We start from the raw sequence: 111,399 nt of genomic DNA, 5'->3' as shown, positions 1-111,399 counted from the left end.
TATGCTCCTCGAACACGCCGTGGGTCGACGGATAGGTGATCATCACAGCGGCGAGATTGGCCGAATGCTTCTCGGCCTTGGCACGGAGATCGTTGACGTCGACGTCGCCGCGCGCGTCGCAGGCGACAACCACGACGTCCATGCCGACCATCGCGGCCGAGGCCGGATTGGTGCCGTGCGCGGAGGAGGGGATCAGGCACACCTTGCGGTGCGGCTCGCCGCGAGCGAGGTGATAGCCACGGATCGCCAGAAGCCCGGCATATTCGCCCTGCGCGCCGGAGTTCGGCTGCAGCGAGATCGCGTCATAGCCGGTGATGTCGCACAGCCACTGCTCCAGCCGCTTGAACAGCGCGTGATAGCCCTTGGCCTGATCCGCAGGCGCGAACGGATGCAGATTGCCGAACGCCGGCCAGGTCAGCGGGATCATCTCGGTGGTGGCGTTGAGCTTCATCGTGCAGGAGCCGAGCGGTATCATCGCGCGGTCGAGCGCAAGGTCGCGATCGCTGAGCTTGCGCATGTAGCGCAGCAGCTCGGTCTCCGAACGGTGGGTGTTGAACACCGGGTGGGTGAGGAAGGCGCTGGTGCGCCGCAGCTCCTTCGGCAGCGCCTCGCGCGCGGCCGCCTCGATCTCGGCAAAGCTGAGCTTGCCGCCGAACACGCGCCACACCGCCTCGACGGTCTCCGGCGTCGTGGTCTCGTCGAGCGCGATGCCGAGCGTGGTCGCACCGATGCGCAGATTGATCCGCTCCGCCTGCGCGCGGGAGACGATCTCGATCTGCTTCGCGCCGACCTCGACGGTCACCGTATCGAAGAAGGCCTCGCTGGTCGGCGCAAAGCCGAGCTTGCGCAGGCCTGCTGCGAGCACGGTGGCGCGGCGATGCACGCCGCGTGCGATGTGGGCCAGGCCTTCGGGGCCGTGATACACCGCATACATCGAGGCGATCACGGCGAGCAGCACCTGCGCGGTGCAGATGTTGGAGGTCGCCTTCTCGCGGCGGATATGCTGCTCGCGGGTCTGCAGCGCCAGCCGATAGGCCGGTGCACCGCGCGAATCCACCGAAAGCCCGACGATGCGGCCGGGCAGCGAGCGTTTCAGCGTGTCGCGCACCGCCATGTAGGCGGCGTGCGGTCCGCCGTAACCCATCGGCACGCCGAACCGCTGCGCCGAGCCGATTGCGATGTCGGCGCCGAGCTCGCCGGGTGAGGTCAGCAGGGCCAGCGACAGCAGGTCCGCGGCCACGATCGCAAGCGCGCCCTTGGCGCGCAGCGATGCGATCGCCGGCCGGAGGTCGCGCACCGCGCCCGTCGTGCCCGGATATTGCAAGAGCGCGCCGAGCACGTCGGCCTTGTCGAGCTCGGTCAGGGGATCGCCGACGACGAGGGCCCAGCCCAGCGGCGCGGCGCGCGTGCGCATCACCGCCAGCGTCTGCGGATGCACTTCCTTGTCGACGAAGAACACCTTCGCCTTGACCTGCGAGTGGCGCTCGGCGAGCGCCATTGCCTCTGCGGCCGCGGTCGCCTCGTCGAGCAGCGAGGCGTTGGCGACGTCGAGCCCGGTGAGATCGCAGATCATGGTCTGGAAGTTGAACAGGGCTTCGAGCCGGCCCTGGCTGATCTCCGGCTGATACGGCGTGTAGGCGGTGTACCAGGCCGGGTTCTCCAGGATGTTGCGCTGGATCACCGCGGGCAGGATGGTGCCGGAATAGCCCTGGCCGATCAGCGAGGTGAACACCTGGTTCTGCGCGGCGAGTTCGCTCATATGCGCGAGCGCTTCGGTCTCGCTCAGCGCCCGGCCGAGATCGAGCGGCGCCTTCTGAAGGATCGACGCCGGCAGCGTCTCATTCATCAGCGCCTGCAGGCTCGCGGCGCCGACCGTTTCCAGCATCGCGTTGACGTCGCGCGGTGACGGTCCGATGTGGCGGCGGGCGAAATCGGTGGCAGCTTCGTTGATCGGCTTGAAGGGCGCGTTCATGACGTGGTCCTCGGCTTGATCCTCAGGCGGTGTGCGCGGCGTAGGCGGCCTCGTCCATCAGGCCGCCGAGCTCGCTTTTGTCGGCAATCTTCAGCTTGAAGAACCAGGCCTTGCCGCCCGCATCCGAATTGACCAGCGCGGGCTCGGCGGAGAGCGCCTCGTTGACCTCGACCACGTCGCCGGTGATCGGCGCGTAGACGTCTGAGGCGGCCTTGACGGATTCGACGACGGCGGCGGCCTCGGCCTTCTTCAGGCTGCGGCCGACCTTGGGCAGTTCGACGAACACGACGTCGCCAAGCTGCGATTGCGCGTAATCGGTGATCCCGATCGTGGCGACGTCGCCCTCGATGCGGAGCCATTCGTGGTCGGACGTGTACAGCGTCGTCATGGGGATCGATCCTTTGGCGTTTAGCGTTTGTAGGTGTTGGGGACGAAGGGCGTGGCGGCGACCTTGAGCGGTAGCCGCTGGCCGCGCACTTCGGCAAAAACGGTGGTGTCGAGCGCGGAAAGCGATGTCGGCAGGTAGCCCATCGCAACCGGCGCGTTGAGGCTCGGGCCGAAGCCGCCCGAGGTCACCTTGCCGATCTGCTCGGTCGAGGTCGGATCGGCAAACAGCATGGCACCTTCGCGCACCGGCGCGCGGCCGTCGGGCTTCAACCCGACGCGGCGGCGGGAAGCGCCTTGTGCGAACTGGGTGAGAATCTTGTCGGCGCCGGGGAAGCCGCCGGCGCGGGCGCCGCCACTGCGGCGGACCTTCTGCACCGACCATTCCAGCGCGCCTTCGACCGGCGTCGTCGTGGTGTCGATATCGTGGCCATAGAGGCAAAGCCCGGCCTCGAGGCGCAGGCTGTCGCGCGCGCCGAGCCCGATCGGCAGCACGTCGGGATTGTCCAGCAGCGCGGTGACCAGGGCTTCCGCCTTGTCGGCGGGCACGGAAATCTCAAAGCCGTCCTCGCCGGTATAGCCGGAGCGCGAGACGAAGCAGTCGATGTCGGCGACGCGGCGCGGTCCGGCGTCCATGAATTTCATCGAACTGACATCTGGGCAAAGTTTCGCCAGCGCCGATTCGGCTTTCGGCCCCTGCAGCGCGATCAGCGCGCGGTCGGCCAGTGGCACGATCTCGCAAGCTTCGGAGAGATGCGCGCGCAAATGCGCCTCGTCCTCGGCCTTGCAGGCGGCGTTGACGACCAGGAACAAATGATCGCCGAAATTCGCCACCATCAGGTCGTCAAGCAGGCCGCCGTCGTCGTTTGTGAATTGCGCGTAGCGCTGCCGTCCCGGCGCGATGCCGACAATGTCCTGCGGCACCAGTTTTTCCAGCGCGAGCGCCGCGTCACCGACCTTGCCGGATTTGGCCTTCAGCAGCAGTTGGCCCATGTGGGACACGTCGAACAGGCCTGCGTCCTTGCGGGTGTGCAGGTGCTCCTTCATCACGCCGGCCGTGTATTGCACCGGCATGTCGTAGCCGGCGAAGGGCACCATCTTGGCGCCGCGCGCCAGATGCAGCGCGTGCAGCGGGGTCTGTTTCAGCGGGGAGGTTTCGCGCGCAACCATCACAGGGCCCTCGCGGTTCCCGCCGGGGACCTATTTCCCCTTGAGAAACCTGCAGAAAGCCCCATCTGTCGCTGTGCCTGAGAGTATTATCCCGTCGGCGGGCGCGTCGGGGAGAACCCCAGCGCCTCTTTCCAGATGTCAGACGTCACGCGGTCCTTTTGCCTGAGAGTTTCCGGGGCGGTTGCTCCTTCGGCGCCGGCGGTAGGGCCGGTCTCTCCCGACGTGACGGGGTAACAGGTAGGTAGAAAACACGGCGCCACCAAGACTGTCAACGCAGCTGCAACAACTATCCAATGGGCTTTGTGCTCCCGCGGCAAGCCCATGATCCGCCTGCACAGTTTCTGGACACCGCAGCTGGCAATGTCTAAAAGCGTTCGGCCGGAAAATGACGCCTTTTTGCGGCTGGCCGGCCCCTTTTTCCGATTGGATGAACATGAGCAGCGTCAACGACATCAGGTCGACATTTCTGAACTTCTTCAAGGAGAACGGCCACGAGATCGTGGCGTCGTCGCCGCTGGTTCCGCGCAACGACCCGACCCTGATGTTCACCAATGCCGGCATGGTGCAGTTCAAGAACGTCTTCACCGGCGTCGAGAAGCGCGGCTATCAGCGCGCCACGACGTCGCAGAAGTGCGTGCGCGCCGGCGGCAAGCATAACGACCTCGACAATGTCGGCTACACCGCGCGCCATCTCACCTTCTTCGAGATGCTCGGCAACTTCTCGTTCGGCGACTACTTCAAGGAGCGCGCGATCGAGCTCGCCTGGAATCTGATCACCAAGGATTTCGGACTGAAGAAGGACAAGCTGCTCGTCACCGTCTACCACACCGACGACGAGGCGGCCGGCTTCTGGAAGAAGATCGCGGGCTTCTCGGACGATCGCATCATCCGCATCCCGACCTCGGACAATTTCTGGGCGATGGGCGATACCGGCCCGTGCGGTCCGTGCTCGGAGATCTTCATCGATCGCGGCGAGCATATCTGGGGCGGACCTCCCGGCAGCCCGGAGGAGGATGGCGATCGCTTTCTCGAGTTCTGGAACCTGGTGTTCATGCAGTACGAGCAGGTGACGAAGGAGGAGCGCGTCGCGCTGCCGCGTCCCTCGATCGACACCGGCATGGGGCTGGAGCGCATGGCCTGCATCCTGCAGGGCGTCGAGAGCGTGTTCGAGACCGATCTGTTCCGCCATCTGATCGATGCGGCTGCTTCGGCCCTCGGCCATGGGCCGAACGAGCAGAACGTGGCGTCGTACCGGGTGATGGCCGACCATCTGCGCTCCTCGGCGTTCCTGATCGCCGATGGTGTGCTGCCGTCGAACGAGGGCCGCGGCTATGTGCTGCGCCGGATTATGCGCCGCGCGATGCGCCATGCGCAGCTGCTCGGCGCGAGCGAGCCGCTGATGCATCGCCTGGTCTGGGCGCTGGTCCGCGAGATGGGCCAGGCCTATCCGGACCTGGTCCGTGCCGAGAAGCTGATCGAGGAGACGCTGCAGCTGGAAGAGACCCGCTTCCGCAAGACGCTGGTGCGGGGACTATCGATCCTCGACGAGAAGAGCGCCGGCCTCAAGAAGGGCGACATGTTCGACGGCGACACCGCGTTCACGCTGTACGACACTTATGGCTTCCCGCTGGACCTGACGCAGGATGCGCTGAAGTCGCGCGGCATCAGCGTCGACCAGGCATCGTTCACCGACGCGATGAACCGCCAGCGCGAGAAGGCGCGCGCCTCCTGGGCAGGCTCCGGCGAGGCGGCGACCGAGACGATCTGGTTCCCGCTGCGTGAGAAGCTCGGCGCGACCGAATTCCTCGGCTACGAGACCGAGAGCGCGGAAGGCGTGGTGACGGCGCTGGTCAGGGACGGCGCCGAGGTCGACGGCCTCAAGGCCGGCGAGAGCGGCGCGATCGTGCTGAACCAGACGCCGTTCTACGCTGAGTCCGGTGGTCAGGTCGGTGACGTCGGCATCCTCACCGGCGAGGGGGTCAAGTTCCGCGTGACCGATATGCAGAAGAAGGCCGGCGACCTGTTCGTGCATGTCGGCACCGTGGAGCAGGGCACCCTGAACGTCGGCACGGCCTTGCAGCTCGAGGTCGACCACGCCAGGCGTTCGTCGATCCGCGCCAACCACTCGGCGACGCATCTGCTGCACGAGGCGCTGCGCCAGGTGCTCGGCGATCACATCGCGCAGCGTGGCTCGCTGGTGGCGCCCGATCGCCTGCGCTTCGACTTCGTGCATCCGAAGCCGATCACGCCGGAAGAGCTCGCCCGGGTCGAGGACATCGCCAACGACGTCGTGCTCGAGAATGACGAGGTCACGACCCGCATCATGGGTGTCGACGATGCCCGCGAGGCCGGTGCGCGCGCGCTGTTCGGCGAGAAATACGGTGACGAGGTTCGGGTTGTCTCGATGGGCAAGAGCGCCCGCGAGCACGGCCAGAACGCGCTTGGCTGGTCGGTCGAGCTCTGCGGCGGCACCCATGTCCGCCGCACCGGCGACATCGGCCTGATTTCGGTGACCGGCGAGAGCGCGGTCGCCTCCGGCGTCCGCCGCATCGAGGCGCTGACCGGGCATCATGCGCGCAAGCACGCCAATGACACCATGACGCTGGCGAAGACCGCGGCGGCCGAGCTGCGCACCTCGATCGAGGACGTGCCGGCGCGCATCGCAGCCCTGATGGAGGAGCGCAAGAAGCTCGAGCGCGACCTGTCGGACGCCCGCAAGAAGCTCGCGATGGGCGGCGGTTCGTCGTCGAACGGTGCCGCCTCCGGCGTTCGCGAGGTCGGCAACGTCAAGCTGCTCGCACGCGCGGTCGAGGGCGTCGAGACCAAGGACCTGAAGAGCCTCGTCGACGACGGCAAGAAGCAGATCGGCTCCGGCGTGGTCGCGATCGTCGGCGTCACCGAAGACGGTAAGGCCGGCATCGTGGTCGGCGTCACCGCCGACCTGACCTCGCGCTTCAACGCGGTCGAGTTGGTGCGCAAGGGCTCCGAGGTGCTCGGCGGCAAGGGCGGCGGCGGCCGGCCCGACATGGCGCAGGCCGGCGGGCCGGACGGCGCCAAGGCGGACGCCGCGCTGTCGGCAATTGAACAAGCGATGGCCGGCGCCTGACGGAGAGGCTGATCGTGGCGACGGCTCCGCTCAAGCCCACGATCAGCGATCCCGGGCTGCGCGAGCGTCTCTACGAGCTGCTTGAGCAGGACCACCTGCCATATTCGGTCGGCTCGCGCTTCGTCCGGCTCGTCGTCGCGATCATCACCGTCGATGTGCTGGCCGCGATCCTGGCGTCGGTGCCGGAGATCGATGCGCAGTTCGGGTGGCTGTTCACAGCGATCGAGATCGCCGCCGTGATCGCCTTCGCGCTGGAATATGCCGCGCGGCTCTGGAGTGTGGTCGGCCGCTCGCTGCGCGACATGACGCCGTTGCAGGCACGGCTGGAATACGCCTTCTCGGCGCTCGGCGTCATCGACCTGCTCGCCTTCCTGCCATCGGCCATCGCGCTTGCGATCGGTGACAAGACCGCGCTGGTGCTGTTCGGCATGCTGCCATTCCTCAAGCTGGTGCGGTATTCGACCGCGATGCGCTCGCTGCTGGCGGCGCTGCATGCCGAGCGGCGCACGCTGTTCGGCTGCGTCGTGATCCTGACCGGCGCGGTTCTGCTGTTCGCTTCGCTGCTCTATGCCATCGAGCACAAGGTGCAGCCGGACAAGTTCGGCACCATGCCGCAGGCGATGTGGTGGGCGATCGTGACGCTCGGCACCGTCGGTTACGGCGACGTCGTGCCGGTGACGCCGCTCGGCCGTATCGTCACGGTGGTTGCGATCGTGGTCGGCTTTGCGATGATCGCGCTGCCAGTCGCGATCGTCTCGACTGCGTTCGCCGACGAGGTGCGGCGCCGCGACTTCGTCGTCACCTGGGGCATGCTGGCGCGGGTGCCGCTGTTCTCGCACCTCAACGCCGCCGACATCGCCGACATCATGCGGCTGTTGCGGTCACAGACCATCGAGGCCGGCGAGGTGCTGGTGCGGCGCGGCGATGCGGCGTCGTCGATGTATTTCATCACCGCCGGCGAGGTCGAGATCGACCTGCCGAGCCAGCGGGTGCGGCTTGCCGACGGCGCGTTCTTCGGCGAGATCGCGCTGCTCCGGCGGACCAACCGTTCCGGCACAGTGACGGCGATGCGGAAGACCAAGCTGCTGCTGCTCGATGCGCAGGACTTCCATGCCCTGATCGAGCGGATGCCGGCGCTCGCCGCCCATGTCAGAGAGACGGCGGAGGCGCGGCTCGCCGATCCGCTCACCGCCGGTGGTGACCTTGCCGCCAGCGAGATCGCCCAGGCGCCGCACGAGACCGACGGCGGCATCCGCGATTAGTCGCGGCGCAGAAACACGTAATCCGCCGAATACGCCGCGCTCTTCAACGCGCCTGATTTGTCGCAGGCGCCGTTGAGTTCGCCGCCCGAGGTGTTGATCCGCTGCACGGTGGCGACACTCGACAGCAGGCCGTTGCCGCGGTGGGCGATCACCTCGAGCTTCAGCCAGGGAATGTCAGCTGACGTTGCGCCGGGCGCGCTGCCCGCGGTGCGGGCGGTCACGGCGCTGCCGTCGACATGCTCCCAGTTCGGCCCCGCATAGTGCCGGCCGACGGTGCGGCCACCGGCAATCAGGGTGGCGACCGGTTCGCGGAATGACCAGGCGAGCTTGCCGTCGATAACCGGCTTGCACTCATAGACCTGCACGCCCTCGGCGTGGGTGGTGAGGACCGCAGTCTCGTCGGGCGCCGCGACGGGGTCGGGCAGGGGATCGGCAGCGAGTGCCGCCGATCCGGTCAGCAACAAGGAGGCTAGCGTCACCCGGCCGAGAAGGGTCATGGTCACGCTCGCTATTGTGTCCGGAAACAGCGGCCGTCAGGCCGCCATCGCCTTCCCGAGATTGTCGGCGACCTTGTCGAGGAAGCCGGTGGTCGAGAGCCAGCGCTGATCTGCGCCGACCAGGAGCGCGAGGTCCTTGGTCATGTAGCCCTCTTCGACGGTCGCGACGCAGACCTTCTCCAGCGTGGTGGCGAACTTCGCCAGCGCCTCGTTGTTGTCGAGCTTGGCACGGTGGGCGAGGCCACGGGTCCAGGCGAAGATCGACGCGATCGAGTTGGTCGAGGTCTCCTTGCCCTTCTGATGCTCGCGGTAGTGGCGGGTCACGGTGCCGTGGGCGGCTTCGGCTTCCACCGTCTTGCCGTCCGGGGTGAGCAGCACCGAGGTCATCAGGCCGAGCGAGCCGTAGCCCTGGGCCACAGTGTCGGACTGCACGTCGCCGTCATAGTTCTTGCAGGCCCAGACATAGCCGCCGGACCACTTCAGCGCCGAGGCCACCATGTCATCGATCAGGCGGTGCTCGTAGGTCAGGCCCTTGGCCTCGAATTCCTTCTTGAACTCGCGGTCGTAGATGTCCTGGAAGATGTCCTTGAAGCGGCCGTCATAGACCTTCAGAATCGTGTTCTTGGTCGAGAGGTAGACCGGGTAGTTGCGCAGCAGGCCGTAATTGAGCGAGGCGCGAGCGAAATCGATGATGGAGTCGTCGAGATTGTACATCTCCATCGCGACGCCGGCGCCGGGCGCCTTGAACACTTCCCGCTCGATCACGGTGCCGTCCTCGCCGACGAACTTCAGCGACAGCGTGCCCTTGCCCGGGAACTTGATGTCGGTGGCGCGGTACTGGTCACCATAGGCATGGCGGCCGATGATGATCGGCTTGGTCCAGCCGGGAACCAGGCGCGGCACGTTCTTGCAGATGATCGGCTCGCGGAAGATCACGCCGCCGAGGATGTTGCGGATGGTGCCGTTCGGCGACTTCCACATCTGCTTCAGGCCGAACTCCTTCACCCGGGCCTCATCGGGGGTGATGGTGGCGCATTTGACGCCGACGCCGACCTTCTTGATGGCTTCGGCGGCGTCGATGGTCACCTGGTCATTGGTCTCATCGCGGTATTCCATGCCCAGATCGAAATAGAGCAGTTCGACATCCAGGAACGGGTTGATCAGCTTGTCCTTGATGTACTGCCAGATGATCCGGGTCATCTCGTCGCCATCGAGCTCGACGACGGGGTTGGATACCTTGATTTTAGCCATGACGGGGAGGCCCTCTTGGGAACGGCGCGCTTTTGACGGCGGGGGGTGGAAAATACGCCTGCGCTATAGCACCGCCCGCGGACGGGCGGAAGCGCACCGGTTATGCACTTTCAGCCCATCTTTTCACCGAGAACCGCCATTCTGAGGGCGGCTCTCGCTCCTTGTCCTGGGCGGGTTTTCCTCGCCTGAACCCTCTAAAACGGGACCTGCGTCGCGGTCCCGGCCACGATGTACCAAGTCACGAACAGGCCCGCGATCAGAGCCCCCGGCAGGCTCGATCCGGTCCGCCGCCAGGTGAAGGTCGCGATCACGCCGACGATCGCCAGCAGCGGCACGAACTGGATCGCGACGATGGTCGAGAGCGGCACGAATCCAGGGTCCGGGATCGGGTTGAACAGCTTACCGGTCAGCCATAGCGTGCCGTATTGCAGCACCAGCAACACGATGAAACCGAGCGTCAGCGCCAGGATGTTGGTCAGATAGAGCGCGCCGCGTGGCGCGCCCATGGTCGAGAAATTTCGGTGCAGCACGTGCAGCGCCACCACGAAAAATGCCGTGAACGGAATCAGATAGATCAGGAAGATGAGGAATTGCTTCGCGCTCATCAATTTGAGTGCGACGATCCAGAATCTGAAGTCGATCTTGAAGGCGAGGTCGGCGAGCCAGAGCGCGGCGTAGCCCACCGCAACCGAGGCCACCGCGATCACGACGGATTGACCGACGAGGCCGGCCCGGCTGGCGCGCTTCGGGGCGAACCACATCAGGGCTAGCGTGATCAGGCCGTTGATGATGGCCCAGACCAGGATCTGGTTGGTGATGCCCTGCGGCAGGAACGCGCTCGGGGTGACAACAGCGCCGCCCAGCGCAAAGGCCGGGTAGTAAGTCAGCGCCGGGATGAAGGCGGACAGGATGAACGCCGTGGTCCAGCGCCGGCCTTTGGCGGCCTCGTGCGGCGGCATGGTGCCGTCGGCAACCGCCGGCAGCCGCAGGCGGGAGAACATCGGCGCCTCCAGCAACCCGTCGAATGTCCCGATCACCAGCGCCACGAAGCCGATCAGCGCGATCAGGGTGCCGATCTCCTTGCGGAACCAGATCTGGTCGTCGGCCGGACGAGGCGTGCCGCCCTTCAACGTCTTGGCGAACCAGTCGAGGCTGTAGCCGATCGCCTCATGCGAGAGGTGCTCGGCCGGATGGGTCATCGCGGGGGTGTTCAGCACCCGGGCGGTGCCATTGGCCGGATCGCCATACACCTTGCCCGGTTCGACTGCGCCTTGCGTGCCGAACAGCGCCCAGAGCTTTGGGCTCTTGGTGACGTCGCGGGCGAGGTCGACGCCCCACATCAGCTCGGGGAATTCCTCGTACTGGGCGAACACCAGCGCAGTGTTGCGCGGCCATGTCGCGGTGCCCTCGGCGGCGAACGGCTTGCCGGTCGACGAGCCCTCCAGCACCATCGATTTGTAGTCGTTGGGCATCGCGGTGGCGGCCGCCAGCACGGTCCAGCCACCCATCGAATGGCCCTCGAGCCCGATATTGTCCTTGTCGACGAAGGGCAGGCTGCGCAGATAGGCAAGGCCGTCGGGTCCGCCAAAGCCGTTGGCGAAGGAGGGCGGGTCGCTATAGCCGTGGCCGGTCTGGTCGAGCGCCAGCACCACATAGCCGCGGCGCGCGAACTCGATGGCGAAGCCGTCCTGGGTCTCGCGCGAATTGATGTAGCCGTGCACGGCGAGGATGCCGGGGGCCGGGATTTGCGGCGTCGCGTTCGGCGGGACGTAGAGCAGGGCGCTCATAGTGTTGCCCTTGGCGCCCTTGAATCTGACATCCTCGATCCGGATGCCGCCCGCGGTCTGCGTGAGGTGGGCGAGCAGGCCCCCCGCCACGATCAAGACCACGCCGACAATCGCCAGCGTCCATCTGCCCCGCATCGTCGTCCCCCCACTGCTTCGACCCAAGTGCCTCGCCGTTCAAGCGGCGTCTCAAGCGTGCCTTTACAGCTTCGCTTTGGTTGTGGTTGATAGCCTATCCGAAGGCCAAGCGCGCGCAAGCGGCGGTCTTCGCTCCGTGCGATTGGGACTCCGATTGAGGATTCGCAAACGCTGCTAACCCTGTTATCTCCTTGGAGAAAATGGTCCCGCGCAAAACCGGTGCAAAGCTGGTTGCGGCGCTCAGCATGAGAGTTTGAATCAGCTGCTTCGGAAGCTGATTCAAAATCTTCAGACGTTGAATCAGAAAGTGAAGTGAGATGTCCGGCACCGACAAGACCAAGGCAGGGCACGACCTTGCCGGTCCCGTCGTCATCCTGGTCGAGCCGCAGCTTGGCGAGAACATCGGCATGGCCGCGCGCGCGATGGGCAACTTCGCGCTGACCCGGATGCGCATCGTCAATCCGCGTGACGGCTGGCCGAACGTCGCCGCGCAACGCGCCGCCGCGGGCGCCGACCACATCATCGGTTCCGTCGAGTTGTTCGACACGGTCGAGCAGGCGATCGCCGATCTCACATTGGTGTTCGCGACCACCGCGCGCGCCCACGACCAGGCCAAGCCGGTGGTCGGGCCCGAAGGCGCGGCGAACGAGATCGTCGGCCATGTCGCATCCGGCGGCGGGGCCGGCATCCTGTTCGGGCGGGAGCGCTCCGGCCTGACCAATGACGAGGTCGCGCTCGCCAACCGCATCATCACCTTCCCGGTCAACCCGGGCTTCGCCTCGCTCAACCTCGCGCAGGCGGTGCTGCTGATGGGGTACGAATGGTTCAAGCTCTCGACCGCGGGCGCACTTCCCTTCGCGATGCCCGAGCGGTCCGAGCCGGCCTCCCAGCACCAGATACAGGCGTTCTTCGACAACCTCGTCGCCGAGCTCGACAAGGTCGAGTTCCTGCGGCCGGCCGAGAAGCGCGACACCATGCTGGTGAACCTGCGCAACATCTTCACCCGGATGGACCCGACCAAGCAGGACATGCACACGCTGCACGGCGTGGTGATGGCGATCGCCGAGGGCCGCAAGGGCCCGGCCAAGGGCGGCGTGCTCGACGGCGCGCAGGCGACGCGTCTGCGGGCGCTGCTCGCCGAGCAGGGGCAGGGCGGTGCCGCCGCCGACAACTCCAGCACGGTGCGTGGGCTCGCCCGGCTGCTCCGCCGCAACCCGACCGACGCCGAGCGGATCGTGTGGCAGGCGCTGACGCGGGACCGCCGCTTCGCCGGCCAGTTCAAGCGCCAGACCCCGGTCGGCCGCCACATCCCCGACTTCGTCTCCTTCGTGCACCGGCTCGCGATCGAGTTGGTCAATCCGAACGAGAGCGACGCCATCGGCACGGACCGCGCCAATCGCAGAGCCTGGCTCGAGGCGCGCGACTATCGGGTGGTCGACGTGCAGGCGGTCGATGTCGAGCGCGACCTCGACGGCGAGCTGGCGCGGCTGGAGGGGAGATTGCGGCAGGAGCGGTGAGCTTTCGCCGGCTGAGAGCCTAATGGCGTCGAGATCGACCGCGGGCCTCTCCACAGGTCGTCCTGGCGAAAGCCAGGACCCATAACCACTGCATTCGGTGATGAATGGGATCGCGGCCCCAGCGTCGCGCAACAATTGAGACTTGGGGTAATGGGTCCTGGCTTTCGCCAGGACGACACTGAATGTGGCATTGCCGACATCCTCAATCGTCGTCCCTGTGAAAGCAGGGACGACATCGAATGCGTCGTGCGGTCCGCGAGTCACACATCCGCATTCTCGCGACATGATCTGTTCGAGTCTTGCTCTTCGTTCCGACCTCTCATTGAGCAGAGGGTGCAGGGAAAGCCGGGTGCCCTTGGAACGGATCGGTCGATTGCGATCGGACCCGGCTAGACTTGGCACCATTTGAAAAGTAGCGGGGCTTCGGGCGGCGGGCCGGGCCCGCCGCCTTTCGCGTGGTTATTTCTGCTCGACGCCCTCGATCCCGATTGCACGGAAGCTGGCATATTTGTTGCCGACGTCTGCCTCGAGCTGGGTCTGCTTGGCACCGAACGCCTTGAGCGAGTCCATATCGGGAAACTGGATCAGCACCACGCGATTTGGTGGCGGCGCCCCGTTCATGGTGATCGTCTTGTTCAGACCGCCCGCGAGGTATTTGCCGCCGTGCTCCCTGATGTTGGCTTGCGCCTTCGGCAGAAAATCCTTTGCGTAGCCGTCCTGATCCCTGACGTCGATTTCCGCAACCGAGTAAGCGGGTATCTTGGCCTGCGCGTACAGGACGCTGCCGGCGCCGACGCCCAGAACAAAGCTGGCGATTGCAGCCGTTGCAATCTTGGAAACAGACTTCATTGCCATTGTCCTCCCTCGTCGCGTGCGCGGACGCCGGGGCGCACGCTGCCCGGTTCGAAATCGGCAGCGCCATAGCAAGCGGGAAAACGCGTTCTTATCGCCGGCGATCTGTATGATTTCGTACCGTCATGCGTGATGCAGGACGTACAATCACAATCATCCTCAGTCAGGGCCGGATGGTTCAGCTTTCCACGACGAATGGCGAGGCACTAAAAAGGGATTGATCCAAATCCACGATGACACGGCTCTCGCCGTTCAACCGCGTAGGCAAGCCGCACTTGACGCGCAGGCGATCAAGCGTATCGCTCTCAATTCGCGTTTGGAAGATGCCAAACCCGGCCAAATCGTTTCCACAAATTTCCAGGCTCGCACTCACGCGTCATAGCCGGACAACGGGACGATTGCAGATACGGACTTGTTTCGCCCCGTCGCGGTCACGCCCCGACGGTTCCTGTCGCCTCTTTCGCAAAGCTCAGGCAGCGCTGTAGCCGCCGTCGACCACTTGCGATGCGCCGGTCATGAAGGACGCCTTGTCCGAGCACATCCAGACCACGGCCTCGGCGATTTCCTCTGGTACCCCAAGGCGACGTGCGGGCACCTTGGCGATGATTTCGTCGTAACGTTCGTCCATCGTTTCCTTGGTCATCGGCGTCTTGATGTATCCGGGGTTGACGCAATTCACGCGGATGCCGTCCTGGGCGTATTCGATCGCAGCGGACTTGGTCAGCCCGACGACGCCGTGCTTGGTCGCGACGTAGTGGGCCGACGTGGCGAGGCCGACCAGCCCGGCGATCGAGGCGGTGTTGACGATCGCGCCGCCGCCGCCCTGCTTGAGCATCTGCGCGATCTCGTATTTCAGGCACAGGAACACGCCCATCAGATTCACCGAGAACATCTTCGCCACCGAGGGCTGCGTGAGCTCATGGATGCGTTGGCCGGGCGGGCCGACGGAGCGCCCGGCCACGCCGGCATTGTTGAACGCGCAATCGATGTGCCCGAACGCCGATACCGTGCGGGCCACCATGTTGGCGACATCGGCCTCGTCGGTGACGTCACCCTGGATCGCGATTGACTGGCCGCCTGCGGCGTTGATGAGCGCGACCGTCTGTTCGATGCCGTCCTTTGACAGGTCGGACACCGCGACGCGCGCGCCTTCGCGCGCCATGGCAATCGCCGTTGCCCGGCCGATGCCGGAGCCGCCGCCTGTCACCAACGCGGCCTTGCCGTCCAGAATGCCTGCCATCAGAAGCTCCTCCACCTTCTTATTTGAGCATGATCTCCGCGCAAACGCGTTCCGCGTTTGTCGCGAGGGAAAACCGCTGCGCACCTTTCCGGATCATGCTCTAGCGCTTGCCTTCGATTGCGATCTCGACGAGGTACGGGTGCTGCGCCGCGACCGCCTTTGCGACTGCGCCGGCGATGTCGTCCGCCTTCTCGACCCTGACCGCCTCGACGCCCATACCGGCCGCGAGATGCACGAAGTCGAGCGCGGGGCCGGTGATATCCATGTTCTGATAGGGATGCTGGGTGCCGGCTTCGAAATTCTGCCGCCAGACGTCCACATTGTGCTTGAGGATGCGGTACTCGCGGTTCGCGAGCACCACGAACACGATCGCAAGCTTGTGGTGCGCGGCGGTCCACAGCGCCTGGATCGCATACATGGCCGAGCCGTCGCCGGAGATCGCGACAACCGGACGGTCCGGCATTGCGACCTTGACGCCGATCGCGCCGGCGAGACCCTGGCCGATGCCGCCGCCACGTCCGCCGAAATAGTCGCCGAAGCCGCGATAGTCGAAGGCGCGGGCGAGATCGAGGCTCGCGGTGATGCTCTCATCGACGATGACCACATCATCGGGCAGGCCGCGGCGCAGTTCCGCGGTGACGCGCGGCATCGAGCTCGGCTCGCGGTTCCAGCTCTTCTCGACGCGCGCGCGATAGGCTTCCTTCTCCTTCGCCTGCAGTTCGGCCAGCGCAGCATTGCGGTTTTGCGCAGCCTGCCTGAAGTCCGCGCTCGCCTTGGCGCGTAACGTGTCCGTCAATGCACTGATGCTGACCGCGATGTCGCCGACAATGCCGGCATCGAGCCGGTTGTTGAGCGCGAGACGTTCAGCCGAGGCCTCGATCTGGAGCAGGGACGCGCCGTCGGGAATGTGGCTATCAGGCGCAAACCAGATGTCCTCGAAGAACGGCCCGCCGATCAGCAGCACGAGATCGGTCTCGCCGAGTGCCTTGCGTACCTGCCGGGCGTCGCCGGGGAGCGACTGACGATAGCTCGGATGATGGGTCGGAAAGGGCGCGTGATGCCGCAACCCTTCGAACCACACGGTCGCACCGATCGTTTCCGCAAGTGCGACCAACGCCTGCTCGCTGTCCGATCTCGCGACATCGTCGCCGGCGATGATGGCCGGATTTTTCGACTTCAGAAGCAGCGCGACCAGAGCTTCGATGCCTGCCGGATCGGGGTGTGTCGACCGCCATAGATTGTCCGGCGTCGATGCATCGACAGCGGTCTCCTGTTCCAGGACGTCGATCGGGAGCGATACGAACACCGGCCCCTGCGGTGCATCGGTCGCCACCTTGAACGCGCGGCGCATGATCGGGGCGATCTCGTCGGCGCGCTCGATCTGAACGCTCCACTTTGTCACCGGTGCTGCCATCGCAACGAGGTCGTGGCCGAGCAGCGGATTGTTGAGCCGCATGCGCGTGTCCTGCTGACCCGCCGTCACGACCACGGGCGAATTTGCTTTCAGCGCGCCGTAGAGCGAGCCGGTACCGTTGCCGAGGCCGGGAGCGACGTGCAAATTGGCAACGGTGACGCGTCCCGATGCCTGCGCATAGAAGCTGGCAGCGCTGACCGCAACACCTTCATGCAACGCCATGATGTATTCGAGTCGCGGGAATGCCGGCAGGCTGTCGAGCAGCGGCGTTTCGGTCGTGCCGGGATTGCCGAAGATGTGGCGCACGCCGTGCGACACGAACGATTCCATCAGCACACGGCGTCCACGCATTCACTTCCTCCCGGTTGGCTCGGATCTGTTTCGCGCATCATCGGCCGATGAGAGGCCGATGGCAACCGCGAGACGGTTCGCGTATGCGGCGCTGGTTTTCGCGGAACGCCGTGGACGATCAAGCCTTCGAGATGCCGCCGTCGATCACCGGTCCCAGCGGCTCGTAGCGTTCGCCGCTGAAGCGCGTCAGTTGCAGTTGCTCGAGCGGGTAATAGTCGGTCGGCGAGGTGTTGATCTTGATGCCCGGCAGCAGCATGTCGGATTCGACGTCCCTGAGGTTCGCCGCCTGCTTGATGATGTTTTCGGACGAGACGTCGTCGCCGCACTGCTTGAGCACCTGAACCAGGATCTGGCTGGTGAGATAGCCAGTGACCGCGTAGATGTCGTTCTTCGCCGCCGCCGGATCGTATTTGTCGAGGAAGCCGCGCCATTTTTGAATCGCGGGATCGCTGTCCCAGGCGGCATCGACGGGATCCTTCAGATAGGCGCTGGAGATGATGCCCTTGGACACGTCGAAGCCTGCGGCCTTCAGGGTCGAGCCGGCGGAGGAAGCGTTGTTGCCGATGTAATGCGCCGGCTGCCAGCCGAGCTCGGCGATCTTCTTGATGCCTTGCGCGGCGAATTTCGGCGTGGTCATGCTCATGAACACGTTGGCGCCGGCGGATTTGCAGCGGACCACTTGGCTGTCGATGGTAGGATCCGCGGTCTCATAGGATAGCTCCGCCACGATTGCAGAGGTCTTGCCGCCAAGTCCGTCCTTGAAACCCTTCAGCACGTCGCGTCCGAAATCGTCGTTCTGGTAGACGATGCCGATCTTGGGATCATTCTGAGTCGACAGGACATGCTGCGCGAAGGCCCGGCCCTCGATCTGGTAGCAGGGCTGGAAACCCATGGTGTAGGGGAAGTTCTTGTAGTCGCCGAACTTGGTGGCGCCCGAGGCGATGAAGAGGTGCGGGACCTTCTTCTGGTTCATGTATTTCATGATCGCCGCATTGGTCGGCGCACCGAGCGGCGCAAACAGCACGTCGATCTCGTCACCTTCGACCAGCTTGCGCGCCTGTTCCACCGTCTTGGCCGGGCTGTAGGCGTCGTCATAGGTGATGTACTTGATCATGCGGCCGTTGATGCCGCCTTGCTCGTTGATCATCTTGAAATAGCCGCCGGGCGTGCGGCCGATCGACGAATAGACCGCAGCCGGTCCCGAATAGGCGTCGATGTTGCCTATCACGATCTCGGTCTTGCCTTTGGCAATGGCGGGCTTGCCGAGCAGCAGCGTGGCTGACGTGGCAGCAGCGCCCTTGATGAGATGACGGCGGTTGAGTTGGGGGGAACGGTTCCTTGGCATTGTAGTCCTCCGCTTCTTCTTGTTGGCCGTTTTGGCATTGTTGGCCGTTTGGCAGCCTCTGACGGGCATGTCGGCTTCAAGCATTGTACCGCGCTCGAGCCGGATCAAGCCAGTGTATGAGCGCGGCCCGGCGGAACTTGTGCGTAGTCGCTACCATCGGGAATATTGCTGCGGTGTCAGGGTCCGGCGCGGCAGATCGAATGATCCGCCGGGCCGGACACCAAGATCGATCAGGCCGGCAGGGCCCGGCTTGCCGTGCGACCGTGCGCACTGAGTTCGCGCACCGGAAAGACGCGGTCGTAAGCGATGTTGAAGACGAAGGCGTAGACCAGATAGAACGCGACGATCGAGATATCCATCATCAGCGCGGCCCACAGCGAGATGCCGAGATACCAGGCGACGAACGGAATCAGCAGCACGATCAGGCCGGCCTCGAACAGCATCGCGTGCGCGACGCGGATCGGCATCGTCTTGGCGACACGGCCGGTGACGCGGACCAGCGCGTGGTCGAAGCCGAGATTGAACAGCAAGTTCCAGATCGTCGCCACCGTCGCCGAGACGACGCCGATGACGCCCATATGGGCGACCGGCTGATTGAACAGCCAGGCGGCTGCCGGCGTGAAGATGGCGATACCGATCAGTTCGAACAGGACTGCGTGCCTGATCCGGTCGGAGAAGGAACGCATAGACATTTTGAAACCCTTTCTTGATTCTTGTTTTGACGCGTTTTCTTCACGCGAACCGGTATCCACTTCGCTTGAAAACGCTCTCGTTATTGCGACCGGGTTTCTATCTGATATTGTGGGATTAGAAAGTTAGGTAATATCTGGAAAAGAGATAGATGGCCGTTTCCATGGACCAGCTCGAATCCTTCGTGGCGGCGGCCGAGCAGGGCTCGTTCTCCGGTGCGGCACGGCTGCTGAAGAAGGCGCAATCGGCCGTCAGCACCCACGTCGCCAATCTGGAGACAGACCTTGGGATTGCGCTGTTCGATCGGACCGGGCGCAACCCGGTGCTGACCGAAGCCGGTGTGCGGCTGTTGCCGGAAGCAAGATTGATCCTCGATCGCCGCGAACACCTGATCGGTGTCGCCAGCAGTTTCGAGGCGCATGTTGAGAAGCGGCTGGTGGCGGCGATCGACGAGCTCTATCCGGAGAGCGCGGTCGGCGAGCTGTTTGCGGAATTCGCCAAGCGCTTTCCCCATGTCGAAGTGGAGCTGCTGTTTCCGATCATGGAGGACGTCAGCCGTCTCGTGCTCGACGGCAAGGCCGATGTGGGCGTGATGTGGCGGCAGGAGCATCTGCCGCCCGAACTCGGCTTCAAGACCATCGGCTGGGTGCCGCTGCAGCTCGTCTGCGGCAAGAACCATCCGCTGGCGCATGGGCGGGTGGATTGGGAGGAGCTGAAGCGGCATCGCCAGATCATGGTCACGGTGCGCAACGAAGGCACCGAGCGGCACCGGCTGCGTGTCGCAGCGGAGGTGTGGTGGGTCGAGAGCCACTGGGTGATCCTGCAGATCCTCAAGCAGGGCGTCGGCTGGGCGCTGATCCCGGCCCACATCATGGCGAGCTCGCAGATTGCCGAGGAACTGGCAATACCCGCGCTGGAATTCGACGAGGGCGCGCATCCCGTCGCGCTCGAAGTGGTCTGGCACAAGCAGCGGCCGGCCGGACCCGCGACAAAATGGCTGCGTCGCCGTTTCGCAACGCGGCCGCCGATGCTTCGCATGTGACGGGACTTGCGCGTCGGACAACGTCGCTGGCCGCATGGGAGCTGACATCGCCACCGCGATGTGTTGCCATGTGTGCCGCACTGACCGGACAGGGTGGAGACGATGGCGAAGCAGTTGGAAGGCAAGGTCGCGGCCGTGACCGGCGCGGCGTCGGGCATTGGACTTGCGAGCAGCGAGGCGATGCTGGCCGCGGGCGCGCGCGTGGTGATGGTCGACCGTGACGCGGCCGCGCTGCAGGCGCTCGCCGGCAGGCACGGCGATGCGGTGATCCCGCTGGTCATCGACCTGCTCGATCCGAAGGCCTGCGCGACGCTTCTGCCAAGGATCCTCGAGAAGGCCGGCCAGCTCGACATCCTGCACGCCAATGCGGGGATCTATGTCGGCGGCGATCTCGTCGATGCCGATACCGGCGCGATCGACCGGATGCTGAACCTCAACGTCAATGTCGTAATGAAGAACGTGCACGACGTGCTGCCGCACATGATCGCGCGCGGGACCGGCGACATCATCGTGACGAGCTCGCTCGCCGCGCATTTCCCGACGCCGTGGGAGCCGGTCTATGCCTCGTCAAAATGGGCGATCAACTGCTTCGTCCAGACGGTGCGGCGCCAGGTGTTCAAGCACGGCATCCGCGTCGGCTCGATCTCGCCCGGGCCCGTGATCAGCGCACTGCTCGCGGACTGGCCGGCGGAGAAACTGGAGGAGGCCAAGGCTTCGGGCAGCCTGCTGGAGGCGAGCGAAGTCGCCGAGGTCGTGATGTTCATGCTGACCCGGCCGCGCGGCATGACCATCCGCGACGTCGTGATGCTGCCGACCAACTTCGATCTGTAGCCAACATCGCGCCAATACCGTCGCGGGCCTGCCGTTGCGGCACAAGCAACGGAAGGTTGTGTTGCAGGCAGGGGCTTTGCTACTAGTCTCCCGGTGGGCGTGGGGGACAAAGTGACAGAACGGGCAAAACGTGCATTCGCCGCCAGGGCGATGATGATCGCGCTTGGCGTGCTGCTGGCGCCAATTCCGGCTGCACGTGCACAGCTTCTCCTGCCGGCCAAGTGCACCGTGGCCGGAAATATCAGTCTGGATGATCGCATCGCAGGTTGCACTGCCTTGATCGAGGCGATGTCGACCAATTTGCAAGGGGCGATCTCCGCACATTTTCGACGCGCCGCGCTCGATCTTGATAAGGGCGACGTTGATCGGGCAATCGAGGAGCGATCCGAACAATCTGATCGCCCTTCTCCGCAGGGCATGGGCGCATAAACGGAAGGGCGAGGTCGATACAGCGCTTGCCGACTACGGTCGAGCCATAGAACTCGCTCCAAAAGACACCTACGCATACCTGGGACGGGCTGGCGCCTACCTGATCAAGCAGGATGTCGACAGCGCGATCGACGACTACGGCCGAGCCCTTCTAACCCATCCCGACAATGTGGCTGCGTATGTCGGCCGCGGGCGCGCCTACAATCTCAAGGGCGAGCCAGATCGGGCGATAGCTGACTGCAATCGTGCGATCGAGATCAGCCCGGAACGCGGGGCGGGGGTGGGCCTCATTTGCCGCGGACACGCTCACATCATCAAGGGCGACATCGAGCTCGCATTGGACGACTTCAATCAAGCTATCGGTTTCAGTCCAAAAAATCCCCTGCCTTATGTTGGCCGCGCCAGCATCCTTCACGCTCGCGGCGACCTCGAACTCGGACTATCCAACATCAAACAGGCGATCGAGCTGACCCCGAACGATCCTCAACTTCATCGCTGGGCGGGGAGCGCTTACTTTCAAGGTGGGCTCCTGTCGGAAGCGCACGACGCGTTCGTCCGCGCCAGCGAACTCGATCGGAAGGATGTTTACACACTGCTTTGGCTCGACCTCGTGCGCCAGAAGACCGGCCAACCGAGCGGACTTGATGAAGCCTCCGGGCGGCTTGACCTGTCGAATTGGCCGGCGCCGATCGTTCGCTTGTTCCTCGGCGCTACAACGCTGGAGGATGTCGTGAAGGCCGCCGACGATGCCAATCCGGTCAAGATGAGAGGGCAGCTCTGCGAAGCGCATTTCTATGGCGGTGAGCTGGCGCTGGCGAAAGGAGCGACGGACGAAGCCGTGCGGCTGCTTCGCCTCGCCGCGGACGGATGCCCGAGGATCTACTTTGAATGGGCGCCAGCCAATGCCGAGTTGCGCAAGCTCGACACCAGACACTGATGGCGTTTGACGGTCGCGGGCGACATTCTTGCCGGACTTCGTCTCAAGCGGCGCCTCGATCGAGCGCCGGCGTGGGGTCCTTTTGCGTCAGCCGGCGCAGGGCCGCAACGTTGGTGGCGACGGACGCCAGGCGGCACTGTGCCTTGCCGTCGGATTTGGCTTCATAGAGCGCGGCATCGGCAACGGCCAAAAGCTCCTCGGCTTCGGTGCCGTGCTCGGGCGAGACAGCGACGCCGACACTGACGCCGACCTTTGCGAAGATGCCGTCGGCCAGCCGGTAGGGCATCGTGACGGCCTGGATGATGCGCTGGCCGATCCCGAGTGCCTGCTCGGCGGTGACGCCGTTCGCCAACACCACGAATTCATCGCCGCCGAGCCGCGCGATCACCGCGGTCTCGGGCAGAGTGCGCCGAAGCCGCTCGGCGGCCAGCATCAGCACCTGGTCGCCGGCCGCATGGCCATAGGTGTCGTTGATCGGCTTGAAATTGTCGAGGTCGAGGAACAGCAGCGCGAACGGCCTGTCGTGTCCGGCCGGAGCCGCGAGCTTCGTGTTCAGCGCGGCGACGAAACCGGCGCGATTGCGCAGGCCGGTCAGGGTGTCGTGATGGGCAAGATGGCCGTTCTCGCGCTCGGCGCGCATGGTTGCGATCAGCATCTTGTTGAGGCGGAAGGCCGCGACCGTCATCGCCGCGAGATACATCGGCACCTGCAGGAACACGATGAACAGCAGCGGCTCGCCGGCCAGCGCCGCGCCGGGCACGATCGGGCCGAGGCTGAGCAAGATCATGGCGCCGGCAAGGCGCGGGGCGCTGAAGTTGCGGAAGCAGATGCCGCCGACCATCGCCGCCGCCGACAGCGAGGCCAGCATTGCAACCACCCAGTCGCCGCTTGCAAGGCTGATCAGCATGCCGAAGCCGACGCTGGCGCTCCAGGCGACCGCGAGGACGAGGTGCAGATCGGTCGGCGTCGGCCGCCCTTCGCGTGCCGCGCGATGCGCAGCCACGAGCACCGCAAGTCGCGAGAGGCAGATGACGAGTTCGAGGATGACCCAGGTGACGAACGGCGCGGTCGGCTCGCGGATCGCAATCACGGCCGCGACGGCGACCGTATTGACCGCGCCGGCCGCGAACACCGGCAGCGAGCCATAGAGATCCCCGATCAGCGCCGCGCGGATGTCATCGGGCACGCCCGGACCCGCATCGGCGAGCCAGCGCGTCACGCCCCAGCGCGGCTGGCTGTATCGTCCTTTTTCGGACTGCATTGTTCTTGCCTCGTACTTTCACGGCGCAACTGACCCGGCCGGACCTAACAGGCGTTTAAGGCTGCGGCGGATCGCGCGGTGTGATTGACGACCGGTAAACCCGCGGGCGATCGCACCGCCGAATACCGATGCCGGAAGCTGCGATGCGGCCGATGGTCGCGACGTCCATTCGGCCGGCGGTTAATTTTCGGGCGGCGGCGGCCGCGTGTTGCGCTGACACCGCGGTGATCCTATGAGTCGAGCCGGCAGACGCGACATCCCGCCTGCCGGGCACACAGCAACGGGTGCCGGCTATCTGCAATGCGTCTGGCGTCGCGGCGTTCGGCGGCCAGTTCAACCGGTTGATGGCCGGCATGATGCCGATACCGATTCAGATGACAGAACATAACCTCGTCGCTGCAAGCAGCGCGCCGCGAACCCGGGATAGCCTCATCGGTGATCTGCTTCGCCTCGGCGTGCAGCCGGGCGAGACACTGCTGGTTCATTGCGCCATGAGCAGGCTTGGTTGGGTTGCCGGCGGCTCGGAAGCCGTGGTGCGCGCGTTGCTCGGCGCGGTCACCGACGCCGGCACGCTGGTGATGCCCGCGCAATCATCGCAGCTCAGCGACCCCGCCAACTGGCGCGCGCCGGCCGTTCCGCAGGAATGGGTTGAGACGATCCGTGCGAATTTGCCAGCCTTCGACCCGCGCACGACGCCGACCCGCGACATGGGCGCGGTCGCCGAGTTGTTCCGGACCTGGCCAGGCGCACACCGGAGCCTGCATCCGACCTGCTCGTTCACCGCGCTCGGACCCGAGGCGGAGAAGATCACCGCGCAGCAGCCGCTCAGTGCGCCGTTCGGTGACGAGGGGCCGCTCGGATATCTCTATCGATCGGCGGCGCGTGTCCTGCTGCTTGGCGTGGACTTCGAAGCCTGCACCGCCTTCCATTTGGCCGAGCAGCGGGCGTGGCCGGGCTTGCCGCGCATCGCGGAAGGCTCGCCCATGGTCGTGGATGGTGAGCGCCGGTGGGTACGGTTTGACATCGCGGCAGCATATCCGGACGGCTTTCCCGACATCGGCGAGCAATTGCTCCGGCACGGGCTCGTTCGGAGCGCCAGCGTCGGTGTCGCCACCTGCCATTTGATGTCGTTGCCGCGCATCGTCGACGCGGCCGCCGAGATCATGGCGGCCCAGCTATTTCCGTTCAAATGAAACGGGCGCGCGACGCCTAGACCGCCACCAGTTCGTCCGCGCGGCCCGCGCGCTTCGCCTTCTTCAGCTTGGCCGGTGCGAACAGATTGCTTGCGGCGAGGCCCGCAGTGTCGGCGACCGTGGGGTCACATGACACCATGGCAGCGACAATGGCGCCGTCGATCAACAGCGCGAGCTGATGCGCGAGCACGGCTGGTTCGGTCGCGCCCATCTCGCCGGCGAGCTTCTCGATATGCGCCAGCACCACCTTCTTGTGCTTCAGCGCGATGTTACGGAACTGCTTGGCGTCCTTGTCGTGCTCAGCGACCGCGTTGATGAACGGGCAGCCGTAGAAGCGTTCCTCGGCAAACCAGGTCTTGAGGGCAGGGAAGATCCGCGACAGCTTGGTCTGCGGATCGCCGCCGCCGGCCTCGATCGCGCCGATGAACCATTCGCGCCACTGCTTGCCTTCGCTTTCCAGCACGGCATGCACGAGGTTGGTCTTCGAGCCGAACAATTTGTAGAGCGTGGTCTTGGCGGTGCCGGCCTCATCGATGATCGCATCGATGCCGGTGGCGTTGATCCCGTTCTTGCAGAACAGATGCGTAGCCGCATTGAGCAGGCGCCCGCGCGCGGACTCGTCGTCGCCGGCGGCGAACGCGGCGGCAGGTTTTTTCTTCGCAAGCGATTTGGCCATGCGCGGCAGTAAATCGGAGCGCGGCAAAATCATCAAGTCGCATCTTCACGGGGGCGGGCATGTGCGCCGTCCTGCGCTCAAAGTAATCGCGGCAGCGCGGCAGATGCACCGCGTTTGAGCAGCCGCGACCTGATCAATCCGCGGGCAGGCAGAGCTAACCGTCTGCGCGATTTCAGCTTTTGATTTGGCGGAGGACTGGCACGCTTCGTGCAGGAAACAGACCGTTCGGTATCCTTACCCAATCCATCGCTCCCAGGGAGAAAACTGATGACCGCTGTCGCTCAAAAAACCGCACTGACCGGCTGCCTCGCGCCGATCGACAGGGGCGGGCTCGAGCAGCTGATCGCTAACGGCAAGGCCAACCCGAAGGTGATCAAGACCTTGAGGTGCAAGACGGTGGCGGAGGGCAAGTTCCGCCACGCCAACTACATCCGCAATCTCGCGCCCTACATCGTCGACGAGCCGCCGGGCCTGCTCGGCGATGACACCGCGCCCAATCCGTCGGAGGCCTCGCTCGCCGCGCTCGGCTCCTGCCTTGCGGTCGGCCTGCACGCCAACGCGGTGCATCGCGGCTGGATCGTCAACAAGCTCGAGCTGGAGCTCGAGGGCGATCTCAACATCACCGCGGTGTGGGGCACCGGCGACGTCAGCGAAAAGCCGGTCGGCTTCACCGATGTCCGCGTCAAGGTCGACATGGAATGCGAGGGCGTCGCGCAGAGCGAGATCGACGCGCTGGTGGCGCATGTGAAGAAGTGGTCGCCGGTCGCCAACACCTTCACCCGTCCCGTCAATCTCGAGGTCAGCGCGTAAGGCTCGACCGGCAATTCAAGGTGCGGAGACCAACCATGGGTTCACTGGCTTTATCGCGGGTCGCAGCTCAAGATCCCGCACCGACCATTACGGACGAGGTCGCGCGCCTCGCTCGTCAGGAGCTGGCGCCGCTCGCATCCGCGATCGATGCCGGCTCGATCTATCCCGGCGAATTCCTGCGCCGGCTCGGCAAGACCGGCGCGTGGAGCAGCCACGTGCCGCAGGAGGGCCCTGCCGACCTGCGCTGGGCGATCCAGTCGATGGCCGCGCTCGGCGAGATCTGCGGCGCCACCGCCTTCATGGCGTGGTGCCAGAACACGCTGGTCTGGTACGTCGCCAATTCCACCAACGTGAAGCTCGCCGCGCGCTTCGGCAACTGCTTCTCCAGCGGGCGTGCGCTCGGCGGCACCGGGCTCTCCAACCCGATGAAGAGCTTCTTCGGCATCGAGCGGCTGAAGCTGAAGGGCCGCAAGGTCGATGGCGGTTACGTCGTGCGCGGCGCGCTGCCCTGGGTGTCCAATCTCGGCCCCGACCACTACTTCGGCACGATCTTCGAGCGCGAGGACGAAGGCACCAACGGCGAGCCGGGCAGCACGGTCATGTTCCTTGCCGATTGCTCCGACCCCGCGATCACGCTGACGCCGTGCAAGCCGTTCCTGGCGATGGACGGCACCGGCACCTACGGCGTCCAGTTCCGCGACGTGTTCGTGCCTGACGAACTGATCCTGGCCGAGCCGGCGGCGCCGTTCGTCAAGAAGATCCGCGCCGGCTTCATCCTGCTGCAGACCGGCATGGGCCTCGGCCTGATGAGGGATTGCATCAACATCATGGACGAGGTCCATGCGCCGCTCGGTCACGTCAACCGCTACCTGCCGCAGCAGCCGCTGCAATTCCGCGAGCTCTATGCCGAGTTCGAGAAGGAGGCGATGACGCTGGCAAGCGATCCCTACAATGTCGACGACAGCTACTGGCGCCGCGTCGTCGCGCTCAGACTGCGGATCGGCGATGCCAGCGTCGCGTTCGCGCATGCGGCGATGCTCCATTGCGGCGCGCGAGGCTATCTGATGAGCCATCGCGCCCAGCGCAGGCTGCGCGAAGCCTATTTCGTCGCCATCGTCACGCCTGCCACCAAGCAGCTGCGCAAGATGCTGGCGGACGGCTGAAGGAGTTTGGGACCACCACAACTGCAACCGCAAACAGGAGAGAGCCATGACGGACGTTCTGATCACCGCCGGCGAACTTGCCGAGCTCGTCAAGAAAGAGCCGTGTGTCATCATCGACACGCGGAATCCGGATGCCTATGCGGCCGGCCATCTGCCCGGTGCCGTCAATGTGCATGACGTCTTCACGTTCCTCGCGACCTCGACGCCGGAGGGAATCCACGAGCTGAAGACCAAATTCGCCGACGCCTTCGGCGCCGCCGGTCTCTCCGGGAAGGAGACCGCCGTGATCTACGAGCAGTCGATGAATTCTGGCTTCGGCCAGTCCTGCCGCGGCTACTACCTGCTGACGATGCTGGGTTATCCCAAGATCAAGGTGTTGCATGGTGGCTTCGATGCCTGGAAGGCCGCCGACCTTCTGGTTACCACCGACGTCGCGGTGCCGGCGAAGGCCTCCTTTGCGATCGTGCCGGAGGCCGGCGACATCATGATCGACGCCAAGGCGATGCTTGCCGCGGTCGGCAAGCCCGGCGTTGCGATCCTCGATGTGCGCGATGTCGACGAGTGGATCGGCGATAGCTCCTCGCCCTACGGCAAGGATTTCTGCCCGCGCAAGGGCCGCATCCCCGGCGCCGTCTGGCTGGAATGGTATCGGATGATGAAGCCGACCGGCGAAGGCCCGCGCTTCAAGTCTAAGGACGAGATCCTGGCGGAGTGCGCCACCGTCGGCATCTCGCAGACCACGCCGGTCTATCTCTATTGCTTCAAGGGCGCGCGCGCCTCGAACACCTTCCTGGCGCTGAAGAACGCCGGCGTGAAGGACGTGCGGATGTACTTCGGCTCGTGGAACGAGTGGTCGCGCGACCCGGCGCTGCCGATCGACGAGGGCCTGCCGACCGCTGCCGTCGTCACAGGCAAGGCGGCATAGAATCTGCATGTTTGCGGGCGTCCGGCGGCGTAAAATGCGGCCGGACGCCGATCAATGCCGGCGTCGGCACGGCGCGCCGATCCCCAAGGAGGAAGCCTCATGAAACGCGAAGACCTCACCGAAAAGCTGCTCGACATCAAGCGCGAGAAGGGCTGGAGCTGGAAGCATATCTGCGAGACGATCGGTGGCTATTCCGAGGTGCTGATCGTCGGCGCGATCCTCGGCCAGATGAAGCTGACAAAACCGCAGGCGGCCAATGCCGGCGAGCTGTTCGGACTGTCGAAGGCCGAGACCGCGATGCTCAACGAGGTCCCGATGCGCGGCGCCGGCACGCCGATGCCGCCGACCGATCCGCTGATCTATCGCTTCTACGAGATGGTGATGGTCAACGGCCCAGCGTGGAAGGCGCTGATCGAGGAAGAATTCGGCGATGGCATCATGTCGGCGATCGACTTCGACATGGCGATGGAGCGTGTAGCCAATCCGAAGGGCGACCGCGTCAAGATCACGATGTCAGGCAAGTTCCTGCCGTACAAATATTACGGCGCCAGCGGCAACGTGCCGGAATATGGCTTCAAGGAGGAGTGAAACGATAGCGCGAATGGCGAGTAGCGAATGGAATCGTTACTCGCCGATGGCGAATGACCTCACAGGATCGTACCCGGCGCGTAGCTCGCCGCTTCGGGCTTGGCCCGGGCGAGCGCGTCGACTTGCTCGGCGAAATAATCGACCTGGGCGCCGGCGTCGCCGGAGTTGGCGCGACCTTGCGCGAGCACGAGCTGCAATTCGCTTTCGCTCAAGCCGAGCCGTTGGTCGGCGGCGAGACGCTGCAGCAGATCGTTCTGCACGATCTTGCCGGTGCGCAGGTCGCCGATGGCGGCCACGGCGTGCTCCTTGATCGCCTCGTGGGCGCCTTCGCGGCCGGCGCCCTTCTTGACCGCTTCCATCATCACCGTGGTGGTCAGCAGGAAGGGCAGATAGCGGTTGAGCTCGGTCGCGACGACGGCTTCGAACACCTCCATCTGATCGAGCACGGTGAGCAGGGTTTCGAGCAAGCCATCCATGGCGAGGAAGGCATCCGGCAGCATGACGCGGCGGACGACCGAGCAGGAGACGTCGCCTTCGTTCCACTGATCGCCGGCGAGCCCGGAGGCCATGGCGAGATAGCCCTTCAGGATCACATGCAGGCCATTGATGCGCTCGCAGGAGCGGCTGTTCATCTTGTGCGGCATGGCCGAGGACCCGACCTGGCCCTTGGCAAAACCTTCACTGGCGAGTTCGTGGCCCGCCATCAGGCGGATGGTCTTGGCGAAGTTGCCGGGACCGCTGGCGAGCTCGGTGAGCACGCTGACCGCACGGAAGTCGAGGCTGCGCGGATACACTTGGCCGACGGCGTCGAGCGCTTTCGGCAAGCCGAGGTGAACGAGGATGCGCTCCTCGAGCGCGCGCGCCTTGCCGGCATCGCCATTGAACAAGGTGATCTGGTCGAGACGCGTGCCGACTGCGCCCTTCAGGCCGCGCGCGGGGTAGGTTTGCAGCACGTTGACCAGGCTCTGATGCGCCAGCAGCATCTCTTCGCCTGACATGGCGATGCGCTTGCCGAGCGTCGTGACCTGCGCAGCGACGTTGTGGGTGCGCGCGGTGAACGGGATGTCACGTAATTGCTGCGCGCGCTTCGCAAACCGAATCAGCGCGGCGATGCTCTTGGTCTCGACCAGCTGCAACGCGCGGTAGACCTGCAGCTGTTCGACGTTTTCGGTGAGGTCGCGGCTGGTCATGCCCTTGTGCAGGTGCTCGTGACCGGCCAGATCGCAGAACTCCTCGATGCGCGCCTTGACGTCGTGGCGGGTGACGCGCTCGCGCTGCATGATGGAGGCCAGGTTGATCTGGTCCTTGACGCGCTCGTAGCTTTCGATCACGCCGTCCGGAACCGGAATCCCGAGATCGCGCTGGCCCTTCAGCACGGCGATCCAGTAGTCGCGTTCGAGGCGAACCTTGCCCTCGCCACTCCAGATGGCGCGCATGGCGGGTGAGGCATAACGTTCAGCAAGAACGTTGGAAATGTGATCCTGGGACATGATCCCGCTCTCTTGGCATTGCCTGAGGCTGCCTGCAAGTCGCGACCTGTCATGAATCGTCGGGTCTGGTAGTGCCTTGGCCGGACTTGCGGTGTTCGCGCTACCATACCAGATCAGTGGATACGCCGCCTCAGGCAAGTCCCGGGGCGGCGCCGGCATTCCCTGGCGCGGGACAGGACGTCCGACGCGCTACTTGCCCTTCGCGGCAGCAAACGCCTCGCGCACCTCCTTCACCGGCGCCATGTCGCGGACGAAGCTGAACGCGCCCTGATCCTTCATCTCGCGGGCACAGCGCAGGAACGCGGCCAGCGCGTGACGCTCCATCGCGCCGCCGACGCTGATGCGCTTGACGCCGGCGGCGGACAGTTGCTCGACCGTCAAGGTCGGATCGGCGAAGCCCATCACGAGGTTGAACGGCTTCTTGACCGACGACACCACGGTCCTGATGGTGTCGATGTCGTGGAGGCCCGGCGAATATAGCACGTCGGCGCCGGCGGCCTCGAACGCCTGCAGCCGCCTGATCGTGTCGTCGAGATCCTTGCGACCCCAGAGGAAGTTCTCCGCGCGCGCCGTCAGCGTGAACGGGAAGGGCAGCGCCCGTGCCGCCTCGACGGCGGCCTGCACCCGCTCGACCGCCAGCGTGAAGTCGTAGATCGGACGCTCGCGATCGCCGGTCGAATCCTCGATCGAGCCGCCCACTGCGCCGGCTTCGGCGGCGAACCGGATCGCTTCGGCTGCGAGCTTCGGCATGTCGGCGCCGCAATTCTCCAGATCGGCATTGACGGGCAGGTCGGTGGCATCAGCGATCGCCCGGCAGTTCTCGATGATCTCGTCGAGGCCGACGGTTGCGCGGCCGAGTGTGTTGGCGAGCCCGAGGCTCGTGGTCGCAAGCGCCTCGAAGCCCATCGCCGCGAGCAGCTTCGCCGTGCCGGCATCCCATGGGTTCGGAATGATGAAGGCGCCGGGCCGCTGATGCAGCTCGCGAAAGCGTGCCGCCTTGTCTGCCTGGGTGCGCATGTGAACTCCTGAGCGTTGAAAAAAGCGTCTGAAAGCAGCGATAGGGCGGTTTCGGCCATCAGACAAATTTGTTATTTCTTTCGATATCATCAGTTTTTTGCATGAGGCCTGGCGAATGGACAGCGACGCGCTCAACACGTTCCTGGTGGTGCACCGGCGCGGCGGCGTCTCGAATGCCGCCAAGGCACTGCACCGCTCGCAGCCGGCGATCTCCCGGCGCATCGCGCTGCTCGAGCAGGAACTCGGTGTGCCCCTGTTCGAGCGGATCGCGGGCAAGACGCGGCTGAGCGATGCGGGGCGGGTGATGATGCCCTATGCCGAACGCGCGGTGGCGGCGGCGCAGGATGCCGAGAATGCGGTGCGCGCGCTGTTGCGCGACAATTCCGGTCCGGTGGCGCTGGCGGTGACCGGCACGCTTGCGGGCGAGCGGCTCTCCAAGGTGCTGAAGCGCTTTGCCCGCCGGCATCCGGATGTCGCGCTGACATTGCGCACCGCGACCAGTGCCGAGGTCAGCGATCTGATCCGGCGCGGCGAGGCCACGATCGGGCTGCGCTACGACCGCGACCGCTCCGGCGAGCTCGATTGCGAGGTGCTGTTCGCCGAGCCGCTCGTTGTGGTCTGCGCGCCGGACCATCCGCTGGCGGGACGCCGTGTCGGCCGTCTCGCCGATCTCAGGGACGAGCGCTGGATCGCCTTTCCCGAGGTGCCGGGACGGCGCGAAATCACCGCATCGCATGTGTTCGCATTGTTCCTGACGCACGGGCTCGGCGAGGTCGCTTGGACACCGGTCGACAGCCTGACGGCACAGAAGCGGCTGGTTGAGGCCGGGCTCGGGATCGCGCTGCTGTCGCACAGCAACGCAGCGGAGGAGCTGCGCGCCGGGTCGATCGCGACGATCCGCGTCGGCAATCTCACCGCAAGTCACGAGGTTGTCGCGGTGACGCGGCATGGCGGCTTCCTCAGCGCCGCGTCGCGCCGCCTGCTCGACATCATCCGCACTGATTTCAGCAAGGTGGAATCGGCCGCGCCGGCCGCGAAGCCACCCCGTCCGTCGCGACAACGTCACCGTTAACGGGTGATGAAGTGGCATCGGGGTTTTTGCCCGCCGCGGTTTGTCTTGTTGCAACCAGAGGTGGTTAGAAACGCGTCACGTTCCCTCGGTGCAAGGATCCGCCATGACGTCGATGACACGCCTGTCCGCAACGGCCATCAGCCTGCTGCTCCTGACGGCTCCTGCTTTCCCTCAAACTCCGGCCGGGCGCATCACCCTGATCGAGCAAGCCGCTCCGATCCGCCAGGAAGGGATGGTCCGCGCTCAGAGTAACATCAACCTGTTCCTGCCGGGGCCGAGCGGTGACAGCGAGGAGGCACAGAAGCTGCGCGACCGCGCTCGCCGCACCGTTTACGAAATGGCGGCGCACGAATGCGACCTGTTGCGCGAGGTGATCGCCAGGGATTGCCGGCTCGAATCGATCAATGTGAACATCAACGTCGCCCGGCAATACGGTCAGCAGCAGGAAGGTTTCAACGTGAACGGCTCGATGAGCATGCAGATCACGTTGAAATAGGTGCTGGAATGGGTGGGCGGGGAACTCAGGTTCCCGCCTTTACGTCCCCGCCTTCACCTGAGCCGCAGCCACAGCCAGCAATTCGTCCATCTTGGCGCGAACGTCGCGCTCGGTCGTGGCCTGGCCCTTGGCGGTGAGGTCCTTCAGAACCTTGTGCAGGACGTCATTGTCGCCGGCTTCCTCGAAATCGGCGGCCACCACTTCCTTGGCATAGGCGCCGGCCGCATCGCCCGTGATGCCGAGCTTCTCGGCCGCCCACAGGCCGAGCAACTTGTTCCGGCGCGCTTCGGCCTTGAACTTCAGCTCCTCGTCGAGGGCGAACTTCTTCTCGAAACCTTCCTCGCGCTTGTTGAATTCGTTCATGCCGAAGTTCCATTTCCCTGCTGAATGGCGGGCCGATGCTCGTTGCGGCAGCCCCGATGCCTGCCTAGATAAGTGGGAGGAATCGGCAAGACAACGAGCCGTTAAGCCGCAGGCAAACAGGCGGAATCGGGCCTTTTTGATAGGGCGGTATAAGTGCCCTGAATGGGGCACTATCGATTGTGCTGGAAGGGCCAATCGGATAGGTTGCCAACAGGCATGGTTCTTGTTCTGTTTCCAGTTGGATTGCCCAGGTTCCAGGCCTCCGCGGCAGCTCCGTCGTGGGTCGTAACCCCAAGTCATCCGGAGCACCCAAATCCATGGATTTCAACAAAACACGGTACATCCCAATGAGCCGTCGACGCCGCATTTATGAAGGCAAGGCCAAGGTGCTTTACGAAGGCCCCGAGCCGGGAACCCTGATCCAGCACTTCAAGGACGACGCGACCGCGTTCAACGCCAAGAAACACCAGGTGATCGAGGGCAAGGGCGTCCTCAACAACCGGATTTCGGAGTACCTGTTTCAGCACCTGAACGACATCGGGGTGCCGACCCACTTCATCCGCCGCCTCAACATGCGCGAGCAGCTGATTCGCGAGGTCGAGATCGTGCCGCTCGAGGTGGTGGTGCGGAACGTCGCCGCCGGCTCGCTGTCGCAGCGGCTCGGGATCGAGGAGGGCACCCAGCTGCCGCGCTCGATCATCGAGTTTTATTACAAGAACGACCAGCTCAACGACCCCATGGTGTCGGAAGAGCACATCACAGCGTTCGGCTGGGCCACGCCGCAGGAAATCGACGACATCATGGCGCTGGCGATCCGCGTCAACGACTTCCTGACCGGTCTCTTCCTCGGCATCGGCATCCGCCTCGTCGACTTCAAGATGGAGTGCGGGCGGCTGTTCGAGAACGAGATGATGCGGATCATCGTCGCCGACGAAATCTCGCCGGACTCCTGCCGTCTCTGGGACATCAAGTCGAACGAGAAGCTCGACAAGGACCGTTTCCGCCGGGATCTGGGTGGCTTGCTCGAGGCCTACACCGAGGTCGCGAAGCGGCTCGGCATTCTGATCGAAAACGAGCGGCCGGCCGGCAGTGGCCCGGTGCTGGTGAAGAGCTAAGCTTAAGGGGCGACCGTGAAGGCACGTGTAACTGTGACATTGAAGTCGGGCATCCTCGATCCGCAAGGCAAGGCGATCGAGGGCGCGCTGAAATCGCTCGGCGTCGACGGCGTCGCCAGCGTTCGCCAGGGCAAGGTGTTCGACATCGAGCTCGCCGCGACCGACAAGGCCAAGGCGGAGGCGGCGCTGAAGGCCGCCGCCGACAAGCTGCTGGCCAATACCGTGATCGAGAATTACCGGGTCGAGGTTCTGAGCTAGCGAGCGAGCCAAATGATGACAGCCGCTCCCACCTCTGCTCGCAGAGACCAAATCTTCGTCCGAGCGCTCGTGGTCGGCTTGCTGACGGTAGCCGGAATCGGCGGGGCTTCGGCTCAACCGGCGCCGGCAGCGCCTGCCGCGACGACGCAGGCGCCACCATTCACGGTCAGCGGATGGAGCTACGAGCGCCGCGGCTCCGATGTGCATATGTTCCGCTGCGCGCAATCGGCCTGCGGCGCAGGCTCCAAGGTGAGCTACCGGTATTATACCGGCGGAAAACAGATGACGCTCGACCAGTTCCGCGAGGGGCAGGAGCAGATCATCAAGGCGCTGGAGCAGCGGACGCCGGGGCAGCGCATTACGCTGCTCGGCGTTGATGGCGACAAGGGCACCGCGGGGCCGCGCATGTTCAAGGCACGGCGCCTGACCGTGGCAGCCGACGGCGCAAGCGAGTATCAGGTCAGCGGCTTGCTGCTTGCCGGACAAGGCTCTGCCAGCCTGATCAGCTCGGCGCGTGACGAAAAGGCCAGCAACGACAATTACGCGAAGTTTGCCGCCGCAGTTAAGCTCGTGCTGGCACCCAAAACCAGGTGATGCAATGAAATCAGCCGTCCTCGTCTTCCCCGGCATCAACCGCGAACGCGACATGGCGCGCGCGCTCAAGCTTGCATCCGGCAATGAGACCTCGATGGTCTGGCACGCCGAGACCGCGCTGCCCAAGGGCACCGACCTCGTCGTGGTGCCCGGCGGCTTCTCCTATGGCGACTATCTGCGCTGCGGCGCGATCGCGGCCCGTGCGCCCGTGATGGACGCGGTGCGTGACTTCGCCGCCAAAGGCGGGCTGGTGCTCGGCGTCTGCAACGGCTTTCAGATTCTCTGCGAGTCCGGGCTGTTGCCGGGCGTGCTGATGCGCAATGCCGGGCTGAAATTCGTCTGCCGCGACGTGCATATGCGAATCGAACGCTCCGACACGCCGTTCACCCGCGGCTACAATGCCGGCCAGGTGATCCGCGTGCCGGTCGCGCATGGCGAGGGCAATTACGAGGCGGACGAGGAGACGCTGAAGCGGCTCGAGGGCGACGGGCGGGTGCTGTACCGCTACTGCTCGGCCGAGGGCGAGGTCGATGAGGCTTCCAACTTCAACGGCGCCGCGCATTCGATCGCCGGCATCGTCAACGAGCGCGGCAACGTGCTCGGCATGATGCCGCATCCGGAAAACCACGTCGAAGAGATCATGGGCTGCACCGACGGCCGCGGCCTTTTCGCGGGTCTGGTCCAGCATCACGAAAAGGCGGCCTAACCGTCATGTTTGGAAGGTGCCTTGCCGCAGCGGCAGCTGCATTGCTGCTGCTTGCGACGGCCGCGCACGCCCAGGATACCTCGAAGCTGGACTTCCCGAAGCGTCCGATCACGATGATCGTGCCGTTCACGGCCGGCGGCACCTCGGACGTCATTGCCCGCGCAGTGGCCGACCAGATGGGTACGGCGCTCGGCCAGACCATCATCATCGAGAATGTCGGCGGCGCCGGCGGCTCGACCGCGCTGACCCGCGCCGCGCGCGCCGAGCCGGACGGCTACACGATCGCGATCGGCAACGCCGGCACCAACGCCGCGACCTACACGATCTATCCGAAGCTGTCGTTCACGCCCGACTCCTTCGCGCCGATCGCCGTGGTCGCCAAGACCTTCGGCATCGTCGCGCTGCGGAAGGATTTTCCGGCCAAGGACCTCAAGGAATTCATCGACTACGCCAGGAAGAATCCGGGCAAGGTCAATCTCGGCCATGCCGGCGTCGGCTCGTCGAACTATTTGATCTGCAAGAGCTTCGTGCATGCCGCCGGGATCGACGTGCAGCTCGTCGGCTATCGCGGCGCCGCGCTCGCGCTGACGGACGCGATCGGCAGCCAGATCGACGGCGTCTGTGATGCGGCCGCTTCGGTGTCGCAGGCGATCGACGACAAGCTGGTGAAGGCGGTCGTGGTCGGCTCGACCGTGCGGCTCGCCTCGCTGCCGGACTTGCCGACCTCGGCCGAGGCAGGCCTGCCCGAGTTCGAGGCGCAGGGCTGGAACGGCCTGTTCGCGCCGAAGGGCACCCCGCCTGACATCATCGCCAAGCTCAATGCCGCCGCGCGCACCGCGGTCGCGAGCGAGGCGGTGAAGAAGCGCTTCGTCGAGTTGTCGACGGTAGCGCCCGACGCCGATGAGCTCGCACCCGAAGTGCTGCAGCAACTCGTGACCCGCGACGTCGCGAAATACCGCGCGTTGCTCGCGGACGACAAGAAGTAGCCGGAAGACTATCCTCGCAACCGGCCTAGCCACCGCTTCACGGCTTCGCCCGGGATTGTCATCGCGGCGACGCCGGCCATGACCAGCAAGAGGCCGAGCGCGAGGTTCGACGGCACGGATTCCCCGAGCAGGATCACCGACAGCGCGACGCCGATCGGAATCCGCAGATAACCTTGCGCATTCGTCGTGAGCGTGCCGAGCCGCGTCAGGCACATGTAGAACAGCATCAGGCCGAACGCGCTGGAGAATATGCCCATCACGACGGTGGCGACCAGCGCCTGTGGCGTCGGGTGCAGCGTCCAGGGGTGGTCGACGATCAGGGCGACCGGCAGCAGCACGGTGCCGCCGAACAGCAGCGAGCCGGCGGCCACCACCATGGGATCATAGTCGGAGAGACGAAGCCCGAAGATCGTGGCGCAGGCGAACGAGACGGTGGCGAGCAGGATCGCGATCTCGGCGACAATCTCCTTGCCGAAGCCGGAGAGCGCGTCGAGGCCGATGATCGCGACCGTGCCGGCGAGGCCGAGGATCGCGCCGACGAACTTGAGCGGCGAGGCCGGCTCGTGCCGCGTGATCGCCCACGTGATCAGGAAGGCGAAGATCGGCGTCGTCGAGGCCAGCACCACCGTGCTGGATGCCGGCACATAGAGCTGGGCCCAGGTGATCACCAGGAACGGGATCGTCGAGTTGATGGTCTGCTGGAAGGCGAACAGCTTCCAGGCCTTGATGTCGGTCGGGATGCGGATGCCGCGGATCCACAGCACCACGAGCAGGAAGAGGGCGGCGACCAGCGAGCGCGCCGAGATGAAGGTGACCGGCGGGATCGAGCCGAGCCCGATCTTGGTCAGCGGATAGGTCGAGCTCCAGCAGCAGGCAAGCGCCAGCAGCAGCGCATAGTCGCGCCAGCCGCGCGCACCGGGCGTGGTGGTCGAAGTCGGCGTGATCGCGGGAGCCGTCACGCCGCCCGTCTTCGCGCCTTGTTTCAGCATGATCTTTTCGGAAAACCGCTTCGCACTTTTCCGGATCATGCTCTGGCTGTGCTCTTCGGCACCTTGGTTTGGCTCCCCGCGCACTGCCGCGCATCAAAACTGATACTTCGGGAGCGTATCCGATGCCAGCGCAAGTTTGACGGCGCTTCGTGCCGTTCAATCCCGCGAGACGGTATTCGGAATGACCGGCTCGGCATCCGCGGAGCTGGACTGTGCTCCGGCATCCGACGTCGTTTCCCACCATTCACCCAGCGCGTCGATCAGCGGCACCAGCCGATGGCCGGCCGGCGTGAGCTGGTATTCGACGCGCAGCGGATAGCCTTCGAATTCGGTGCGCTCGACGATGCCGGCGTCCTCGAGCTTGCGCAGCTCCAGGGTCAGCATCTTGTGCGAGATGGTCGGGTTGTCGCGGCGCAGGTCGCTGAAGCGCTTGGTGCCCTGCTTCAGATAATAGATCAGCAGCGTCGGCCATCGGCCGCTCAGGATCCGCATCACTTCCTCGATCGGGCAGCGGGAGACGAGAGATTTCATGGCGGCTCGTGGTTACAAAAAGGTGCGTAATTTACTTCACGGATGTGGCGAATAGGGTCCGGCTCCGCTGCGCAGCGTGATCGTCTGACATCACCGGAGACCACATCATGGAACCTATCCTCATCTATGGCTTCCCGCTCGGAAGCTCCATGGGGCTCGTTGCAGCTCTCGAATGGCTGCGCAAGCCCTATCGCCTTTGCCGCGTCGACATGCTCGGCGAGATGCGCGATCCCTCCTATGCGCGGATCAATCCGCGGCATGAGACGCCGGCCTTCGTCACGGATCACGGCAAGGTGCTTACCGAGAACATGGCGATCGCAGGCTGGCTCGAGGCACGCGATACCGAGCGTCGCATCAGCTTCGACCCGTTGTCGCCGCAGGCCGACCGGATGCATCAGCTGATGGCCTTCGCGAACACCGGCTTCACCGCGGCGTTCAGTCCGCTGTGGGCGGCGCTGGAGATGCAAACACCGAACCCGGCGATGCAGTCCGCGCTGCGGCAGTGGGGGAAGGGCAATGTCGTGCAGCGCCACGACCGGCTCGAGCAACTGATCGGCGATGCACCGTTCCTGCTCGGCGACCATCCGACTTTGGCGGATGGTCTGCTGATCGGTGTTGCGCGCTGGCTCGATTTCCACGCCGTCGCCGACCGCAGTCGCTGGCCGAAACTGGCCGCACTTCGCGCGCGACTGGAGGCCGATCCGGCCGTGATCTACGCCACCGCGCTTGAGAGCGGCGAGAGCAGCCCGGGATCCGGCGCATGCGCCGGTCACGTTTCGCTTGCCGAGGTGATCGAGCGGTTCGGCACGCCGCGCGCGTGACGATTCCCGGTTTTGATTGGCGAGGCGGTGGACGCCGGTCTGACGTCCACCGCAATAAATTTGCGCGAGTATCCTAGCGCAGGACCTCGCTCAGCACCTCGCCATCGACCTGGTGCGGTGTGGTGCCGAGGAGCCGCATGACGGTCGGCGCCACGTCGATATTGCGCATGCGCCGCACCACAGTGTCCCTTCGGATGTGCGGTCCCGCGGCGATGAACGTCGCGCTCATCACTGGAAGCTCAGGATCGTGACCGTGGGCGCCGTAGAAGTTCGGCATCGACAGCGCGGTGGTTGCCGAATTGAACGGCGCGTCGCCCTGGCGCGCGACGCCGGGGTTCTGGATGCCGTCGAAATTGTAGCCGGGCGCCATCAGCGCGAACACGTCGCCATAGTCCTGGCCGACGGTCTTGCTGATGCACTGTCCAGTTCCGGCGTCGCATTGCAGCGGCCGGGTTTCGACGACGGTGAAGATGTGCTGGTCCTTAAGCGAATAGTTGAAGCGCGCGTTGGGATCGACCGCGTTCTTCACCGCGTCGGTGATCTGCGCCACCAGGTTACGGTAGGTCGCCAGATCGACGGTGCCGCCGAGCTCGCGGTTCTGCAGGTTGACGTAGATGTCGGCGGCAGGTCCCGAGGTGCGGATCCCGACCTTGCTGGTGTCGATGCCCGCGTTGCGCAGGATGTTGGTGAGATTGACCGAGGTGTGGAATGGCGCGAAGCCGTGGTCCGACACCACGACGACATTGCTGTCATGGCCCGCCGCATCGGCGATCTGCTTCACCGCTCTGTCTGCGGTCTGGTAGGCGAAGCGGATGTAGGACGCGTAGCGCTTGACTTTGGCGGGATCCTGATTGGCGCCGATCGAATTCGGGTCGGTCGGGCTGGTGCCCTGGCGCGGATCGGTCAGCAGGAACTGGTGCTCGGAGCCGTCGGGCTGCTCGATATAGACCATGACGAGATCGGCGTCCGGATGGGTCTTGATCGCGCGTTCGCCGATATTGGCCTGGTAGCGCACGAAGGTCTTCACCATGTCCTCGAACATCGTCTCGATCTCGACGTCGGGGAAATTCGTGAAGCCCGGGCTCAGGCGCTCCGGGATGCGGAAGTCGGCCTGCGGACGCCAAAAGCCGATGTTGTTGTTGATGTCGTCGACATCGGCGAGGACAGGCGTGTTGCGCGGGATGAAGTTGGCGCCGTAACGGGCGAAGCGCACAGTCGAAAGATCGGGTGACAGCGTCGAGACGAAGTAGGCGGCGCCGACCTTGGCCCCGCTGCCCTCGAAGAAGAACGGCGCGTTCTCGCCGCCGAACTTGACGTAGGCCGGCCCGGTCGACGGTGCGTGGAACGGTCCTGCGGTGATGCCTCTGATAGCATCGAAGAACACCAGCGTGTCGTAGTTCACCTTGCGGTCATTGGTGGTGTCGATGGCGGCGACGCGGATCGAATATTTGACGTCGAGCGTCGAGGCGTTGGTGCAGGTCGCGGTCGCCGCCGCGGAACACGAGAACGTCTCGATCGGCGCCGAGGTCACCAGCACCGGGCTGAACGAGAAATGGCCGGCAGCCTGCAGCGCCGCGACGATGCCCGGATCGGTCGCGAAGTCGCTGCGCGACAGCGAGAAGCCCTGCGCACCGATGCCGCCGAACGCGCCGAACGGCACCGTGAAGTCGGTCACGCGGGTGGGTTGGGCCGGCTGCACCACGGTCTTGTTGATCGAGATGTCGGCGCCGTCGCCGCCGGGCCACGTCGCGGTGACGACCTTCTTGCCCTGCTGGCGCAGCTGCACCCAGAGCGGCTGTGCCGTCGGGTGCGCCGACGGTCCGAGCGGGCTTTCGCTGTAGCCGCCGATCGGCGCTGCGAAGCCGCTGATGCTGCTGGAGATCGGGCCAACAATCGGCTGGAAGGTGTTGGACGGGATGTCGTTATGGACCGCCGTCGAACCGGTCGCGATCGCGATATGCGAGACTGCGGTGAGCGATGGCGACGCCGTCACGTTCTGCAGCGCCACTGCGCCGCGCCGGCTGAGCCGGGCGAGGCCACCGTCGCGCGGCAGCACGCCTTCCTCGATGAATTTCTGGATGAAATCGGGCTTGGCACCATCGAGCGAGATCAACACCACGCGCGGCTTGCGGCCGTGATGGCCGCCGTCATGATCTTGATCCTGGTCTTGATCGTGACCGCGGGACTCGCCGACGCCGCGATCGCCATTGTCGCCGTCCTGGCCGGCACGCGCCGGCGTTGCAACGCACGCCAGCGATGCGACAAGCGAGATGGCCGTCGTGACGGAAACAAACGTCTTCAATTTCATGAGAATGCCCCAACTTCGCTGCGCGAACGCACAAACGGAAACCGTTCAGCAATATTCCGGGCTTGGCTGACGCGCATGTGACGCGCGCGCGACGACGCAACGACAGCATGTCGTCGCGTCACAACTGGCGTTCGCATGGCTTCACGCAAAGAACGCGCGTGAACACAACGCGCTAGCACCATGCTTTCGATTTAATCCGCGCTGATGTAACGGTTGAATGACGGCGTGTGTTCACGGAGCTTGCGCGTTTTGCGCGAACTGGTCGTGAGCGCTACGCTGGCTTCTCCGCCGGTGCCTTGCGCTTTGTCCGCTTGATGGTGCCGGAGAAGCTGAACAGCGGCCGCTCGGCCGATGTCAGCATGCCGCGCACGAAGATCAGCGATCCGCCGGCGCGGGTGACCTCGCCGGTGCATTCGATCAGGTCACCCTCGCGGGCCGCATCGAGGAATTCCGAGGCGAACGAGACCGTGACCCCGGGGCCCTGGAGCACCGGGGAGGCGAGCGCGAACAGGCAGTAGTCCGCGAAGGTCATGAGGCAGCCGCCATGGACGTTGCCGGAGCCGTTGAGGTGCTTCGGGCCGACCCGGAACGCGCAGGCGATGCGACCGTTCTCGTCCATGCGGTGGTAGAAGGGGCCGGTATGGGTCTCGAAACTGTCCCGGGTCCAGGTTCGCCAGCCGGCGAATTCGCCCTCGGTTTCGACGTGCAGGTCGGGGCGGCGGTTGAACGCCGTAGTGAGTGCGGTCTTGGCGAGCTCGTTCACGAAATCTGGCCTTCAATTATCGGGTCCGGGACCTTAAATCCGATCCATCCCCATTGTGCAAATCCCAGGCACAGAACCAGGCTGCAAATCCCGGGCCGCGTCCAACCGCCGCAAAGCTCTGGACAGGCCGGAAATGGGCCGTAAAAGGCCTTTTCGCCCCCGTTCGATCTACCTATTAAGGGTCCCATGACCGCGCCCAAGAACGACCCCAAGAACGAGCCTCCAATCACCCCCGAACTCGTCGCCGCCCACGGGCTGAAGCCGGACGAGTACGAGCGCATCCTGAAGCTGATCGGGCGGGTTCCGACCTTCACCGAGCTCGGCATCTTCTCGGCGATGTGGAACGAGCATTGCTCGTACAAGTCGTCGCGCATCCATCTGCGCGGGCTGCCCACCAAGGCCCCTTGGGTGATCCAGGGCCCCGGCGAGAATGCCGGCGTGATCGATATCGGCGACGGCCAGGCCGTGGTCTTCAAGATGGAGAGCCACAACCACCCGAGCTACATCGAGCCCTACCAGGGCGCGACCACCGGCGTCGGCGGCATCCTGCGCGACGTCTTCACCATGGGCGCGCGCCCGATCGCCTGCCTGAACGCGCTGAGCTTCGGCGCGCCCGAGCACCCCAAGACCCGGCATCTGGTGTCCGGTGTGGTCGCGGGTGTCGGCGGCTACGGCAATTCGTTCGGCGTGCCGACGGTCGGCGGCCAGGTGCGCTTCCACACCCGCTATGACGGCAACATCCTGGTCAACGCGATGGCGGTCGGCCTCGCCGACGCCGACAAGATCTTCTACGCGGCGGCCTCCGGCGTGAACATGCCGATCGTCTATCTCGGCTCCAAGACCGGCCGCGACGGCATTCACGGCGCCTCGATGGCCTCGGCCGAATTCGACGACGCCTCCGAGGAGAAGCGCCCGACCGTGCAGGTCGGCGATCCCTTCGCCGAGAAGCTGCTTTTGGAAGCCTGCCTCGAGATCATGGAAGCCGATTGCGTGATCGCGATCCAGGACATGGGCGCGGCTGGCCTGACGTGCTCGGCGGTCGAGATGGGCGCCAAGGGCGACCTCGGCGTCGACCTCGATCTCGATGCGGTGCCGACCCGCGAGACCGGCATGAGCGCCTACGAGATGATGCTCTCGGAGAGCCAGGAGCGCATGCTCATGGTGCTCAAGCCCGAGAAGGAGAAAGAGGCCGAGGCGATCTTCCGCAAATGGGGGCTCGATTTCGCCATCGTCGGCTACACCACGCCGAGCAAGCGCTTCGTCGTCAAGCATGGCGGCGACGTGATGGCCGATCTGCCGATCAAGGAGCTCGGCGACGAGGCGCCGGTCTATGACCGTCCGCATGTCGCCTCAACCGCGCTGCCGGTGATCCGCGGCCAGGACGTCAAGCCGCCGCTCGGCATCTCAGATGCGCTGACCAAGCTGATCGGCACGCCCGAACTGTGCTCGAAGCGCTGGGTCTGGGAGCAGTACGACCACGTCATCCTGGGCAATACCATGCAACGCCCCGGCGGCGATGCCGCGGTGGTCCGCGTTGAGGACGGCCCGAAAGGGCTTGCGCTCACCGTCGACGTCACGCCGCGCTATTGCGAGGCCGATCCGTTCGAGGGCGGCAAGCAGGCGGTCGCGGAAGCCTGGCGCAACATCACCGCCGTTGGTGGCCGGCCGCTCGCGATCACCGACAATCTCAACTTCGGCAATCCGGAGCGGCCCGAGATCATGGGCCAGTTCGTCGGCTGCCTGAAGGGCATCTCGGAAGCCTGCCGCGCGCTCGACTTCCCGGTCGTGTCCGGCAACGTCTCGCTCTACAACGAGACCAACGGCCGCGGCATCCTGCCGACGCCCTCGATCGGCGGCGTCGGCGTGCTCGACGACTTCACCAAGTCGGCGACCCTGGCGTTCAAGGCGGCGGGCGAGGCGATCCTGCTGGTCGGCGACACGCAAGGCTGGCTCGGCCAGTCGGTCTACCTGCGCGATGTCTGCGGCCGCGAGGAGGGCGCTCCGCCGCCGGTCGATCTCGCTACCGAGAAGCGCAACGGCGACGTGGTGCGCGGCATGATCCGCGCCGGCACCGCGAGTGCGGTGCATGACGTGTCCGACGGCGGGCTCCTGATCGCGCTCGCCGAGATGGCGATCGCAAGCGGCATCGGCGCGCAGCTGCTGGCGGCGCCGTCCTCGATCGTGCCGCATGCCTATTGGTACGGCGAGGATCAGGCCCGCTACATCGTCACCGTGCCTGCGGCGGACGCGGGCCTGGTGCTGGCCAAGATGAAGGGCGCCGGCGTGCCCTGTGTGCGCATCGGCACCACCGGCGGCGAGGCGATTGCGGTCGCCGGCGAGCCGCCGGTGACCATCGAAAACCTGTCCCGTGCCTTCGAGCACTGGCTGCCGAACTACATGCACGGCACTGCTGCCTGATCCGGATGGATCAGGCGCTGCAACGCCGAGCGAACAAGGTCTCAATAGCGCGATGAACCCGTCATCGCGCTATTGTCTTGTGGCGAGGCGCGATCCCTTCGGATCAAGCGCTAGGTTGCGCCGCGGATCGCGCGCCAGGCAAAGATGATGATCACTGCGCCGATGAAGCCGGCGACGAGATAGCCGATCCATCCTCCGCCGAGCGATACGCCGAGCAGACCCAACAGCCAGTTCGCCAGCGCGGCGCCGACGATGCCGAGGATGATATTCATGAAGATGCCGGTTCCGGTCTTCATGAACATCTCGGCGAGCCAGCCGGCCAATCCACCGACGATGATTGCGGCGATCCATCCAACTTGAGGGTCGTTCATCCCAGGACTCTCCTTGAGGTCAGCAGTGCGGCCAGCATAACCGAGAATCACATGGCCACATGTGACCAATGGCAGGTTGTGCGCAACTTGTTGGCGACGGGCTCAAGCCTGTCGCCCATGGCGCTGCCGGCGTTCGGCCGCCGTGATCAGGATGCGGGGGCGGCGCGGGGCGAGATCGCTGCATAGAGCATGATCCGGAAAAGTGGAGGCCGGTTTTCCCGCGACAAACGCGAAGCGTTTGCGCAGAGATCATGCTCAGAAAAGGAGGGAGGTTATGATGCGATTGCGCATCATAACCGAAATTACAGCACGTATTTGGCGCCCGGAATCTTGCGCAGCACGGCGGTCGCGGCCCAGCTCAGCGCAACAGTGGCGAAGAACGCGATCGCGGCCTTGGCGATCGCCGGCAACTCCATGTCGAACAGCCAGTATTGCAGCCACAGCACGATCGGATAGTGCACCAGGAACATGCCGTAGGCGTCGCCCTGCATGCGGTCGAGCAGCGTCGGTCCCGGCGCCTTCGATTGCAGGAAGTAGGCCAGGATCGCGAACAGGATCGAGGCGCTGAACAGCACGTAGAAGGTGCCGTAGAACGCGAGATACCAGCCCGGTAGCGGATCGGGGTTACCGATGATCCCGCGCTTGATGTAGATCATCACCCACATCAAGCAGTAGGGGATCAGCGTGATCCCGGTCCAGAACCAGCGCCGCTCGGTCAGCCGTCCATGCGCGCTGAGCAGGCCACCCTCGAGATTCGCCGCCCCGATCCCCGCACCGATGAAGAAATAGGACGCATACAGCAGCACCCGGCTCGCCTGCACCGAGAACGGTCCAAGCTCGAACCAGTAGTTCTGGCCGTAATGCACCAGCATCGGCAAATAGGCGGCGGCACTGACGACGACGAGGAACAGCCAGAACTTCGAGGGACGCTCAAATCCCTTGATCGACAGGCGGTTGATCGGTTCGAGCAGGCGCGACGACACCCGGTACAGCACGCTCGCCGTCAGGTCGAAGGTCATCAGGACCCAGACGAACCAGATCGGGCCGCTCGGCCAGGGCCCGAAAATCATGGTCTTCCGCCAGAACTCGGAGAAGGTCAGGTCCGGCGTCGCACGCAGCGCGATCGCGTAATAGGCGATCGGAATCACCGTGAACGCACAGATCACGAAGGGCAGGCCGAGCCGCAGCAGCCGGTCGCGCAGGAAGATCAGCCACGGCTTGTGGCCGAGCCCGGGCCAGACGAACAACCCGGACAGGAAGAAGAACATCGCCATAAAGAAGCTGTCGGTGGCGAGCACGACGCAGTCGAAGCCGATCCACGATGTCGGGTCGGTGTGGCCGAAATGGGTGTAGGGGATCACCGCATGATGCAGCAGCACGACCAGCGTCAGGAAGGTGCGCGCACGGTCGAGGGCGACATTGCGCTTGTGGAGCTTCGGTGCTGCCTGAACGTCGACGGCCGGAGCCGCGTGAGCAATCGATTTCATGGTGCCCCCAGCCGGGTCTGCAGCCGGATGTTGCAATCGGGAACCCGATTCAGCAAGGCCCAATCGTCCCGATTCCGTGGTGTCGAGGTCGGTCATTTCAGTGGATCTGTTTCGTTCTGGAACCGGGGTCGGTGGCGGGCGTTGTCGGGCGGACGCGTACGGCGCGCGCGGTTTGTGGAGCAAGCAATGACACTGCTGAAATGGGCGTTGGTCTTCCTCGTCGTCTCGATCATCGCGGGCCTGCTCGGCTTCACCGGCATTTCCGCTGCCTCCGCCGACATCGCGCGCTTCCTGTTCTACGTGTTCGTCGTGATCTTCCTGGTGCTGCTGATCCTTGGGCTCACGATCTTCAGGGTCTAGCGGCGATCCGGCCGAACACTCCCGTCGTCATGCCCGGGCTTCGCCCGGGCATTTCCGTCTTCGGGCTGATCAGCACGCAACAAAGCGCCGGGCGAGGCCCGGCGCGTGCGGCAGGCGCGATGGTCTAGGCGACTTCCTCGATTTTCACCTTGTCCGGATAGAAGGCGAGGTGGCCGGCGATCTCGGTCATGGCCGGAAAGGGCGCCTCATAGGTCCAGATCGCATTGTCCAGCGTCTTGCCGTTGGCCTTGATGCTGAAGTAGTTCGCATCCCCCTTATAGGGGCAATGCGTGGTCCGCTCGGTGCGGGTCAACAGTTCCATGTTGGCGTCCTGCCGGGGGACGTATTGCACGGCCGGATAGCTCGCTTCCTTCAAGGTCAGCGCATGGCTGGTCTCGGCGATGACGACGCCGTCGGCGGTGACGCGGACACGCTTGGCATTCGGCGTGATCGTGATCGGATGGTCGGGGCCGGGGAGCTTCATGATTCCGCGCCTCTTCTGGTCATTTCGGCGTCATGGCTTGTGACCGATTGATGCAGGTTTAAATCGCTGGGAATGGGAATATAGTGTGCCCCGGAATGACCTAGAAGACCTCAGGCGCCAGGTTTTATCTTGGGTTTTGCCTTGAGGTTTGTCTTGGTTTTCCTGGCCGAATCGGCCCTGATTCGAATGACCTGACGGAGGTGGACTGGGATGCCGATGGACGCCCGTGATATCGAATCGATGATCAAGGCAGCGATCCCTGATGCCGAGGTGACGATCCGTGATCTGGCCGGCGACGGCGACCACTACGCGGCCACTGTCGTTTCCGAGTCATTCCGCGGCAAGTCCCGCGTTCAGCAGCACCAGATCGTCTACCAGTCGCTGAAGGGCCAGATGGGCGGCGTGCTTCACGCGCTGGCCTTGCAGACCGGCGTGCCGGAAGGCTAGGCCCCGGCCAGCGGGCGGGGGCCCCAAGCGATGGCAGATAATCCGCGCGGCGCGATGTTTCGCGTCATCGTGCCGAATCAGCACAGCCGCGTCACCAATGCCGAGCTGTTCTTCGACCTCGTCTTCGTCTTCGCCGTCACGCAGCTGTCGCATACGCTGCTGCACCACTTCACCCCGCTGGGCGCGGTGCAGGTCACGGTGCTGTTCCTCGCGGTGTGGTGGGTGTGGGTCTACACCACCTGGGTCACCAACTGGCTCAATCCCGACCTGACGCCGGTCCGCCTGCTGCTGTTCGTCCTGATGCTGGGCGGGCTGCTGCTGTCGACCTCGATCCCGTCCGCCTTCGACGGACGCGGGCTGTGGTTTGCCGGGACCTACGCAGCGATGCAGGTTGGCCGCACCGCGTTCTGGCTGCTGGCGACGCCGCGGCGGCGAACGGCAGTCCGCCACAACGCAATCCGCATCCTGACCTGGCTGTCCTGCTCCGCCGTGCTCTGGATTCTCGGCGGCTTCGCCGAGCACGAGACGCGGATGTGGCTGTGGATCGCGGCGCTGGTCATCGAGTACGTCGCGCCGGCTCTGCGGTTCTGGACCCCCAGGCTCGGCTTCTCCTCGATGGAAGCCTGGTCGGTCGAGGGTGGCCACATGGCCGAGCGCTGCGCAGGGTTCATCATCATTGCGCTCGGCGAGGCGATCGTGGTCGACGGCGCGACCTTTGCCGAGCTGACCTGGACGCCGGAGAATGTCGCCGCATTCATCTCGGCGCTGGTCGGCAGCATCGCGATGTGGTGGATCTATTTCCACAAGGGCGCCGAGGCCGGCGCGGACATGATCTCCAAGTCCGAGGAATCCGGCCGCGTGGCGCGGATCGCCTACACTTATCTGCACATGCCGATCGTCGGCGGCATCATCCTGACCGCGGTTGCCGACGAGCTGGTGCTGAAGCATCCCGGCGGCCATTCCGACCTGAAGACGATCGTGAGCTCGGTCGGCGGCGCCGCGCTGTTCCTGGTCGGGACCATCCTGTTCAAGTTCGTCATCCGCAATTTCCTGCAGCTCTCGCACGGCGTCGGCATCGTGGCGCTGGCGATCACGGCCTATTTCGGCCGCGAGATGTCACCGCTGGTGCTTTCGATCGTCACCACCACGATCATGATCGTGGTCGCGGCGTGGGAATCGATCTCGCTGCGGTCGAGCGGGGAGGAGGAATAGCCGGGGCGCTACCTGCGACCGGCCGTGGCCACGCGGTGCTGCCAATAGACGAACAGCGGCGCGCCGATCACCTCCAGCGCGGTGAAGCCCACGAAGGGCAGCGGCGGGAGGCCGACCATCGCCATCGACAGCAGCCTGCCGATGCCACCGAGGAAGATGCCGCCCCAGACCACGCGGAACAGCACGCTCTCGCTTTCGATGCGCGGCACGAGCCAGAGCAAAGCGAGGCCGAGACCGAGCCAGACCCCGCCGAAGAAGCGCAGATTGCTGTCGAGCACCGGCAGCGCGGGAACGCCCGACGAGGCGTACAGCGGATCGCTCACGCCGAGCATCGTGATGAGGCCGGTCAGGATCGGGACGAGGGCGAGCAGTGCCGTCGCGATCTGTAGCGCACGCCGGCCCATGTCACGTTCCCTTGGCTGCCGGGATGCTAGTCCGCGACCAGCGCGTGCACCGAGAACATCGTGTTGGCGTCGGTCCAGCTGTCGCGCACCGTCCAGCCCGCGCTGCGGGCGAGCGCGGTGAACCGCTCGAGGCTGTACTTGTAGCTGTTCTCGGTGTGGATGCTCTCGCCCGGACGGAACGCGAAGGTGTTGCCGAGGATGCGCACGGTCTGCGCCTTGCGGCTGATCAGGTGCATCTCGATGCGGTGGCGGTCGCGGTTGTAGATCGAGCGGTGCGTAAATCCCGACAGGTCGAAATTGCCGCCGAGCTCGCGGTTGATGCGAACCAGCACATTGAGGTTGAAGCGCGCGGTGACGCCGGCTGCGTCGTTATAGGCGTCGTACAGCACGCGCTCGTCCTTCTCGAGGTCGACGCCGATGATCATCTGCGCGCCGTGGCCGAGGATCTTTCGCGCGCTGCGCAGGAAGGCCAGGGCCTCGCTCGGCTCGAAATTGCCGAGTGTCGAGCCCGGGAAGAAGCCGACCTTCGGCATCGCGGCGACGGCCTCGGGCAGCGCGAACGGCGTGGTGAAATCGGCCGCGACCGGATAGATTCCAAGACCCGGGAAATCCCGGCGCAACCCGTCGGCCTGGGCTTTGAGGAAATCTCCGGAGATATCGACCGGCACGTAGGCTGCGAATTCGCTAGTCTCGAGCAGGAGGCGCACCTTGGTGGTCGCGCCGGCGCCGAACTCGACCAGCGCCGCGCCGTTCGGAATGATTGCGGCGATCTCGCTGCCGCGGTCGCGCAGGATGCCGAGCTCGGTGCGCGTCGGATAATATTCCGGCAGCACCGTGATCTGCTCGAACAGCTCCGAGCCGGTGGCGTCGTAGAAATATTTCGGCGACAGCCGTTTCGGGTGACGGGCGAGGTCGCCGATCACATCGCCGGCAAACGCCGAGGTCGCTTCGTCGAACGGATACGCTTTGGCCAAAGCGGCGGCATGCACATTCATGATACTCTCCCGAACGCGCTTACCGACGCGTCATCGATGTCGACAGGACTCAATCAGGCATAGTCGGCGAGGCGTAACCCCGTGAATTGCCAGCGATGGTGCGGATAGAAGAAGTTGCGGTAGGTGACACGGCTGTGACCGGCCGGCGTCGCCAGCGACGAGCCGCGCAGCACGAGCTGGTTGACCATGAACTTGCCGTTGTATTCGCCGAGCGCGCCTTCGATGGCGCGATAGCCGGGGTAGGGCGAATAGGCGCTGCGGGTCCATTGCCAGACGATGCCGTAGGCGTCGTTGAGCAGGCCGGCGCGGGCGGCGACCTCCCATTCCATCTCGGTCGGCAGATGCTTGCCGGCCCAGCGGGCGAAAGCGTCGGCCTCGTAATAGCTGACATGGCAAACCGGGGCCTGTGGATCGAGTGCCTGCAGGCCGCCGAGCGTCATGATCTTCCACTCGCCGTCGATCTCGCGCCAGTGGCCCGGCGCCTGCCAGCCCTCGTTGCTCACGGTGCCGAAGCCGTCCATCAGCCACAGCGTCGCGGTGGAATAGCCGCCGTCCTTGATGAAGGCGAGCCAGTCGGCATTGGTGACGAGATTTTTCGCGAGCTTGACCGGGCCGACCAGCGCGCGATGCGCGGGCTTCTCATTGTCGAAATGGAAGCTGTCGTCGGCGTGGCCGACGGTGTGGATGCCCTCGTTGAGCGTCACCCATTCCGCGGGCCTGCGCTGCGATGCCGGGAAGCGCCACGCCGGATCGTAGGCTGGCGGGATCGGGTTCTGCGCGAAGGCATGCAGGATGTCGGTGTACATCAGCTCCTGATGCTGCTGCTCGTGATTGAGCCCGACCTCGACCAGCGGCACCAGCGCCTCGAGCTTGTCCGTCGGGGCGGTCTGGAAGAATTTCACCACCTCGGCGTCGACATGGCGGCGGTAGGCGGTGACTTCGTCTGATGTCGGGCGGGTCAGATGGCCGCGCTGGTGGCGGGCGTGCCGGGGACCGGCGCTGACGTAATAGGAATTGAACAGATAGGCGTAGTTCGGATGGAACGGCGCATAGCCCTTGACGTGCTCGCCGAGCAGAAACTGCTCGAAGAACCAGGTGGTATGGGCGCGGTGCCACTTGGCGGGGCTCGCATCCGGCATCGACTGGATCAGCTGGTCTTCCGCCGATAGCGGCGCGACCCGGCGCTCGGTCTCGTCGCGGACCGTGCGATAGGCGTCCACCAGCCGCCGCGCGAGCGACCCGGATTCGGAGGACAGTGACGGGGAGGTGCCGGGAACGGCGGCCGCGGCAGAGGCTGGTTTCGTCAACGATGGTCTCCGATTCAAGGGGAGAACGTTGCTTCGGTAAACTGGTTCCAGACGGACAGTTCGTCCTAGATAGGGGCTCCGTTACGGGAAAAAAGCCTCCCCCATGATGATATTGGGCCCGTCAGATAATCCCGGCCCGTTTTGCGGTGCGGTCCGGCTCCCGCCGCATGCCTGATTTCCGCCATTTTGCTTTGGATGCACAATGGTTTGAGCTACATATATAACCAGTCACGGGTTAGAAGGGTGGGCCGGCCCACAAGGCTTGAGAGCGCCGCCCCCGAAGGAAGCGAAAATGAGCATCGAGCAATTCATCGACAACGAAGTGAAGTCGAACGACGTCGTGCTGTTCATGAAGGGCACGCCGCAATTCCCGCAGTGCGGGTTTTCCGGTCAGGTCGTGCAAATCCTCGACCACATCGGTGTCGGCTACAAGGGCCTCAACGTTCTGGAATCGGCCGAGCTGCGCGACGGCATCAAGGTCTATTCGAACTGGCCGACGATTCCGCAGCTCTATGTGAAGGGCGAGTTCGTCGGCGGTTGCGACATCATCCGTGAGATGTTCCAGGCCGGTGAATTGCAGCAGCTGTTTGCCGACAAGGGCATCCCGGTCGACGTGGCTGCCTGACCTTGACGGCGCGCCAGATCGGCAAGGCGCGGCTCGAAGTCATCGTTACCGACATCACGACCCTGCGCGTTGACGCCATCGTCAACGCGGCCAATTCGTCGCTGCTTGGGGGCGGCGGCGTCGACGGCGCGATCCACGACGCGGCCGGGCCCGAATTACTTGACGAGTGTCGGACGCTCAACGGTTGCGAGACCGGCGATGCCAAGATCACCAAGGGCTATCGGCTCCCCGCGAAGTACGTGATCCACGCCGTTGGTCCGATCTGGAATGGCGGCAACCGTGGAGAGGACGCTCATTTAGCGTCTTGCTATCGCCGCAGCATTGAGCTTTGCCGGGCCAACAATCTGGCTTCGGTTGCGTTTCCGGCGGTCTCGACCGGTGTCTTTCGCTTCCCGGCTGATCGGGCCGCTAAAATCGCCGTCAAAACTGTCGTCGACGCCCTGCCATCGGCCCCAAGCCTTACGCAAGTGATCTTCTGCTGCTTCTCGGCCCAGAGCGACGAGCTGCATCAGCAGGCCCTGGACGCCTTCGGGAGCCCTTGTGCCTGATGATACCGCCGCTACACTTCCTCGTGATTTCCGGGGAGGGATAGTTCAAATGCATTCATTTCGCTTGAAGTGCGCCGCCGCAGCCGCCGCGGTGTTGCTGGCGGCATCGTTGGCGTACGCGCACACCGAAGGCACCTACGAGATTCCGGCGGGCGCGCATTTCAACCCCGACAAGCTCGCCAAGATCAGCGAGTTCTTCAAGAACGAGGTCGCGACCGGAAAGATTCCCGGCGCCATCGTCCTGATCCAGCAGCATGGCAAGCCGGTCTATCACGAGGCCTTCGGCGTGCAGGACGTGGTCAGCAAGGCGCCGATATCAGACCAGACCATCTTCCGCCTGGCCTCGATGTCCAAATCGATCACCGCCGTGGTCTCGATGCAGCTTCTGGAGGAGGGCAAGTACAAGCTCGACGATCCCGTCTCGAAATACATCCCGTCCTTTGCCGATGTGAAGGTCGGCGTCGAGAAGAAGGCCGAGGACGGCACCAAGACGCTCGAACTGGTGCCGCCACAGCGGCCGATGACGATCCTCGATCTGATGACGCATACGTCCGGCATCACCTACGGGTTCTATGGTGATAGCCTGGTCCGCAAGGCCTACAAGGACGCCAATATCTACGGCGGAGATTTCGATCTCGCCGAATTCGCCGAGCGGATCGCCAAGCTGCCGCTGCACAACCAGCCCGGCGCGCTCTGGCAATACGGCCATTCCACCGACATTCTGGCGCGCGTGATGGAGGTGGCCACCGGAGAGAAATTCTCGACGATCGAACGCGAGAAGCTGCTTGACCCGCTCGGCATGAAGGACACCGGCTTCTTCGTCACCGATCCCGAGAAGCAGAAGCTGATGGCCGAGCCGATGCCGAACGACAGCGACTTCCGGGTCGGCCGGATCAACGATCCGACCAAGGTCAAGAAATGGGAGTCCGCCAGCGGCGGCATGGTCTCGACCATGGCGGACTATTCGCGCTTCGCCCAGATGCTGCTCAATGGCGGCACCCTCGACGGCAAGACCATCCTGAAGCCCGAGACGTTCAAGGAATTGACCACCGATCGTGTCGGCCCGGGCTCAGGCGTTGCGCGCGACGTATTCTATTTCCCCGGCGACGGCTTCGGCTTCGGGCTCGGGATCGCTGTGCGTACCGATCCGGGCAATGCCAAGCCGCCGCCGCCCGGCGATCTCGGCGAGCTGAAATGGGACGGCGCCAGCGGCTGCTATTACATCATCGACCGCAAGCAGGACTTCTTCTTCATCCTCCTGGAGCAGACGCCGACCGAGCGTCAGCGCATCCAGCGGACGTTGAAGCAGCTCGTCTATGAAGCCATGGAAAACTAGAGCGTTTTCGAGCGAAGTGGGTACCAGTTCGCGTGAAGAAAACGCGCCAAAAGCAAAACCATAAGAGCATGATCCGGTCCAATCGGATCGGAGCATGCTCTTATATGCGTGGGTGCCGCGCGTTCGTCGCGGCACTCGCGCTCGCCCTCGTCGCAACGGTTGCGCAGGCCGGCTCCGCGGGGCCAGCCGCGCACAGCTTCTCGGCGGAGGGCCTCGCCAAGGTCTCCGACTATGTCCGGAACGAGGTCGTGACCGGAAAGATTCCCGGTGCGATCCTGCTGCTGCAGCAGCACGGCAAGCCGGTCTATTACGAGAAGTTCGGGGTTCGCGACGTCGCAACCGAGTTCTCGATGAGCGCGGATACCATCTTCCGTCTCTATTCGATGTCGAAGCCGATCACGACAGTCGTCGCCATGATGCTGGTGGAGGAGGGCAGGCTTGCGCTCAGCGATCCGGTGTCGAAATACATCCCGGCCTTTGCCGACATGAAGGTCGGCGTCGAAAAGCGCGGCGACGAGAGCAAGGCGACGATGACGCTGGAGCCGCTCAAGCGTCCGGTCACGATCGAAGACCTGATGCGCCACACGGCAGGACTGCCCTATGGCTATTATGGCGGCGGTGTCGTCAACAAGACCTACGCCGATGCCGGCCTGTTCGACAACGATCCCGACAATGCCGAATTCGCAGCGCGGCTCGCGGCGTTGCCGCTTGCCGAGCAACCCGGCACGCAATGGGACTACGGCCATTCCACCGATCTGCTCGGCCGCATCATCGAGGTGATAACAGGGAAATCGCTGTTCCAGTTCGAGAAGGAGCGGCTGCTCGGTCCGCTCGGGATGAACGAGACCGCATTCTATGTTGCCGACCAGGCGAAATGGCCGCTGATCGCCGAGCCAATGCCGAAGGATCGCACCATCAGTCCGGTGGCGGAGGTTCGCGATCCGCGCAAGCCGCTGCGCTGGGAGTCCGGCGGCGGCGGCATGGTCGGCACCGTCGGCGACTATGCGCGCTTCTCGCAGATGCTGTTGAACGGCGGCAGCTATGGCGGGAAGCGCTATCTGAAACCGGAAACCATCGCGCTGATGGCGTCAGATCATATCGGTCCCGAAACCGGCGTCGTGCGCGACAAGAACTATTATCCGGGGCCGAACTCCGGCTTCGGCCTCGGTTTCGCGGTCCGCACCTCGGTGCCGGAGAACACGTCCTGGCCGCTCGGCGAATATCGCTGGGACGGCGTCGGCGGCACGTTCTTCTTCATCGACCCGGCCGACGATCTGTTCGGGATCTTCATGGTGCAGACGCCGTCACAGCGCGGCCGGATCCAGCAGGAGCTGAAGACGCTGATCTACCGGGCGATGGGGCGGTAACCGGCTTCGTAGCCCGGATGGAGCTACGCCCCGCGCACGATGTCCCTGACGTGACCGATTGCTTCCTCGATCATCGCAGCTGACACGTCGAGATGCGTGCAGGCCCTGATCCGGCCGTCCATCATCGCGAGCGTCACGCCGCGATTGCGCAGCTCGGCGACCATCTTGTCGCCGGAGACGCCGGCGCCGTCGGGCTTGAAGAAGACGAGGTTGGTTTCGGGCGCCTGCACCGCGATGCCGTTGATCTGCGCCAGCCCGCGCGCCAGCGCCCGCGCATTGGCATGGTCGTCGGCGAGACGGTCGACATGGTGATCGAGCGCGTAGATGCAGGCGGCGGCGCAGACGCCGGATTGCCGCATCGAGCCGCCGAGCCGCTGCTTCCAGCGCCAGACATCGTCGATGAAGGCGCGGTTGCCGGCGATCACGCCGCCGATCGGCGCGCCGAGTCCCTTGGAGAAATCGATCCAGGCGGAATCCCACCCCGCCGTCATGTCGCGCGGCGAGATGCCTGAGGCGACGGTCGCGTTCAGGAGGCGCGCCCCGTCCATATGGGTTATGAGTCCATGGTCCTTGGCGATGCGCACGACCTCGTCGAGCGCGGCTTTCTTCCAGATCGTGCCGCCGCCGATATTGGCGGTCTGCTCGACGCTGACCAGCACCTGCGGCGGCTGGTAGCGGGTGCGTGGATGCAGCGCAGCGCGAAAGGTCTCCGGCGTGAACTGGCCGTCGTCGCCCGGCAGCTGCGTGATCTGGAAACCGCCGAGCGCGGCATGCGCGCCACCCTCGCGGGCGATGATATGCGCGGTCGCGTGCGCCAGGACCTCGTCGCCGGGGCGGCAATAGGCCAGCGTCGCCGCGACGTTGCACATCGTGCCCGACGGCATGAAGACGGCGGCTTCCTTCCCGAGCAGATCGGCGACGCGGGCGTTGAGCTCATTGGTGGTCGGATCGTCGCCGACCTGCTCATCGCCGACCTCCGCCCGCGCCATCGCCTCGCGCATTCCGGGCGTCGGTTTCGTCTGTGTGTCCGACAGCAGGTTGATGCGGACGGCGGGCGCCTTGGGATCGGGCCGGGCAGGGGTGTAGTGCATGATGGTTCTCTCGGTCGATGTGCCGCGACTTTAGCCAAACAAAAAGGCCCCGGCAAAACCGGGGCCTTTCGGATCTCGCATGCGTGCCGTGATCAGCGCGAATAGAATTCGACGATCAGATGCGGCTCCATCTGCACCGGGAACGGCACGTCGCCGAGCGCCGGGATGCGGACGAACTTCGCGGTCATCTTGCCGTGATCGACTTCGAGGAAGTCGGGCAGGTCGCGCTCGGGCAGCTGGGCGGCTTCCAGCACCGGGGTGAGCTGCTTGGAGGCTTCCTTGACCTCGATGGTGTCGCCGACCTTCAGCTTGTAGCTGCCGATGTTGACCTTGCGGCCGTTCACCTTGACGTGGCCGTGGTTGATGAACTGGCGCGCAGCGAACATCGTGGCGACGAATTTGGCGCGATAGACCACGGTGTCGAGACGGCGCTCGAGCAGGCCGATCAGGTTCTCGCCGGTGTCGCCCTTCAGGCGGCTGGCCTCGACATAGATGCCGTGGAACTGGCGCTCGGAAATGTTGGCGTAGTAGCCCTTGAGCTTCTGCTTGGCGCGCAGCTGCACGCCGAAGTCGGAGAGCTTGCCCTTGCGGCGCTGGCCGTGCTGGCCGGGGCCGTATTCGCGGCGGTTCACGGGGCTCTTCGGGCGGCCCCAGATATTCTGGCCCATGCGGCGATCGATCTTGTACTTCGCCTCACTGCGCTTTGTCATCGCGTCCTCTTTGATAGCCGTCGCACGAAGCGCCCGGCGTTTTGTCAGTTTCAGGTTTGAGGAGACGCGCCCTCCTGTGTACCGGCCAAAAAAGGCCCGTACCGACAGGTCCGCCTCGAAAGCTCGGGGAGAACCACGGGTCGCGAAACGTATCGCGGGCCGAAACCGGCCCGCGAGCAAGGGTGGTCTTAAGGAGAAAGTCCGGTTCTGTCAAACAAAACGCAGGGCGATTTGGGTCGAATCGGCGTCAAAATCGGCCGGTTTCACAGGTCAAAGCCGAGCTCCGGCCGCCCGGACCGGCCGGGCGTCGGCTTGCGGCCGGATCGCGCCCAATTCCGCGGCGATTTCGCCGCCCAGCACCTGCTCGAGCCGGGTCAGGGTCTGGGCAATCAGGGCGGCGTCGCAGACCAGATGGTCCCAGCGCAGCACCACGTCGATGGTCAAGTCCGGCTTGATCACGCCATAGCTCAGCAGGAACGGCCCGGGCTCAGCGCGTGCAACTCGCCCGGGCCATAGGCCGCGACCGAGGTGACGCCGAAGCTGCCGCAGAAATTGGCGCGCTGCCGGCCGAAATTCATCCCGATCGCCCATGCCAGGCGGCGCAGCGGAAACGGCAGGCGCGTCACACAGAGCATCTTGCGGAATGAGGGGATCTTGTGCAGCGGCGCGGTCTTGGCGCGCCGGATCAGCGCATCGACATCGCCAAGCGCCATCTCGTCGGCGCCCCGGACGCGTTCGAACAGTACGCATTCCTCGCCCTTCTCAACGCGCGCAATGGCCACCATGCCGACGCTGCACGGCAGCTCGTAGAGACAGGGCCAGGGCCATTTGGCGTGCAGGGTGCGCAGGGTCGGCTCGGTCTTGGCGATCAGCGCGAATGCCTTGACGAAGATCGAGGCCCAGCCCGGCGCCTGCGCCGCGCGTGCGCGGGCCTCGACCACCGCACGAACGTTCAGCGAGCGTGTCAGGGAGACGAACGGCACGCCGGCCGACGCGTACATCAGATCTGCGACGAGACGGCGCGGCAATGAAATCCGACGAAATTTGCCGCGCATCTGTTCGGTTCATATCCCTGCATTCAGGCAAAAATCAAAAGGCCCGGCGAGCTCGGATGGTTGCTCGCCGCACCTGAAGCCAACATGAACCAACTGGTCGGAGGCCAACAGGTTCGGCTCACGGCGCCGGTTTGGCCAAGGGCTCGCCGGCCTTGACCACGTAGACCCCTAGCACCTTGAGCGGCTTGTCGCCGGAAGTTTTGGCATCGTGCACCGCACCTTCCGGAATCTGGTAGGAATCGCCTGCCTTGAGCTTCAGCGGCGGCTTGCCGTCGATCGCAAGTTCCAGCTCGCCCTCGAGCACATAGCCGGTTTCAGCGCCGGGATGGCTGTGACGACCGGACGCACCCCCGGCTGGAACCTCGGCAATCGCCGTGACCGTGTTGTAGCCCGCCGGGAAATCGACCTTCTGCAGCGGCGTTCGCTTGATGCCGCTCTGCTGCGCAAAGGCAGCGCCGGCACCAGCAAACGCAATCACGGTGAGACCGAGCAGCAACTTCCTGAACATGCATTTTCCTCCCCAAGGCGCGGAACTCTAGCAGCGCGGAATCGCGGCGGAAAGCCGGCGAAGTGTGATCTGCGCTTGCGACGTTCGGATAAGTCCGCCGGCTGTCATGGAATTGGACGCGGTCATCCTTACGCGGGGCTTACACGCTGTTCAGGCAATTGCAGTGTTCCACCGCAGGTCCGATGCCCGGCTTTGAACACCGGTTTCTTGACCTGATAGGAGCTTGCTCACCGGCAGATGCCGGGACGAAGCCGGTGGCTTCGCGTCTACGCTCGATCCCGGTGAATGCCGCGACGAATCCACGCTTCCAACGACAGCGCGATCGATCGACTGAGTGCAGGCGCTTGAAGCCAGTGCACCGAGCGCCCTGCGACATCGTGCCTCGCTCGGTTGGACTCGTACCGTGAGCCCATCGAGCGGATTTCGCAAACGCGCAGTTTTTCGCTTGTTTTTTCGAGAAAGAGAATCCGACGACGATATCGGATTGATGGAATTGGGACATCGTTCGTTAAGGCTGCACGCCTTGGGGTTGCGGGTGGCACAAACTGCACATCACATGCAAGGCGCGTTGCGCTATCGTTTGATCCCAAAGCGAAACAGCTCGTGACAACGTCCGGCGGGACGGATCACGCGCCGCAGGAGCGGGCGCGTGCGGACGCGCGCACCGATAACGACAAGCAGAGAAAGGGAAGCGGGCCTGACGTAATCAACGCTGCCGAGAAGTGCAGTACAGAAAAATGGAAGGGCGCGACAATGCGATCGAGCACGACGTTGGATCCCTACGAACCCAAGCCTGTGACCTACAAGCCTGTGATCTACAAGGCTGCCATCTTCAGCAAGATTTTCCTCGGAGCGGTCATCGGAGTCACCGCCCCACCGAGAACGCAGGGGTTCCGGGACCATTGCCCACGGTAGCGCGCGAACAGGTGCATCGCCATGTCCCGGGCAGAGATCACCTCCGCTGAACCAGGGCCGGACGACCGGATGCAGACCGACGACATGGTCTGGATTCCCGGCGGCACCTTCCGCATGGGCTCGGACCATCACTATCCCGAGGAGGCACCGTCGCATCGGGCCTCGGTCGATGGCTTCTGGATTGATCGTACACCGGTGACCAACGCCCAATTCCGCGACTTCGTGCGGGACACCGGCCACATCACCATAGCCGAGCGGCCGCCCGATCCCGCGCAATATCCGGGCGCGCTGCCGCATATGCTGTACGCCGGCTCGCTGGTGTTTTCGCCGCCGCGCCGGGTCCACACGCTGCGCGACTGGAGCCAATGGTGGACCTTCCTGCGCGGCGCGAATTGGCGTCGTCCCTATGGCCCGCGCAGCAACGTCAATGTGCTCGGCAGCCATCCCGTCGTCCACGTCGCCTATGCCGATGCGCTCGCCTACGCCAAATGGGCCGGCAAGGAGCTTGCGACGGAAGCGGAGTGGGAGTTCGCGGCACGTGGCGGGCTCGACGATGAGGAATATGCCTGGGGCAATGCGCTGACGCCCGGCGGCAAGCACATGGCCAACATCTGGCAGGGCAATTTCCCGCTGCAGAATCTCTGCGAGGACGGTTTTGACCGAACCTCGCCGGTGACCGCATTCCCGCCGAACGGTTACGGCGTCCACGACATGATCGGCAATGTCTGGGAGTGGACCGCCGACTGGTGGTCGGCCCGCCACGAGGCCGACGCGGCAAAACCCTGCTGCATCCCGCAAAACCCGCGCGGCGGCCGCGAGGACGCGAGTTACGATTCCTGCCAGCCCGCGATCAGGATTCCGCGCAAGGTGCTGAAGGGCGGCTCGCATCTCTGCGCGCCGAATTACTGCCGCCGCTACCGCCCCGCCGCGCGCCATGCCGAACCGGTCGATACCTCGACCAGCCATGTCGGGTTCAGGTGCGTGGTGCGGCCCTCCGCCGACGTTTCTCGCCCGCCGAAATGAATGCCTTGCAACGAAGGGAGTGTCTGATGAGCAACGACGCCGAGAACAACAAGCAGAACGGCACGAAGCAGGCGATTGACCGCCGCAATCTGTTGCTGGGGACATCGACCCTGGTGGCCGCGGCGGCACTGACGTCCGATGCGTTGGCGCAGGCGCAGAAGGCAGCACCAGTCACCAGTCCCGCGCCCGCGGCGCCATCCGGCCGCAAGCCGAACATCCTGATCATCTGGGGCGACGACATCGGCATCGCGAACATCAGTGCCTATTCGAATGGCCTGATGGGTTACGAGACGCCAAGCATCGATCGCATCGCGCGCGAAGGCCTCAAGATGCAGCACTATTACGGCGAGCAGTCCTGCACGGCCGGTCGCGCTGCGTTTCTCACCGGACAGCATGGCATTCGTACCGGCCTGACCAAGGTCGGCTTTCCCGGTGCGCCAATGGGAATGAGCCAGCTCGATCCGTCAGTTGGCGGCTTGCTCAAGAATCTCGGCTATGCCACCGGCCAGTTCGGCAAGAATCATGTCGGCGACCGCAACGAGTCGCTGCCGACCGTGAACGGCTTCGACGAGTTCTTCGGCAACCTCTACCATCTCAATGCCGAGGAAGAGCCCGAGCTGCCTGACTATCCCAAGGATCCGGCCTACCGCGCCAAGTTCGGCCCCCGCGGTGTGCTGCGCTGCAAGGCGACGGATCGCGACGATCCCACGGTCGATCCTCGGTTCGGCAAGGTCGGCAAGCAGACCATCGAGGACACCGGCGCGCTGACCAAGAAGCGCATGGAGACGGTCGATGACGAGACGTCCGCGGCGGCGATCGACTTCATCAAGCGGCAGCAGGCGGCCGGCAAGCCGTTCTTCTGCTGGTTCAATGCGACCCGCATGCATCTGCGCACCCATGTCCGCGCCGAGCATCGCGGCCGCTACACCCACGGCGACAGCGAGTATGTCGACGGTATGATGGAGCACGACGACACCGTCGGCTCGCTGCTCAAGACGCTGGATGATCTGGGAATCGCCAACGACACGGTCGTGGTTTATTCGAGCGACAATGGCCCCCACATGAACACCTGGCCCGACGGGGCCATGACCTGGTTCCGCTCCGAGAAGAACACCAACTGGGAGGGCGCTTTCCGCGTCCCGTGCCTGGTGCGCTGGCCGGGCACGATCAAGCCCGGAACGGTCAGCAACGAGATCATGAGCCACAACGACTGGATTCCGACGCTGTGTGCGATCGCCGGCGAATCCGACATCGTGGCTAAGCTGAAGGCGGGCTACACCGCGAACGGCATCAACTACAAGGTCCACCTCGACGGCTACGACCAGTCCGCGTTCCTCCGCAATGTCAGCGGGACCGCCGGCAACAACAACGGCACCAAGAGCGCGCGAGACAAGTTCTTCTACTCGGACGACGACGGCCTGTTGGTGTGCTTCCGGCAGGGTGACTACAAATACGTCTTCTCCGAGCAGCGCAAGGAAGGGACGATGGGGCTGTGGGCCGAACCCTTCACCACGCTTCGCCTGCAGAAGATATTCAATTTGATGCAGGACCCCTTCGAACGCGCCGACATCACTTCCAACACGTTCTGGGACTGGAACATGAATCACGTCGGCTCAGCCTACGGCATGATGGACGAGGTGTTTCAGTTCGTCGCGACGTTCAAGGAGTTTCCGCCGCGCTCGTTCCCGCCGAGCTTCAATCCCGCCAACATCCTGGAAGGCATGATGGACGGGATCAAGCAGAAGAAAGCGTTGGTGGAAGGCGTCGATGTCGACAAGGTCCGCGCCGGACTGAACCGGATCATCCAGCAACAACTCCAGAATCGCTGACCCTCCATGCCCGGCCCATCTATCGGTGGGCCGGGTGGCTCTCTACGGGAGATTCGACGAGATCATGTCCTTGCTCGCCCGCTTTGCCCGGCTCGTAGCCCTCGTGACGCTGCTCGCGGTTGGCTGCGGCGCTATTGAGTACCGCGAGGCGCTGGCGCAGCGCGATCCGCTGCCGTCCTGGAACGACGGCGCGGCGAAGCAAGCGATCACCAGTTTCGTCGCACGCGTAACGACGCAAGGCGGTGCGGACTTCGTACCGCCCGCCGCGCGCATCGCCACGTTCGATAACGACGCCACGCTATGGACCGAGCAGCCGTTCTATTTCCAGCTCGCCTTCGCGCTCGACCGTGTCCGGGCGATGGCGCCGGATCATCCCGAGTGGAGGACGCAGCAGCCGTTCAAGGCGTCGCTGGAGAGGGACACCAGCGCGCTTGCGGCGACCGGAGAGAAGGGACTGCTGCAGATCATGGCGGCCACGCATGCCGGCATGACCACGGAAGCCTTCGCGCAATCCGTCCGCGACTGGCTCGCGACGGCAAGGCATCCGCGCTTCAACCGGCCTTACGACAGCCTGGTCTATCAGCCCATGCTGGAGCTGCTCGCCTATTTGCGCGCCAACGGCTTCAAGACTTTCGTCGTCTCCGGCGGCGGCGTCGAGTTCATGCGGCCCTGGATGGAGCGGGTCTACGGCATCCCGCCGGAGCAGGTGGTCGGCTCTTCGGGCGTGGTCACGTTCCAGATCGGCGCCGACGGCAAGCCCGAGCTGATGAAGGCGGCCAAAGTGGAGTTCATCGATGACGGTCTGGGCAAGCCCGTCGGGATCAACCGCTTCATCGGCCGCCGCCCGATCTTCGCTTTCGGCAATTCGGATGGCGATCTGCAGATGCTGCAATGGACCGCCGCGGGTGAGGGCGCGCGCTTTGCCGGCGTCGTGCATCACACCGATGCCGCGCGCGAATACGCATACGACCGGCAATCGAAGATCGGCAAGCTCGACAAGGCGCTCGACGCGGCCGCAGCCGGCGGCTGGACCGTGGTCGACATGAAGCAGGACTGGCAGGAGATCTTTCCCGCCCCTGATCACAACGGGCGCCGCGAAGGAGCCGAAGCCATGAGCGGCCGAACAACGTCAATCCGTTTTGAGGTGATCCAATGCGAGTAGCCATGATGAAGGAAATCGCACTTGCCGCGCTCGTCATGATGTCGACCCTCGCGTCGGCTTCGGCGCAGACGACGCCGGAAGAGGCGCGGGCGATCGCGCGCGATGCCTATGTCTACGGCTTTCCGCTGGTAGACAACTATCGCGTTCAATATTCCTATTTCGTCGATCGTGCCGGACCGGAATACAAGGCGCCCGCGAATACGCTGTACAACAACGCGCGCGTCTATACGCCGGACGACAAGGCGATCCAGACCCCCAACTCGGACACGCCGTATTCCTATGTCGGTGCGGATTTGCGCGCCGAGCCGCTGGTGTTCACGGTGCCAGCGGTGGAGAAGCGCCGCTACTATTCGCTGCAGTTCATCGACCAGTATACGTTCAACTTCGCTTATGTCGGCAGCCGCGCCACCGGCAACGGCCCGGGAAGTTACTTGCTCGCGGGACCTGGTTGGAAGGGCGAGACGCCGAAGGGCATCAGCGGCGTGCTGCGGTCCGAGACGGATTTCGCATTCGTGCTGTACCGGACGCAGCTGTTCGGTCCTGAGGACATCGACAATGTGAAGAAAGTCCAGGCCGGCTACAAACTGCAGCCGCTTTCGCAATTCCTCGGCAAGCCTGCGCCTGCCGCGGCGCCGGCGATCGACTTCGTCAAGCCGTTGACGCCGCAGCAGCAGAAGAATTCACCCGAGTTCTTCAACGTCCTCAATTTTGTCCTGCAGTTCTGTCCGGTGAATCCCACGGAGAGCGCATTGCGGGCACGTTTCGCAAAGCTCGGCGTCGCGGCCGGCAAGCCCTTCAATGCCGATCAGCTGGCGCCCGACATCCGCCAGGCGGTGCAGGACGGCATGGCCGATGCGTGGAAGCAGTATGCGGCGGCCGACAAGAAGATGGCGACCGGCGAGATGACGAGCGCCGATGTGTTCGGAACCCGTGCGTTCCTGAAGAACGACTACCTCAAGCGCATGATCGGCGCTGTCGACGGCATCTACGGCAATTCGAAAGAGGAGGCGATCTATCCCGGCTACGTCATCGACGCCGCGGGCGAGCACCTCGACGGCACCGCCGGCCGCTATACCATGACGTTTGCGCCCGGCCAGTTGCCGCCGGTCAATGCGTTCTGGTCGCTGACCATGTACGACCTGCCGCAGCGCTACCTCGTCGCCAACCCGCTGCATCGCTACCTCATCAACTCGCCGATGCTGCCGAACCTGAGGAGGAATGCGGACGGCGGCCTGACGCTTTATGTCCAGCGCGAGTCGCCCGGCGCGGACAAGGAGGCGAACTGGCTGCCGGCGCCGAATGGTCCGTTCCTGATGGCGCTTCGGCTGTACTGGCCGAAGGCCGAAGCCTTCAATGGCAAATGGAAGCGGCCGCTGCTGCAGCGGGTGGCGGATGCCACGGTCGGCGCAGCGCCGGCCGCGGGCGGCGCCGTGCCGGTCACCGTCGACAACTTCGCCCGTGCGGAGTCCGATCTCTTCATCAACAACCTTGCCAAGGACGCCGGCCTTGGCAAGCTCAGCCACCGACGCGAGCCGGCAAGCATCGACAAGCAGTCGGTCATCCGGCTCAATCGCGATACGCTCTATACATCCGGCGTGTTCGACCTCGACGCTGGTCCCGTGACGATCATGATGCCGGACGCCGGCAAACGCTTCATGTCGCTGCAGGTGATCAACGAGGATCACTACGTGCCCGCGGTGTATTACGGCGCCGGTAAACGCACCTTGACGCGCCAGAATGTCGGCACGCGCTACGCGGTGGCCGGGATTCGCACGCTGGTCGATCCGAACGACCCGAACGACCTCGCACAGGTTCATGCGTTGCAGGATGCGATCAAGGTCGACCAGAAGGCACAAGGCAAGCTTGAGCTGCCGAACTGGGATCAGGTCAGCCAGAAGAATATTCGCGACGCGCTGCTGGCGTTGAATGACTATACCGGCGGCTTCGCCCATGCGTTCGGGCCCAAAGGGCAGGTCGACCCGGTGCGGCATCTGATCGGCACCGCCGCCGGCTGGGGCGGCAATCCCGATAAGGACGCGTCCTACCTCAGCATCACGCCGGCGAAGAACGACGGCGCCACGGTCTACAGGCTGACCGTCAAGGATGTTCCCGTCGACGCGTTCTGGTCGATCAGCGTCTACGACGCGAAGGGTTATTTCGAGAAGAATCCCTACGACGCATATGCGCTGAACAACATCACGGCGAAGAAATCGGCCGATGGCTCGATCGCGATCCAGTTCGGTGGCTGCGACGGCAAGATTCCGAATTGCCTGCCGACCATGAAGGGCTGGAACTACACGGTCCGGCTCTATCGGCCGCGCCCGGATATCCTGAACGGAAAGTGGAAATTCCCGGAGGCGCAGGCGGTGAACTGAGGTGCACGCGAATCCGTTACGGTGTCTTGAACGAGGTGGGGAGGTTCAGATCACGGTGCTCAAACTTCACAGGCGCGCTTTACTCGGTATCATCGGCACGCTCGCGCTGTCGGCCGTGCCGCGCACGGCGTTGGCCGATGCCGGTGGGCTGAGCTTCTGGCTGCCCGGCGCGTTCGCCAGCCTGACGGCGGCGCCGGCGATGCCCGGCTGGGCGTATGAGACGATCTACATTCACCTCGATCAAAGCGCCAACGCGAGCAAGAATTTCGTCATCGGCAACCGCGTGCCGGGATCCGTCGTCGCCGGGCTTAACGCCCATGCGGACGTGCTGATCGAAGGCTTCACCTATACCTGGGCGCAGTCCGTGCTTGGCGGGCAGGCGGCGGTGACCTTCCTGACTGCGCCGGGAAATATCGGTGTCGGCGTTGACGCGACGCTGACCGGCCCGCGCGGCAACACGCTCTCGGGCGTCGCAACCGACAACCGCACCACGGTCTCTGACGTCTTCTACCAGGGCACCCTGAAATGGAATCAGGGTGTCAACAACGAGATGTTCTATATCTTTGGCAACATCCCGAGCGGGACCTATGACAGCACCCGTCTCGCCAATCTCAGCTTCGGATTCGTCGCGATCGACGTCGGCGGCGCCTATACTTATCTCAATCCGGAATCCGGCCAGGAGTTCTCGGTGCTGGCCGGCGTCACCTACAATGGAATGAACAAGGATCTGCAGTACCAGAACGGCATCGACTTCCACGTCGACTGGGGACTTTCGAAGTTCATCGAGAAGAACGTCCATGTCGGTGTTGCCGGCTACTATTTCCAGCAGCTCACCGGCGATAGCGGGGCTGGCGCCAAGCTCGGCGATTTCAAGGGACGCGTCGCCGGGATCGGACCGCAGGTCGGATTCATCTTTCCGGTCGGCGAGGGCTATCAGGGCTATCTGAACGTCCGCGGCTACAAGGATTTCGCCGCCGAGAACCGCGCGGAGGGATGGACGGCCTGGGTCACGTTCCAGCTCTCGACCGCCGCGCCACAGACGGCGCCGGCAAAGCCGATCGTACGCAAGTATTAGAGCTTCGGTTCTGATCGAACCGAAGCTCTACCTTTTGTTTGACGCGTTTTCTTCACGCGAACCGGTGCCCACTTCGCTCGAAAACGCTTTGAAGGAGGCGAACGACAGACCCGATGAGTGATGCGCGCGCGACCGGCCGGCGGCCGGTTCGGATCGGCTTCCGCACTTCCATCATCACGGTGTTCATCGCCGCGGTGCTGGTGGTCGGGCTGACGCTGGTCTATCTCAGCTTCAGGCGGGTCTCCTCGATCACGCAGATGGCGGCTAGCACGTTCATCGACAAGGTCGGGCAACTCGGTGCCGACCGCATCGACGCGCAGTTCAAGAATGTGCGCGACAATCTCGAGATTTTGGCGGGGCTGCCGGCGATCCAGGAGGCCGATATCGCCGACAACACCAGGCTCTACGGCCTGCTGGCCTCGATGCTGCGCAACAATCCGCAGATCTTCAATCTCTATGTCGGATACGAAGACGGCTCGTTCCTCGAGATGGACGTCATCGATCGCGCCAAGCCGCAATTCCGCACGGCGTTGAATGTCGACGCCGACGCGGTCTACCGCGTGGTCGTGATCGCGCGCACAGGGGCGGCCGCGGCGGCGCCGGTGACGCTGTTCCTGTCGGAAAATTTGATTCAGGTCGCGCAAGTCGCAGGACCTGACAGCTACGACCCGCGGCAGCGTCCCTGGTATGTCGAGGCCTTCAAGGATCGCAAGACGCTGCTCACCGGGCCCTATGTGTTCTATGCGACCGGCGAGCCCGGCTACACGCTGCGCATCCCGCTGAGGGAGGGCCGCCGCGGGGTGGTGGCTGCCGATCTCCTGCTCAATCGCCTCGAGGAGATGCTGAGCCGGCAGAAGCTCGGCAAATCCGGACTGGCCTTCCTGTTCAACGATGCCGACCGCATCGTCGGTCATCCCGAGATGCGCGATCTGATGGCGGAGCGCCGTGACGCGCTGCCCCGGATCGAGGCCCTCAAGCTTCCCGGCCTGTCTGCGGCGATTGCGTCCTGGCGCAGCGATGGCAGCGCCCAGCAGTTCTTCACCGACGGCGACGGGCGGACGCTGGTTGCAGCCTTTCACCGCATCGAGACCGCCGGGGCGGCCAACATCCGCCTCGCGGTGATCGCCCCGCTCGACGAATTCTTTGCCAAGATCATCTCGGAGCGGCGCGCACTGTTCGCCATCGCGCTCGGATTTGTGATCGCGATGCTGCCGTTCGCGTTCTGGCTCGGCTCGCTGCTTGCCCGGTCGCTGCGCGAACTGGCGCGGCAGACCGACGAGATCCAGCGCTTTCAGCTCGCCGACCGGCCGCGCATGCAATCGGCGATCGACGAGATCGACGAGCTCGGCCGTTCGGTGTTCACGATGCGCACCGTCGTGCGCAATTTCTCCAGTTTCATTCCGCAGCCGATCGTCCGTCAGCTGATGGCGTCCGGGGCCTCGTTGCAGCTCGGCGGCGTCAGGCGCGAAGTCACGGTGCTGTTCACCGACGTCGCCGATTTCACCGCGAAGACGGAGAAAGCGGATCCGTCGCAGGTCATGATCTTCACCTCGCGCTATTTCGCCGCGATGTCGGAGGCAATCATGAAGCACCACGGCACCATCGACAAATTCATCGGCGATGCGGTGATGGCACTGTGGAATGCGCCGGACGACGACGACGATCACGTCATTCATGCCTGCGAGGCGGTGCTGGACTGCCTGCAGCGCAACGCCGAGCTCAACCGGGCGTTCCGCAGCGAGGGCTGGCCGGCCTTCACCACGCGGTTCGGCCTGCATCTCGGTGACGCCGTGGTCGGCAATGTCGGCTCCGCCGACCGCATGAACTACACCGCGCTCGGTGCCACCATCAATCTGGCCTCGCGGCTCGAAGGCCTCAACAAGAACTACGGCACGCAAGTCCTGGTCAGCGCGGCCGTGCGGGCGCGCGCCGAGCACAAATTCGCGTTCCGCAGCGTCGACCAGATCCGGCCGAAGGGCTTTGCCGAGGCGATCACGGTCTATGAGCTCTGCGGCGCGCGCGGCGATTCCGAGCTGGCGTTCTGCGCATTCTGGGAGGCCGTCTACGCTGCGATCCGCGGCGGGGAACCCGCCACGGCGCTGCTGCACATTGCCGACTTCCTGGCCGAATATCCCGGAGACGGTGTCGCGCAATACCATGCCGAACGGCTGCGCGATGCCGTTCAGCAACCGCTGCTCGATCATCCGGTGCACTGAGATGCCGACCGAGGCCTGCGTGCTGCCCCGCAAGATCAGCCGGCGACGTATCCTCGGCGGAACCATCGGCGCGGCGCTCAGCGCCGCGGCGGTCGTCGCACCCGCAATCGCGCGAGACCGTGCCCGGCTGCGGCTTGGCTATCTCCATGTCGTCGCCGTCGACGGCCAAATTCTCACCGGCCTTGACCGCGGCTCGTTCGACAAGGAAGGCATCGATCTTGATCTGGTCGAGTTCAACACCGGCTTCGAGGTGGTGCAGGCGATCGCCGCCGGCAAGCTCGACGTGCTGTCGGCCGGTGGCGTCATCTCGAGTCTGCTGCCGCGTGGCGGTTACACCGCGTTCCTTGTCAACGATATCGAGATCGCGACCGCGCAGCTCTGGGTGCGGCCGGACAAGGGCGTGACGACATTCGCCGACCTTCGCGGCAAGCGCATCGCGACCGCCAGGATGACCACGGCCCACATCTTCCTCGATCGTGCGCTGCGCGCCAACGGCCTCGCGCCGACCGATGTCGAGATCGCCAACAGCAACATGTCCGCGGCGGTGGACGCGTTCATCGCTGGCGAGGTGCCCGCCGTCGCGCTGTGGGTGCCGTTCAATATCACGGTGCGCGAAAAGCTGCCTGGCGCCATCAAGCTGGTGGACGCATCCGCCTACTATCCGCAATCCGCCGTCGTCGGCGGCTGGGTCACCCGGCAGGACTATTTCGCCGCCAACCGCGACGTCTTCGCCCGGGTCATCCGCGGCTGGGCCGACGCCAACGACCACATGCTGCGCAACAGCAAGGCCGCGGCCGGTGCGTTGCAGAAGAACCATTATCCGCGGGCGTCGATCGCCGATATCGAGGAGGCGCTGGCGGCGCAGAAGATGTTCTCGTCGCGGGAGTGGAAGCGGCTCTATGCCGACGGCACCGTCGCCAGATGGCTGCAGCAGGTCAGCGATTTCTTCATCACTGAAGCCCCGGTCGCGGCCGCGACGCCAGCCACGCAATATTTCGATCCGAGCCTTTATCTCGCGACGATCTAGAGCATGATCCGGAAAAGTGTGTAGCGGTTTTCCGAAAAGATCATGCTCAAGAAAAAAGACGCTACCGCTTGATCCCGGCGAATGAGGCGGCGATGCCGCGCTGGAACAGCGACCAGTCGAAGCCGAGCGCGAGTGCAAGGTAGCCGCGCTCGATCATCGCATTGGCCTGCTCGGCAGTGCGCGCGACGCCGCCGATCGGCACGCCGCTCTTCATGATGCCTTCTTCGGCGCGCTGCATCAGCGCGATCACTTCGGGATCGTCAGGAAAGCCGCGCTTGTTGATCGAGGTGGCGAGATCGCCGGGCCCGATCACCGCGAGGTCGATGCCCGGTGTCGCCATGATCTCGTCGATGCGATTGACGGCATCGACATGTTCGATCGTGATCATGCAGATCATGTCGTCGTCGGCGGTCGCCATGTAGTCGTTCATCGAGACGCCCCAGCGGAACGGCGCATGGAACGGGCCCCAGAGCCGGTCGCCGTTCGGTGGATAGCGCACGCTGCGCGCGGCCTTCTCGGCGTCGCCGCGGTTGCAGATCATCGGAAAGTTGATGCCGAGCGCGCCGATGTCCATCGGTGCCTTGGCGAGATGCGGCTCGTTGGCCGCGATCCGGACCATCGGAACGCACGGCGTGCCCGAAGTGGCCACGATCATCGCATGCGCGGTGCCCAGATCGATCGGGCCGTGCTCGAGATCGACGATGATCCAGTCCAGGGACTGCGCCATGATCTGCACGGTCTGAATGCTCGGAATGGTCGCGATCGCGCCGAAGGTCGGGCGCTTGTCGCGCCAAGCCTGGCGCAGGCGATTGAGCGGCGTCAGCGGGGCTGTGGTCAAATGCGGTCCTCCCTCGAACGAGGGCAGAGGCTAGCAGCGGGTCGTGACGGCGAAAAGGATCAGGCCGGGACGCGGCCGCCGAAGAACGGCGTCAGCGCGTCAGTGAGCGCATGCGGGCGCTTCGAGGTGAAGATCATCTCGGCACCAGCCTCATCGCTCTCCGTGCCGGCCGGGCCGAGCAAATCGGCGACGCGGCGGGCGATCGCGGGCGCCGGATCGATCCAGTCGACCGGCCACGGCGCCAGCCTGGTGAGGCGTTCCAGCAGCAGCGGATAATGCGTGCAGGCCAGCACGACGGTATCGGTGCGGGCCAGGTTATTGGCGCCATCGCCGACGAAGCAGGGGGCCAGTTCGGCGGCAATGTCCTCGTCGCGCACGATCTGGCCGCTCAGGGCGGCCTCGGCAAGCGAAGCCAGCTCACCGGAACCGACCAGCGTCACCTCACAGCCCTGCGCAAAATCCGAGATCAGCTTGCGGGTATATTCCCGTTTCACGGTGCCTCTGGTGCCGAGCACCGAGACGCGCCTGGTTTTCGACGAGGCGCAGGCCGGCTTGATTGCCGGCACCGTGCCGACGAAGGGCAGGCGGTAGGCGTCGCGCAGATGCGACATGACAAGGGTGGACGCCGTGTTGCAGGCGATCACGACGAGGTCGGGCGCGTGGGCCTCGATCAGCTCGCCGACCAGCGGCACCACCCGGGCGATGATCTCGTCCTCGGTGTGGTGGCCATAGGGGAAGAAGGCGTCGTCGGCGACATAGACATAGTGGGCGTCGGGCCGGGCGCGGACGATCTCGCGCAGCACGGTGAGGCCGCCGAGGCCGGAATCGAAGATGAGGATGGTCGGGGGAGTGGACACGGTGAAAAGTCTATCCGAGGCAGGGTTACCATTCAGTTGTTTTTGGCTATCCGGCCACTGGGGCCGACAAAAGGCGGTGAAGGCGGGAATTTCATATGGCCTTGACCTATCCCTGCAAGTATCACGGCAAACTATTGCTGCGACGTGCGAAATCCAAACGGGGCCATTCGACCATGATCCGCAATACCACCGCGAGCTGGGGCTCGCTCGCCCGTGCGTTCCACTGGGTGCTGGGCATCACCATCATCGGCATGCTGGCCTATGGCTGGTGGATGAACCACTTCCCGGCACGGGCGGACAAGTTCTTCTACCGGTCGATCCATGCCGATATCGGCTACATGGTGCTGCTGCTGACCGTGCTGCGGCTGCTCTGGCGCAGCGTCAACCCGACCCCGGCGCTGCCGGCCGACATGCCCTCCTGGCAGCGGATCGCCGCCCGCGTCAGCCATGGCGCGCTCTATACCGTCACCATCCTGGTCGCGATGCTGGGCTGGGCGCATTCCGGATCCCGTGCCCAGGACTATTCGAGCTTCTTCGGCCTGTTCCACATTCCCCAGATCACCTCGCCCGACAAGGCGGCGGCGGATGCCTATGAAGATCGCCACATCTTCTTCGCCTACGTCTTGCTCGCGCTGATCGTGCTGCACCTCGCCGCGGTCGCCTTCCATCATTTCGTCAAGCGCGACCGGGTCGCGGCGCGTATGATGGGGGCGGGCGAGGTCGACGGCGCCCAAGAGGCGGCGCGGGCGGCGACGCCGAGGACGAGCGGATGACTGCCGAGTCTTGACTGCCAGGTGATGGCATCGCACCGGCGCCGGCGCTAGTCTGGCGGTCAATCCGGGAGGGCCATCGCGGCCAGGACGCTCGTGGACGATCTTGCGCGGGACAATGTGAACTGGCGGATGCCGGACGAGGGCGCGCCGCATGCCGCGACCTGGATGGCGTTCGGCGCCAGCGCCGCGATCTGGGGCGGCAAGCTGCTTCCGGTGGCGCGGGAAAATCTTGCCAACATTGCCAAGGCGATCGCGGCCTATGAACGCGTCAACATGCTGGTGCGCGAGGAGGACCGCGAGATTGCCGCGCGGCTGTGCGGTCCCGCGGTCAGCCTGGTCGTGCAACCGGTCGACGACGTGTGGATGCGCGACACCGGACCGTTGTTCGTGAGGGACCCGTCGGGACAGCTTGGCGCCGTCGGTCTCAACTTCAACGGCTGGGGCAACAAGCAACGCCACGCGCTCGATGCCGAGGTCGCCGCGCATGTCGCCACAGCCGCGAAGGCGACGTTCATCAAGGCGGGCCTCGTGCTGGAAGGCGGCGGGATCGAAGTCGACGGCGAGGGGACAGCCATCATCACCGAGAGCTGCGTCCTCAACCCAAATCGCAATCCGGGTGTGTCGAAGGACAAGTGCGAGGCCGAACTGTCTCGCCTGCTCGGGCTGGAAAAGATCATCTGGCTGCCCGGCATCGCCGGCAAGGACATCACCGACGGACATACCGACTTCTACGCGCGCTTTGCCGGTCCCGGCGTTGTCGTGGCTGGCCTGGAACTAGATCCGTCGTCGTTCGATCATGCGGTGACCAGGCGACACCTCGATATCCTGCGCGGTGCTGTCGATGCGAAGGGCCGCCGTCTGGATGTCGTGGTGCTGGAGGGGCCGTCGACGGTGCGTCCAAAGCACGGCAGCAAGGACTTCGCCGCCGGCTACATCAATTTCTATGTCTGCAACGGCGCCGTGATCGCGCCCGAGTTCGGCGACGCGACCGCGGACCGCAACGCGCACGATATCCTGCGCGACCTGTTTGCCGACCGGGAGATCATCCAGCTCAACATCGACGGCATCGCTGCCGGCGGCGGCGGCATTCACTGCACCACGCAACAGCAGCCGCGTTGATGTGAATGGCCCGGCCGCGACGGATCGCGGCCGGGCCGTTCATCGATTGCACTAGAGCGTTTTCGAGCGAAGTGGACACCGGTTCGCGTGAAGAAAACGCGTCAAAACAACAACCTAGAGCTTCGGTTCTGATCCTGTCAGAACCGAAGCTCTAGCGGTGCTAACCCGCCGGCATCTGCTTCTCGACTAGGCGTACCCAGTAGGACGCGCCGTGGCCGAGGATGTTGTCGTTGAACTTGTAGGCCGGGTGGTGGCACATCGGGCCGTCGCCCATGCCGAGGAAGACGAACGCGCCGGGGCGCGCCTCCAGCATGAACGCGAAATCCTCGGCGCCCATGACCGGCACCAGATTGTCGTTGACGCGCTCGGCGCCGGCCACATCGCGTGCGACCTCGGCGGCGATGCCGGCCTCGCGGGCGTGGTTCAGCGTCACCGGATACATGCGGCCATAGTCGGTCTCGGCAGAGCCGCCATAGGCCTTGGCAATGTTGGAGGCGACTTCGCCGATCCGGCGCTCGACCAGATCGCGCACACCGGGATCCAGCGTGCGCACGGTGCCGCCAAGCGTGACGGTCTCCGGGATCACGTTGAACGCGGCGCCGGCCTCGAACATGGTGATCGAGATCACAGCCGATTTCAGCGGATCGACATTGCGCGACACGATCGATTGCAGCGCATTGATGATCTGGGCGCCGATCAGCACGCTGTCGACCGCTTCGTGCGGGGCCGCGCCGGCGTGGCCGCCCTTGCCGTGGACGACGATCTTCAAGGTGTCCGACGAGGCCAGCATCGGGCCCGGTGTGGTCGCGAAATAGCCCTCGGGCAGGCCGGGCATGTTGTGGAGGCCATAGACCTCCTGGATGCCCCAGCGGGTCATCAGCCCGTCGTCGACCATCGCCTTGCCGCCGGCGCCGCCTTCCTCGGCAGGCTGGAAGATCACGACCGCGGTGCCGTCGAAATTGCGCGTCTCGGTGAGGTATTTCGCGGCGCCCAAGAGCATCGCGGTGTGGCCGTCATGGCCGCACGCGTGCATCTTGCCGGGGACCTTCGAGGCATAGGCGACGCCCGAGGCCTCGGCGATCGGCAGCGCGTCCATGTCGGCGCGTAGCCCTATGGTCTTGCCCGAACCGGATTTGCGGCCGCGGATCACGCCGACCACGCCGGTGCGCCCGATTCCCGTCACCACCTCGTCGCAGCCGAACTCGCGCAGCTTCTCGGCGACAATGCCGGCGGTGCGGTGCACCTCGTAGAGCAGTTCGGGGTTCTCGTGGAAGTCATGGCGCCAGGCGGCCATTTCATCCGAGAGGGCGGCAACGCGATTGACGATGGGCATGGGAGCGTCCGTTTCTTGTGAGCTTTGTAGTGAACCGTGTAGGGCGGGTCAGCGTAGCGTAACCCGCCGGCTTGTCACGCGAAAGCGACCGTCATTCCGGGGCGATTCGAGCCGCTATTCGCAACTGCGAACTGTGGAATCCAGAGGTTGCGGCGCGAGATTCCGGATTTCGCGCGGTGCGCGTGCCCCGGAATGACGCAGGCAGATCCTCACGCTTCGCCGAACACCCGCTGGAAGATCGTGTCGACGTGCTTGAGGTGATAATCGAGGTCGAACTTCTCCTCGATCTCGGCGTCCGTCAGGTATTTCTTCACGTCGGGGTCATTCTTCAGCAGCGTCTGGAAGTCGCCTTCGCCGCGCCAAACCGGCATCGCGTTGCGCTGCACGAATTTGTAGGCGTCCTCGCGGCTGGCGCCCTTCTGGGTCAACGCGATCAGGACGCGCTGCGAATGCACCAGGCCGCCGAGCCGGTCGAGGTTCTTCTGCATGTTCTGCGGATAGACCACGAGCTTCTCGATCAGGCCGGCGAGCCGGACCAGCGCGAAGTCGAGCGTCACGGTGGCGTCGGGGGCCATCATGCGCTCGGCCGAGGAGTGCGAGATGTCGCGCTCGTGCCACAGCACGACGTTCTCCAGCGCCGGCGTCACATAGGCGCGCACCATGCGCGCCAGGCCGGAGAGGTTCTCCGACAGCACCGGATTGCGCTTGTGCGGCATCGACGACGAGCCCTTCTGGCCCTCGGAGAAGAACTCCTCCGCTTCCAGCACCTCGGTGCGCTGCAAATGGCGCACCTCGACCGCGAGCCGCTCGACCGAGGCGGCGATCACGCCGAGGGTGGCGAAATACATCGCGTGGCGGTCGCGCGGGATCACCTGCGTCGAGACCGGCTCCGGCCGCAGGCCCATCGCTTTCGCAACGTGCTCTTCGACCCGCGGGTCGATCTGGGCGAAGGTGCCGACCGAGCCGGAGATCGCGCAGGTCGAAATCTCGTCGCGCGCGGCGACCAGGCGGGCGCGGGCGCGGGCGCGCGCGAACTCGGCATGGGCATAGGCGAGCTTGAGGCCGAAGGTGACCGGCTCGGCATGGATGCCGTGGGAGCGGCCGATGGTCGGCGTCATCCTGTGCTCGAAGGCGCGGGTCTTCAGCGCCGCCAGCACCCGGTCGAGATCGGCGATCAAGAGGTCGGCGGCGCGCTTGAGCTGGACGTTAAGGCAGGTGTCGAGCACGTCGGAGGAGGTCATGCCCTGGTGCACGAAGCGCGCCTCGGGGCCGACGATCTCGGCGAGATGGGTCAGGAAGGCGATGACGTCGTGCCTGGTCTCACGCTCGATCTCGTCGATCCGCGCGACGTCGAAGGTGGCGTCCTTGCCCTTGGCCCAGATCGTCCTGGCGGCTTCCTTGGGGATCACGCCGAGCTCGGCCAGCGCGTCGGCGGCATGCGCCTCGATCTCGAACCAGATCCTGAAACGCGTCTGCGGTTCCCAGATGGAAGCCATTTCCGGGCGGGTATAACGGGGGATCATCGAGAGCTCCGAATCGAGCGGGGCGGGACCACGCACAGGGAATATAGTGCGGAAAACCGGCCAAAATAGCCGGCGTAGTGGCCGTAGCCGCGCTCACCCGGGCTACCAAGCGGCTACAAATTCGCCAGCCCGCATTCGACGGCCAGGCGGACCAGCTGGGCATCGGTCCGCATGCCGGTCTTGGCCTTGATCAGATAGTGGTAGTTCTGCACGGTCTTGGTGCTGAGGTTGAGGTTTACAGCGATCTGTTCCTTGGTGTGGCCTGCCGCGAACTGCCGGAGAATCTCGATCTCCCGCTCGCCGAGCTGGTCGAGCGCCGATTTGGACGGCGCCAGGCTCTCCAGCGCGAGCACCCGGGCGACGTCGTCGCTCATGGCATGTTCGCCGCGCGCCACCGAGCGGATCGCCGCGATCAGCTCGGCCGGCTCGCTGCCCTTGGTGACGAAGCCAGAGGCGCCGGCGCCGAATGCCGCCTTCACCTGGGCGGCCTCGCTGTGCATGCTGAACACCAGGATGCGGGCGTCGGCATCGCGCGCGCGAATGTTGCGGATCGCTTCCAGTCCGCTCGCGCCGGGCATCGAGATGTCCATCACCACCACATCGGGCTGGTGCGACTTGAAGGCGCGATAGGCATTGGCGGCGTTGTCGGCCTCGGCGACCACGCTGAAATCGTCCTGATGCTCGAGCACGCGCCGGTAGCCCTGGCGGACGACAGGATGATCGTCCACCAGGAGAATCGAGATGCTGCGACTGTTCACGTTCGTTGTCTTCGCGGCCATCGTCTTCGCGGTCGTCATCTCAGGCAGCAAGCGGAATCGTGGCGGCGACCGAGAGGCCGCGGCTGGCCCGCGCGATCGACAGCGAACCGCCGAGTGCGGCGACGCGCTCGCTGACGCCAGTAAGGCCGAAGCCCGCCGACTGCGCCACCTTGGCGGCATCGCCGCCGCCGTCGTCCTCGACGCGCACCAAGAGCGCGTTCTCGGCTCCGGTGCGCCGCTCGATCCGCAGCACGATCTCGCGCGCTGAGCTGTGGCGCAGCGCATTGGTCAGGCATTCCTGCGCGATACGATAGGCGGTCGCGGCGACCGTGCCGCTGATGTCGGCGAGGTCGCCCTGCATATCGAGCTGGATCATCGGCTGCGTCGTGCGCGATCGGCAGCTGTCGACGAGATCGACCAGGCTCGCCTCCAGCCCGAGCTCCTCGGCCGGCGGGTGGCGCAGGCGGTTCAGCGTATCGCGTAGGCAGGCGACGATGCGGCGCGTGGCCTGCGAGATCATCCGCGCATCCTGCGCAATTTCGGTGCCGGCGGCGTATTTGTCGCCGGCGCTTGCCTCGATCGTGGTGGCGAAGGCGAGGATCGCGGTGAGATTCTGGCCGAACTCGTCGTGCAGCTCGCGGGCCAGCACGCGGCGTTCGTCGCTGCGGATCTCGAGCAGCCGCCGCGTCAGCATCGTGCGCTCCTCCTCGGCCTGCGCGAGGCGGTCGCCGAGATCGCCGACGGCGCGTCCGATCATCGCGAGATCCATCGAGCGGACGCGCGGCAGCGGCGTGCGGTACTCGCCTTCGGCCATGCGCCGCAGCGCTGACACGATCGAGTGGGCGGGCGCCAGCGTATGCGCGATCGCGAGCGAGGCGAGCAGCGCGATGGCGAGCGCCATCAGCAGCGCGACATGGATGTTGTCCAGGATGTGGTGCCAGGCGAGCGCGATCGCGGCGTCCGGATCGGAGATGGCGCGGACGGTTCCAGCGGTCGCGGCGCGGGCGCTGATCGGCCGCTCGACGGTGGCGTGATCGCCGAGCACCGTCTGCACGGTAGCCGCGAACCAGCGCGGCGGCGCCTTGCCGATGCCCTTGCTCTGGCCGCAGAGCGGCTTCTCGAAGGCGCCGGCCGGTTCGAACTGCACGCAGATCCCCGGCGCGATCAGTCCCATGGTTTCGATGGTGCGCCAGTCCGGCGCCGGCAGCAGTTGCTCGCGCATCCGGTTGCTGCGCAGCAGCAATTCGCGCCAGTACAATGCTTCAAGCGCCTGCGAGACCCGCTCGGCGGACGCCGACGTGGCGCGATCGACGCTGCGATAGGCATCGATCGTGGCCCAGCCGGTGGCCGCGCCGAGGCACAGCGCGACGATGACAAGCAGGCGGGCGACCAGTTGAAGCACGAGGCGCATGCGATCACTCCACAGCCGGGGCATGATCCAGAAAGAGGGGCGAAGCGTAACAGCAACCCTGTTCCCGGCAAGTGCAAGCATGCCCAGCCATGCAGGTCGGGAAATTTGCCCGACGAAACTTGGGCAGATGTCTTTGGACGACACACGCCGGCTCTGCTCTAACTGCAGGCGAGGCCGCCGCGGAGCCTCATGGAACAATCGCCACAGGGAGCTCGCGCAGCATGAATGCCAAGGTCGGCGCCGCCGCCGCATCGGCCGGCACGGATGCGGCGGAGCGTAGCGTTCTGCTGCTCTGGATGATCTTCACCGGCCTTTCAGTGTTCGCCGCCTTCCTGCTGTGGCGCTACGGGCTGATGCGCCTCATGGTCAATTCCGACCGCACCTACATCTCCAGCGTCATCGCGGTGCTGTACATCGTCACCTGCATCCATTGCTTCTGGCGGACGCGGGCGATTGCGCGGGAAGGGGAGGTTGCGCGCGGCTGCCGCGCCATCCTCGCCGCGCCCGACGGCGCCAAGGTGCTGGCGTCAGATGCGCGCGGCCTGCCCGGTGGCCTCGTCACCGATCACATCAAGAGCCTGGTGCAAAAGGCCGATGCGCAAGCCAAAGGCCGCATCGACCAGACCCTGCTGCTGCGGACGCTGGCGGATCGCCTGCGCGGCTCGAACGGATTTGGCGCCTTCGTCTCCGACACGCTGATGAAGCTCGGCCTGCTCGGCACCATCATCGGCTTCATCATCATGCTGGCGCCGATCGCCTCCCTCGATGCCGCCGACAAGGTCGCGATGAAATCGTCGATGGGCCTGATGAGCGACGGCATGGCGGTCGCGATGTACACGACGCTGGCGGGACTGATCGGATCGATCCTGGTCCGGATCCAGTACTACATGCTGGATTCCGCGACCCAGCGGGTGTTCTCCGATGCCGTCGTGCTGACCGAGACGCATGTCACCCCGGCGCTGGAGCGCCGCCTCGGTACGCCGTCATGATGGATGAGTTCGGGCTCTATCCGCGCGAGGAGCCGTTCGATCCGCTCGGCGTCATGCTGTTCAAGGCGCTGCAGGTGATCGCGTTCCTGTTCTTCCTCGCGCTGCTTTCGGTGTCGCCGGACTCCAAGGAAGGCAAGATCGACTCCAAGGCGGAGTTCATCATCACGATGGACTGGCCGGACAACCATCCCGACGATCTCGACCTGTTCGTGCAGGACCCGGCCGGCAACATCGCCTGGTACCGGCATCGCGAGGCCGGCTTCCTGACGCTCGATCGCGACGATCGCGGCGGCGCCAACGACTTCATCGTCGTCAACGGCAAGAAGATCGCGTCCCCGATCCGCGAGGAGATCGTCACCTTGCGCGGCGTCGTCGCCGGCGAATACACCGTCAACGTCTCGCATTTCCAGGCGACGACCGGCGAGCCGGTACAGGCCAATGTGAAGGTGCAGAAACTTAACCCGACCGCGCAGGTGATCTTCGACGACAAGCTGACCGTCGATCATACCGGCGACGAGAAGACTGCGGTCAGGTTTCGTCTCGATGCCGAGGGCAAGGTGATCAACGTCGACCGGCGGCCGAAATCGCTGCTCGAGACCTTCCGCAGCAGCTGGCGCAACGGCGCCGACCTCGATCCGAACACCGGCGTCCCGAAATCCGGCGTCAGGGTGCTCCGCAATGATTAGCCTGCAATCAGTGATCCTCACGCTCGCGGTGGCCTACGCGATGGTCGGTGCGCTGCTGCTGATCGTGCTGGTCTATGCACGGCTGCACTGGTCGCTGAAGGCTGTCGTCATCGTCGTCACCAGCGCGTTCTATTTCGTCAGCTTCGGCGGCATGCGCGGGCTGCTCGGCTGGGCCTCCGCGGAGAAGCTGCCGGCGAATTTCAAGTTGCTCTCGACGCGGATCGTGGAGCCGCATTCGCTGGAGGGCGATCCGGGCTCGATCTATCTCTGGGTTGAGGAGCTCGATGAAGACAACCGGCCGAGCGCGGTGCCGCGCGCCTTCCGGATTCCCTACAGCGACGCGTTGGCCGATCAGACCCACACCGCCGACAACGAGATCAAGGCCGGGCATCCGCAGGGCGGGCGGGCGGCGGATTTCGGCGGCGGCGACGGCACCATCATGGATTTCGTCCGGGAGTACATCACTCCGAAGACGATCGTGGAGACATCAGGCGGCGATTCCACGACCGGGACCTTCGTGCCGCCGCCGGCCGGCGCGCAAGGGTCGGTCTTCACGCCGCTGCCGCCGCCCCGGATGCCGCCCAAGGACGAGCAGCGATAGGGGGGCGTGTACCCGGCGAATGGCATAAAAATAGGGATCGCCAATAATCGGTCAGCGGGGTGGACAGTAGTCAACCGGAATTCCTCAACTCCCTGAACCGTGTAGTCTGTGGATAACCGGGGCTAGATTTCATCCCCAAGCCATTTTCCCGGCAAAGGGGCCGCTGCGTGAGGCGGCCCCTTTCGATTCCGGCACCCGGTTCCGGTGCCGTGAGGCGGCCTCAGAGCACCGTCAGGAATGCGATCGCGAGAACCATCAGCCACCCGACGATGACGAGCGAGACCACCGCGCCCGCGGTGATCTTGGCGATCTCCTTGAAGGTCATCGGCCGGTCCATGGCAGCCTCTCCCGGGGTAACCGTAGGAGACATAGGCACGGACCGGCGGATCGCCCGGCTGCTCACGGAACGTTGTTGCGCGCCATCCAGAACCCGGGCCAGCGACCCCGATGGGCCCATCCAGGCCGCATAGCTGTCATCTCGCAAAGTTTGTCTGACAGATATTGAAATCTGTCAGCGAGATGGTGTATATACTCAACAGCCCAAGGGAGGAGGGCGCCCAGTGGCTGTTCCGGCGTTTGGCCGGGGGAGCCGTACTTAATTTGACTACCTCGAAGGACTACCTCCATGACGATAGAAATCTTTCAATTGACCGCCCAGATTCAACAGTGGCTCAACCTCCGCGTCGCCCGCCATTTGGCAGCTCAGGCCGCCAAGTTCACGCGCGGGCAGGACAGCGATAACCAGACGGTAAACGCATGAACGAGGCGGTGGTTTTGACTCCGGAGCGGATCCTCGAAGCAACCGAGGATGTTTTGAGGCGCTTCGGGCTCGCCAAGGCCACCGTTGTCGACGTCGCCCGGGCGCTGGATGTCAGCCACGGCAGCGTGTACCGCCATTTCCCAAGCAAAGCTTCGCTCCGCGACGCGGTCGCCAAACGGTGGCTCGACCGCGCCAACGAGCCGCTGTGCAAGCTCGCAGCCGGCGATGGCCCTGCGCCGGAGCGGCTGGAGAAATGGCTGCGCACCGCCTTCACGATCAAGCAGAAGAAAGTCTGCGACGATCCCGAGATGTTCGCGACCTATCTCGCGCTCGCCCAGGGCGCGCGTGAGGTGGTGGAAGCGTACAAGGACAAGCAGGTCGATCTGATCGCGAAGATCCTGTCAGATGGTGTCGCGCAGGGCGTGTTCGAGGTCGACAATGTGAAGACGACCGCGCGGGCCGTGTTCGACGCAACCGTCCGCTACCATCACCCGGCGCATGCCGAGGAATGGGCCAAGCCCGAATGCCCGTCGCGGATCGACGCCCTGATCGCCCTGCTGCTGCGGGGCGTGCAGGTGTGCAAGCACTAACCGACCTTTCTTCCAACATCCTCTGACCAGCTGATGCCTTTGGCCCGATTGCGAGCCCGGGGCCGCGTGTGCTTGATATCGGGCAGGATCAGTCACGCGGACCACGATGCGGCTTGCACTCTTTGCCGATATTCATGCCAACAGACAGGCCTTCGCGGCCTGCCTGGATGCCGCGCGTGCGCGCGGCGCCAAGCGGCTGATCTGCCTCGGCGATGTCGTCGGCTACGGCGCCGATCCGGAATGGGCCGTCGACACGGTGATGGACCTCGTCGCTGATGGCGCGATCGCGGTGCGCGGCAATCATGACAATGCGATCGGCGTGCCGAGCGACAGCATGAATGCCGACGCGCAGGCCGCCATCGACTGGACCCGCGGCCGGCTCAGCGGCGAGCAGAAGGCGTTCCTCGCCGAGCTTCCGATGTCGCGGGAAGAGGACAACCGGCTTTACGTGCATTCCGAGGCGTCCGACCCCGTGAAATGGCGCTACGTCCGTGACACCTCCGATGCCGCGCGCAGCATGATGGCAACCGAGTTGCAGATCACCTTCTGCGGCCACATCCATCGTCCGGGCCTCTACTCGATGTCCTCGACCGCGAAGATGACGAGCTTCGTTCCGACCGCGGGTGTTGCGGTTCAATTGCTGACCGGCCGGCGCTGGCTCGCCGTGCTCGGCTCGGTCGGCCAGCCGCGCGACGGCGATCCCGCCGCATCGTTTGCGATGTTCGACACCGCAAGCCGCGAGATCACCTATCACCGCGTGCCCTACGACGTCGCGACCGCCGCGGCGCGGATCAAGGCGAGCGGCCTGCCGCTGTGGCTCGCCGATCGCCTCGCCGTCGGCAGGTAATGCCGATGGCGGCGCTGACGATGCAGCCGGGCGCCGAGATCGATGGCTTCACCATCGGCGAGCGCGTGCACCGCGGCGGCATGGCGACGCTGTGGAGTGTCACCCATCCCGGCATCACCGTGCCGCTTCTGATGAAGGTGCCGCTCACCTCGGAGGGCGAGGATCCGGCCGCGATCGTCAGCTTCGAGATGGAGCAGATGATCCTGCCGCGGCTGTCGGGGCCGCACGTGCCGGCCTGTTTCGGCAGCGGCGACTTCGAGCGCCAGGCCTATGTGGTGATGGAGCGCATCCCCGGGCAGACGCTCTACAGGCGGCTCGGCGAGCTGCCGTTGCCGTATGAGGAGGTGAGGGTGATCGGCGGCAAGGTCGCCACTGCGCTCGCCAGCCTGCACCGGCAGAACGTCATTCATCACGACATCAAGCCGAGCAGCATCATGTTCCGCGAGCGCGGCGAGGCCGTGCTGATCGATTTCGGCCTCTCGCATCACCAGCATCTGCCCGATTTGTTGCAGGAGGAGTTTCGCCTGCCTTACGGCACCGCGCCCTATATGGCGCCGGAGCGCCTGCTCGGCGTGCGCGACGATCCGCGCAGCGATCTGTTCTCGCTCGGCGTGCTGCTGTATTTCTTCACGACCGGCGTCCGCCCGTTCGGCGAGACCGAGACCCTGCGCGGCATGCGCCGGCGGCTGTGGCGTGATCCGTATCCGCCGCGCAGGCTGCGATCCGACTATCCTCCGTGGTTGCAGGAGATCGTGCTGCGCTGTCTGGAGATCGATCCAGCCGCGCGCTATCCGACCGCGGCGCAGCTTGCCTTCGATCTTGCCCACCCCGAGCAGGTCAAGCTGACGGCGCGGGCGCAGCGGCTCGATCGCGATCCGCTCGGCACGGTCTGGCGCCGCCGCTTCAATCTCGGCGCGATGCCGCCGCAGCCGAAGTCCAATGCGGCGGCGCAGCTCGCAGCGAGCCCGATCGTTGCGGTCGCGCTCGATCTCGGCGAGGGGACCGAGGCGCTGAACGAGACCATCCGCGTCACCGCCGAGCAGGTGCTGTCGACGTCGCCGTCGGCGCGGCTCGCCTGCGTCAACGTGCTGAAGCTCAATCGCCTGGCGATCGACCGCACCCATGACGAGCAGGGCCAGAACAAGCATGTCGACCACCTGGTGGCGCTCCAGCATTGGGCGCGGCCGTTCAGGCTCGAGGAGGGGCGGCTGACCGTGCATGTGCTGGAGGCGATCGATCCCGCCGCGGCGATCCTGGAATTCGCCGCGGTCAATCTGGTCGACCACATCATCATCGGCGCGCGGCAGAACTCGGTACGGCGCGCGCTGCTCGGCAGCGTCTCCGCCAAGGTCGCAGGCGAAGCGCCGTGCACGGTGACCGTGGTGCGGCCGTCGCGGCTGATGCCGATGACGGAGGCGGGCGACGACACGGCGGCCAGTGCCGCGGTCATGCCGCCCGCGTTGTTCTAATCCTTGGTCGGCTAGATCGCTTCGCCGCGCGCCTGGGCCGCTGCGTGGCGGATCGCGGCGATGTTGGTCTTGTAGGCCTCGACGGTGCCGCCCTTGAACACGGCCGATCCCGCGACGAAGGCGTTGGCGCCGGCGGCGGCGAGCTGGCCTGCAACGTCGGGCGCAACGCCGCCATCGACCTCGATGTCGATCGGCCGGCCCGCGACCATCGCCCTGACGTCGGAGATCTTGCCGATCGCCGAGCGGATGAAGGCCTGGCCGCCGAAGCCGGGATTGACCGACATGACAAGCACGAGGTCGATCAGGTCGAGCACATATTCGATCGCGCTCACAGGCGTTGCCGGATTGAGCGAGACGCCGGCCTTCTTGCCGAGCGCGCGGATCGCCTGCAGCGAGCGATGCAAATGCGGGCCGGCCTCGGCATGCACCGTGATGTGGTCGCAGCCCGCCTTGGCGAACGCCTCGAGATAGGGGTCGCAGGGCGAGATCATCAGGTGGGCGTCGAAGATCTTCTTGGTATGCGGCCGCATCGCCTTGATGACATCGGGGCCGTAGGAAATGTTCGGCACAAAATGGCCGTCCATCACGTCGAGATGGATCCAGTCGGCGCCGGCCTGGTCGACGGCGCGGACCTCCTCGCCGAGCTTTGAGAAATCCGACGCCAGGATCGACGGGGCGATAACGAGGGGACGCGGAGTGAATGACTGAGTCATAGCGCAGTTCCGAAAGACTTCAGGGGGCGACGGGTGATCCCGCCTAACACGCTGACGCGTGGCGGGCAATGCGAGCGGACGGTACCTCGGAGCCGGAAAATTCTGCCGCCGGCGGCAGCTCTTGCCGGGTTCGCGGAACCCGCAACAATGCGCCAAGGCCTGGTTTTATTGGGTTTTTGCCATGGCACGCCGCTTGCTGCGCCTTTGCCAAGCGTTTGAGCCGCCATGTGCGGCCTTGTTGGAGTATTGCCATGTTATTTGCCATTGGCGCTGCGTCATCCGCCATTGATCTCTTGAGCTCGCTGATGTCGTCGAAGTCGACGACACAGACCGGCAGCTCCACGCAGGGAAATCAGTCGACCGGGCTGTTCTCGGCCGCGACCAGTAGCTCGACGTCGACCAGCGCCAGCGCGGCGACCGGCTCAGCGGGCGGCAGCAGCTCCACGCCGATTTCTCCGCTGACCATGAGCGCGCTGCTCGACGCGCAGAGCCAGTCGCAGACCACGGCCTCGACCAGTGCGACCCCGACCAGCCGGTCGGATGCGCTGAAAGACCTGTTCTCGCAGATCGACGCCGACGGCAACGGCCAGATCACCAAGTCGGAATTCGAGAAGGCGCTCGGCGCCGGCGGCACCAACACCGCGCAGGCTGACGACGTGTTCTCCAAGCTCGATACCAATGGCGACGGCAGCGTCAGCCTCGACGAGATGTCGCAGGCCTTGCAAGGCCACAAGGGCGGCGGCCATCACCATCACCACGCGGCCGGCGGCGCGACCGATGGATCCGGAGCCAGCAGCGGCGCGGGCGGATCGAGTTCCGATCCGTTGATGCAGGCGCTGAACGGCGCGACCTCGACCTCGGTGACCAACAGCGACGGCTCGACCACGACGACCATGACCTATGCCGACGGCTCCAAGGTATCGATGACGTCGCCGGCCGCGGCCTCCACCACCAGCAGCGCGACCTCGTCCTCCGCCGGCAGCAACGCCACCTCGTCCTACAATTTCATCGAGCAACTGATCCAGCGCCAGTCGCAGGCGATCTCGGCCCAGGCCTCCTCGTCGCTGTCGGTCAGCGCTTAAGCGGCACACTTCGCATTAGATAGAGCAGGCAGTCTCCGCCTCGCCCCGCGTGCGGGGAGAGGCCGGAACGCATCGTGAGATGCGTTCCGGGTGAGGGGGAGTCTCCGCGAGTTGGTCTATCACCGTCAATGCGGCGGCGCCCCTCACCCCAACCCTCTCCCCGTAAGAACGGGGCGAGGGAGCGCACTGCCTTCGCGGCCCTAACCGAATTTGTCCCGCCAGCTCGGCAGCGCGCCGGCGAAGGGCAACGCGGTGGCTGAATGGACGCCGCGGGCGATCGCGCGCGCCACCGTGTTGGCGGCGATGCCGCCGAGCTTGGTCAGGCCGAACAGCGGATCGACCGGCTTTACGCCGGTGGCCGCCGCAAACACCACATCGCCGTCGAGCGGGGCGTGCACCGGATAGATCGCGCGCGCCATGCCGGTCTGCGCGATCATCGCAAGGCGCCTGGCCTGCGGCTTGGTCAGCTGCGCATCGGTCACGACAACGACGAGCGTGGTGTTCTCGGCGGCGGTGGCATCCGCGCCGCCCTTCAGCCGCATCTTCAGCATGTCCTGATTGAACGCAGGCGGCAGGCCGCGCCCGCCGAACTCGCCGTCGACCTCGAACGGCGCCGCCCAGAACCACGGGCCGCTGCCGACCGTGACGCTGCCGACCGCGTTGACCACCGCGAGCGCCGCGACCTTGACGCCGTCGTCGGTTACGGCGGACGCCGAGCCGAGGCCGCCCTTCAAATTGGCGGTGGTCGCGCCCATGCCGGCGCCGACACTGCCGAGCTCGAAATTGTCGGAGGCGGCATTGGCGGCCGCGTAGCCGAGATCGCGATAGGGCGGAAAGCGTCCCCACGCCTTGTTGCCGCCGTTGAGCAGGTCGAAGCAGATCGCGCCCGGCACGATCGGGATCACCGCATCGCGGATGCGAAAGCCGCGGCCGCGCTCGGCAAGCCAGGCCTGCACGCCGCCGGCGGAGTCAAGCCCGAGCGCGGAGCCGCCCGACAGCGTGATGGCGTCGATCGCTTCGACGACGTTATGCGGGGACAGCAGCGCGTCCTCGCGGGTGCCTGGGCCGCCGCCGCGGACATCGATCGAGGCCACCGCCGGCCGCTCGAACAGGATGGCGGTGACGCCGGAGGCGATCACGGCGTCGTCGGCGTGGCCGACGCTGACGCCGGCAATATCGGTGAGAAGGTTTTTCACGATTTGAGTCCGTCCGCCTGCTGTCCGATCGATCCGGTATAGCAGCCGCGGCCGATAAGCAAAACGCCCCGGCGAGCCGGGGCGTTTCGTATCTCTGATCAGGTCAGATGCGAGAGGCTCAGGAGCCCTTCGGATTGATCTCGGTGTAGTTGCCCTTGGCGTCCCACTTGTAGACGACGTAGTCGATCGCCTTGATGTCACCCTTGGCGTCGAAGCCCATCTTGCCGAGCACGGTGTCCCAGTCGCCGGCCTTGATGGTCTCCATCACCTTCTTGGCGTCGGTGGTGCCGGCCTTGGCGACGGCCTGCGTCCACACCTGCATCGCGGCGTAGGTGTAGAGCGTGTAGCCCTCGGGATCGATATTCTTGGCCTTGAACTTCTCGACGATCGCCTTCGCGGTCGGCTTGTTGCGCGGATCGGGGCCGAAGGTGAACAGCGTGCCTTCGGCGGCGGGGCCGGTGATCGAGGCGAACTCCTTGTCGTTCATGGCGTCGCCCGCCATCAGCACGGTCTGTAGGCCCTGGTCGCGCATCTGGCGCAGGATCAGGCCGGCTTCCTGATGGTAGCCGCCGACATAGACCAGATCGATATTGTCGCGCTTCAGGCGCGAGACGATCGAGTTGAAGTCCTTGTCGCCCTTGTTGTAGGACTCGAACATCTTCTCCTGGAAGCCGGCCTTGTTCAGCGCCTTCTTGGTCTCGTCGGCGAGGCCTTTGCCGTAGGTGGTCTTGTCGTTCAGGATCGCGACGTTCTTGCCCTTGAAGCTCTTCATGATGTAGTCGGCGGCGACCAGGCCCTGCTGGTCATCGCGGCCGCAGACGCGCGCCACGTTCCAGAGCTTGCGCTCGGTGAACAGCGGATTGGTCGAGGCCGGGGTGATCTGCAGCACGTTGGCGTCGGCATAGGCCTCGGAGGCCGGGATCGACGACGACGAGCAGAAATGGCCGGCCACGAACGGTATCTTCGAGGAGCCGATCTTTTCCGCGATCGAGCGCGCCTGCTTCGGATCGCAGGCATCGTCGTCGGCTTCCAGCGCGAGCTTCTTGCCGAGCACGCCGCCAGCGGCGTTGATATCGGCGACTGCCTGCTCGGCGCCGTTCTTCATCTGCCGGCCAAAAGCGGATTCGGAGCCCGTCATCGGGCCCGCGACTGCGATGGTGATGTCTTGCGCGAACGCGCTCGCCGATAATGCGAACGACGCGCCCAGTGCCAGGCCGATCAGCTTCAGTGATTTCATGAGACGTCCCTCGTGGTCGTTGCCTCTTGCGGAAGGGCCCGGCACGCCGGGCCCCAAAACCGGCGGCATTCTCGGCTGATTTCGCGGCGAAGTCACCGGCAATTTTCAGGCAATTCGACGCTGCATCAGCCGCATCCTGCTGCAAGGGCGGCACTCGAGGGGCGAGCTAGCCGCGGCGGCCGCCTTCCAGATAGGCCGCGCGGATTTCCGGGCGCTGCAGCAATTCGGCGCCGGTTCCGGCCAGCGTGATCAGGCCGTTGACCATGACGTAGCCGCGATGGGCGAGCTTCAGCGCATGGTTGGCGTTCTGCTCGACGATCAGCACGGTGAGGCCGTCCTGCCGGTTCAGCGTGCGGATGGCGTCGAAGATCTGTCGTGCGATCAGCGGCGCAAGGCCGAGCGAAGGCTCGTCCAGCATCAGCAGGCGCGGCCGGCTCATCAGGGCACGGCCGATCGCGAGCATCTGCTGCTCGCCGCCCGACAGCGTGCCGCCGCGTTGTGCGATGCGCTCCTTCAGCCGCGGAAACAGCGCGAACACGCGCTCCAGCCCGGCTTCGCGCTCGGCCTCGCTGCATTCGGTGGCATCGGCGCCCATCTGCAGGTTTTCCGCGACGCTCATGCGCGGAAAGATCCGCCGGCCCTCGGGCGATTGCGCGATGCGCAGCCGCGCGATCTCGTGAGTCGGCACGCCGGTGATGTCGTCGCCGTCGAACTCGATGCGGCCGGCGCGGGCGCGCGGCCGGCCGAAGATCGTCATCATCAGCGTCGACTTGCCGGCGCCGTTGGCGCCGATCAGGGCGACGATCTCGCCTCGATTGATCTCGATGTCGACGCCCTTCAGCGCCTCGATCTTGCCATACGCCGCACGCACGCCGCGCACCGCGAGCAGGGGTGTGGTTGCCGCTGCCGCGCTCACGTGCCGCTCTCCATCACGGCGATCGCCTCTTCCTCGTCGGCGCCGAGATAGGCGGCGATCACCTTCGGGTCGTCGCGCACGGCTTGCGGCGTGCCTTCGGCGATCTTGACGCCGTAGTCCATGACCACGACGTGATCGGAAATCTCCATCACGACAGACATGTCATGCTCGATCAGCAGGATCGAGGTACCTTGTTCGTTGCGGATCGACAGCAAGAGCTCGTTGAGCCCGCCGCTCTCGCGTGCGTTCAGTCCGGCCGCCGGCTCGTCGAGACAGAGCAGCGCAGGTTCGGTGCACATCGCGCGCGCGATCTCGAGCCTGCGCTGGTCGCCATAGGGCAAATTGCCGGCGGCGTCGTCGGCGCGGTCGAGCAGGCTGACGCGGTTGAGCCAGGTCCGCGCCAACTCGATGGCGCGAGCTTCGGCCTCGCGCCAGGACGGCAGGCCGAGCAGGCCGAGCAAGGTCAGGCCCGAGGCGCGCATCAGCGCGTTGTGCTGGGCGACCATCAGGTTTTCCAGCGCGGTCATGCCGGGAAACAGCCGGATGTTCTGGAAGGTGCGCGCCACCTTGGCCTGCTTGGAGATGCGGAAGTCGTTCAGCCGCTCGAGCTGGATGGTGCGGCCGTCATCATGGGCGAGGCGGATCGCGCCGCCGCTCGGCCGGTAGAAGCCGGTGATGCAGTTGAAGACGGTGGTCTTGCCGGCGCCGTTCGGCCCGATCAGTGCGGTGATCTTGCGCCGCTCGGCCGCAAAGGAGAGTTCGTTGACCGCGACGATGCCGCCGAAGCGCATCATCAGGCGGTCGACGGTGAGGATGTGGTCCCCGCTCATCCGTGGCCCTCCTTGACGAGGTCGGAGGAGATCGCCTGGTTGCGCTCCAGGAACACGGTCGGCGCACGATGGCCGATCAGCCCGCGCGGCCGCCAGATCATCAACAGCACCATCGCGATGCCGAACACCAGCATGCGGTACTGATCGAAACCACGGAACAGCTCGAAGCCGCCGATCATGGCGAGCGCGGCAAGCGCGACGCCGAGCTGCGAGCCCATGCCGCCGAGCACGACGATCGCCAGCACCAGCGCCGATTCCTGGAAGGTGAACGACTCCGGGCTGATGAAGCCCTGCCGCGTGGCGAAGAATGCGCCGGCGAAGCCGCCGAACATCGCACCGGTCGCGAACGCCGTCAGCTTGGTGGTCGTGGTGTTGATGCCGAGCGCGCGGCAGGCGACCTCGTCCTCGCGCAACGCCTCCCAGGCGCGGCCGATCGGCAGCCGCCGCAGCCGGATCGTCACCCAGTTGGTGAGCAGCGCCATCGCCAGAATTAGATAGAACAGGAAGACGAGGCGGTGGGTCGGCGAGAACTCGATGCCGAGCCTGGCGGCGAGCCCGTCATCGCCCGGCGTCAGCGGAATGCCGAACATCGTCGGGCGGGGAATCCCCGAGACGCCGTTGGGACCGCCGGTCAGGCTCTGCCAGTTGATGATGACGAGGCGGATGATCTCGCCGAAGGCGAGCGTCACGATCGCCAGATAGTCGCCGCGCAGCCGCAGCACCGGGAAGCCGAGCAGCACGCCCCAGAACGCCGCCAGGATGCCGGCGAGCGGCAGGCAGACCCAGAACGACAATCCGAAATTGGTCGCGAGCAGCGCGTAGGAGTAGGCGCCGACCGCATAGAACGCGACATAGCCGAGGTCGAGCAGGCCGGCGAGGCCGACCACGACGTTCAAGCCCCATCCCAGCATCACATAGGTCAGGACCAGGATCGACAGGTCGAGAATGTAGCGCTGGTTGTAGAAGATGACCGGCACGAGGAACGCGAACACCAGGAGCGCAGGCGCCAGCCATCGCCCGGCGAACGAGATCGCCGATTGCACCGGCTTCGGCACGATGCTGTCCTTGTCGACCGGTCCCCACCATTGCCGCAGCAGCTCGACGATGATGCTGCCGCCGAACACCGCGCCGACGAGAGCGGCGAGGTCGCCGAACCGGGTCCAGTAGATCAGGCCGCCTTGCGGTCCGGCCTCGGTGCGCACGCCGATCATCAGCGAGAACAGCACCAGCGCGACCAATGCGCTGATCAGGGCTTTCTTGAGAATGAAGGCGCTGCCCGAGGGCTGCGCGGCGGGCGATGGGCGGGCTGAGTTCGCGCTCACGAAGTGCCTGTCAGACTTTTTCGACTTCGGGACGGCCAAGCAGGCCGGTCGGCATGAAGATCAGCACCACGATCAGGATCGAGAACGCGGCGACGTCCTTGTACTCCACCGAGAAATAGGCCGACCAGAACGTTTCGATCAGGCCGATCGCAAGCCCGCCGAGCATCGCGCCCGGCAGCGAGCCGATGCCGCCGAGCACGGCGGCGGTGAACGCCTTGATGCCGGCGACGAAGCCCATGAAGAAATCGACCAGGCCGTAGTACAGTAGGTACATCATGCCGGCGACGGCGGCGAGCGCGGCACCGATCACGAAGGTCATCGAGATGGTGCGGTCGACGTCGACGCCGAGCAGTGCGGCCATGGTCTGGTCCTGCTCGCACGCGCGCATGTCACGCCCGAGCCGGGTGCGCGACACCAGCCAGGTGAACAGCGCCAGCACCACGATGGTGGCGAGCACGACCATGATCTGGATGTTGGACAGCTGCACGGCGAAGCCTTGCGCGCCCTCATGCAGCGTATAGCCGCCGGTGATGATCGGCGGCACCGGCTTGACGCGCGCGCCCTGTGACACCTGCGAGAAGTTGGTCAGCACGAACGACATGCCGATCGCCGACAGCATCGGCGCGAGGCGGAACGAATGCCGCAACGGCCGGTAGGCGATGCGCTCGATGGTCCAGCCATAGAGCGCGGTGATCGCCATCGAGACCAGCAGCACGATCAGAAGGATCAGGGGGATCGCGGTGAGGCCGAGCGACACCAGCACCAAAAACGAGATCAGCGCGATGAAGCCGCCGATCATGAAGATGTCGCCATGGGCGAAGTTGATCATGCCGACGATGCCGTAGACCATCGTGTAGCCGATGGCGATCAGGCCGTAGATCGAACCGAGCACGAGGCCGTTGATCAGTTGCTGGGCGAAATAATCCATGCGCTGCCGTAACTCGAGGGGTGACGCGCCGAGGGCCCCGGCAGCCTGATCCGTCGCGTCGTGGTATTTTCTAACAGTGGAACCCCGGCGGCGGCAACAGCGTGGCAGCAGCAGATAAGGGCTTGTACATAACTACTTCGGCGGGTGCGGTTCCGATGTCACAGGGGCGACACCTCGTTGCCTTGCAATGATCACGCCGGAACCCGTGTTGGCCGAGCCACGGCGGCGTCAGAAGCCCCGGGGAGCAGCAGGATGCGGGCCGGCAAGGCCAGAAGCCCAATCCGGAGCGCTGGTGCCGAGCAATTGAGCAGCTGCAACAAAGAGGGTCTCGCCGAACGGCGAAGCCCTTTTGTCAGCTCATTTGTTTCTGCTCACTGTTCAGGCCAACTGATCGGCGAAGCGGCCGCGGAAGGCGTATGAACCGAAATGCGTGAGCTCGCTTCGAAGGTCGAGCCAGATTTCGCCGCCGAGATCGAGCCAGCGCCGGCAGAAGGCGTAATCTTCTGACAGATACTCGCCGGTCTTCTTGTCGATCATGCATTCGAACAGCGAGACGCGGTCGAGGTCGGCGCGAACCAGGTCGCCGGTGTTCAAGTCGTTGCTCTTGTGGTTCGCCCGATATTTGAGTTCGGGATGGGCGTCGCACAGCCGGACAAGGGCGGATCGCTTCATCATCAGGAAGCCGGTTCCGGCATATCGGACCTTGGCGAAGCCGTCGCCGCGCGCCGTGATCTGATCGCCCTCCCATGTGACGACATAGTCCAGCGAGGATGACGCGAGGTTCTGCCGCTTGGCCTCAGCAGCGCGCTGCACCTTTGCCCAATCGATGTGCTTGAGCGGGTAGGCCGCGGCCGAAACCTCGGCGTCGCAATCCAGCAGCCGGAAGACGGACTCGGGTTCGAACCCGATATCGGCATCGATGAACAGGAGATGGCTGGCGCCGGATGCAAGGAATTGGTGAGCCAACTCGTTCCGGGCGCGCACGATCAGCGATTCGTTTCCGATCAGATGGAACTGGATGTCGATGCCCCGGGCAGTGGCTGCGGCCTGAAGCTTCAGGGCGGACAGCACATAGGCCATCTTCAGGTCGCCGCCGAAGCACGGCGTTGCGACGAAAACGCGGGTTCTTTCGGTCATTTTACCCCCTTATTCCTGCCCGGCGCAGCTGCTGGCCGAGCCCGATCGGCATCGATCCGGAACCATCGCACCGCGCTTAACCTTAACAAAGGGTTTAAATTGCTGCCGGCAATCGATCGGCGTTACCTCGCAGGCTGAACCGTCGCCGCTCCAAAGGGCGCCGGAGAGAAGCGGGAAGCGGCAATGTCGAGCAACTGGCGGATCAGCTCCTTCAACGGCGCGCTGCTTGCGGCCTATTTCATTCCGGTCTGGACCATCATCGCCTTCAGCATCATGGTATCGCCGATCCACGGCCTCTACGAGCGGCCGAGCGTATCGATCGCGTTCTACGCCAACGACTATCTGCACCTCGGCAAGATGGCGACGGTGCGACTAGCATGGCTGCTGGCGCTGGCGCGGATCACGGTCGTGGCGTTCTTTGCGGTCTTCCTCGCGATGACCGCGTTCTCGCCGCTGCGCAAGAACAGCCGCGGCGGCGACGAGGCGCTGGCGGTGGCGCTGTGCCTCGGCAGCGTGCTGAGCTTTGCCAGCATGATGATGGCGTCCAAGGTTGGCGAGATCGAAGCACTGCGCATGCATGCGGCCGAGCTTCTGATGCTGCTCGGCACCGCGATCGTGATGCTGTTCGAGACCTCGCCGAAGCGATCCGCCGAGTCGTCCGCTGCTACGCCACCTGCCGCCGAGGCGGGCGCACCGGCCGGCGAGCTATCCCTTCAGCAGCCCTAGTTCCGCGATGATCGCGCCGGCTTCCTTGACGGCGTGATTGGCCGCGGGCACGCCGCAATAGATCGCCTGCTGCAGCAGGATCTCCTTGATGTCTTCGGGCGTGAAGCCGCCTTCGCTGAGCGCTGCGCGCACGTGCAGGCGGAATTCGTCCCACTGGCCGAGCGCGACCATGGTGCCGATCACCAGCACGCGGCGCGTGCGGTGGTCGAAATGCGGCCGGGTCCAGATGTCGCCCCACGCATAGCGCGTGATCAGGTCCTGGAAGTCGGTGTTGAACGCGTTGCGGTTCTTGATCGACTTGTCGACCCATTCATTGCCGAGCACCTTGCGGCGCTGCGTCATGCCGTCGTCGCGGCGTTGATTGTCGTCCATTGATGTCTCTCCGGGGTACGTCATTCCGGGGCGGTCCGCAGGACCGAACCCGGAATCTCGAAGTTGTGGATGCGGATCGAGATTCCGGGTTCGATGCTTCGCATCGCCCCGGAATGACGATGGTCGTTACCGTTGCGTCAGGAAGCCGACCACGGCTTCGGTGAAGGCGTGTGACTGCTCGACATTGGAGATGTGCGCGGCATCGAGCAGCGTCATGCTGGCGCCGGGAATGCCGCTGCGGATCATCTCACCCGCCGACACGGGCGTTGCCATGTCCTGCTTTCCCGCGATCACCAGCGTCGGGCTCTTGATCCTGGGCAGCAGCGCGCGCTGGTCGAGCGTCGACAGCGCTTCGCAGCAGGCGAGATAGCCCTCGACAGGCGAGGCCCGCAGCATCGCCTTCATGCGCGCCGCGGTCTCGGGTTCGCGCTCGCGGAAGTCGGCAGTCAGCCAGCCCGCGATCACGGCATCGGCGACGGCGGCGATGCCGCCTTCCTTCACCGCCTTGATGCGGTTCAGCCAGTTGGTCGGATCGGGATAGTAGCAGGCAGTGTTGGCGAGGATGATCTTGCCGAATCTGTCGGGCGCGTTGGCCCCTAACCATTGCCCGACCATGCCGCCCATCGACAGGCCGCACCAATGCACCTTCTCAATGTTGAGGTCGTCGAGGATCGCGAGCACGTCGCGGCCGAACCGTTCCATCGAGTAGGGGCCCGCCGGCACGCCGGATTTGCCGTGGCCGCGCCGATCGTAGCGGATGACGCGGAACATCTGCGCCAGCGCCCGCATCTGCGGCTCCCACATCTGCAGGGTGCAGCCGAGCGAATTCGACAGCATCAAGGTCGGTCCGCCGTCGCGGCCGTCCACCTGGACGTTGAGCAGGCATCCGTCGGCGTTGATCATCGGCATCGTCTTGTCCCTCTCGTCATCCCGCTACTTGTCATCCAGTGAAGCCAGCAAACGGTCGATCAGCGCTTGCGAGGCGCCCTGATAGGCCATCGGCTCGAACAGCTCCGCGATTTTCTTGGCGTCGAGATGCGCGGTGACCTTTGCATCCGCCGACAGCACGTCGCGCAAATGCTTCTTCTCGGCGACCGCCTTCTTGCTCGCGGCCTCGATCAGATGATGAGCGTCGCTCTTGCCGACCTTTTCGGCGAGCGCAAAGGTGACGGCTTCCGCCATGATCAGCCCCTGCGTCGCATCGAGATTGACGCGCATTCGCACCGCGTCGACCTCGAGCCCTTCGGCGAGATCGACGATGCCAGCGAGCGCGCCCGAGGTCACCAGCATCAGGCCCGGCAATGTCGGCCATTCCGCATGCCATGGGCCGGCGCTGCGCTCATGGTCCTGCACCTGCGCGGCGAAGATCGTGGCCGCGAGGTTGGGCGCCATGGTCGCAGCCCCCAGCGCGCTCGCGGCGGCGACGGGATTGCGCTTGTGCGGCATGGTCGAGGAGCCGCCGCGGCCGGCGCCCGCGGGCTCGAAGGCTTCGCCGACATCGGTCTGCATCATCAGCGAGACGTCGCGGGCGATCTTGCCGCAGCTGCCGGCGAGGATCGCAAACACCGACGCGGCCTCCGCGATGCGGTCGCGGTGGGTGTGCCAGGGCGCATCCGGCAGCGGCAGGTCCAGTTCTTTCGCAAGCGCTTCGGCGACCGCGAGGCCCTTGTCGCCGAGCGCGGCGAGCGTGCCGGCGGCGCCGCCGAATTGCACGGCCAGCGTCTCGCGGCGTAGGCGCAGCAAGCGCTTGCGGGAGCGATGCAGGGCTGCGGCATATTCGGCGAGCTTGAGGCCGAACGGCATCGGCAGCGCGTGCTGCAGCCAGGTCCGCGCCACCACCGCGGTGTCACGATGGGTACGCGCAAGCCCGGCAAAGCCCGCAACGGCGCGGTCGAGGTCTGTGAGCAGCGCATCGATGCCGGCGCGCAACGACAGCATGGTCGCGGTGTCGATCACGTCCTGGCTGGTCGCACCCCAATGCACGTAGCGCGCCGCCTCGGCATCCTTTTTGGCTACGTTGGCGGTCAGGGCCTTCACCAGCGGGATCGCCAGATTGCCCGATCGCGTCGCGGCATCGGCCAGCGCGGCGCGGTCGAATGATTCGGCCTTGCAGGCCGCGGCAATCGGTCCCGCGCTGGTTGCGGGAATCACCCCGCAGGCCACTTCGGCACGGGCCAGTGCGGCCTCGAAATCCAGCATGTTTTGCAGGGTGGCGGCGTCGTCGCACACCGCGCGCATCGCGGCGCTCGACAGCATCGGCGCAAGCAGGGGGGACAGGGCTGTGCTCATGGCGCGCGACCTAACCACTGTCGCGCGCTCCTGCCAATGCCCCGCCGCTGCCGCCAATTTCGGCAGCGGCGATCGCGCGATTTCGTGAACGGCGGACGCGTCTTGCTGCGGTTGCGAATATGCATCGCTCATCCTCCGAAGGTGGCCTTTCCTTTACGCCCGGGCTGCTTTACTTGGGGGCAAAGGTTTCTTGCGATCGAGGAGGTCCCCCATGGCCATGACAATGACCGGCGAAGTCCAGCTTGCAGCGCCGCGCCAGGCTGTGTGGGACAAGCTCAACGATCCCGACGTGCTGAAGGCCTGCATTCCCGGTTGCGAAGAGCTCGAGAAGACCGATGAGGGCGGCTTCCGCGCCACCGCCAAGATGAAGGTCGGCCCGGTCTCCGCCCGCTTCAAGGGCAAGGTCACCTTGAGCGATCTCGATCCGCCGAACGGCTACAAGATCTCGGGTGAAGGCGAGGGCGGAGTTGCCGGCTTCGCCAAGGGCGGCGCCACCGTCGGCCTCGCCGACAAGGATGGCGGCACGCTGTTGAGCTACAACGTGGAGGCGCAGATCGGCGGCAAGCTCGCCCAGCTCGGCCAGCGCCTGATCAACGGCGCTGCCAAGAAGCTGGCTGACGAATTTTTTGCAAATTTCGCCAAAGCGGTGCAGGGTTAACCCCGCAGGCGGGCCGGCTTATTCAGGCCCAGCCATGCCTTGCCGTTATGTCCTGGATGGGTGGCTCGAAAGGTTGCCCATCGCGGGGCGCGCCCATATTATGCCGTCTGGAATGATTTTAAACCGCCTGCTTCGCCGATATGCGGTGGGGCAGATAAGAGAGTGCTGATGGCCAAGATTTCAATGATCGTGAACGGCAACCCCGTTAACGCGAATGTCGACCCCCGTACCCTTCTGGTCCAGTTTCTGCGCGAAAATCTGCGGCTGACAGGTACCCATGTCGGCTGCGACACCTCGCAGTGCGGCGCCTGCGTCGTGCATCTGGACGGCAAGGCGGTGAAGTCGTGCACGACGCTTGCGGTGATGGCCGACGGTCATGAGGTCAAGACCATCGAGGGGCTGGCGGCCGATGGCGCGCCGCTGCATCCGATGCAGGAGGCCTTCCGCGAGCATCACGGCCTGCAGTGCGGCTTCTGCACGCCCGGCATGATCATGACCGCCGTCGACCTGGTCCATCGCAAGGGCCACGACCTCTCCGACGAGGTGATCCGCGAGGAGCTGGAAGGCAATCTGTGCCGCTGCACCGGCTACCAGAACATCGTCGCTTCGATCGCCGCCGGCGCCAAGGCGATGGCCAAGTCGGACCTCGCTTAATCAGCAATTCGTCGCGACACGCGATCAGGACATTCCAATGTACGAATTCAAATATCATCGTCCCGGCACCGTGCGGCAGGCCGCCAATCTGCTGGTGAAGAACGAGGACGCCAAGCTGATCGCCGGCGGTCACACGCTGGTGCCGGTCATGAAGCAGCGGCTCGCGAGCCCGCCGCATCTGGTCGACCTCTCACACATTGAAGGTCTCGACACGATCGAGATGAAGGGCCGCTCGCTGGTGATCGGCGCCACCGCCAAGCACGCCGAGGTCGCGAACTCCGCGATCGTGGGCGAGGCGATCCCGGCGCTGGCCGAGCTTGCCGGCATGATCGGCGATCCCGCCGTGCGCCACCGCGGCACTATCGGCGGCTCGCTCGCCAACAACGACCCGACCGCGGACTATCCGGCCGCGGTGCTGGCGCTTGGCGCGACCATCGTCACCAACAAGCGCCGCCTGAAGGCCGAGGAGTATTTCCAGGGCCTGTTCACGACCGCGCTGGAGGCCGACGAGATCATCACCAAGGTGATGTTCCCGCTGCCGAAGAAGGCGGCCTATGTGAAGTTCCGCAACCAGGCCTCGCGCTACGCGTTGGTTGGTGTGTTCGTGGCCAAGCGTCCGTCCGACGTGCGCGTCGCAGTCACCGGTGCGGGCTCGGACGGCGTGTTCCGCGTCACCGCGTTCGAGGAGGCCCTGAAGAAGCGCTTCTCGCACAAGGTGCTCGACGGCATCGCGGTTGCCGCCGACGGCCTGAACAGCGACCTGCACGGCAGTGCGGAATACCGCGCGCATCTGATCGGCGTTCTGACGCGCAGGGCGGTGGAAGCCGCCAACGCCAAGGACTAGCTAAGGACTAGATCCAAGGGACTAGATCCGAACTCGATCCCAAGGACTAGATCTGACGCGTGATGTTGCTAACCCCTGTTCGAAGACTGGCTGTTCCATGAGTGCATCGGCGTTACCCACTTCCGTCGATGCGCTCGAGCAGCTGTTGACGTCGCGCGGCTATCTTGCCGAACGGTCGCTCGCGACCGTGACCTATCTCGCGCTGCGCATGGGGCGGCCGCTGTTCCTCGAAGGCGAGGCCGGCGTCGGCAAGACCGAGATCGCAAAGGTCCTGTCGGCGGCGCTCGGGCGCAAGCTGATCCGCCTGCAATGCTATGAAGGCCTCGACGTCGCCTCCGCCGTCTATGAGTGGAGCAGCGCGGCGCAGATGATCGCAATTCGGTTGGCGGAAGCCTCCGGCGACACCGATCGCGACCAGCTCGCGAGCGACATTTTCGCCGAGCGCTTCCTGATCAAGCGGCCGCTGCTGCAGGCGCTGGAGCCTGACGTCGCCGGGCCGCCGGTGCTGCTGATCGACGAACTCGACCGCGCCGACGAGGCGTTCGAGGCGTATCTCTTGGAAATCCTCAGCGACTTCCAGGTCACGATCCCCGAACTCGGCACCGTGAAGGCGCCGGCGCCGCCGATCGTCATCATCACCTCGAACCGCACGCGCGAGATCCATGACGCGCTGAAGCGCCGCTGCCTCTATCACTGGGTGGATTATCCCACCGCCGACCGCGAGCTCGCGATCGTCAAGTCGCGGGTGCCGAACATTTCCGCAAAACTGTCGCAGCAGGTGGTCCGCTTCGTGCAGGCGCTGCGCAACCAGGATTTCTACAAGTCGCCTGGAGTCGCCGAGACCATCGACTGGGCCACCGCGCTGTCCGAGCTCGACGCGCGCTCGTTGACGCCGCAGGTGGTCGGCGACACGCTGGGCGCGCTCTTGAAGTACCAGGACGACATCGCGCGGATGCAGGGCGACGCGTTGCAGAAGACATTGAAGGAAGCGACGAGCGACTAGCTGGGTCGCGCGCGTTACAACATCGTTCGTCATTCCGGGGCGCGCCACTTGGCGCGAGCCCGGAATCCATAACCACCATCGTGAGTATGGATTCCGGGCTCTCGCTTCGCGATCCCCGGAATGACGGGAGTGGATAGTTCGATGCCCATCAACCACCTCGCGCCTCCGACCGGCCACATGGCCGACAACGTGATCGGCTTTGCCCGCGCGCTGCGGGCGGCCGGGCTTCCCGTGGGGCCGGGCTCGGTGATCGATGCGCTCGACGCGCTGCAGCTGATCGAGGTCGGCCATCGCCTGGACTTCTACGCCACGCTGGAGGCGATCTTCGTCAAGCGCCATGAGCATGCGCTGATCTTCCGCCAGGCCTTCGAGCTGTTCTTCCGCGCCGCCGAGGAGTGGAAGAGCATGCTGGATTCGGTCCCGCTGCCCGACCACGCCAAGAAGAAGCCGCCGCCGGCCTCGCGCCGCGTCCAGGAGGCGATGGCGCAGCCGGCGAAGAGCGAGGAGCGGCCGCAGGCCCAGGAGCAGGAGCTGAAGCTTTCGGTCTCCGACAAGGAGGTGCTGCAGAAGAAGGATTTTGCGCAGATGACCGCGGCGGAGATCGCCGAGGTGACGCGCGAGATCGCGAGGATGCGGCTGCCGCAGGCCGAGCTGGTCACCCGCCGCTACCAGCCGGACGCGCGCGGCTTGCGGCTCGACATGCGGCGCACCGTGCGCAACTCGCTGCGCACCGGCGGCGAGATCATCGATATCCGCAAGCTCGGCCGCATCGAGAAGCCGGCGCCGATCGTGGCGCTGCTCGATATCTCCGGTTCGATGAGCGAATACACCCGCCTGTTCCTGCACTTCCTCCACGCCATCACCGACTACCGCAAGCGGGTCTCGGTGTTCCTGTTCGGCACCCGCCTGACCAATGTGACGCGCGCGTTACGGGCGCGTGACCCTGACGAGGCGCTGGCGAGCTGCACGTCGTCGGTGGAAGACTGGGCCGGCGGGACACGGATCGCGACCTCGCTGCACACCTTCAACCAGCTCTGGGCCCGCCGGGTGCTGGGGCAGGGTGCCATCGTCCTCCTTATATCCGATGGACTAGAACGCGAGGCCGATGCCAAACTGGCCTTCGAGATGGACCGTTTGCACCGCTCCTGCCGCCGCCTGATCTGGCTCAACCCGCTGCTGCGCTATTCGGGCTTCGAGGCCAAGGCGCAGGGCATCAAAATGATGCTGCCCCACGTTGACGAATTTCGTCCGGTGCATAACTTGACGTCCATCAAGGGCTTGATCGGGGCGCTGTCATCCCCGCCGCCGGCGCACCACCGCAGCCTGATCCGCTCTGTAGCCTAAGAAGCCTGACCCGATAGCAGGAGGCCACCATGCTGAACCGCGACGAAGACATCCTTCAGGCCGCCGAGACCTGGCAGAAGCAGGGCCATGGCGTGGCGCTCGCCACCGTGGTCGAGACCTGGGGCTCGGCGCCGCGCCCGGCCGGCTCGAGCCTCGTCATCAATGACGACGGCACGTTCTTGGGCTCGGTCTCCGGCGGCTGCGTCGAGGGCGCTGTCGTCACCGAGGCGCTCGACGTGATCGCGAGCGGCCAGCCAAAAATGCTGGAATTCGGCGTCGCCGACGAGACGGCCTGGAATGTCGGCCTGTCCTGCGGCGGCACCATCCGCGTGTTCGTCGAGAAGGTCGGTTAGCCGTGAAACTCGAGATCCTCAAAGAGCTCAACGCCGAGCGCGCCGCGCGCCGTCCGGTCATCATCGTCACCGACACCGCCAATGGCGAGCAGCGCCTGGTCAAGGCTGCGGACATCGCCGCCGATCCGCTGCGTGCCGAACTCGCCAAGCAGCTGCGGATGGGCAAGAGCGGCAATGTCGAGATATCAGGCAAGAAGCTGTTCCTCAACGTCTACGCGCCGACCGCAAAGCTCGTGATCATCGGCGCGGTCCATATCAGTCAGGCCCTGGCGCCGCTGGCGCGCTCGCTCGATTATGACGTCACGGTGGTCGATCCGCGCACCGCGTTTGCAAGCCCGGAGCGTTTCCCCGACGTGCCGCTGGTCGCCGAATGGCCCGATGTCGCGCTGCCGCCGCTCAACGTCGATCATTACACCGCGTTCGTCGCGGTAACGCATGATCCGAAGATCGACGATCCGGCGCTGCTGCACGCCTTCGACCGCGACTGCTTCTACATCGGCGCGCTCGGCTCGCGGAAGACGCACGCCAAGCGCGCCGAGCGGCTGCGCGCGCAGGGCGCCAAGGACAGCGACATCGCGCGCATCCACGCGCCGATCGGCCTCGATATCGGCGCGGTGTCGCCGTCGGAGATCGCGGTTGCGATCATGGCCGAGATCACCGCGCAGCTGCGTTTGCCTCCCAAGGAAAAAGAAGAAGCGGCATGAAGTTCGGTCCCGCCAGTCCGGCCGACGCGATTGGCGGCGTCACCGTGCATACGCTCCGCCAGGGCACGTTGGTGCTCAAGAAGGGCACCACGATCGGCCCTGACGAGGTCGAGGCGCTGACCAAGGCCGGCGTCAAGGACGTCGTCGTGGTGCGGCTGGAAGAGGGTGACGTCTCCGAGGACACAGCTGCCGCCAGCATCGCGCAGGCAGTAGCGGGCGAGGGCGTCAATGTCGAGCGCGCCTTCACCGGCCGCGCCAATCTGTTCGCGGCGCGCCCCGGCGTGCTGGTGGTCGACCGCGCCGCGGTCGATCGCATCAACGGCGTCGACGAGGCCATCACCTTTGCGACGCTTGCGGCGTTCAAGCCGGTGGTCGAAGGCGAGATGATCGCGACCGTCAAGCTGATCCCCTTCGGCGTCGAGGGCCGCTTGCGCGATGCGGCCGTCGCCGTCGCCGGCAAGGACACGCTGCGGATCGCGCCCTACACGATCAAGAAGGTCGGCGTGGTCTCGACCTTGCTGCCGGGCCTCGCGCCGAAGGTGATCGACAAGACGCTGCGCGTCACCGCCGAGCGGCTGGCGCCGGCCGGCGCCACCATCATCGCCGAGCGCCGGGTGCCGCATGACGAGACCGTGCTCGCGGCCTCGATCAAGGAATTGCTCGGCTTAGGCGCCGAGCTCGTCATCGTGTTCGGCGCATCCGCGATCGCGGACCGCCGCGATGTCATTCCGGCCGCGATCACCGAGATCGGCGGCACCATCGAGCATTTCGGCATGCCGGTCGATCCCGGCAATCTGCTTTTGATCGGCAGCGCCGGCGGTGTGCCGGTGCTGGGCGCACCGGGCTGCGCGCGCTCGCCGGTCGAGAACGGTTTTGACTGGGTGCTGATGCGGCTGCTCGCCGACATCAAGGTGACGCGGTCGGATCTCACCGGCATGGGCGTCGGCGGTCTTCTCATGGAGATCGTGACGCGGCCGCAGCCGCGCACCGTCCCCGACACCGAAGGCAACCGCAACGTCGCGGCGATCGTGCTCGCGGCCGGCCGTTCGACCCGGATGGGCGGTCCGAACAAGCTGCTCGCCGAGCTCGACGGCAAGAAGCTCGCGCGCATCGTGGCCGAGCAGGCGCTCGCCTCGAAGGCCTCGGAGGTGATCGTCGTCACCGGGCATCAGGCCACGCTGGTCGAGCAGGCGCTTGATGGACTCAAGGTCAGGTTCGTCCGCAATCCGGATTTCGCCGGCGGCCTCGCCAGCTCGGTGAAAGCCGGCATCTCGGCAGTCTCCGACGGCGTCGATGGCGCGGTGGTCTGCCTCGGCGACATGCCGCTGATCGATGCGAAGCTGATCGATCGCCTGATCGAAACCTTCGCGCCCGACCGCGGCCATCTGATCGCGGTCCCGGTCAGCGAGGGTCGGCGCGGCAATCCGGTGCTGTGGTCGCGGCGTTTCTTCAGGGAATTGATGACGCTCGACGGCGACATCGGCGCGCGTCATCTGATCGCCAAGCATGCCGAGGTGGTCGCCGAGGTCCCGGTCGAAGGCAACAGCGCCTTCCTCGACATCGACACGCCGCAGGCGCTGGAAGCCGCGCGGCGCGGCTAGCTCCATCCGCCGTCGTCCCGGCGAAGGCCGGGACCCATTACCACCAAAGGTGATTGTTGTGCGCCGTTGGGGCCACAGCTTCTTTCAATAACGCGACCCTGTGGTTATGGGTCCCGGCTTTCGCCGGGACGACGTGCAGATAGAACTCGCTTCAACCCGTCATTCACCATCTGGAAACGACCCCTGCGTACAGTCCGCGCCGGACTTTGGGGGATTTCCGCTTGATCATTTCGACCGCCGCCGCGCAGCGCCGCGCGCTGACGATTCTCGTCCTGACTTTGCTGCTCGGTGCCACGCGTTTCTCCGTGGAAACCTTCGTCCCCAAGGCTCACGCCGCCGGTGCGTTCGCGGTCGGCAAATGCGGGGCGTATGGCCAGGCCTACGACTATCCGGCGGAGGGGGCGGCGCGCGCCGCGGCGCTGAAGCAGTGCAAGGGCGATTGCACCACCGTCACCATGAAACGCGCCTGTGCCGCGCTTGCGATCGACATGAAGAATCCCTGCGGCGCCCATGGCTACGCGGTGGCGCCGAAGATCTCGAGCTCGCTCAATGCCGCGACCAAGAAATGCTACGACTATGGCGGCAAGGAATGCGTGATCCGCGCCTGGGCCTGTGACGCCAAGGGGTAGCGGGGACGCGATGATGACCCCGAGCCGCGCTCAGACGGCGCCGTAGAAGTGACGGTATTGCCAAGCGGCGTCGCGCTGTAACTGGTCTTCCGACCACGACTGGTCTTGGAATCGCGTGACCGCCATCGGCGATAGATCGACTGGCGGCTTGCCGTCGACGATCCAGGCCGCAAGCGCCTCGCCGACGACCGGCGAGATCGACAGACCGGCGACGTTGCAGCCGCTGGCAAAATAGAAGCCGGTCACGCCGGTGGCCGGGCCAAGAATATGATGGCCGTCGGCGGTCATGGTCGGAATGCCGCCGCGAAATTCCCGCACCTTGGCGGTTTGCAGGAACGGGAGCTGATCCTCCACCGCGTCGGCGGCTGCATGAAGCACGCCGATGTCGAGCGGCATGTCCTTGACGTCGAAGCTGGTCCCAAGCTTCTCCATATCGAAGAAGCGCGGCGTTTCCTCGTAGACACCCCAAAGGAATCCGCCCTGGCACGGTCGCGCATACACCGCGGCATCCATGATGCGGATCATCGGCAAGTCGGCACGCACACCATCCAGAGGCTCGGTGACGATCAATTGCTGCCGGGTCGGCACCAGCGGCACGCGAATTCCGCTTGCCTCCGCGACTTGCCGCGTCCACGCACCGGCCGCATCGACAACGACGGGGCTTTCAATGACGCCGCTCGCCGTGGTCACGCCAATCACGGTACCGCCGATGATGTTCACGGCGCGCACATCGGTCTTCGGCAGTAAGGTTGCGCCGTTGGCCGCGGCGGCCCTGGCGAAGCCCACCGCAACCTGCGCCGGGTCGAAGTACCGGTCGTCGCCGATCCGCATCGCTGCCACGACACCCGTTGGCCGCAGGAACGGATTGAGACGGCTGGCCTGCTCGGGAGTGATCAACTCGACATCGAGGCCAGTGCGGCGCCCGCGGTCAACGTCGTCCTCGATCACCTCGGCATCCTGTGGCCGGCGCGCGATCTTCAGGCTGCCCGAATGCACCCAGTCGAGCGGCTGGCCGGTTTCGTCCGTGAACGCCTCGATCTTGCGGCACGCGTCCTTGACGAGGCCGATCATCAGGTCGCTCTTGCGCACGCAGCTCACCATGCCAGCGGCGCGGGGCGAGGTCTGCGATCCGATCTCGTGCTTGTCGACAAGGGCGACGCTGAGACCTCCACGCTTGCTCAAGCAGTAGGCTGTGGCCGCGCCCAATCCACCCGAACCAATAACAACAACATCGGCGCTGCTGATCATGATGCAATGCCCTGAAATATGCTGTGGTAGTCGAACCCGCAAAGCCTACTACACTGCTTGCGGCCTGACCATTGCTCTCCATCCCAGCTGACCTCTGGGCCAGCGACGGGGAGGGCGCCACACTTGGCGGTCGACGTGCGGACCGATCTTCCTTGCCGCGGCAAGGTCGGCCCCGGCGGACGCGATCTCGCTCAGCTGGCGTTTGGTGATGCCGCGTGGCTTGCAAGAAACGAACGTCAGCGTTTGACCGGCAGATGAGGAATGCTCCGTCAGGACTGGTGTTTGCTGCCCGCCTGCGGATAGATTTATCCCCATGCAGTTCGATACCAAGATCGCGGTCGTGATCCGCACCGATTTGGAAGTCTGGCAGAAGCTCAACGTGGCGTCGTTCCTCGCCGGTGGCATCGCCGCTTCCTTTCCCGAATGTATCGGCGAGAATTACCAGGACGGCTCGGGGACGAAATATCTGTCCCTGATCGGCCAGCCGATCCTGATCTACGGCGCCGATCGCGCGCAGTTGTCACGCGCGCTGGAGCGTGCGCTGGCGCGCGAGGTGCGGCCTGCGCTCTACACCGAGGACATGTTCAAGACCACGCATGATGCCGCCAACCGCGAGGTGGTGAAGGCGGTGGCACGCAGCGACCTCAACCTGGTCGGCCTCGCGTTTCGCGCCGAGCGCAAGGTGGTCGACAAGATCCTCGACGGGCTGAAGTTTCATACGTAGTCGATGGGTATGCGTAGGATGGGTCGAGCGCAGCGAAACCCATCAATATTGTCCGCGTGGTGAGATGATGGGTTTCGCTGCGCTCTACCCATCCTACGAACCGGCAATTTAGTCGTTCGGCTTTTCATGGGTGCGATCAGCGCCCGGCTTTCCCTGCGCCTGCTGATCGCCGATGGACGAAATACCCGGCAAACTCGGTCGTTTGGGCCGCGAAATCGGGGCCGTATGCGCGCATCCGGGATCGAACCCACAACAGGAACAGTTTGTGCCGCCGCGCGTTTTCCTTGATCGGATTGACAATGACTGACTGGTCAGTCATATTGTGCCCATGACAAAGCGCACCGAAAAGACGACCCGCACCCAGCCCGCCAAACGTCGGACCACGATCCGCGCCGCGGCGACGCGGATCCCGAAGGTGGCCTCGGCACCACTGCCTGAGGCGAAGGCGGCTGCTAGCCGCGCCGGGAAATCCGCCGAGCGGCGCGCGGCGATCATCGAGGCGGCGATGGATGAGTTCATCGCACGCGGCTTTGCCGCGGCGCGGCTCGACGATGTCGCCAAGCGTGCGGGCGTCGCCAAGGGCACGCTCTATCTCTACTTCAAGGACAAGGAATCGATGTTCGAGGAGCTGATCCGCACCGCGCTGGTGCCGCTGATCGGCCGCTTGACCGCGCTGCCGACCATCACCGGTCCCGTGCGCGACGCGGTGGAGGGGTTTGCCGAGACCTTCATGCGCGAGGTCGTGGCGACCCGGCGCGGCGACATCATCCGCCTGATCGTGTCCGAAGGGCCGCGCTTTCCGGCGATCGCCGATTTCTATTTCCGCGAGGTGGTGTCGAAGGGCCTGGCCGGCATGAAGGCGCTGGTCCAGCTCGCGATCACGCGCGGCGAGATCAAGCAGCGGGAGCTCGGGGATTTCCCGCAACTGGTCGTCGCGCCCGCGATCGTCGCGGTGATCTGGCAGAGCCTGTTTGCCCGGCACGCGCCGCTCGACGGGCTCGCGATGTTCAAGGTTCATCTCGATCTGATCTTCGGCGAACGGAGGAAGACATGACCGCGTCGCGCATGATGAAGCTGATCGCGGCCGTCGCGCTGGCGGCGGCGCTCGCCGGCTGCAAGGAGAAGCGCGATCCTGGCTTCCAGGGCTGGGTCGAGGCCGACATGATCTTCGTCAGCCCGGATGAATCCGGCCGCGTCATCAAGCTCAACGTGCGCGAGGGTGACGAGGTCAAGCCTGGCGATCAGCTCTACTCGGTCGACGACGATCTGCAGCGCGCCGATCTCAACCAGAACAATGCGACCCTGGCCAACGCGCAGCAGAGCTATGACCGCGCGGCCTCGCTGCGCGGCACCGGCGCCGGCACCCAGGCCAATCTCGATTCCGCCGTCTCGGCGCTGCGCGTCGCGGAAGCGCGCGTCGTTACCTCGCAGACCCGGCTCGACCGCCGCAAGGGCTTTGCGCCGATCGCGGGCGCGATCCAGCAGATCTATTTCCGCGAGGGCGAGATGGTGCAGGCGCAGCGGCCGGTGCTGTCGATCATGCCGCCCGGCAACATGAAGTTGCGCTTCTTCGTGCCGGAGACCGAGCTGCCGAAGCTCGCGCTCGGTGACGAGGTCAGGGTGACCTGCGACAATTGCGCCAATGATCTCACCGCGAAGATCTACTTCATCGCCACCACGGCGGAGTACACGCCGCCCGTCATCTACAGCCTCGATGAGCGCAACAAGCTGGTCTATCTGATCCAGGCGCGGCCGAGCCGACCCGATGTCCTGCGCGTCGGCCAGCCGATCAGCATCTACCTCAACCCCAAGACGCCGATGGCGGAGCGCAGATGAACGGCGGTCCGACCAGCGCGCAGTCCAACGCATCGCCCATCGCGATCGATGTGAAGGGACTGACCAAATCGTTCAATGGGCGCGAGGTGGTCCACGACCTGTCGATGCAGGTCAAGCGCGGCTCGATCTACGGCTTCCTCGGCCCCAACGGCAGCGGCAAGACCACCACCATCCGCATCCTGTGTGGCCTGCTGACACCCGACAGCGGCGAGGGCACCTGCCTCGGCTACGACATCCGGCGCGATGCCGACAAGATCAAGCGCAAGGTCGGCTACATGACGCAGCGCTTCAGCCTCTACCAGGATCTGTCGGTGCGCGAGAATCTGGAGTTCGTCGCGCGGCTCTATGGCATGCCGGACGCGCGCGGCGCCGCGGCCGACATGATCGCGCGGATCGGATTGAAGGGCCGCGAGGAGCAGCTCGCCGCGAATCTCTCCGGCGGCTGGAAGCAGCGGCTGGCGCTCGGCGCCTGCACGCTGCCCAATCCGCAATTGCTGCTGCTGGACGAGCCGACCGCCGGCGTCGATCCCAAGGCGCGGCGCGATTTCTGGAACGAGATCCACGCGCTCGCGGCCGAAGGCCTCACCGTGCTGGTCTCGACCCATTACATGGACGAGGCCGAGCGCTGTCATGAGATCGCCTACATCGCCTACGGCCATCTTCTGGCCCACGGCACGGTAGACGAGGTGATCGCGGCTTCCGCGCTGTCGACCTGGACGGTGACGGGCGAAGACTTCAACGGGCTGATGGCCGAACTGTCAGGCAAGCCCGGCGTCGACATGGTGGCGCCGTTCGGCACCAGCCTCCACGTCTCCGGCCGCGACAAGGCGGCGCTCGAGGCTGCCATCGCGCCCTACCGCGGCAATTCGAAGTGGCGCTGGCAGCCGAGCGAGCCGTCGCTCGAAGACGTCTTCATCGATCTGATGGGGCGCTCCAAGGACAACTTCCAAGGATAACCGCGATGAGTGCGACGGATGCGATCCGGAAAGATGAAGAGAGGGAGCCGGCGTTCGGCTTCTGGCGGCGCAGTTATGCGATGCTGGTCAAGGAATTCATCCAGCTCCGTCGCGACCGCGTCTCGTTCGCCATGATCATCATGCTGCCGGTGATGCAGCTCACGCTATTCGGCTACGCCATCAACACCACGCCGCGCAATCTGCCGACCGCGGTGCTGACCCAGGAGGACACCGATCTCGGCCGTTCGATCCTGAAGGCGATGGAGAACACCGCCTATTTCCATTTTGTCCGCGAGGTCCACACCGTCGAGGAGTTCGATGACCTTCTGCAATCCGGCAAGGTGCTGTTCGGGGTCGAGATCCCGCGCGGCTTCGAGCGCGCGGTGCGGCGCGGCGACAAGCCGGCGCTGCTGGTCGCGGCCGATGCCACCGACCCCACCGCGGCGGGTTCGGCGCTGGGCACGCTCGGGCCTTTGGTGCAATCGGCGCTGGCACATGATCTGCACATCGGCGATCCCCCTGACATGCCGTTCGAGATCCGCGCCCATGCCCGCTACAACCCGGCGGCGGACTCGCGCCTCAACATCGTGCCCGGCCTGGTCGGGACCATCCTGACCATGACCATGCTCATCTTCACCGCGTTGTCGGTGACGCGCGAGATCGAGCGCGGCACCATGGAGAGCCTGCTGTCGATGCCGATCAAGCCGGTCGAGGTGATGTTCGGCAAGATCATTCCCTATGTGCTGGTCGGCTTCATCCAGGCCACGCTGATCATCGCCATCGGTATCCTGCTGTTCGGCGTGCCCGTGCTCGGCAGCCTGACGCTGCTGGCGCTGCTCACCACGCTGTTCATCACCAC

General features: G+C 65.1%; 108 protein-coding genes, 2 pseudogenes and 1 riboswitch (2 of these 111 running past the window's edge). Of the genes and pseudogenes, 61 read left to right on the top strand and 49 right to left on the bottom strand.

Annotation, left to right across the window (positions count from 1 at the left end; translation table 11 throughout):
• The 3 genes in view from gcvP to gcvT are tightly spaced (at most 22 nt apart) and all read right to left on the bottom strand, a layout consistent with a single transcriptional unit that may run on beyond the window.
• Nucleotides 1-1,972, bottom strand: partial view of an aminomethyl-transferring glycine dehydrogenase gene (gene gcvP / locus ACE103_RS27055; protein WP_375775553.1) — the 5' portion only. The gene continues 902 nt to the left of window position 1, outside the view; only the first 1,972 of its 2,874 coding nucleotides appear in the window; it begins with the start codon at nt 1,970-1,972; its stop codon lies beyond the left edge, outside the window.
• A gap of 22 nt (nt 1,973-1,994) precedes the next feature.
• Nucleotides 1,995-2,360 carry a glycine cleavage system protein GcvH gene (gcvH, locus tag ACE103_RS27050; protein WP_375775552.1) on the bottom strand — a complete coding sequence of 122 codons (366 nt, stop codon included), beginning with the start codon at nt 2,358-2,360 and terminating at the stop codon, nt 1,995-1,997.
• Nucleotides 2,361-2,380: 20 nt separating this feature from the next.
• Nucleotides 2,381-3,526, bottom strand: a complete 1,146-nt coding sequence (gene gcvT / locus ACE103_RS27045) for a glycine cleavage system aminomethyltransferase GcvT (RefSeq protein WP_375775551.1) — start codon at nt 3,524-3,526, stop codon at nt 2,381-2,383.
• A gap of 140 nt (nt 3,527-3,666) precedes the next feature.
• Nucleotides 3,667-3,757, bottom strand: a riboswitch (glycine riboswitch).
• A gap of 202 nt (nt 3,758-3,959) precedes the next feature.
• Here gcvT and alaS point away from each other — a divergent pair.
• Both alaS and ACE103_RS27035 read left to right on the top strand, forming a co-directional pair.
• The gene (gene alaS / locus ACE103_RS27040; RefSeq protein ID WP_375775550.1) at nt 3,960-6,632 is read left to right on the top strand and encodes an alanine--tRNA ligase; all 2,673 of its coding nucleotides are present in this window, start codon (nt 3,960-3,962) and stop codon (nt 6,630-6,632) included.
• Nucleotides 6,633-6,643: 11 nt separating this feature from the next.
• A complete protein-coding gene (locus ACE103_RS27035; protein WP_375781188.1) occupies nt 6,644-7,894 on the top strand; it encodes a cyclic nucleotide-gated ion channel in 1,251 nt (416 codons plus the stop codon).
• Here the strand turns inward: ACE103_RS27035 and ACE103_RS27030 are convergent.
• From ACE103_RS27030 to ACE103_RS27020, 3 genes are all read right to left on the bottom strand, one after another.
• On the bottom strand, nt 7,891-8,391 hold the full coding sequence (locus ACE103_RS27030) for a DUF3455 domain-containing protein (protein ID WP_375775549.1): 501 nt from the start codon (nt 8,389-8,391) through the stop codon (nt 7,891-7,893). The two genes, ACE103_RS27035 and ACE103_RS27030, sit on opposite strands and share 4 nt — an antisense overlap.
• 36 nt (nt 8,392-8,427) lie before the next feature.
• Nucleotides 8,428-9,642, bottom strand: a complete 1,215-nt coding sequence (locus tag ACE103_RS27025; protein ID WP_298374716.1) for an NADP-dependent isocitrate dehydrogenase — start codon at nt 9,640-9,642, stop codon at nt 8,428-8,430.
• Nucleotides 9,643-9,836: 194 nt separating this feature from the next.
• Nucleotides 9,837-11,564 (bottom strand): alpha/beta hydrolase family protein, encoded by a 1,728-nt coding sequence (locus ACE103_RS27020; protein ID WP_375775548.1) that lies wholly within the window; start codon nt 11,562-11,564, stop codon nt 9,837-9,839.
• 317 nt (nt 11,565-11,881) lie between these two features.
• Between ACE103_RS27020 and ACE103_RS27015 the strand changes: the two genes are divergently transcribed.
• Nucleotides 11,882-13,081 (top strand): TrmJ/YjtD family RNA methyltransferase, encoded by a 1,200-nt coding sequence (locus ACE103_RS27015; protein ID WP_375775547.1) that lies wholly within the window; start codon nt 11,882-11,884, stop codon nt 13,079-13,081.
• A gap of 459 nt (nt 13,082-13,540) precedes the next feature.
• Here ACE103_RS27015 and ACE103_RS27010 read toward each other — a convergent pair whose 3' ends face one another.
• The 5 genes from ACE103_RS27010 to ACE103_RS26990 form a co-directional block, all read right to left on the bottom strand.
• Entirely contained in the window at nt 13,541-13,930 is a 390-nt protein-coding gene (locus ACE103_RS27010; protein WP_375775546.1) for a DUF1330 domain-containing protein, read from the bottom strand.
• Between the two features lie 472 nt (nt 13,931-14,402).
• Nucleotides 14,403-15,173 carry an SDR family NAD(P)-dependent oxidoreductase gene (locus ACE103_RS27005; protein WP_375775545.1) on the bottom strand — a complete coding sequence of 257 codons (771 nt, stop codon included), beginning with the start codon at nt 15,171-15,173 and terminating at the stop codon, nt 14,403-14,405.
• A gap of 100 nt (nt 15,174-15,273) precedes the next feature.
• Entirely contained in the window at nt 15,274-16,938 is a 1,665-nt protein-coding gene (locus tag ACE103_RS27000) for a thiamine pyrophosphate-binding protein (protein ID WP_375775544.1), read from the bottom strand.
• A 118-nt stretch (nt 16,939-17,056) separates the two neighbouring features.
• The gene (locus tag ACE103_RS26995) at nt 17,057-18,283 is read right to left on the bottom strand and encodes an ABC transporter substrate-binding protein (RefSeq protein WP_375775543.1); all 1,227 of its coding nucleotides are present in this window, start codon (nt 18,281-18,283) and stop codon (nt 17,057-17,059) included.
• Nucleotides 18,284-18,513: 230 nt separating this feature from the next.
• Nucleotides 18,514-18,975 carry a PACE efflux transporter gene (locus ACE103_RS26990; protein ID WP_375775542.1) on the bottom strand — a complete coding sequence of 154 codons (462 nt, stop codon included), beginning with the start codon at nt 18,973-18,975 and terminating at the stop codon, nt 18,514-18,516.
• A gap of 149 nt (nt 18,976-19,124) precedes the next feature.
• Between ACE103_RS26990 and ACE103_RS26985 the strand changes: the two genes are divergently transcribed.
• The 4 genes from ACE103_RS26985 to ACE103_RS26970 all read left to right on the top strand — a co-directional run bounded on the left by ACE103_RS26985 (nt 19,125) and on the right by ACE103_RS26970 (nt 22,212).
• Nucleotides 19,125-20,015 (top strand): LysR family transcriptional regulator, encoded by an 891-nt coding sequence (locus ACE103_RS26985; RefSeq protein WP_375775541.1) that lies wholly within the window; start codon nt 19,125-19,127, stop codon nt 20,013-20,015.
• Between the two features lie 102 nt (nt 20,016-20,117).
• Nucleotides 20,118-20,846, top strand: a complete 729-nt coding sequence (locus ACE103_RS26980; protein ID WP_375775540.1) for an SDR family oxidoreductase — start codon at nt 20,118-20,120, stop codon at nt 20,844-20,846.
• 111 nt (nt 20,847-20,957) lie between these two features.
• Nucleotides 20,958-21,275, top strand: a complete 318-nt coding sequence (locus ACE103_RS26975) for a hypothetical protein (RefSeq protein WP_375775539.1) — start codon at nt 20,958-20,960, stop codon at nt 21,273-21,275.
• Nucleotides 21,208-22,212, top strand: a complete 1,005-nt coding sequence (locus ACE103_RS26970) for a tetratricopeptide repeat protein (protein ID WP_375775538.1) — start codon at nt 21,208-21,210, stop codon at nt 22,210-22,212. The genes ACE103_RS26975 and ACE103_RS26970 overlap by 68 nt, the downstream gene beginning before the upstream one ends.
• Before the next feature lie 43 nt (nt 22,213-22,255).
• Here the strand turns inward: ACE103_RS26970 and ACE103_RS26965 are convergent, their stop codons facing one another.
• Nucleotides 22,256-23,473 (bottom strand): diguanylate cyclase, encoded by a 1,218-nt coding sequence (locus ACE103_RS26965; protein ID WP_375775537.1) that lies wholly within the window; start codon nt 23,471-23,473, stop codon nt 22,256-22,258.
• 344 nt (nt 23,474-23,817) lie between these two features.
• Between ACE103_RS26965 and ACE103_RS26960 the strand changes: the two genes are divergently transcribed.
• Nucleotides 23,818-24,666 carry an aminoglycoside N(3)-acetyltransferase gene (locus tag ACE103_RS26960; RefSeq protein WP_375775536.1) on the top strand — a complete coding sequence of 283 codons (849 nt, stop codon included), beginning with the start codon at nt 23,818-23,820 and terminating at the stop codon, nt 24,664-24,666.
• A 16-nt stretch (nt 24,667-24,682) separates the two neighbouring features.
• Here the strand turns inward: ACE103_RS26960 and ACE103_RS26955 are convergent, their stop codons facing one another.
• Nucleotides 24,683-25,342, bottom strand: coding sequence for a TetR/AcrR family transcriptional regulator (locus ACE103_RS26955; RefSeq protein WP_375781187.1), 660 nt, complete (start codon nt 25,340-25,342; stop codon nt 24,683-24,685).
• 267 nt (nt 25,343-25,609) lie between these two features.
• Here ACE103_RS26955 and ACE103_RS26950 point away from each other — a divergent pair, with 267 nt between their 5' ends.
• The 4 genes from ACE103_RS26950 (at nt 25,610) to cynS (ending at nt 28,828) form a co-directional block, all read left to right on the top strand.
• A complete protein-coding gene (locus ACE103_RS26950) occupies nt 25,610-26,152 on the top strand; it encodes an OsmC family protein (RefSeq protein ID WP_223976097.1) in 543 nt (180 codons plus the stop codon).
• Between the two features lie 35 nt (nt 26,153-26,187).
• Nucleotides 26,188-27,315, top strand: coding sequence for an acyl-CoA dehydrogenase family protein (locus ACE103_RS26945; RefSeq protein WP_375775535.1), 1,128 nt, complete (start codon nt 26,188-26,190; stop codon nt 27,313-27,315).
• Between the two features lie 46 nt (nt 27,316-27,361).
• Nucleotides 27,362-28,240, top strand: a complete 879-nt coding sequence (locus ACE103_RS26940) for a sulfurtransferase (protein ID WP_375775534.1) — start codon at nt 27,362-27,364, stop codon at nt 28,238-28,240.
• A 99-nt stretch (nt 28,241-28,339) separates the two neighbouring features.
• The gene (cynS, locus tag ACE103_RS26935) at nt 28,340-28,828 is read left to right on the top strand and encodes a cyanase (RefSeq protein ID WP_097675765.1); all 489 of its coding nucleotides are present in this window, start codon (nt 28,340-28,342) and stop codon (nt 28,826-28,828) included.
• 59 nt (nt 28,829-28,887) lie between these two features.
• Here the strand turns inward: cynS and purB (ACE103_RS26930) are convergent, their stop codons facing one another.
• Nucleotides 28,888-30,321 (bottom strand): adenylosuccinate lyase, encoded by a 1,434-nt coding sequence (purB, locus tag ACE103_RS26930; protein WP_374708089.1) that lies wholly within the window; start codon nt 30,319-30,321, stop codon nt 28,888-28,890.
• Nucleotides 30,322-30,507: 186 nt separating this feature from the next.
• The gene (locus ACE103_RS26925) at nt 30,508-31,335 is read right to left on the bottom strand and encodes an oxaloacetate decarboxylase (protein WP_375775533.1); all 828 of its coding nucleotides are present in this window, start codon (nt 31,333-31,335) and stop codon (nt 30,508-30,510) included.
• A 115-nt stretch (nt 31,336-31,450) separates the two neighbouring features.
• On the opposite strand from ACE103_RS26925, the gene ACE103_RS26920 reads away from it, so the two are divergent.
• Both ACE103_RS26920 and ACE103_RS26915 read left to right on the top strand, forming a co-directional pair.
• Nucleotides 31,451-32,407, top strand: a complete 957-nt coding sequence (locus tag ACE103_RS26920; RefSeq protein WP_375775532.1) for a LysR family transcriptional regulator — start codon at nt 31,451-31,453, stop codon at nt 32,405-32,407.
• A 103-nt stretch (nt 32,408-32,510) separates the two neighbouring features.
• The gene (locus ACE103_RS26915; protein WP_375775531.1) at nt 32,511-32,903 is read left to right on the top strand and encodes a hypothetical protein; all 393 of its coding nucleotides are present in this window, start codon (nt 32,511-32,513) and stop codon (nt 32,901-32,903) included.
• Between the two features lie 39 nt (nt 32,904-32,942).
• Here the strand turns inward: ACE103_RS26915 and ACE103_RS26910 are convergent, their stop codons facing one another.
• Entirely contained in the window at nt 32,943-33,266 is a 324-nt protein-coding gene (locus tag ACE103_RS26910) for a DUF1476 domain-containing protein (protein WP_375775530.1), read from the bottom strand.
• Nucleotides 33,267-33,613: 347 nt separating this feature from the next.
• On the opposite strand from ACE103_RS26910, the gene purC reads away from it, so the two are divergent.
• The 5 genes from purC (at nt 33,614) to ACE103_RS26885 (ending at nt 36,925) form a co-directional block, all read left to right on the top strand.
• Nucleotides 33,614-34,381, top strand: a complete 768-nt coding sequence (gene purC / locus ACE103_RS26905; RefSeq protein WP_016843454.1) for a phosphoribosylaminoimidazolesuccinocarboxamide synthase — start codon at nt 33,614-33,616, stop codon at nt 34,379-34,381.
• Nucleotides 34,382-34,396: 15 nt separating this feature from the next.
• A complete protein-coding gene (gene purS, locus ACE103_RS26900; RefSeq protein WP_029083848.1) occupies nt 34,397-34,639 on the top strand; it encodes a phosphoribosylformylglycinamidine synthase subunit PurS in 243 nt (80 codons plus the stop codon).
• A 282-nt stretch (nt 34,640-34,921) separates the two neighbouring features.
• On the top strand, nt 34,922-35,233 hold the full coding sequence (locus tag ACE103_RS26895) for a hypothetical protein (protein ID WP_375775529.1): 312 nt from the start codon (nt 34,922-34,924) through the stop codon (nt 35,231-35,233).
• A gap of 4 nt (nt 35,234-35,237) precedes the next feature.
• Complete coding sequence (gene purQ, locus ACE103_RS26890; protein ID WP_375775528.1) at nt 35,238-35,939, top strand: phosphoribosylformylglycinamidine synthase subunit PurQ; 702 nt, start codon at nt 35,238-35,240, stop codon at nt 35,937-35,939.
• Nucleotides 35,940-35,944: 5 nt separating this feature from the next.
• The gene (locus ACE103_RS26885; RefSeq protein WP_375775527.1) at nt 35,945-36,925 is read left to right on the top strand and encodes a tripartite tricarboxylate transporter substrate-binding protein; all 981 of its coding nucleotides are present in this window, start codon (nt 35,945-35,947) and stop codon (nt 36,923-36,925) included.
• Between the two features lie 8 nt (nt 36,926-36,933).
• Here the strand turns inward: ACE103_RS26885 and ACE103_RS26880 are convergent, their stop codons facing one another.
• A complete protein-coding gene (locus ACE103_RS26880; protein ID WP_375775526.1) occupies nt 36,934-37,914 on the bottom strand; it encodes a DMT family transporter in 981 nt (326 codons plus the stop codon).
• 156 nt (nt 37,915-38,070) lie between these two features.
• Complete coding sequence (locus ACE103_RS26875; RefSeq protein WP_223976130.1) at nt 38,071-38,445, bottom strand: helix-turn-helix domain-containing protein; 375 nt, start codon at nt 38,443-38,445, stop codon at nt 38,071-38,073.
• 107 nt (nt 38,446-38,552) lie between these two features.
• Here ACE103_RS26875 and ACE103_RS26870 point away from each other — a divergent pair, with 107 nt between their 5' ends.
• On the top strand, nt 38,553-39,266 hold the full coding sequence (locus ACE103_RS26870) for a glutathione S-transferase family protein (protein WP_375775525.1): 714 nt from the start codon (nt 38,553-38,555) through the stop codon (nt 39,264-39,266).
• Between the two features lie 73 nt (nt 39,267-39,339).
• Here the strand turns inward: ACE103_RS26870 and ACE103_RS26865 are convergent, their stop codons facing one another.
• Together ACE103_RS26865 and ACE103_RS26860 are read right to left on the bottom strand one after the other, a co-directional pair.
• Nucleotides 39,340-41,574: an alkaline phosphatase family protein gene (locus tag ACE103_RS26865; protein ID WP_375775524.1), complete on the bottom strand. Its 2,235-nt coding sequence runs from the start codon at nt 41,572-41,574 to the stop codon at nt 39,340-39,342.
• A 271-nt stretch (nt 41,575-41,845) separates the two neighbouring features.
• Nucleotides 41,846-42,337, bottom strand: coding sequence for a PaaI family thioesterase (locus tag ACE103_RS26860; protein ID WP_375775523.1), 492 nt, complete (start codon nt 42,335-42,337; stop codon nt 41,846-41,848).
• Nucleotides 42,338-42,523: 186 nt separating this feature from the next.
• Here ACE103_RS26860 and purL point away from each other — a divergent pair, with 186 nt between their 5' ends.
• Nucleotides 42,524-44,755, top strand: coding sequence for a phosphoribosylformylglycinamidine synthase subunit PurL (gene purL, locus ACE103_RS26855; RefSeq protein ID WP_375775522.1), 2,232 nt, complete (start codon nt 42,524-42,526; stop codon nt 44,753-44,755).
• Nucleotides 44,756-44,865: 110 nt separating this feature from the next.
• Here the strand turns inward: purL and ACE103_RS26850 are convergent, their stop codons facing one another.
• On the bottom strand, nt 44,866-45,126 hold the full coding sequence (locus tag ACE103_RS26850) for a GlsB/YeaQ/YmgE family stress response membrane protein (protein ID WP_223976144.1): 261 nt from the start codon (nt 45,124-45,126) through the stop codon (nt 44,866-44,868).
• Nucleotides 45,127-45,428: 302 nt separating this feature from the next.
• Nucleotides 45,429-46,613: an acyltransferase gene (locus ACE103_RS26845; RefSeq protein WP_223976146.1), complete on the bottom strand. Its 1,185-nt coding sequence runs from the start codon at nt 46,611-46,613 to the stop codon at nt 45,429-45,431.
• A gap of 186 nt (nt 46,614-46,799) precedes the next feature.
• On the opposite strand from ACE103_RS26845, the gene ACE103_RS26840 reads away from it, so the two are divergent.
• On the top strand, nt 46,800-46,973 hold the full coding sequence (locus ACE103_RS26840) for a DUF1328 domain-containing protein (RefSeq protein WP_021077845.1): 174 nt from the start codon (nt 46,800-46,802) through the stop codon (nt 46,971-46,973).
• A gap of 124 nt (nt 46,974-47,097) precedes the next feature.
• Here the strand turns inward: ACE103_RS26840 and ACE103_RS26835 are convergent, their stop codons facing one another.
• Nucleotides 47,098-47,457 (bottom strand): DUF427 domain-containing protein, encoded by a 360-nt coding sequence (locus ACE103_RS26835; protein ID WP_050402001.1) that lies wholly within the window; start codon nt 47,455-47,457, stop codon nt 47,098-47,100.
• 210 nt (nt 47,458-47,667) lie between these two features.
• On the opposite strand from ACE103_RS26835, the gene ACE103_RS26830 reads away from it, so the two are divergent.
• Nucleotides 47,668-47,904: a BolA family protein gene (locus tag ACE103_RS26830; protein ID WP_021077843.1), complete on the top strand. Its 237-nt coding sequence runs from the start codon at nt 47,668-47,670 to the stop codon at nt 47,902-47,904.
• 30 nt (nt 47,905-47,934) lie between these two features.
• Nucleotides 47,935-49,116, top strand: coding sequence for a low temperature requirement protein A (locus ACE103_RS26825; RefSeq protein ID WP_375775521.1), 1,182 nt, complete (start codon nt 47,935-47,937; stop codon nt 49,114-49,116).
• A gap of 8 nt (nt 49,117-49,124) precedes the next feature.
• Here ACE103_RS26825 and ACE103_RS26820 read toward each other — a convergent pair whose 3' ends face one another.
• From ACE103_RS26820 to egtB, 3 genes are read right to left on the bottom strand one after another with little or no spacing between them, the layout of a single operon-like run.
• Nucleotides 49,125-49,520, bottom strand: a complete 396-nt coding sequence (locus tag ACE103_RS26820; protein WP_375775520.1) for a DUF4345 domain-containing protein — start codon at nt 49,518-49,520, stop codon at nt 49,125-49,127.
• A 26-nt stretch (nt 49,521-49,546) separates the two neighbouring features.
• Nucleotides 49,547-50,515: an L-histidine N(alpha)-methyltransferase gene (gene egtD, locus ACE103_RS26815; protein ID WP_375775519.1), complete on the bottom strand. Its 969-nt coding sequence runs from the start codon at nt 50,513-50,515 to the stop codon at nt 49,547-49,549.
• Nucleotides 50,516-50,568: 53 nt separating this feature from the next.
• Nucleotides 50,569-51,822 carry an ergothioneine biosynthesis protein EgtB gene (gene egtB, locus ACE103_RS26810; RefSeq protein WP_375775518.1) on the bottom strand — a complete coding sequence of 418 codons (1,254 nt, stop codon included), beginning with the start codon at nt 51,820-51,822 and terminating at the stop codon, nt 50,569-50,571.
• A 292-nt stretch (nt 51,823-52,114) separates the two neighbouring features.
• On the opposite strand from egtB, the gene grxD reads away from it, so the two are divergent.
• The 4 genes from grxD to ACE103_RS26790 all read left to right on the top strand — a co-directional run bounded on the left by grxD (nt 52,115) and on the right by ACE103_RS26790 (nt 55,698).
• Complete coding sequence (gene grxD, locus ACE103_RS26805; RefSeq protein ID WP_028336765.1) at nt 52,115-52,447, top strand: Grx4 family monothiol glutaredoxin; 333 nt, start codon at nt 52,115-52,117, stop codon at nt 52,445-52,447.
• Nucleotides 52,448-52,449: 2 nt separating this feature from the next.
• Nucleotides 52,450-52,995 carry an O-acetyl-ADP-ribose deacetylase gene (locus tag ACE103_RS26800; protein ID WP_375775517.1) on the top strand — a complete coding sequence of 182 codons (546 nt, stop codon included), beginning with the start codon at nt 52,450-52,452 and terminating at the stop codon, nt 52,993-52,995.
• 49 nt (nt 52,996-53,044) lie between these two features.
• Nucleotides 53,045-54,331, top strand: coding sequence for a serine hydrolase domain-containing protein (locus tag ACE103_RS26795; protein WP_375775516.1), 1,287 nt, complete (start codon nt 53,045-53,047; stop codon nt 54,329-54,331).
• Nucleotides 54,332-54,435: 104 nt separating this feature from the next.
• Nucleotides 54,436-55,698 carry a serine hydrolase domain-containing protein gene (locus tag ACE103_RS26790; protein ID WP_375775515.1) on the top strand — a complete coding sequence of 421 codons (1,263 nt, stop codon included), beginning with the start codon at nt 54,436-54,438 and terminating at the stop codon, nt 55,696-55,698.
• A gap of 23 nt (nt 55,699-55,721) precedes the next feature.
• On the opposite strand, the gene ACE103_RS26785 is transcribed toward ACE103_RS26790, so the two are convergent.
• The 4 genes and pseudogenes from ACE103_RS26785 to ACE103_RS26770 form a co-directional block, all read right to left on the bottom strand.
• On the bottom strand, nt 55,722-56,789 hold the full coding sequence (locus ACE103_RS26785) for a threonine aldolase family protein (protein ID WP_375775514.1): 1,068 nt from the start codon (nt 56,787-56,789) through the stop codon (nt 55,722-55,724).
• Nucleotides 56,790-56,881: 92 nt separating this feature from the next.
• Nucleotides 56,882-57,499 (bottom strand): 30S ribosomal protein S4, encoded by a 618-nt coding sequence (gene rpsD, locus ACE103_RS26780; protein ID WP_092115295.1) that lies wholly within the window; start codon nt 57,497-57,499, stop codon nt 56,882-56,884.
• A 270-nt stretch (nt 57,500-57,769) separates the two neighbouring features.
• A pseudogene (locus ACE103_RS26775) lies at nt 57,770-58,554 on the bottom strand (acyltransferase).
• 118 nt (nt 58,555-58,672) lie between these two features.
• Nucleotides 58,673-59,062 carry a cupin domain-containing protein gene (locus ACE103_RS26770; RefSeq protein WP_223976168.1) on the bottom strand — a complete coding sequence of 130 codons (390 nt, stop codon included), beginning with the start codon at nt 59,060-59,062 and terminating at the stop codon, nt 58,673-58,675.
• A 936-nt stretch (nt 59,063-59,998) separates the two neighbouring features.
• Here ACE103_RS26770 and ACE103_RS26765 point away from each other — a divergent pair.
• The 8 genes and pseudogenes from ACE103_RS26765 to ACE103_RS26730 all read left to right on the top strand — a co-directional run bounded on the left by ACE103_RS26765 (nt 59,999) and on the right by ACE103_RS26730 (nt 70,684).
• On the top strand, nt 59,999-61,000 hold the full coding sequence (locus ACE103_RS26765) for a formylglycine-generating enzyme family protein (RefSeq protein WP_375775513.1): 1,002 nt from the start codon (nt 59,999-60,001) through the stop codon (nt 60,998-61,000).
• A 26-nt stretch (nt 61,001-61,026) separates the two neighbouring features.
• Nucleotides 61,027-62,829 carry an arylsulfatase gene (locus ACE103_RS26760; protein WP_375775512.1) on the top strand — a complete coding sequence of 601 codons (1,803 nt, stop codon included), beginning with the start codon at nt 61,027-61,029 and terminating at the stop codon, nt 62,827-62,829.
• A gap of 64 nt (nt 62,830-62,893) precedes the next feature.
• Nucleotides 62,894-63,991 carry an HAD family hydrolase gene (locus tag ACE103_RS26755; RefSeq protein ID WP_375775511.1) on the top strand — a complete coding sequence of 366 codons (1,098 nt, stop codon included), beginning with the start codon at nt 62,894-62,896 and terminating at the stop codon, nt 63,989-63,991.
• Nucleotides 63,982-65,382 (top strand): annotated as a pseudogene (locus tag ACE103_RS26750) (DUF1254 domain-containing protein); the annotation flags it as partial. The gene ACE103_RS26755 and the pseudogene ACE103_RS26750, both read left to right, overlap by 10 nt.
• Nucleotides 65,368-66,366, top strand: a complete 999-nt coding sequence (locus tag ACE103_RS26745; RefSeq protein ID WP_375781186.1) for a DUF1254 domain-containing protein — start codon at nt 65,368-65,370, stop codon at nt 66,364-66,366. The pseudogene ACE103_RS26750 and the gene ACE103_RS26745, both read left to right, overlap by 15 nt.
• 55 nt (nt 66,367-66,421) lie before the next feature.
• The gene (locus ACE103_RS26740) at nt 66,422-67,441 is read left to right on the top strand and encodes a transporter (RefSeq protein WP_375775510.1); all 1,020 of its coding nucleotides are present in this window, start codon (nt 66,422-66,424) and stop codon (nt 67,439-67,441) included.
• A 113-nt stretch (nt 67,442-67,554) separates the two neighbouring features.
• Entirely contained in the window at nt 67,555-69,657 is a 2,103-nt protein-coding gene (locus tag ACE103_RS26735; protein WP_375775509.1) for an adenylate/guanylate cyclase domain-containing protein, read from the top strand.
• Nucleotides 69,584-70,684 carry an ABC transporter substrate-binding protein gene (locus ACE103_RS26730; protein ID WP_375775508.1) on the top strand — a complete coding sequence of 367 codons (1,101 nt, stop codon included), beginning with the start codon at nt 69,584-69,586 and terminating at the stop codon, nt 70,682-70,684. The genes ACE103_RS26735 and ACE103_RS26730 overlap by 74 nt, the downstream gene beginning before the upstream one ends.
• Nucleotides 70,685-70,745: 61 nt before the next feature.
• Here ACE103_RS26730 and ACE103_RS26725 read toward each other — a convergent pair whose 3' ends face one another.
• Both ACE103_RS26725 and murI read right to left on the bottom strand, forming a co-directional pair.
• Nucleotides 70,746-71,522, bottom strand: a complete 777-nt coding sequence (locus ACE103_RS26725; RefSeq protein WP_375775507.1) for an HpcH/HpaI aldolase/citrate lyase family protein — start codon at nt 71,520-71,522, stop codon at nt 70,746-70,748.
• Between the two features lie 59 nt (nt 71,523-71,581).
• Nucleotides 71,582-72,379, bottom strand: a complete 798-nt coding sequence (murI, locus tag ACE103_RS26720) for a glutamate racemase (protein WP_375775506.1) — start codon at nt 72,377-72,379, stop codon at nt 71,582-71,584.
• Nucleotides 72,380-72,552: 173 nt separating this feature from the next.
• Here murI and ACE103_RS26715 point away from each other — a divergent pair, with 173 nt between their 5' ends.
• Both ACE103_RS26715 and ACE103_RS26710 read left to right on the top strand, forming a co-directional pair.
• The gene (locus ACE103_RS26715; protein WP_375781185.1) at nt 72,553-73,152 is read left to right on the top strand and encodes a cytochrome b; all 600 of its coding nucleotides are present in this window, start codon (nt 72,553-72,555) and stop codon (nt 73,150-73,152) included.
• A gap of 93 nt (nt 73,153-73,245) precedes the next feature.
• Nucleotides 73,246-74,271: an agmatine/peptidylarginine deiminase gene (locus ACE103_RS26710; protein ID WP_375775505.1), complete on the top strand. Its 1,026-nt coding sequence runs from the start codon at nt 73,246-73,248 to the stop codon at nt 74,269-74,271.
• A 160-nt stretch (nt 74,272-74,431) separates the two neighbouring features.
• Here the strand turns inward: ACE103_RS26710 and ACE103_RS26705 are convergent, their stop codons facing one another.
• From ACE103_RS26705 to ACE103_RS26690, 4 genes are all read right to left on the bottom strand, one after another.
• Nucleotides 74,432-75,604, bottom strand: coding sequence for a M20 aminoacylase family protein (locus ACE103_RS26705; protein ID WP_223976178.1), 1,173 nt, complete (start codon nt 75,602-75,604; stop codon nt 74,432-74,434).
• 209 nt (nt 75,605-75,813) lie between these two features.
• A complete protein-coding gene (purB, locus tag ACE103_RS26700; protein ID WP_375775504.1) occupies nt 75,814-77,127 on the bottom strand; it encodes an adenylosuccinate lyase in 1,314 nt (437 codons plus the stop codon).
• Between the two features lie 113 nt (nt 77,128-77,240).
• Nucleotides 77,241-77,885, bottom strand: a complete 645-nt coding sequence (locus ACE103_RS26695; protein ID WP_375775503.1) for a response regulator — start codon at nt 77,883-77,885, stop codon at nt 77,241-77,243.
• A gap of 40 nt (nt 77,886-77,925) precedes the next feature.
• Nucleotides 77,926-79,296: a sensor histidine kinase gene (locus ACE103_RS26690; protein WP_375775502.1), complete on the bottom strand. Its 1,371-nt coding sequence runs from the start codon at nt 79,294-79,296 to the stop codon at nt 77,926-77,928.
• 221 nt (nt 79,297-79,517) lie between these two features.
• Here ACE103_RS26690 and ACE103_RS26685 point away from each other — a divergent pair, with 221 nt between their 5' ends.
• The 7 genes from ACE103_RS26685 (at nt 79,518) to ACE103_RS26655 (ending at nt 85,238) form a co-directional block, all read left to right on the top strand.
• Nucleotides 79,518-80,285, top strand: a complete 768-nt coding sequence (locus ACE103_RS26685; RefSeq protein WP_375775501.1) for a MotA/TolQ/ExbB proton channel family protein — start codon at nt 79,518-79,520, stop codon at nt 80,283-80,285.
• Entirely contained in the window at nt 80,282-80,971 is a 690-nt protein-coding gene (locus ACE103_RS26680) for a hypothetical protein (RefSeq protein WP_223976185.1), read from the top strand. The genes ACE103_RS26685 and ACE103_RS26680 overlap by 4 nt, the downstream gene beginning before the upstream one ends.
• The gene (locus tag ACE103_RS26675; protein WP_375775500.1) at nt 80,964-81,572 is read left to right on the top strand and encodes a hypothetical protein; all 609 of its coding nucleotides are present in this window, start codon (nt 80,964-80,966) and stop codon (nt 81,570-81,572) included. The genes ACE103_RS26680 and ACE103_RS26675 overlap by 8 nt, the downstream gene beginning before the upstream one ends.
• Nucleotides 81,573-82,197: 625 nt before the next feature.
• Complete coding sequence (locus ACE103_RS26670; RefSeq protein ID WP_016843141.1) at nt 82,198-82,332, top strand: hypothetical protein; 135 nt, start codon at nt 82,198-82,200, stop codon at nt 82,330-82,332.
• Complete coding sequence (locus tag ACE103_RS26665) at nt 82,329-82,922, top strand: TetR family transcriptional regulator (protein WP_223976189.1); 594 nt, start codon at nt 82,329-82,331, stop codon at nt 82,920-82,922. The genes ACE103_RS26670 and ACE103_RS26665 overlap by 4 nt, the downstream gene beginning before the upstream one ends.
• 106 nt (nt 82,923-83,028) lie before the next feature.
• Entirely contained in the window at nt 83,029-83,769 is a 741-nt protein-coding gene (locus tag ACE103_RS26660; protein ID WP_223976191.1) for a metallophosphoesterase, read from the top strand.
• 5 nt (nt 83,770-83,774) lie between these two features.
• On the top strand, nt 83,775-85,238 hold the full coding sequence (locus tag ACE103_RS26655; RefSeq protein ID WP_375775499.1) for a serine/threonine protein kinase: 1,464 nt from the start codon (nt 83,775-83,777) through the stop codon (nt 85,236-85,238).
• 11 nt (nt 85,239-85,249) lie between these two features.
• Here the strand turns inward: ACE103_RS26655 and rpe are convergent, their stop codons facing one another.
• Nucleotides 85,250-85,951, bottom strand: coding sequence for a ribulose-phosphate 3-epimerase (rpe, locus tag ACE103_RS26650; protein ID WP_375775498.1), 702 nt, complete (start codon nt 85,949-85,951; stop codon nt 85,250-85,252).
• 251 nt (nt 85,952-86,202) lie between these two features.
• Between rpe and ACE103_RS26645 the strand changes: the two genes are divergently transcribed.
• Nucleotides 86,203-87,033 carry an EF-hand domain-containing protein gene (locus tag ACE103_RS26645; protein ID WP_375775497.1) on the top strand — a complete coding sequence of 277 codons (831 nt, stop codon included), beginning with the start codon at nt 86,203-86,205 and terminating at the stop codon, nt 87,031-87,033.
• Between the two features lie 200 nt (nt 87,034-87,233).
• Here the strand turns inward: ACE103_RS26645 and ACE103_RS26640 are convergent, their stop codons facing one another.
• The 7 genes from ACE103_RS26640 to ACE103_RS26610 form a co-directional block, all read right to left on the bottom strand.
• A complete protein-coding gene (locus tag ACE103_RS26640; protein ID WP_375775496.1) occupies nt 87,234-88,229 on the bottom strand; it encodes a P1 family peptidase in 996 nt (331 codons plus the stop codon).
• A gap of 118 nt (nt 88,230-88,347) precedes the next feature.
• Complete coding sequence (locus ACE103_RS26635; protein ID WP_223976199.1) at nt 88,348-89,466, bottom strand: branched-chain amino acid ABC transporter substrate-binding protein; 1,119 nt, start codon at nt 89,464-89,466, stop codon at nt 88,348-88,350.
• Between the two features lie 166 nt (nt 89,467-89,632).
• On the bottom strand, nt 89,633-90,382 hold the full coding sequence (locus ACE103_RS26630; protein WP_375775495.1) for an ABC transporter ATP-binding protein: 750 nt from the start codon (nt 90,380-90,382) through the stop codon (nt 89,633-89,635).
• Complete coding sequence (locus tag ACE103_RS26625) at nt 90,379-91,212, bottom strand: ABC transporter ATP-binding protein (RefSeq protein WP_375775494.1); 834 nt, start codon at nt 91,210-91,212, stop codon at nt 90,379-90,381. Before ACE103_RS26625 ends, ACE103_RS26630 begins: the two co-directional genes overlap by 4 nt.
• Nucleotides 91,209-92,534, bottom strand: coding sequence for a high-affinity branched-chain amino acid ABC transporter permease LivM (livM, locus tag ACE103_RS26620; RefSeq protein ID WP_275945293.1), 1,326 nt, complete (start codon nt 92,532-92,534; stop codon nt 91,209-91,211). Before livM ends, ACE103_RS26625 begins: the two co-directional genes overlap by 4 nt.
• 10 nt (nt 92,535-92,544) lie before the next feature.
• Entirely contained in the window at nt 92,545-93,462 is a 918-nt protein-coding gene (locus tag ACE103_RS26615) for a branched-chain amino acid ABC transporter permease LivH (RefSeq protein ID WP_223976205.1), read from the bottom strand.
• Between the two features lie 378 nt (nt 93,463-93,840).
• On the bottom strand, nt 93,841-94,599 hold the full coding sequence (locus ACE103_RS26610; protein WP_223976207.1) for a hypothetical protein: 759 nt from the start codon (nt 94,597-94,599) through the stop codon (nt 93,841-93,843).
• 183 nt (nt 94,600-94,782) lie between these two features.
• Here ACE103_RS26610 and ACE103_RS26605 point away from each other — a divergent pair, with 183 nt between their 5' ends.
• A complete protein-coding gene (locus ACE103_RS26605) occupies nt 94,783-95,325 on the top strand; it encodes a hypothetical protein (RefSeq protein ID WP_375775493.1) in 543 nt (180 codons plus the stop codon).
• On the opposite strand, the gene ACE103_RS26600 is transcribed toward ACE103_RS26605, so the two are convergent.
• From ACE103_RS26600 to ACE103_RS26590, 3 genes are all read right to left on the bottom strand, one after another.
• A complete protein-coding gene (locus tag ACE103_RS26600) occupies nt 95,305-95,697 on the bottom strand; it encodes a carboxymuconolactone decarboxylase family protein (protein WP_173637433.1) in 393 nt (130 codons plus the stop codon). The genes ACE103_RS26605 and ACE103_RS26600 overlap by 21 nt on opposite strands.
• Nucleotides 95,698-95,823: 126 nt before the next feature.
• Nucleotides 95,824-96,606, bottom strand: coding sequence for a 3-oxoadipate enol-lactonase (pcaD, locus tag ACE103_RS26595; RefSeq protein WP_375775492.1), 783 nt, complete (start codon nt 96,604-96,606; stop codon nt 95,824-95,826).
• Between the two features lie 24 nt (nt 96,607-96,630).
• The gene (locus ACE103_RS26590) at nt 96,631-97,986 is read right to left on the bottom strand and encodes a 3-carboxy-cis,cis-muconate cycloisomerase (protein WP_375775491.1); all 1,356 of its coding nucleotides are present in this window, start codon (nt 97,984-97,986) and stop codon (nt 96,631-96,633) included.
• Between the two features lie 211 nt (nt 97,987-98,197).
• Between ACE103_RS26590 and ACE103_RS26585 the strand changes: the two genes are divergently transcribed.
• The 9 genes from ACE103_RS26585 (at nt 98,198) to ACE103_RS26545 (ending at nt 105,776) form a co-directional block, all read left to right on the top strand.
• Entirely contained in the window at nt 98,198-98,644 is a 447-nt protein-coding gene (locus ACE103_RS26585; protein ID WP_106327163.1) for a carbon monoxide dehydrogenase subunit G, read from the top strand.
• A 168-nt stretch (nt 98,645-98,812) separates the two neighbouring features.
• Nucleotides 98,813-99,298: a (2Fe-2S)-binding protein gene (locus tag ACE103_RS26580; RefSeq protein WP_021077804.1), complete on the top strand. Its 486-nt coding sequence runs from the start codon at nt 98,813-98,815 to the stop codon at nt 99,296-99,298.
• Between the two features lie 37 nt (nt 99,299-99,335).
• Nucleotides 99,336-100,142, top strand: a complete 807-nt coding sequence (locus ACE103_RS26575) for an FAD binding domain-containing protein (protein ID WP_375775490.1) — start codon at nt 99,336-99,338, stop codon at nt 100,140-100,142.
• A 97-nt stretch (nt 100,143-100,239) separates the two neighbouring features.
• A complete protein-coding gene (locus tag ACE103_RS26570) occupies nt 100,240-101,145 on the top strand; it encodes a MoxR family ATPase (protein ID WP_223976218.1) in 906 nt (301 codons plus the stop codon).
• Nucleotides 101,146-101,286: 141 nt separating this feature from the next.
• A complete protein-coding gene (locus ACE103_RS26565) occupies nt 101,287-102,489 on the top strand; it encodes a VWA domain-containing protein (protein ID WP_375775489.1) in 1,203 nt (400 codons plus the stop codon).
• 29 nt (nt 102,490-102,518) lie between these two features.
• Nucleotides 102,519-102,842, top strand: a complete 324-nt coding sequence (locus ACE103_RS26560; protein WP_021077800.1) for an XdhC family protein — start codon at nt 102,519-102,521, stop codon at nt 102,840-102,842.
• 2 nt (nt 102,843-102,844) lie between these two features.
• A complete protein-coding gene (locus ACE103_RS26555; RefSeq protein WP_375775488.1) occupies nt 102,845-103,546 on the top strand; it encodes an XdhC family protein in 702 nt (233 codons plus the stop codon).
• Nucleotides 103,543-105,147, top strand: a complete 1,605-nt coding sequence (locus ACE103_RS26550) for an NTP transferase domain-containing protein (RefSeq protein ID WP_375775487.1) — start codon at nt 103,543-103,545, stop codon at nt 105,145-105,147. The genes ACE103_RS26555 and ACE103_RS26550 overlap by 4 nt, the downstream gene beginning before the upstream one ends.
• Before the next feature lie 278 nt (nt 105,148-105,425).
• A complete protein-coding gene (locus tag ACE103_RS26545) occupies nt 105,426-105,776 on the top strand; it encodes a DUF4189 domain-containing protein (protein ID WP_375781184.1) in 351 nt (116 codons plus the stop codon).
• A 30-nt stretch (nt 105,777-105,806) separates the two neighbouring features.
• Here ACE103_RS26545 and ACE103_RS26540 read toward each other — a convergent pair whose 3' ends face one another.
• A complete protein-coding gene (locus tag ACE103_RS26540; protein WP_375775486.1) occupies nt 105,807-107,024 on the bottom strand; it encodes an NAD(P)/FAD-dependent oxidoreductase in 1,218 nt (405 codons plus the stop codon).
• A gap of 313 nt (nt 107,025-107,337) precedes the next feature.
• Between ACE103_RS26540 and ACE103_RS26535 the strand changes: the two genes are divergently transcribed.
• Nucleotides 107,338-107,748 carry a DUF2000 family protein gene (locus tag ACE103_RS26535; RefSeq protein ID WP_375775485.1) on the top strand — a complete coding sequence of 137 codons (411 nt, stop codon included), beginning with the start codon at nt 107,338-107,340 and terminating at the stop codon, nt 107,746-107,748.
• Nucleotides 107,749-107,884: 136 nt separating this feature from the next.
• Here the strand turns inward: ACE103_RS26535 and ACE103_RS26530 are convergent, their stop codons facing one another.
• On the bottom strand, nt 107,885-108,067 hold the full coding sequence (locus tag ACE103_RS26530; protein WP_375775484.1) for a hypothetical protein: 183 nt from the start codon (nt 108,065-108,067) through the stop codon (nt 107,885-107,887).
• Between the two features lie 9 nt (nt 108,068-108,076).
• Between ACE103_RS26530 and ACE103_RS26525 the strand changes: the two genes are divergently transcribed.
• The 4 genes in view from ACE103_RS26525 to ACE103_RS26510 are tightly spaced (at most 5 nt apart) and all read left to right on the top strand, a layout consistent with a single transcriptional unit that may run on beyond the window.
• Nucleotides 108,077-108,802 carry a TetR/AcrR family transcriptional regulator gene (locus ACE103_RS26525; protein WP_375775483.1) on the top strand — a complete coding sequence of 242 codons (726 nt, stop codon included), beginning with the start codon at nt 108,077-108,079 and terminating at the stop codon, nt 108,800-108,802.
• A complete protein-coding gene (locus tag ACE103_RS26520) occupies nt 108,799-109,584 on the top strand; it encodes an HlyD family secretion protein (RefSeq protein ID WP_223976239.1) in 786 nt (261 codons plus the stop codon). The genes ACE103_RS26525 and ACE103_RS26520 overlap by 4 nt, the downstream gene beginning before the upstream one ends.
• Entirely contained in the window at nt 109,581-110,540 is a 960-nt protein-coding gene (locus ACE103_RS26515; RefSeq protein ID WP_223976241.1) for an ABC transporter ATP-binding protein, read from the top strand. The genes ACE103_RS26520 and ACE103_RS26515 overlap by 4 nt, the downstream gene beginning before the upstream one ends.
• Nucleotides 110,541-110,545: 5 nt before the next feature.
• Nucleotides 110,546-111,399, top strand: partial view of an ABC transporter permease gene (locus tag ACE103_RS26510; protein WP_375775482.1) — the 5' portion only. The gene runs 310 nt beyond the window's last position; the window shows 854 of its 1,164 coding nt (coding positions 1-854); its start codon is at nt 110,546-110,548; its stop codon lies beyond the right edge, outside the window.

It is taken from the genome of Bradyrhizobium sp. ma5 (genome assembly GCF_042258955.1).
Lineage (GTDB): Bacteria > Pseudomonadota > Alphaproteobacteria > Rhizobiales > Xanthobacteraceae > Bradyrhizobium.
The sequence above is the reverse complement of the archived record's forward strand: the minus strand, read 5'-3'. Positions and strand labels throughout refer to the sequence as shown.

What these genes read in the sequence shown, in the direction of transcription:
- ACE103_RS26845 (WP_223976146.1), bottom strand. Translation starts at nt 46,613, where the DNA reads ATGAAATCGATTGCTCACGCGGCTCCGGCCGTCGACGTTCAGGCAGCA.
- ACE103_RS26590 (WP_375775491.1), bottom strand. Translation starts at nt 97,986, where the DNA reads ATGAGCACAGCCCTGTCCCCCCTGCTTGCGCCGATGCTGTCGAGCGCC.
- ACE103_RS26875 (WP_223976130.1), bottom strand. Translation starts at nt 38,445, where the DNA reads ATGAAATCTCTCGTCTCCCGCTGCCCGATCGAGGAAGTGATGCGGATC.
- ACE103_RS26530 (WP_375775484.1), bottom strand. Translation starts at nt 108,067, where the DNA reads ATGACTGACCAGTCAGTCATTGTCAATCCGATCAAGGAAAACGCGCGG.
- ACE103_RS26995 (WP_375775543.1), bottom strand. Translation starts at nt 18,283, where the DNA reads ATGCCAAGGAACCGTTCCCCCCAACTCAACCGCCGTCATCTCATCAAG.
- ACE103_RS27025 (WP_298374716.1), bottom strand. Translation starts at nt 9,642, where the DNA reads ATGGCTAAAATCAAGGTATCCAACCCCGTCGTCGAGCTCGATGGCGAC.
- ACE103_RS26635 (WP_223976199.1), bottom strand. Translation starts at nt 89,466, where the DNA reads ATGAAATCACTGAAGCTGATCGGCCTGGCACTGGGCGCGTCGTTCGCA.
- egtD (WP_375775519.1), bottom strand. Translation starts at nt 50,515, where the DNA reads ATGAATGTGCATGCCGCCGCTTTGGCCAAAGCGTATCCGTTCGACGAA.
- ACE103_RS26920 (WP_375775532.1), top strand. Translation starts at nt 31,451, where the DNA reads ATGGACAGCGACGCGCTCAACACGTTCCTGGTGGTGCACCGGCGCGGC.
- ACE103_RS26980 (WP_375775540.1), top strand. Translation starts at nt 20,118, where the DNA reads ATGGCGAAGCAGTTGGAAGGCAAGGTCGCGGCCGTGACCGGCGCGGCG.
- ACE103_RS26795 (WP_375775516.1), top strand. Translation starts at nt 53,045, where the DNA reads ATGCATTCATTTCGCTTGAAGTGCGCCGCCGCAGCCGCCGCGGTGTTG.
- ACE103_RS26960 (WP_375775536.1), top strand. Translation starts at nt 23,818, where the DNA reads ATGGCCGGCATGATGCCGATACCGATTCAGATGACAGAACATAACCTC.
- ACE103_RS27010 (WP_375775546.1), bottom strand. Translation starts at nt 13,930, where the DNA reads ATGAAGTCTGTTTCCAAGATTGCAACGGCTGCAATCGCCAGCTTTGTT.
- ACE103_RS27030 (WP_375775549.1), bottom strand. Translation starts at nt 8,391, where the DNA reads ATGACCCTTCTCGGCCGGGTGACGCTAGCCTCCTTGTTGCTGACCGGA.
- ACE103_RS26660 (WP_223976191.1), top strand. Translation starts at nt 83,029, where the DNA reads ATGCGGCTTGCACTCTTTGCCGATATTCATGCCAACAGACAGGCCTTC.
- ACE103_RS27015 (WP_375775547.1), top strand. Translation starts at nt 11,882, where the DNA reads ATGTCCGGCACCGACAAGACCAAGGCAGGGCACGACCTTGCCGGTCCC.
- ACE103_RS26915 (WP_375775531.1), top strand. Translation starts at nt 32,511, where the DNA reads ATGACGTCGATGACACGCCTGTCCGCAACGGCCATCAGCCTGCTGCTC.
- ACE103_RS26925 (WP_375775533.1), bottom strand. Translation starts at nt 31,335, where the DNA reads ATGCGCACCCAGGCAGACAAGGCGGCACGCTTTCGCGAGCTGCATCAG.
- ACE103_RS26705 (WP_223976178.1), bottom strand. Translation starts at nt 75,604, where the DNA reads ATGCCCATCGTCAATCGCGTTGCCGCCCTCTCGGATGAAATGGCCGCC.
- ACE103_RS26605 (WP_375775493.1), top strand. Translation starts at nt 94,783, where the DNA reads ATGTCGAGCAACTGGCGGATCAGCTCCTTCAACGGCGCGCTGCTTGCG.
- ACE103_RS26755 (WP_375775511.1), top strand. Translation starts at nt 62,894, where the DNA reads ATGTCCTTGCTCGCCCGCTTTGCCCGGCTCGTAGCCCTCGTGACGCTG.
- gcvH (WP_375775552.1), bottom strand. Translation starts at nt 2,360, where the DNA reads ATGACGACGCTGTACACGTCCGACCACGAATGGCTCCGCATCGAGGGC.
- ACE103_RS26690 (WP_375775502.1), bottom strand. Translation starts at nt 79,296, where the DNA reads ATGCGCCTCGTGCTTCAACTGGTCGCCCGCCTGCTTGTCATCGTCGCG.
- ACE103_RS26675 (WP_375775500.1), top strand. Translation starts at nt 80,964, where the DNA reads ATGATTAGCCTGCAATCAGTGATCCTCACGCTCGCGGTGGCCTACGCG.
- ACE103_RS26785 (WP_375775514.1), bottom strand. Translation starts at nt 56,789, where the DNA reads ATGCACTACACCCCTGCCCGGCCCGATCCCAAGGCGCCCGCCGTCCGC.
- ACE103_RS26575 (WP_375775490.1), top strand. Translation starts at nt 99,336, where the DNA reads ATGTACGAATTCAAATATCATCGTCCCGGCACCGTGCGGCAGGCCGCC.
- ACE103_RS26865 (WP_375775524.1), bottom strand. Translation starts at nt 41,574, where the DNA reads ATGAAATTGAAGACGTTTGTTTCCGTCACGACGGCCATCTCGCTTGTC.
- purQ (WP_375775528.1), top strand. Translation starts at nt 35,238, where the DNA reads ATGAAATCAGCCGTCCTCGTCTTCCCCGGCATCAACCGCGAACGCGAC.
- ACE103_RS26655 (WP_375775499.1), top strand. Translation starts at nt 83,775, where the DNA reads ATGGCGGCGCTGACGATGCAGCCGGGCGCCGAGATCGATGGCTTCACC.
- ACE103_RS27020 (WP_375775548.1), bottom strand. Translation starts at nt 11,564, where the DNA reads ATGCGGGGCAGATGGACGCTGGCGATTGTCGGCGTGGTCTTGATCGTG.
- ACE103_RS26580 (WP_021077804.1), top strand. Translation starts at nt 98,813, where the DNA reads ATGGCCAAGATTTCAATGATCGTGAACGGCAACCCCGTTAACGCGAAT.
- ACE103_RS26645 (WP_375775497.1), top strand. Translation starts at nt 86,203, where the DNA reads ATGTTATTTGCCATTGGCGCTGCGTCATCCGCCATTGATCTCTTGAGC.
- purC (WP_016843454.1), top strand. Translation starts at nt 33,614, where the DNA reads ATGAGCCGTCGACGCCGCATTTATGAAGGCAAGGCCAAGGTGCTTTAC.
- ACE103_RS26570 (WP_223976218.1), top strand. Translation starts at nt 100,240, where the DNA reads ATGAGTGCATCGGCGTTACCCACTTCCGTCGATGCGCTCGAGCAGCTG.
- ACE103_RS26615 (WP_223976205.1), bottom strand. Translation starts at nt 93,462, where the DNA reads ATGGATTATTTCGCCCAGCAACTGATCAACGGCCTCGTGCTCGGTTCG.
- alaS (WP_375775550.1), top strand. Translation starts at nt 3,960, where the DNA reads ATGAGCAGCGTCAACGACATCAGGTCGACATTTCTGAACTTCTTCAAG.
- ACE103_RS26565 (WP_375775489.1), top strand. Translation starts at nt 101,287, where the DNA reads ATGCCCATCAACCACCTCGCGCCTCCGACCGGCCACATGGCCGACAAC.
- gcvT (WP_375775551.1), bottom strand. Translation starts at nt 3,526, where the DNA reads ATGGTTGCGCGCGAAACCTCCCCGCTGAAACAGACCCCGCTGCACGCG.
- ACE103_RS26665 (WP_223976189.1), top strand. Translation starts at nt 82,329, where the DNA reads ATGAACGAGGCGGTGGTTTTGACTCCGGAGCGGATCCTCGAAGCAACC.
- ACE103_RS26835 (WP_050402001.1), bottom strand. Translation starts at nt 47,457, where the DNA reads ATGAAGCTCCCCGGCCCCGACCATCCGATCACGATCACGCCGAATGCC.
- ACE103_RS26825 (WP_375775521.1), top strand. Translation starts at nt 47,935, where the DNA reads ATGGCAGATAATCCGCGCGGCGCGATGTTTCGCGTCATCGTGCCGAAT.
- ACE103_RS26830 (WP_021077843.1), top strand. Translation starts at nt 47,668, where the DNA reads ATGCCGATGGACGCCCGTGATATCGAATCGATGATCAAGGCAGCGATC.
- ACE103_RS26820 (WP_375775520.1), bottom strand. Translation starts at nt 49,520, where the DNA reads ATGGGCCGGCGTGCGCTACAGATCGCGACGGCACTGCTCGCCCTCGTC.
- ACE103_RS26680 (WP_223976185.1), top strand. Translation starts at nt 80,282, where the DNA reads ATGATGGATGAGTTCGGGCTCTATCCGCGCGAGGAGCCGTTCGATCCG.
- ACE103_RS26895 (WP_375775529.1), top strand. Translation starts at nt 34,922, where the DNA reads ATGACGCTCGACCAGTTCCGCGAGGGGCAGGAGCAGATCATCAAGGCG.
- ACE103_RS26600 (WP_173637433.1), bottom strand. Translation starts at nt 95,697, where the DNA reads ATGGACGACAATCAACGCCGCGACGACGGCATGACGCAGCGCCGCAAG.
- ACE103_RS26880 (WP_375775526.1), bottom strand. Translation starts at nt 37,914, where the DNA reads ATGCTGAAACAAGGCGCGAAGACGGGCGGCGTGACGGCTCCCGCGATC.
- ACE103_RS26950 (WP_223976097.1), top strand. Translation starts at nt 25,610, where the DNA reads ATGACCGCTGTCGCTCAAAAAACCGCACTGACCGGCTGCCTCGCGCCG.
- grxD (WP_028336765.1), top strand. Translation starts at nt 52,115, where the DNA reads ATGAGCATCGAGCAATTCATCGACAACGAAGTGAAGTCGAACGACGTC.
- ACE103_RS26735 (WP_375775509.1), top strand. Translation starts at nt 67,555, where the DNA reads ATGAGTGATGCGCGCGCGACCGGCCGGCGGCCGGTTCGGATCGGCTTC.
- purB (WP_375775504.1), bottom strand. Translation starts at nt 77,127, where the DNA reads ATGATCCCCCGTTATACCCGCCCGGAAATGGCTTCCATCTGGGAACCG.
- ACE103_RS27000 (WP_375775544.1), bottom strand. Translation starts at nt 16,938, where the DNA reads ATGCGTGGACGCCGTGTGCTGATGGAATCGTTCGTGTCGCACGGCGTG.
- ACE103_RS26550 (WP_375775487.1), top strand. Translation starts at nt 103,543, where the DNA reads ATGAAGTTCGGTCCCGCCAGTCCGGCCGACGCGATTGGCGGCGTCACC.
- ACE103_RS26955 (WP_375781187.1), bottom strand. Translation starts at nt 25,342, where the DNA reads ATGGCCAAATCGCTTGCGAAGAAAAAACCTGCCGCCGCGTTCGCCGCC.
- ACE103_RS26765 (WP_375775513.1), top strand. Translation starts at nt 59,999, where the DNA reads ATGTCCCGGGCAGAGATCACCTCCGCTGAACCAGGGCCGGACGACCGG.
- ACE103_RS26990 (WP_375775542.1), bottom strand. Translation starts at nt 18,975, where the DNA reads ATGTCTATGCGTTCCTTCTCCGACCGGATCAGGCACGCAGTCCTGTTC.
- ACE103_RS26885 (WP_375775527.1), top strand. Translation starts at nt 35,945, where the DNA reads ATGTTTGGAAGGTGCCTTGCCGCAGCGGCAGCTGCATTGCTGCTGCTT.
- ACE103_RS26560 (WP_021077800.1), top strand. Translation starts at nt 102,519, where the DNA reads ATGCTGAACCGCGACGAAGACATCCTTCAGGCCGCCGAGACCTGGCAG.
- ACE103_RS26685 (WP_375775501.1), top strand. Translation starts at nt 79,518, where the DNA reads ATGAATGCCAAGGTCGGCGCCGCCGCCGCATCGGCCGGCACGGATGCG.
- ACE103_RS26585 (WP_106327163.1), top strand. Translation starts at nt 98,198, where the DNA reads ATGGCCATGACAATGACCGGCGAAGTCCAGCTTGCAGCGCCGCGCCAG.
- ACE103_RS26760 (WP_375775512.1), top strand. Translation starts at nt 61,027, where the DNA reads ATGAGCAACGACGCCGAGAACAACAAGCAGAACGGCACGAAGCAGGCG.
- ACE103_RS26985 (WP_375775541.1), top strand. Translation starts at nt 19,125, where the DNA reads ATGGCCGTTTCCATGGACCAGCTCGAATCCTTCGTGGCGGCGGCCGAG.
- ACE103_RS26965 (WP_375775537.1), bottom strand. Translation starts at nt 23,473, where the DNA reads ATGCAGTCCGAAAAAGGACGATACAGCCAGCCGCGCTGGGGCGTGACG.
- pcaD (WP_375775492.1), bottom strand. Translation starts at nt 96,606, where the DNA reads ATGCCGATGATCAACGCCGACGGATGCCTGCTCAACGTCCAGGTGGAC.
- ACE103_RS26840 (WP_021077845.1), top strand. Translation starts at nt 46,800, where the DNA reads ATGACACTGCTGAAATGGGCGTTGGTCTTCCTCGTCGTCTCGATCATC.
- ACE103_RS27005 (WP_375775545.1), bottom strand. Translation starts at nt 15,173, where the DNA reads ATGGCAGGCATTCTGGACGGCAAGGCCGCGTTGGTGACAGGCGGCGGC.
- ACE103_RS26625 (WP_375775494.1), bottom strand. Translation starts at nt 91,212, where the DNA reads ATGAGCGGGGACCACATCCTCACCGTCGACCGCCTGATGATGCGCTTC.
- ACE103_RS26945 (WP_375775535.1), top strand. Translation starts at nt 26,188, where the DNA reads ATGGGTTCACTGGCTTTATCGCGGGTCGCAGCTCAAGATCCCGCACCG.
- purL (WP_375775522.1), top strand. Translation starts at nt 42,524, where the DNA reads ATGACCGCGCCCAAGAACGACCCCAAGAACGAGCCTCCAATCACCCCC.
- ACE103_RS26540 (WP_375775486.1), bottom strand. Translation starts at nt 107,024, where the DNA reads ATGATCAGCAGCGCCGATGTTGTTGTTATTGGTTCGGGTGGATTGGGC.
- ACE103_RS26535 (WP_375775485.1), top strand. Translation starts at nt 107,338, where the DNA reads ATGCAGTTCGATACCAAGATCGCGGTCGTGATCCGCACCGATTTGGAA.
- ACE103_RS26610 (WP_223976207.1), bottom strand. Translation starts at nt 94,599, where the DNA reads ATGACCGAAAGAACCCGCGTTTTCGTCGCAACGCCGTGCTTCGGCGGC.
- ACE103_RS26910 (WP_375775530.1), bottom strand. Translation starts at nt 33,266, where the DNA reads ATGAACGAATTCAACAAGCGCGAGGAAGGTTTCGAGAAGAAGTTCGCC.
- ACE103_RS26790 (WP_375775515.1), top strand. Translation starts at nt 54,436, where the DNA reads ATGCGTGGGTGCCGCGCGTTCGTCGCGGCACTCGCGCTCGCCCTCGTC.
- rpsD (WP_092115295.1), bottom strand. Translation starts at nt 57,499, where the DNA reads ATGACAAAGCGCAGTGAGGCGAAGTACAAGATCGATCGCCGCATGGGC.
- ACE103_RS26850 (WP_223976144.1), bottom strand. Translation starts at nt 45,126, where the DNA reads ATGAACGACCCTCAAGTTGGATGGATCGCCGCAATCATCGTCGGTGGA.
- ACE103_RS26770 (WP_223976168.1), bottom strand. Translation starts at nt 59,062, where the DNA reads ATGTTCAGGAAGTTGCTGCTCGGTCTCACCGTGATTGCGTTTGCTGGT.
- ACE103_RS26520 (WP_223976239.1), top strand. Translation starts at nt 108,799, where the DNA reads ATGACCGCGTCGCGCATGATGAAGCTGATCGCGGCCGTCGCGCTGGCG.
- cynS (WP_097675765.1), top strand. Translation starts at nt 28,340, where the DNA reads ATGAAACGCGAAGACCTCACCGAAAAGCTGCTCGACATCAAGCGCGAG.
- ACE103_RS26525 (WP_375775483.1), top strand. Translation starts at nt 108,077, where the DNA reads ATGACAAAGCGCACCGAAAAGACGACCCGCACCCAGCCCGCCAAACGT.
- ACE103_RS26870 (WP_375775525.1), top strand. Translation starts at nt 38,553, where the DNA reads ATGGAACCTATCCTCATCTATGGCTTCCCGCTCGGAAGCTCCATGGGG.
- ACE103_RS26515 (WP_223976241.1), top strand. Translation starts at nt 109,581, where the DNA reads ATGAACGGCGGTCCGACCAGCGCGCAGTCCAACGCATCGCCCATCGCG.
- rpe (WP_375775498.1), bottom strand. Translation starts at nt 85,951, where the DNA reads ATGACTCAGTCATTCACTCCGCGTCCCCTCGTTATCGCCCCGTCGATC.
- ACE103_RS26715 (WP_375781185.1), top strand. Translation starts at nt 72,553, where the DNA reads ATGATCCGCAATACCACCGCGAGCTGGGGCTCGCTCGCCCGTGCGTTC.
- ACE103_RS26940 (WP_375775534.1), top strand. Translation starts at nt 27,362, where the DNA reads ATGACGGACGTTCTGATCACCGCCGGCGAACTTGCCGAGCTCGTCAAG.
- ACE103_RS26670 (WP_016843141.1), top strand. Translation starts at nt 82,198, where the DNA reads ATGACGATAGAAATCTTTCAATTGACCGCCCAGATTCAACAGTGGCTC.